At 34.8% G+C, this 89,068-nt stretch carries 88 protein-coding genes (1 of these 88 running past the window's edge); 33 read left to right on the forward strand and 55 right to left on the reverse strand.

Features of this window, described 5'->3' with window-relative positions; translation table 11 throughout:
• The 3 genes in view from ZA07_RS01290 to ZA07_RS01300 are tightly spaced (at most 8 nt apart) and all read left to right on the forward strand, a layout consistent with a single transcriptional unit that may run on beyond the window.
• A protein-coding gene (locus tag ZA07_RS01290; RefSeq protein WP_053969925.1) for a glycoside hydrolase family 3 N-terminal domain-containing protein crosses the window boundary here: on the forward strand, positions 1-1,317 show its end. It extends 1,605 nt beyond the left edge of the window; the window shows 1,317 of its 2,922 coding nt (coding positions 1,606-2,922); its start codon lies beyond the left edge, outside the window; its stop codon occupies positions 1,315-1,317.
• Positions 1,318-1,320: 3 nt separating this feature from the next.
• Positions 1,321-2,460 (forward strand): N-acetyl-alpha-D-glucosaminyl L-malate synthase BshA, encoded by a 1,140-nt coding sequence (bshA, locus tag ZA07_RS01295; protein WP_053969926.1) that lies wholly within the window; start codon positions 1,321-1,323, stop codon positions 2,458-2,460.
• Between the two features lie 8 nt (positions 2,461-2,468).
• Entirely contained in the window at positions 2,469-3,992 is a 1,524-nt protein-coding gene (locus ZA07_RS01300; protein ID WP_053969927.1) for a GH3 auxin-responsive promoter family protein, read from the forward strand.
• On the opposite strand, the gene ZA07_RS01305 is transcribed toward ZA07_RS01300, so the two are convergent.
• Together ZA07_RS01305 and ZA07_RS01310 are read right to left on the reverse strand one after the other, a co-directional pair.
• Positions 3,986-4,573 (reverse strand): hypothetical protein, encoded by a 588-nt coding sequence (locus tag ZA07_RS01305; RefSeq protein WP_053970006.1) that lies wholly within the window; start codon positions 4,571-4,573, stop codon positions 3,986-3,988. The genes ZA07_RS01300 and ZA07_RS01305 overlap by 7 nt on opposite strands.
• Positions 4,574-4,655: 82 nt before the next feature.
• Positions 4,656-5,171: a hypothetical protein gene (locus tag ZA07_RS01310; RefSeq protein ID WP_053969928.1), complete on the reverse strand. Its 516-nt coding sequence runs from the start codon at positions 5,169-5,171 to the stop codon at positions 4,656-4,658.
• A 141-nt stretch (positions 5,172-5,312) separates the two neighbouring features.
• Between ZA07_RS01310 and ZA07_RS01315 the strand changes: the two genes are divergently transcribed.
• Positions 5,313-8,222, forward strand: coding sequence for an FAD-binding and (Fe-S)-binding domain-containing protein (locus ZA07_RS01315; protein ID WP_053969929.1), 2,910 nt, complete (start codon positions 5,313-5,315; stop codon positions 8,220-8,222).
• Here ZA07_RS01315 and ZA07_RS01320 read toward each other — a convergent pair.
• The gene (locus tag ZA07_RS01320) at positions 8,214-9,068 is read right to left on the reverse strand and encodes a UDP-2,3-diacylglucosamine diphosphatase (RefSeq protein ID WP_053969930.1); all 855 of its coding nucleotides are present in this window, start codon (positions 9,066-9,068) and stop codon (positions 8,214-8,216) included. The two genes, ZA07_RS01315 and ZA07_RS01320, sit on opposite strands and share 9 nt — an antisense overlap.
• Before the next feature lie 187 nt (positions 9,069-9,255).
• On the opposite strand from ZA07_RS01320, the gene aroC reads away from it, so the two are divergent.
• The 3 genes from aroC to ZA07_RS01335 are packed head-to-tail and all read left to right on the forward strand — an operon-like array spanning position 9,256 to position 12,460.
• A complete protein-coding gene (gene aroC / locus ZA07_RS01325; protein WP_053969931.1) occupies positions 9,256-10,317 on the forward strand; it encodes a chorismate synthase in 1,062 nt (353 codons plus the stop codon).
• Positions 10,318-10,323: 6 nt separating this feature from the next.
• The gene (locus ZA07_RS01330; RefSeq protein WP_053969932.1) at positions 10,324-11,628 is read left to right on the forward strand and encodes a dicarboxylate/amino acid:cation symporter; all 1,305 of its coding nucleotides are present in this window, start codon (positions 10,324-10,326) and stop codon (positions 11,626-11,628) included.
• A 7-nt stretch (positions 11,629-11,635) separates the two neighbouring features.
• The gene (locus tag ZA07_RS01335; protein WP_053969933.1) at positions 11,636-12,460 is read left to right on the forward strand and encodes a sulfurtransferase; all 825 of its coding nucleotides are present in this window, start codon (positions 11,636-11,638) and stop codon (positions 12,458-12,460) included.
• Between the two features lie 491 nt (positions 12,461-12,951).
• On the opposite strand, the gene ZA07_RS01340 is transcribed toward ZA07_RS01335, so the two are convergent.
• The 3 genes from ZA07_RS01340 to ZA07_RS01350 all read right to left on the reverse strand — a co-directional run bounded on the left by ZA07_RS01340 (position 12,952) and on the right by ZA07_RS01350 (position 17,445).
• The gene (locus tag ZA07_RS01340; RefSeq protein ID WP_053969934.1) at positions 12,952-13,368 is read right to left on the reverse strand and encodes a thiol-disulfide oxidoreductase DCC family protein; all 417 of its coding nucleotides are present in this window, start codon (positions 13,366-13,368) and stop codon (positions 12,952-12,954) included.
• Entirely contained in the window at positions 13,365-15,545 is a 2,181-nt protein-coding gene (locus tag ZA07_RS01345; RefSeq protein ID WP_053969935.1) for a DNA mismatch repair protein MutS, read from the reverse strand. Before ZA07_RS01345 ends, ZA07_RS01340 begins: the two co-directional genes overlap by 4 nt.
• A gap of 403 nt (positions 15,546-15,948) precedes the next feature.
• Positions 15,949-17,445: a YfcC family protein gene (locus ZA07_RS01350; protein ID WP_053969936.1), complete on the reverse strand. Its 1,497-nt coding sequence runs from the start codon at positions 17,443-17,445 to the stop codon at positions 15,949-15,951.
• 66 nt (positions 17,446-17,511) lie between these two features.
• Here ZA07_RS01350 and ung point away from each other — a divergent pair, with 66 nt between their 5' ends.
• Complete coding sequence (ung, locus tag ZA07_RS01355) at positions 17,512-18,177, forward strand: uracil-DNA glycosylase (RefSeq protein ID WP_053969937.1); 666 nt, start codon at positions 17,512-17,514, stop codon at positions 18,175-18,177.
• Between the two features lie 276 nt (positions 18,178-18,453).
• Here ung and ZA07_RS01360 read toward each other — a convergent pair whose 3' ends face one another.
• Genes ZA07_RS01360 through ZA07_RS01380 form a run of 5 tightly spaced genes read right to left on the reverse strand, consistent with a single transcriptional unit; the run spans position 18,454 to position 22,390 of the window.
• On the reverse strand, positions 18,454-19,308 hold the full coding sequence (locus ZA07_RS01360; RefSeq protein ID WP_053969938.1) for a substrate-binding domain-containing protein: 855 nt from the start codon (positions 19,306-19,308) through the stop codon (positions 18,454-18,456).
• A complete protein-coding gene (locus ZA07_RS01365; RefSeq protein ID WP_053969939.1) occupies positions 19,295-20,173 on the reverse strand; it encodes a nucleoside phosphorylase in 879 nt (292 codons plus the stop codon). Before ZA07_RS01365 ends, ZA07_RS01360 begins: the two co-directional genes overlap by 14 nt.
• Positions 20,163-21,101, reverse strand: a complete 939-nt coding sequence (locus ZA07_RS01370) for a hypothetical protein (RefSeq protein WP_053969940.1) — start codon at positions 21,099-21,101, stop codon at positions 20,163-20,165. The genes ZA07_RS01365 and ZA07_RS01370 overlap by 11 nt, the downstream gene beginning before the upstream one ends.
• Before the next feature lie 2 nt (positions 21,102-21,103).
• Positions 21,104-21,433, reverse strand: coding sequence for a translation initiation factor (locus ZA07_RS01375; RefSeq protein WP_053969941.1), 330 nt, complete (start codon positions 21,431-21,433; stop codon positions 21,104-21,106).
• 6 nt (positions 21,434-21,439) lie between these two features.
• Complete coding sequence (locus ZA07_RS01380; protein WP_053969942.1) at positions 21,440-22,390, reverse strand: isopenicillin N synthase family oxygenase; 951 nt, start codon at positions 22,388-22,390, stop codon at positions 21,440-21,442.
• Between the two features lie 154 nt (positions 22,391-22,544).
• Here ZA07_RS01380 and ZA07_RS01385 point away from each other — a divergent pair, with 154 nt between their 5' ends.
• The 3 genes from ZA07_RS01385 to ZA07_RS01395 all read left to right on the forward strand — a co-directional run bounded on the left by ZA07_RS01385 (position 22,545) and on the right by ZA07_RS01395 (position 25,626).
• Positions 22,545-24,521, forward strand: a complete 1,977-nt coding sequence (locus ZA07_RS01385; protein WP_053969943.1) for a thiamine pyrophosphate-dependent enzyme — start codon at positions 22,545-22,547, stop codon at positions 24,519-24,521.
• A 123-nt stretch (positions 24,522-24,644) separates the two neighbouring features.
• Positions 24,645-25,145 carry an Hsp20/alpha crystallin family protein gene (locus ZA07_RS01390; protein WP_231628610.1) on the forward strand — a complete coding sequence of 167 codons (501 nt, stop codon included), beginning with the start codon at positions 24,645-24,647 and terminating at the stop codon, positions 25,143-25,145.
• Between the two features lie 61 nt (positions 25,146-25,206).
• Positions 25,207-25,626: a 3D domain-containing protein gene (locus ZA07_RS01395; protein ID WP_053969944.1), complete on the forward strand. Its 420-nt coding sequence runs from the start codon at positions 25,207-25,209 to the stop codon at positions 25,624-25,626.
• Between the two features lie 5 nt (positions 25,627-25,631).
• Here ZA07_RS01395 and ZA07_RS01400 read toward each other — a convergent pair whose 3' ends face one another.
• Together ZA07_RS01400 and ZA07_RS15970 are read right to left on the reverse strand one after the other, a co-directional pair.
• On the reverse strand, positions 25,632-26,192 hold the full coding sequence (locus ZA07_RS01400) for a biopolymer transporter ExbD (protein ID WP_053969945.1): 561 nt from the start codon (positions 26,190-26,192) through the stop codon (positions 25,632-25,634).
• Between the two features lie 99 nt (positions 26,193-26,291).
• A complete protein-coding gene (locus ZA07_RS15970) occupies positions 26,292-26,429 on the reverse strand; it encodes a hypothetical protein (protein ID WP_157492018.1) in 138 nt (45 codons plus the stop codon).
• Positions 26,430-27,072: 643 nt separating this feature from the next.
• Between ZA07_RS15970 and ZA07_RS01405 the strand changes: the two genes are divergently transcribed.
• On the forward strand, positions 27,073-27,789 hold the full coding sequence (locus ZA07_RS01405) for a hypothetical protein (RefSeq protein WP_053969946.1): 717 nt from the start codon (positions 27,073-27,075) through the stop codon (positions 27,787-27,789).
• On the opposite strand, the gene ZA07_RS01410 is transcribed toward ZA07_RS01405, so the two are convergent.
• Positions 27,786-28,352 carry a pseudouridine synthase gene (locus tag ZA07_RS01410; RefSeq protein ID WP_053970008.1) on the reverse strand — a complete coding sequence of 189 codons (567 nt, stop codon included), beginning with the start codon at positions 28,350-28,352 and terminating at the stop codon, positions 27,786-27,788. The genes ZA07_RS01405 and ZA07_RS01410 overlap by 4 nt on opposite strands.
• 150 nt (positions 28,353-28,502) lie before the next feature.
• Between ZA07_RS01410 and ZA07_RS01415 the strand changes: the two genes are divergently transcribed.
• Positions 28,503-30,065, forward strand: coding sequence for a DEAD/DEAH box helicase (locus tag ZA07_RS01415; protein ID WP_053969947.1), 1,563 nt, complete (start codon positions 28,503-28,505; stop codon positions 30,063-30,065).
• A 126-nt stretch (positions 30,066-30,191) separates the two neighbouring features.
• Positions 30,192-31,046: a universal stress protein gene (locus tag ZA07_RS01420; RefSeq protein WP_053969948.1), complete on the forward strand. Its 855-nt coding sequence runs from the start codon at positions 30,192-30,194 to the stop codon at positions 31,044-31,046.
• Positions 31,047-31,189: 143 nt separating this feature from the next.
• Here the strand turns inward: ZA07_RS01420 and ZA07_RS01425 are convergent, their stop codons facing one another.
• Positions 31,190-32,047 carry an OmpA family protein gene (locus ZA07_RS01425; RefSeq protein WP_053969949.1) on the reverse strand — a complete coding sequence of 286 codons (858 nt, stop codon included), beginning with the start codon at positions 32,045-32,047 and terminating at the stop codon, positions 31,190-31,192.
• Positions 32,048-32,246: 199 nt separating this feature from the next.
• Here ZA07_RS01425 and ZA07_RS01430 point away from each other — a divergent pair, with 199 nt between their 5' ends.
• Together ZA07_RS01430 and ZA07_RS01435 are read left to right on the forward strand one after the other, a co-directional pair.
• A complete protein-coding gene (locus tag ZA07_RS01430) occupies positions 32,247-33,128 on the forward strand; it encodes a carbon-nitrogen hydrolase (RefSeq protein WP_053969950.1) in 882 nt (293 codons plus the stop codon).
• Complete coding sequence (locus ZA07_RS01435; RefSeq protein ID WP_053969951.1) at positions 33,128-34,168, forward strand: agmatine/peptidylarginine deiminase; 1,041 nt, start codon at positions 33,128-33,130, stop codon at positions 34,166-34,168. The genes ZA07_RS01430 and ZA07_RS01435 overlap by 1 nt, the downstream gene beginning before the upstream one ends.
• Before the next feature lie 29 nt (positions 34,169-34,197).
• Here ZA07_RS01435 and ZA07_RS01440 read toward each other — a convergent pair whose 3' ends face one another.
• From ZA07_RS01440 to ZA07_RS01460, 5 genes are all read right to left on the reverse strand, one after another.
• Positions 34,198-35,601 carry a TolC family protein gene (locus tag ZA07_RS01440; protein ID WP_082316482.1) on the reverse strand — a complete coding sequence of 468 codons (1,404 nt, stop codon included), beginning with the start codon at positions 35,599-35,601 and terminating at the stop codon, positions 34,198-34,200.
• Positions 35,598-36,953 carry an HlyD family secretion protein gene (locus ZA07_RS01445; RefSeq protein WP_053969952.1) on the reverse strand — a complete coding sequence of 452 codons (1,356 nt, stop codon included), beginning with the start codon at positions 36,951-36,953 and terminating at the stop codon, positions 35,598-35,600. The genes ZA07_RS01440 and ZA07_RS01445 overlap by 4 nt, the downstream gene beginning before the upstream one ends.
• A 3-nt stretch (positions 36,954-36,956) precedes the next feature.
• On the reverse strand, positions 36,957-38,606 hold the full coding sequence (locus ZA07_RS01450) for a peptidase domain-containing ABC transporter (RefSeq protein WP_053969953.1): 1,650 nt from the start codon (positions 38,604-38,606) through the stop codon (positions 36,957-36,959).
• Positions 38,603-39,292: a TetR/AcrR family transcriptional regulator gene (locus ZA07_RS01455; RefSeq protein ID WP_053969954.1), complete on the reverse strand. Its 690-nt coding sequence runs from the start codon at positions 39,290-39,292 to the stop codon at positions 38,603-38,605. The genes ZA07_RS01450 and ZA07_RS01455 overlap by 4 nt, the downstream gene beginning before the upstream one ends.
• Before the next feature lie 577 nt (positions 39,293-39,869).
• Positions 39,870-41,654, reverse strand: a complete 1,785-nt coding sequence (locus ZA07_RS01460; protein WP_053969955.1) for a prolipoprotein diacylglyceryl transferase family protein — start codon at positions 41,652-41,654, stop codon at positions 39,870-39,872.
• Between the two features lie 144 nt (positions 41,655-41,798).
• Here ZA07_RS01460 and ZA07_RS01465 point away from each other — a divergent pair, with 144 nt between their 5' ends.
• Positions 41,799-42,698, forward strand: coding sequence for a DUF6268 family outer membrane beta-barrel protein (locus ZA07_RS01465; RefSeq protein WP_053969956.1), 900 nt, complete (start codon positions 41,799-41,801; stop codon positions 42,696-42,698).
• A gap of 6 nt (positions 42,699-42,704) precedes the next feature.
• Here the strand turns inward: ZA07_RS01465 and ZA07_RS01470 are convergent, their stop codons facing one another.
• Complete coding sequence (locus ZA07_RS01470) at positions 42,705-43,760, reverse strand: NAD(P)-dependent alcohol dehydrogenase (RefSeq protein ID WP_053969957.1); 1,056 nt, start codon at positions 43,758-43,760, stop codon at positions 42,705-42,707.
• Between the two features lie 243 nt (positions 43,761-44,003).
• Here ZA07_RS01470 and ZA07_RS01475 point away from each other — a divergent pair, with 243 nt between their 5' ends.
• On the forward strand, positions 44,004-45,194 hold the full coding sequence (locus tag ZA07_RS01475) for a histidinol-phosphate transaminase (RefSeq protein WP_053969958.1): 1,191 nt from the start codon (positions 44,004-44,006) through the stop codon (positions 45,192-45,194).
• A complete protein-coding gene (locus tag ZA07_RS01480) occupies positions 45,194-46,300 on the forward strand; it encodes a hypothetical protein (RefSeq protein WP_053969959.1) in 1,107 nt (368 codons plus the stop codon). Before ZA07_RS01475 ends, ZA07_RS01480 begins: the two co-directional genes overlap by 1 nt.
• Positions 46,301-46,378: 78 nt before the next feature.
• Here the strand turns inward: ZA07_RS01480 and ZA07_RS01485 are convergent, their stop codons facing one another.
• Positions 46,379-47,005, reverse strand: coding sequence for a hypothetical protein (locus tag ZA07_RS01485; protein WP_053969960.1), 627 nt, complete (start codon positions 47,003-47,005; stop codon positions 46,379-46,381).
• Positions 47,006-47,206: 201 nt separating this feature from the next.
• Complete coding sequence (locus ZA07_RS01490) at positions 47,207-48,316, reverse strand: alkene reductase (protein ID WP_053969961.1); 1,110 nt, start codon at positions 48,314-48,316, stop codon at positions 47,207-47,209.
• A gap of 400 nt (positions 48,317-48,716) precedes the next feature.
• Between ZA07_RS01490 and ZA07_RS01495 the strand changes: the two genes are divergently transcribed.
• A complete protein-coding gene (locus tag ZA07_RS01495) occupies positions 48,717-49,604 on the forward strand; it encodes a bestrophin family protein (protein WP_053969962.1) in 888 nt (295 codons plus the stop codon).
• Positions 49,605-49,629: 25 nt separating this feature from the next.
• Here ZA07_RS01495 and ZA07_RS01500 read toward each other — a convergent pair whose 3' ends face one another.
• Together ZA07_RS01500 and ZA07_RS01505 are read right to left on the reverse strand one after the other, a co-directional pair.
• Positions 49,630-50,316, reverse strand: a complete 687-nt coding sequence (locus tag ZA07_RS01500; protein WP_053969963.1) for a TrkA family potassium uptake protein — start codon at positions 50,314-50,316, stop codon at positions 49,630-49,632.
• Positions 50,317-50,328: 12 nt separating this feature from the next.
• Positions 50,329-52,017 (reverse strand): TrkH family potassium uptake protein, encoded by a 1,689-nt coding sequence (locus ZA07_RS01505; protein WP_082316483.1) that lies wholly within the window; start codon positions 52,015-52,017, stop codon positions 50,329-50,331.
• Positions 52,018-52,306: 289 nt separating this feature from the next.
• On the opposite strand from ZA07_RS01505, the gene ZA07_RS01510 reads away from it, so the two are divergent.
• Positions 52,307-52,909, forward strand: coding sequence for a nitroreductase family protein (locus ZA07_RS01510; RefSeq protein ID WP_053969965.1), 603 nt, complete (start codon positions 52,307-52,309; stop codon positions 52,907-52,909).
• Positions 52,910-52,978: 69 nt separating this feature from the next.
• Here the strand turns inward: ZA07_RS01510 and ZA07_RS01515 are convergent, their stop codons facing one another.
• Positions 52,979-54,286, reverse strand: coding sequence for a T9SS type A sorting domain-containing protein (locus ZA07_RS01515; protein ID WP_197276683.1), 1,308 nt, complete (start codon positions 54,284-54,286; stop codon positions 52,979-52,981).
• A gap of 404 nt (positions 54,287-54,690) precedes the next feature.
• Here ZA07_RS01515 and ZA07_RS01520 point away from each other — a divergent pair, with 404 nt between their 5' ends.
• The 4 genes from ZA07_RS01520 (at position 54,691) to ZA07_RS01535 (ending at position 57,841) form a co-directional block, all read left to right on the forward strand.
• Complete coding sequence (locus ZA07_RS01520) at positions 54,691-55,560, forward strand: hypothetical protein (RefSeq protein WP_053969967.1); 870 nt, start codon at positions 54,691-54,693, stop codon at positions 55,558-55,560.
• A 75-nt stretch (positions 55,561-55,635) separates the two neighbouring features.
• Positions 55,636-56,193 carry a hypothetical protein gene (locus ZA07_RS01525; protein WP_053969968.1) on the forward strand — a complete coding sequence of 186 codons (558 nt, stop codon included), beginning with the start codon at positions 55,636-55,638 and terminating at the stop codon, positions 56,191-56,193.
• A gap of 106 nt (positions 56,194-56,299) precedes the next feature.
• Entirely contained in the window at positions 56,300-56,590 is a 291-nt protein-coding gene (locus ZA07_RS01530; protein ID WP_053969969.1) for a DUF3817 domain-containing protein, read from the forward strand.
• A 3-nt stretch (positions 56,591-56,593) separates the two neighbouring features.
• Positions 56,594-57,841: a mechanosensitive ion channel family protein gene (locus tag ZA07_RS01535; RefSeq protein WP_053969970.1), complete on the forward strand. Its 1,248-nt coding sequence runs from the start codon at positions 56,594-56,596 to the stop codon at positions 57,839-57,841.
• Positions 57,842-57,893: 52 nt separating this feature from the next.
• Here the strand turns inward: ZA07_RS01535 and ZA07_RS01540 are convergent, their stop codons facing one another.
• The 4 genes from ZA07_RS01540 to ZA07_RS01555 form a co-directional block, all read right to left on the reverse strand.
• A complete protein-coding gene (locus ZA07_RS01540) occupies positions 57,894-58,598 on the reverse strand; it encodes an OmpA family protein (protein WP_053969971.1) in 705 nt (234 codons plus the stop codon).
• A complete protein-coding gene (locus ZA07_RS01545; RefSeq protein WP_053969972.1) occupies positions 58,598-59,080 on the reverse strand; it encodes a lipocalin family protein in 483 nt (160 codons plus the stop codon). Before ZA07_RS01545 ends, ZA07_RS01540 begins: the two co-directional genes overlap by 1 nt.
• A gap of 99 nt (positions 59,081-59,179) precedes the next feature.
• Complete coding sequence (locus ZA07_RS01550; RefSeq protein WP_053969973.1) at positions 59,180-59,566, reverse strand: acyl-CoA thioesterase; 387 nt, start codon at positions 59,564-59,566, stop codon at positions 59,180-59,182.
• Between the two features lie 2 nt (positions 59,567-59,568).
• Positions 59,569-60,456 carry a DUF72 domain-containing protein gene (locus tag ZA07_RS01555; protein ID WP_053970010.1) on the reverse strand — a complete coding sequence of 296 codons (888 nt, stop codon included), beginning with the start codon at positions 60,454-60,456 and terminating at the stop codon, positions 59,569-59,571.
• Positions 60,457-60,599: 143 nt separating this feature from the next.
• Here ZA07_RS01555 and ZA07_RS01560 point away from each other — a divergent pair, with 143 nt between their 5' ends.
• Together ZA07_RS01560 and ZA07_RS01565 are read left to right on the forward strand one after the other, a co-directional pair.
• Positions 60,600-61,004, forward strand: coding sequence for a hypothetical protein (locus tag ZA07_RS01560; protein WP_053969974.1), 405 nt, complete (start codon positions 60,600-60,602; stop codon positions 61,002-61,004).
• A gap of 3 nt (positions 61,005-61,007) precedes the next feature.
• Positions 61,008-61,454 carry a hypothetical protein gene (locus tag ZA07_RS01565; protein ID WP_053969975.1) on the forward strand — a complete coding sequence of 149 codons (447 nt, stop codon included), beginning with the start codon at positions 61,008-61,010 and terminating at the stop codon, positions 61,452-61,454.
• Here ZA07_RS01565 and ZA07_RS01570 read toward each other — a convergent pair.
• The 5 genes from ZA07_RS01570 to ZA07_RS01585 form a co-directional block, all read right to left on the reverse strand.
• On the reverse strand, positions 61,447-62,124 hold the full coding sequence (locus tag ZA07_RS01570) for a DUF2461 domain-containing protein (protein WP_053969976.1): 678 nt from the start codon (positions 62,122-62,124) through the stop codon (positions 61,447-61,449). The genes ZA07_RS01565 and ZA07_RS01570 overlap by 8 nt on opposite strands.
• Before the next feature lie 80 nt (positions 62,125-62,204).
• Positions 62,205-62,762, reverse strand: a complete 558-nt coding sequence (locus ZA07_RS01575; protein ID WP_157492019.1) for a hypothetical protein — start codon at positions 62,760-62,762, stop codon at positions 62,205-62,207.
• 52 nt (positions 62,763-62,814) lie between these two features.
• Positions 62,815-62,979 carry a hypothetical protein gene (locus ZA07_RS16115; RefSeq protein WP_197276684.1) on the reverse strand — a complete coding sequence of 55 codons (165 nt, stop codon included), beginning with the start codon at positions 62,977-62,979 and terminating at the stop codon, positions 62,815-62,817.
• A gap of 64 nt (positions 62,980-63,043) precedes the next feature.
• Positions 63,044-63,205 carry a DUF1328 domain-containing protein gene (locus ZA07_RS15835; protein WP_082316484.1) on the reverse strand — a complete coding sequence of 54 codons (162 nt, stop codon included), beginning with the start codon at positions 63,203-63,205 and terminating at the stop codon, positions 63,044-63,046.
• A gap of 175 nt (positions 63,206-63,380) precedes the next feature.
• Positions 63,381-64,163, reverse strand: a complete 783-nt coding sequence (locus ZA07_RS01585) for a pseudouridine synthase (RefSeq protein WP_053969979.1) — start codon at positions 64,161-64,163, stop codon at positions 63,381-63,383.
• A gap of 100 nt (positions 64,164-64,263) precedes the next feature.
• On the opposite strand from ZA07_RS01585, the gene ZA07_RS01590 reads away from it, so the two are divergent.
• The gene (locus ZA07_RS01590; RefSeq protein ID WP_053969980.1) at positions 64,264-64,701 is read left to right on the forward strand and encodes a hypothetical protein; all 438 of its coding nucleotides are present in this window, start codon (positions 64,264-64,266) and stop codon (positions 64,699-64,701) included.
• A 39-nt stretch (positions 64,702-64,740) separates the two neighbouring features.
• Here the strand turns inward: ZA07_RS01590 and hisIE are convergent, their stop codons facing one another.
• From hisIE to ZA07_RS01685, 19 genes are all read right to left on the reverse strand, one after another.
• Positions 64,741-65,337 (reverse strand): bifunctional phosphoribosyl-AMP cyclohydrolase/phosphoribosyl-ATP diphosphatase HisIE, encoded by a 597-nt coding sequence (gene hisIE, locus ZA07_RS01595; protein WP_053969981.1) that lies wholly within the window; start codon positions 65,335-65,337, stop codon positions 64,741-64,743.
• Positions 65,337-66,092: an imidazole glycerol phosphate synthase subunit HisF gene (gene hisF, locus ZA07_RS01600; RefSeq protein ID WP_053969982.1), complete on the reverse strand. Its 756-nt coding sequence runs from the start codon at positions 66,090-66,092 to the stop codon at positions 65,337-65,339. The genes hisIE and hisF overlap by 1 nt, the downstream gene beginning before the upstream one ends.
• Positions 66,092-66,826, reverse strand: coding sequence for a 1-(5-phosphoribosyl)-5-[(5-phosphoribosylamino)methylideneamino]imidazole-4-carboxamide isomerase (gene hisA / locus ZA07_RS01605; protein ID WP_053969983.1), 735 nt, complete (start codon positions 66,824-66,826; stop codon positions 66,092-66,094). Before hisA ends, hisF begins: the two co-directional genes overlap by 1 nt.
• Positions 66,827-66,828: 2 nt before the next feature.
• Positions 66,829-67,410 (reverse strand): imidazole glycerol phosphate synthase subunit HisH, encoded by a 582-nt coding sequence (gene hisH, locus ZA07_RS01610; protein ID WP_053969984.1) that lies wholly within the window; start codon positions 67,408-67,410, stop codon positions 66,829-66,831.
• Positions 67,410-68,546, reverse strand: coding sequence for a bifunctional histidinol-phosphatase/imidazoleglycerol-phosphate dehydratase HisB (hisB, locus tag ZA07_RS01615; RefSeq protein ID WP_053969985.1), 1,137 nt, complete (start codon positions 68,544-68,546; stop codon positions 67,410-67,412). The genes hisH and hisB overlap by 1 nt, the downstream gene beginning before the upstream one ends.
• Positions 68,543-69,592, reverse strand: coding sequence for a histidinol-phosphate transaminase (gene hisC / locus ZA07_RS01620; RefSeq protein ID WP_053969986.1), 1,050 nt, complete (start codon positions 69,590-69,592; stop codon positions 68,543-68,545). The genes hisB and hisC overlap by 4 nt, the downstream gene beginning before the upstream one ends.
• A complete protein-coding gene (gene hisD / locus ZA07_RS01625) occupies positions 69,589-70,884 on the reverse strand; it encodes a histidinol dehydrogenase (protein WP_053969987.1) in 1,296 nt (431 codons plus the stop codon). The genes hisC and hisD overlap by 4 nt, the downstream gene beginning before the upstream one ends.
• On the reverse strand, positions 70,885-71,742 hold the full coding sequence (gene hisG / locus ZA07_RS01630; RefSeq protein ID WP_053969988.1) for an ATP phosphoribosyltransferase: 858 nt from the start codon (positions 71,740-71,742) through the stop codon (positions 70,885-70,887).
• Positions 71,743-72,009: 267 nt separating this feature from the next.
• Positions 72,010-72,825: a prohibitin family protein gene (locus ZA07_RS01635; protein ID WP_053969989.1), complete on the reverse strand. Its 816-nt coding sequence runs from the start codon at positions 72,823-72,825 to the stop codon at positions 72,010-72,012.
• Positions 72,826-72,835: 10 nt separating this feature from the next.
• Positions 72,836-74,869: a hypothetical protein gene (locus tag ZA07_RS01640; protein ID WP_053969990.1), complete on the reverse strand. Its 2,034-nt coding sequence runs from the start codon at positions 74,867-74,869 to the stop codon at positions 72,836-72,838.
• Between the two features lie 3 nt (positions 74,870-74,872).
• Positions 74,873-75,619: a 3-oxoacyl-[acyl-carrier-protein] reductase gene (gene fabG, locus ZA07_RS01645; protein ID WP_053969991.1), complete on the reverse strand. Its 747-nt coding sequence runs from the start codon at positions 75,617-75,619 to the stop codon at positions 74,873-74,875.
• A gap of 104 nt (positions 75,620-75,723) precedes the next feature.
• Entirely contained in the window at positions 75,724-76,596 is an 873-nt protein-coding gene (sucD, locus tag ZA07_RS01650) for a succinate--CoA ligase subunit alpha (protein WP_053969992.1), read from the reverse strand.
• A gap of 67 nt (positions 76,597-76,663) precedes the next feature.
• A complete protein-coding gene (locus tag ZA07_RS01655; RefSeq protein WP_053969993.1) occupies positions 76,664-77,071 on the reverse strand; it encodes a nuclear transport factor 2 family protein in 408 nt (135 codons plus the stop codon).
• A 1-nt stretch (position 77,072) separates the two neighbouring features.
• Positions 77,073-78,008 carry a UDP-3-O-(3-hydroxymyristoyl)glucosamine N-acyltransferase gene (locus ZA07_RS01660; protein WP_053969994.1) on the reverse strand — a complete coding sequence of 312 codons (936 nt, stop codon included), beginning with the start codon at positions 78,006-78,008 and terminating at the stop codon, positions 77,073-77,075.
• Positions 78,009-78,575 (reverse strand): elongation factor P, encoded by a 567-nt coding sequence (gene efp, locus ZA07_RS01665; protein WP_053969995.1) that lies wholly within the window; start codon positions 78,573-78,575, stop codon positions 78,009-78,011.
• Positions 78,576-78,581: 6 nt separating this feature from the next.
• On the reverse strand, positions 78,582-79,367 hold the full coding sequence (gene lpxA / locus ZA07_RS01670) for an acyl-ACP--UDP-N-acetylglucosamine O-acyltransferase (protein ID WP_053969996.1): 786 nt from the start codon (positions 79,365-79,367) through the stop codon (positions 78,582-78,584).
• 3 nt (positions 79,368-79,370) lie between these two features.
• Positions 79,371-80,780: a bifunctional UDP-3-O-[3-hydroxymyristoyl] N-acetylglucosamine deacetylase/3-hydroxyacyl-ACP dehydratase gene (locus tag ZA07_RS01675; protein ID WP_053969997.1), complete on the reverse strand. Its 1,410-nt coding sequence runs from the start codon at positions 80,778-80,780 to the stop codon at positions 79,371-79,373.
• Positions 80,767-81,795 (reverse strand): UDP-3-O-(3-hydroxymyristoyl)glucosamine N-acyltransferase, encoded by a 1,029-nt coding sequence (gene lpxD / locus ZA07_RS01680; protein WP_053969998.1) that lies wholly within the window; start codon positions 81,793-81,795, stop codon positions 80,767-80,769. The genes ZA07_RS01675 and lpxD overlap by 14 nt, the downstream gene beginning before the upstream one ends.
• Positions 81,796-81,820: 25 nt before the next feature.
• On the reverse strand, positions 81,821-83,050 hold the full coding sequence (locus ZA07_RS01685; RefSeq protein WP_053969999.1) for an HD domain-containing protein: 1,230 nt from the start codon (positions 83,048-83,050) through the stop codon (positions 81,821-81,823).
• Positions 83,051-83,084: 34 nt separating this feature from the next.
• Here ZA07_RS01685 and ZA07_RS01690 point away from each other — a divergent pair, with 34 nt between their 5' ends.
• From ZA07_RS01690 to ZA07_RS01710, 5 genes are all read left to right on the forward strand, one after another.
• Positions 83,085-84,638 (forward strand): bifunctional response regulator/alkaline phosphatase family protein, encoded by a 1,554-nt coding sequence (locus ZA07_RS01690; RefSeq protein WP_053970000.1) that lies wholly within the window; start codon positions 83,085-83,087, stop codon positions 84,636-84,638.
• 80 nt (positions 84,639-84,718) lie between these two features.
• Positions 84,719-85,135, forward strand: a complete 417-nt coding sequence (gene tsaE, locus ZA07_RS01695) for a tRNA (adenosine(37)-N6)-threonylcarbamoyltransferase complex ATPase subunit type 1 TsaE (RefSeq protein WP_231628611.1) — start codon at positions 84,719-84,721, stop codon at positions 85,133-85,135.
• 246 nt (positions 85,136-85,381) lie between these two features.
• Positions 85,382-85,927 carry a hypothetical protein gene (locus tag ZA07_RS01700; RefSeq protein WP_053970001.1) on the forward strand — a complete coding sequence of 182 codons (546 nt, stop codon included), beginning with the start codon at positions 85,382-85,384 and terminating at the stop codon, positions 85,925-85,927.
• A 60-nt stretch (positions 85,928-85,987) separates the two neighbouring features.
• Entirely contained in the window at positions 85,988-87,187 is a 1,200-nt protein-coding gene (locus ZA07_RS01705; protein WP_053970002.1) for an alanine dehydrogenase, read from the forward strand.
• A gap of 15 nt (positions 87,188-87,202) precedes the next feature.
• On the forward strand, positions 87,203-87,559 hold the full coding sequence (locus ZA07_RS01710; RefSeq protein ID WP_053970003.1) for a hypothetical protein: 357 nt from the start codon (positions 87,203-87,205) through the stop codon (positions 87,557-87,559).
• A 47-nt stretch (positions 87,560-87,606) separates the two neighbouring features.
• Here ZA07_RS01710 and ZA07_RS01715 read toward each other — a convergent pair.
• The coding region (locus tag ZA07_RS01715; RefSeq protein ID WP_157492020.1) for a T9SS type A sorting domain-containing protein at positions 87,607-89,068 on the reverse strand (1,462 nt) is incomplete at its 5' end.

The raw sequence follows: 89,068 nt of genomic DNA on the forward strand, positions 1-89,068 counted from the left end.
TCAGCCCAACTTATCTTTGGATCCGTCGGGGCAAAAGGACATTTACCAGTATCAGTTGGAAATGGTCTAAACGTAGGAACCGGTATTGAGTACAACGACATTCTAAATTTAAGTTATGGTTTACCAGAGCGTGTTGGAATGAGTTCTGAAAAATTGGAGAAAATAGATTCCTTAGCTCAGTACGCTATTGACAATAAAATGACGCCTGGAATTCAAGTGCTTATTGCCAGAAAGGGAAAGGTGATTTACAATAAAAATTTCGGGAATCACACCTATGCGACCGATTCAAAAACAGTGGCTTTTGATGATGTATATGATGTAGCTTCGTTAACCAAAATTTTAGGAACTTTACCCCTTATTATGGAACTCGTGGAAAAGGGTGTCATAACCTTAGATACCAAACTTTCCAAGTTACTTCCTGAATATGAAGATTCAAACAAAGCTAACATCACCATTAAACAAATGCTATCGCATTATGCCCGTTTAAAACCTTGGATTCCGTTTTATTACGCCACCTTAGATCCTGACACAAAGCGTCCTAGTTCTAAATATTATTCAACTAAGTTTTCTAAAGGATTTACCGTAAAAGTGGCTAATGAGCTTTATATGAGAACGGATTACAAAGACAGCATACAAGGAATTATAAAAGACACAGAACTATTAAACCGTTTGAAATATAGGTATAGTGATTTGCCATATTATATACTCAAGAAGTATTTAGAAACCTACTACGATAAAGGGTTAGATGAATTGGTACAGGATCATTTTTATCAATCTTTGGGAGCCAATAACACTACTTACAATCCAAGTATCAAGTTTAGTTCCAAAAAAATAATCCCTACAGAAGTAGATGACTACTACCGCTATCAAGAGGTGCACGGGTTTGTCCATGACATGGGAGCTGCTATGGAAGGTGGTGTTGGTGGACATGCTGGAATATTCAGTAATGCCAATGATGTAGCCAAAATCATGCAGATGTATCTTCAAAAAGGATTTTATGGAGGGAAACGTTATTTTAAACCAGAAACAATTGATAAATTTAATACCTGTTACTATTGTGATGATGATAATAGAAGAGGAATTGGATTTGACAAACCTCAATTGGGAGATGAGGGTCCAACTTGCGGCTGTATTTCAATGACCAGTTTTGGTCACTCAGGATTTACCGGTACTTATGCTTGGGCAGATCCAGAGGAAGAAATTGTATATGTGTTCTTAGCAAATAGAACCTACCCAAAAGCAGATCAAAATCTGCTATTGAGAGCTAATATTAGAACTGACATTCAACGCTTCATATACGAAGCTATAGAAGATTAATTAATGAATATAGGTATTGTATGCTATCCAACTTTTGGAGGCAGTGGCGTAGTAGCTACAGAATTAGGAATTGAATTATCCAAACGCGGACATGAAGTCCACTTTATTACATACAAACAACCCGTAAGGCTTGAATTATTAGGCAACAATGTACATTTCCATGAAGTTAATGTACCACAGTACCCCTTGTTTCATTATCAGCCATATGAACTGGCTTTGTCCAGTAAGTTAGTAGACATGGTCAAGCTCCATGGTATTGATATTCTTCATGTGCATTATGCCATTCCACATGCCTATGCCGCATATATGGCAAAAAAAATGTTAATGGAAGAAAATATTTATGTGCCTATAGTTACAACGTTACATGGCACAGATATCACCCTAGTAGGGAGTCATCCCTTTTATAAACCAGCCGTTACTTTCAGCATCAACAAATCGGATGCTGTAACTTGTGTTTCTGAAAGTTTAAAAGAAGACACCTTGCGTTTGTTTGATATTAAAAATGACATACAGGTTGTAACCAATTTTATTGATATTGATAAGGAACGTCATGCCTTCACTGATTGCCAAAGAGCAATGATGGCAAGGGATAATGAAAAAATAATTACCCATGTGAGTAACCTAAGAAAGGTGAAGCGAATCACGGATGTTATTCAAGTTTTTTTTCGAATTCAGAAAGAAATTCCAGCACGTCTAATGTTGGTTGGAGAAGGCCCTGAAAAGGAAAATGCCGAAAATTTGGCAGATCAATTGGGTATTGGCCCTAAAGTGGTCTTTTTAGGAAATAGCAATGAAGTAGACCGCATTTTAGGCTATTCCGATTTGTTCCTTTTGCCTTCAGAAACTGAAAGTTTTGGTTTGGCCGCCTTGGAAGCTATGGCAGCTGGAGTACCTGTTATTTCAAGTAATTCTGGAGGAATTCCAGAGGTTAACAAGCATGGATATTCTGGTTTTTTAAGTAATGTGGGGGATGTAGATGACATGGCCAAACATGCGCTTACCATCTTGAAAGACCAAAAGACACTGGATAAATTTAAACATCAAGCTGAAATGCAAGCTAGTCAATTTGATATTCACAAAATCGTCCCTCAATATGAGGCGATCTATGAGGAAACCCTGTCAAAATGTATGCTTTTAAAATAATTTAATTTATGGCGATACTTGGTAATATTATAAAAGGAGTAATTGATTTAAAAGATACTTTTTCTTCAGAAACTAATCACGTCGAGGAGCAAAAAAAAGTTCTGAAAAACTTACTTGAAAAAGCCAAGGACACCGACTTTGGTCAAGTATATAATTTTGATTCCATTTTGGATTCTGAAGATCCAGGCACATCCTTTACCAAAATACCCTATCATGATTATAATAAAATCAATGATGAATGGTGGCATAAGCTCCAAGAAGGTGTCGAGAATGTAACATGGCCCGGGAATCCAGAATATTTTGCGTTGAGTTCTGGAACTACGGGAAAAGAAAGCAAACGTATTCCTGTTACAAATGAGATGATAGAAGCCATTAGGTCTGGAGGCGTTAAACAAGTTTTTGCTCTGACCAATTTTGATTTACCTCCTGACTTTTTTGAAAAGGAAATCATGATGCTGGGAAGCTCTACCGACTTAAGGGAGCGAAAGGAACATTTGGAAGGTGAAATTAGTGGTATTAGCGCTAGCAACATTCCTTTTTGGTTTAGAGGGTATTACAAACCCGGAGAAGATATTGCCAAAATAGATAATTGGGACGAGCGTGTCCAAACTATTGCAGAACGTGCTGCAGATTGGGATATTGGTGCTTTAAGTGGTATTCCTTCTTGGATGGAATTAATGATGGAAAAAGTTATTTCACATAACAAGTTGAATAATATTCATGAAATTTGGCCCAATCTGCAGGTTTATACCTCTGGAGGAGTTGCATTTAAGCCATATGAAAAAAGTTTTAATGACTTATTAGGAAAACCCATAACAGTCATAGATACTTATTTGGCTTCAGAAGGGTTTATTGCGTGTCAAACAAGACCTGAGACTCAATCTATGGAATTGATTACAGATAATGGTATTTATTTTGAATTTGTTCCGTTTGAACCTGAGTACATTCAGCAAGACGGTTCGCTTACAGAAGATGCACCTTCCATAACCTTGGCTGATGTTGAAAATGATAAGGAATACGTCTTAATTATTAGTACCGTAAGTGGGGCATGGAGGTACATCATTGGAGACACCATTGCCTTTACAGATAAAGATCGTGCAGAAATTAAAATTACGGGGCGTACCAAATTCTTTCTGAATACAGTGGGGTCTCAGCTTTCTGTCAACAAAATGGATGATGCCATGAGGCATTTGGAAGAAGTTTTTTCTGCAAAAATTCCAGAATATACAATTTGTGCCAAACGAGAAGCAGACGAAGAATTTTATCATTGCTGGTATTTGGGATGTGATATTTCTTCTGAAAAAGCTCAAGACGTTTCTGAGAAATTAGATGCTTTTTTAAAGGATGCCAACAAAAATTATAAAGTAGCTAGGAGCAAAGCTTTAAAAGGTGTTAAGGTGACTTTGATTTCACCAGAAAGGTTTTACGATTGGAATGAAAGAAACAAGAAAAAGGGAGGACAAGTTAAGATGGAACGTGTTATGAATGAGGAAAAGTTTAAGACTTGGGAAGAATTTATAGCTGATTATTGATCTCTCTCAGCAACCAAAACCATGATTTCCTCAGGGGATAAATAATATTTTTTGATCCTATTCTTATAAGTTTGATTTATTTCGGCGTGATTTAAAATGAAATTTTTAGTTTTTAAAATATAATATTCCATTCCGTGGTTTACGGCATACGTATCTGCCATCCTTTCGGCTTCTTTGATGTAGTTTTCAGAAGTGATATATTTTAATCCAAACCAAAGGAGATCCCATTTCGATCGATTTTGATAATCGACTATATGGCCTAATTCATGTCCAATCCAACCAATCAAGACCTCTTTTGGCACTTGAGTAGTCATAAATTCTTTACCTGAAATTTTAAATCTTCGGCTTATTAAAATAACATATTCTCGCTGTTCACGGTCCTTAAACATGCTCCCAAAAGTTGGTCTGGCCTGCATGGTAGACTTTTTGATATGTTCTTTAAATTTAATTTGAATTTTAATATCCTTTAAGGAAGGATAATAGGATAGCGCTTTTTCAACTTCACTCTTAATTGGGTCAGGTGCAGTAATATGGGCATGCATAGTTAATGGAATCAGAATAAAAATAAAAAGATATTTCATATTAACATGGTAATAAAAAAAATGTAAATATGAAAATAAAAATGCACCTCTTACGGGTGCATTCCTATAAAATATTATTGGTTTAGAATTGATATCTAACACCTAGTCCTACATCAAAATCTAGGTCGTTATTATCATAATAACTATCCCCAAATCCTAGTTCTGGTCTTAAGTCTAATGACAGTTGAAGCGGGAAATCAAATGAATATTCAATACCCACCGTACCTGCTAAGATGATAAATGCATCTTTGTCATCATGATCATAGAAATTCGGATGGTTATAATAATGGTCGTGATCAAAACTATAAGCTGCAAATCCAGCACCTGGACCAGCATACCAATTAAAACCTCCATCTATATTCCAAACCCATTGGTACAAACCTATTAATTTCACACCGTCATAATGATTTCCAGTTCTCCAACCCAAATCAAATTCTAAACGATTGTTATCACCGATGGCACGTTGGTAGGAAACTTCGGCACCAAACCCATTACTGTCTCCAAGACGGAGTCCGATGGCATTTTTAGAAATTTCCTGAGCTTGAGTGTAACTTGTATAAGCAACAAAGGCTAATGCAATTAAAATTAGTTTTTTCATAAAATTCGATTAAATGTTTAATGTCAAAATTAAATTATTAAACAATAATTGTGTTAAAAAAAGTGAGAATGTTTTGTTAATATTCGTTAAGTAGTCTTAATTTTAAACAATGTAAAAACGCTGAAAGGCCAGTTATATTCTATGATAAAAGAGTATTTAATAAATCATTTGAAGGGAGAGTACTTTGAGGACAGCTTAATGAAAGCCCTATATGCAACAGATGCTTCTGTTTATAGAAAAATACCTTTAGGGGTAGCATACCCTTTGGAAACGAATGACCTACAAATTTTAATAGAGACTGCTAAAACCTATAAAACGTCGTTAATTCCAAGGACTGCTGGAACCTCTTTGGCGGGACAATGTGTGGGGGAAGGTATTGTGGTTGATGTCTCAAAACATTTCACAAAAATCCTTGATCTTGATCTTCAAAAAAAGCAGGTCACTGTACAGCCAGGTGTGGTAAGAGATACTCTCAATTTATATTTAAAGCCTTATGGTTTGTTTTTCGGCCCCAATACTTCTACTTCTAACAGATGTATGATTGGAGGCATGGTAGGTAATAACTCTTCAGGCACTACTTCCATACAATATGGTGTAACTAGAGATAAGGTCATAAGATTAAAAACCCTTTTGAGTGATGGTTCTGAAGTTACTTTTGAATCTTTATCACCTTCAGAATTTCAAGAAAAATTAAAATTAGAAACATTAGAAGGTGAAATATACAGAACGATTCATTCGGAGTTATCCAATCCTGAAAACCAAACTAGAATAATAGCAGAATTTCCAAAACCTCAGATACATCGAAGAAATACAGGCTACGCCATTGATAAGCTTCTAAAATCGAATGTTTATACCGAAGAAGGTGACATGTTTAACATGTGTAAATTACTCGCTGGTAGTGAAGGCACCCTGGCTTTTACAACTGAAATTACCTTGCAACTTGATGACATACCTCCCAAGGAAAGCGTTATGATTGCCTGCCACTTCAATAGCATTTCTGATTGTCTTAATGCTGTGGCACCTTTAATGAGTCAGAATCTCCACACCTGTGAGATGATGGATAAAACCATTCTCGATTTAACCAAACACAATAAGACACAGCAGGAAAATAGACGTTTCATAGTTGGAGACCCCATGGCTATTCTAATGTGTGAACTCCGAGCCACTTCTAAGGAGTCATTGGAACTTCAAACAAAGGAATTATTAGACCTCATTGATGCACAAGGAATAAGTTATGCTCATCCTATTCTGCAAGGAGAAAATATAGATAAAGCCTTGGAATTGCGAAAAGCCGGATTGGGATTGTTGGGGAACATGGTAGGTGATAAAAAATCTGCTGCATGTATTGAAGATACAGCCGTTGCTTTGGAAGATTTATCAAGTTATATTGAAAGTTTCACTAAATTAATGGACGGATTTGGCCAGAAAGCTATCTATTATGCCCATGCTGGTGCGGGAGAATTACATCTTAGACCCATTTTGAATCTAAAGAAAAAAGAAGATGTTGTCCTTTTTAGGGAAATCACTACGGCTGTTGCCAAATTGGTTAAGAGCTACCAAGGCTCAATGAGCGGCGAACATGGTGATGGTATTGTGAGAGCTGAATTTATACCCCTTATGATTGGCGAATTAAATTATGGCATTTTAAAGAGAATTAAATCAGCGTTTGATCCAAATCACATTTTTAATCCTGGTAAAATAGTGGATGCCTATCCAATGGATGCCTCGTTAAGATATGAAGCGGATAGGGTAGAACCCGAAATCAAAACCATTTTGAATTTCGAAACTTCTCAAGGCATATTACGTGAAACTGAAAAATGTAATGGTTCTGGAGATTGCAGAAAACCACAGGAATTTGGTGGGGTGATGTGTCCTAGTTATCGCGCCACCAGAAATGAAAAGGATACGACTAGAGCTAGGGCTAATGCTTTACGAGAGTTTTTAACCCAATCAGAGCAATCAAATAGATTTGACCATCAAGAACTAAAAGATGTATTTGACCTTTGTCTCAGCTGTAAAGCTTGTACTAGCGAATGCCCGAGCAGTGTAGATGTAGCCAGTTTAAAAGCCGAGGTTTTATACCAATACCACCAGCAAAGTGGATGGTCCCTGCGGGATAAGGTATTTGCTCGCAATAACCAATTTAACCAGTTTGGAAGTTTATTTCCTAGGATGACCAATTGGATGTTTTCTAATACAATTACCTCTAATTTTATTAAATCAAGCTTAGGAGTAGCTAGAGAACGAACACTTCCTAAAATATCAACTAAAAGTTTATATAGGTGGTTTCAAATAAATAAAAATAAGATAGTTACAGAAAATTATATTAAAGAAATTTATCTGTTCAACGATGAATTCACGAACCACTTAGATACTTCCATTGGGATAGACGCTATAACCGTTTTAACTCGTTTGGGATACAAAGTGAACATGCTTCAAAATGAAGAATCAGGACGAGCCATGATTTCAAAAGGATTTTTAAAAGAAGCTAAAAATCTGGCTAACAGAAATATTTTGTTATATAAAAATTTGGTTAGTGAAGAGAAGCCATTGGTGGGTATTGAGCCCTCAGCCATTTTAAGTTTTAGGGATGACTATTTAAGACTTGCAGATGATTTGGATACCGCAAAGACCTTGGCAAAACATACTTTTTTATTGGAAGAATTTCTAAGTAATGAGATAGCTATTGGTAACATTAGTCCCAACCAATTTACCAAGGAATCCAAAACTATCAAATTTCATGGGCACTGTCACCAAAAGGCCTTAAGCAATCAAATTCACTCTTTTAAAATTCTTAATCTTCCAGAGAATTACAAAGTCACCATTATCAATAGCGGGTGTTGTGGTATGGCCGGAAGTTTTGGATATGAGAAGGAACACTATGAAACTAGCATGAAAGTAGGAGAGAATTCATTGTTTCCAACTATTAGAAGAAGTGATGAGCAGGTGGTTATTGCCGCAAATGGCACAAGTTGTAGGCATCAAATTAAAGACGGAACTCAAAGGGAAGCAAAACACCCCATAAGCATTTTAAAAGATGCCTTAATCTGATTTTTTATCTTTTTTAGGGTTTTCAACAACTGTAATAGCGGCAATTAAATCTGAGAACTCCATTTCTTTGACATCTTCATCCATGAAAAATGGCGTTAATTTGTCATGATTGTAGTTATAAATTTTCCAACGTTTAAATTGATATTCTAAAGCAGTAAAATTTTCAACCCAATCACCAGAATTCAAGTAAGTAGTCTTTCCAATTTTATTCTCCTTGACTAACATTTTAGGTTGATGAATATGTCCACATATCACATAATCATAACCATTTTCAATAGCTAAATCAGAAGCCACAGACTCAAAATCCTGAATATACTTAACCGCTCTTTTAACAGAACTCTTGATCTTTTTTGAGAGGGAGTATTTTTCTTTTCCAATATGTTCTAACCCCCAATTAACCAATCGATTTATCAATATCAGTAGGTCATAACCGTAACCTCCCAGTTTGGCAAGCCATTTAGCATTCTGAATAGAAACATCAAAAACATCACCATGGAAAAACCAAGCTTTCTTCCCATCTAGGTTCAAAACGATTTTATCAACTATGGATATATTTCCAATACTAGTCCCACTAAATTTCCGGAGCATTTCATCATGGTTTCCTGTAATATAGATGACTTCGACACCATCAGATGCAAAATCCATGATCTTTTTAATTACTTTTAAATGAGATTTTGGAAAATAACGTTTACTAAACTGCCATATATCAATAATATCACCATTAAGAATAAGTTTCTTTGGCTGAATACTGTTGAGGTAAGTGAGTAGGTGTTTGGCATGACATCCATAAGTTCCCAAGTGGACATCTGATATGACTGCTATTTCTACTTTCCGTTTAAGTTTCAAAAGGGTGTATTATTTTATGTTACAAATTACTTGGTCTAATATTAATTAATCATTATGCGTCAATTAATTAACTGTGAGTAATTTGTTAAGGAATTGTAATCTAAAAACGCTTTTTGTAGTGATGTTAGGTATCAGAGTGTTTTTGTAATCTGTAATAATACCGTTACATTAGCAAAAATTAAATTGTATGGCAGGAAATTCCTTTGGAAACGTATTCAGGATTACCACCTTTGGAGAATCACATGGAATCGCAATAGGCGGAATCATAGATGGTTGTCCTCCGGGAATTGAATTGGATTTTGAGGCAATTCAAAAGGAGTTGGACAGACGGAAACCTGGTCAATCTGATATTGTAACGCAAAGAAAAGAACCAGATGCGGTAACATTTTTGTCTGGAATTTTTGAAGGTAAAACGACAGGAACCCCCATTGGATTTTCAATTGAAAACACCAATCAAAAATCTAAGGATTATTCTCACATCAAAGATGTATATAGACCAAGTCATGCCGATTATACCTACGACCAAAAATATGGTTTTAGAGATTATCGTGGTGGAGGCCGCAGTTCTGCTAGAGAAACTGCCAGTAGGGTTGTAGCCGGAGCCATAGCAAAACAAGTCCTCAATCAAGTAAAAATTAATGCCTATACCTCTTCTGTGGGCAACATCTTTCTTGAAAAACCCTATCAAGCTTTAGATTTTTCTAAAATTGAAGACAATCCAGTGAGGTGTCCAGACCCAGAGGTAGCCCAAACAATGATTAATAGGATTAAAGAGGTTCGAAAAGCTGGAGATACCATTGGAGGAACCATTACCTGTGTTCTTCAAAATGTACCTATAGGATTGGGAGAGCCCGTATTTGATAAATTACATGCCGAATTGGGAAAAGCAATGCTTTCAATCAATGCTGTGAAAGGATTTGAATACGGAAGTGGTTTTTGTGGCGCGCAGATGTTAGGTAGTGAGCACAATGACGCATTTAATGTTGATGGCACAACCAAAACCAATTTATCAGGTGGTGTTCAAGGCGGTATCAGTAATGGGATGGACATCTATTTTAGAGTGGCTTTTAAACCAGTAGCGACACTTATCCAGAAACAAGAAACCATAGATAATGAAGGTAACTTAGTAGAAATGCAGGGGAAGGGAAGACACGACCCATGTGTTGTTCCAAGAGCTATCCCCATTGTTGAAGCCATGGCAGCTCTTGTTTTGGCCGATTTCTATTTACAAAACAAAGTTTACAAATAAGATTTTATGAAGAAACTAGCATTGCATTGGCAAATCCTTTTAGGAATGGTATTAGGTGTTGTATTTGCCCTAATCATGACCAATTTTGAATGGGGTAGCCAATTTGTAACCAATTGGATTAAACCCCTTGGAAATATTTTCATTAACCTTTTAAAATTGATTGCTGTTCCGTTAATACTTGCGTCACTTATAAAAGGTGTTTCAGACTTAAAGGATATTTCAAAATTGTCCAAAATGGGAGGTCGAACTATTGTAACCTATATTATTACAACCGTTGTCGCAGTTTCAATTGGGTTAAGCATTGTAAACATCATCCAACCAGGAAAGACCATTACCGAAGAAACGCGTACTGAGCTTACTGAAAGTTACAAAGGTGATGCAGATTCAAAGATTTCTGCAGCCAACGAACAAAAAAATGCGGGCCCTTTAAAAGCTCTGGAAGATTTGGTCCCTAGTAATATTTTTAATGCTGCAAGTGATAATGGCAATATGCTTCAGGTTATTTTCTTTGCAATCTTTTTTGGCATTGGACTTATTCTTATTCCAGAAGAACATTCCAAACCTGTTAAAGCCTTTTTTGATGGCTTTAATGAAGTCATTCTTAAATTAATTGATATTATCATGCTGGGGGCGCCCTATGGCGTTTTTGCCCTCTTGGCTGCCTTAGTTGTAGAGGCTCCAAGTGCCGATTTATTTAAAGCGCTTGCATGGTATGCTTTATGTGTCGTTTTAGGTTTGTTTATCATGTTATGCTTTTACACACTAATTGTATGGATTTTCACCAAAAAAACACCTTCCTTTTTTATAAATGGTATTTCACCCGCTCAACTTTTAGCCTTTTCAACGAGTAGTAGTGCCGCAACCTTACCAGTGACTATGGAAAGGGTGGAAGAACACTTAGGAGTAGAAGAAGAGGTTACCAGTTTTGTGTTGCCCATAGGAGCCACTATTAACATGGATGGAACCAGTTTATATCAAGCTGTAGCTGCTGTATTTATAGCTCAAGCTTTTGGTATGGATTTAAGCTTTAGTGTTCAAATGGGAATTATTGCAACGGCCACTCTTGCATCAATAGGTAGTGCAGCAGTACCGGGGGCTGGTATGGTAATGCTTGTTATTGTTTTGGCTCAAGCAGGAATCCCTGAAGCTGGTTTAGCACTTATATTTGCTGTAGATAGACCGTTAGATATGTGCAGAACCACTGTTAATGTGACTGGTGATGCTGCTGTTTCAATGTTAGTGGCCAAATCAGTTGGAAAACTTGGTGAGCCTCATGAAAAAAAATGGGATGATAATTACAAATCCGAATAGATAGTTTATGCTTCAAGTTTCATCTCCATTAGTTTCAATAAAATGGCTAAAAGAACATTTGAATCATCCTGAATTGGTGATTTTAAATGCTTCCTTAGGGAAACCGCAAACTGATTCTACAAATATCATCTCTGAAATGCAAATTCCTAAAACTCGTTTACTTGACATAAAAACGAGATTTAGTGATAGTACCGCTCCCTTTCCCAATACGTTTCCAAGTTTGGAGCAATTTGTAACCGAAGCAAAATCTTTAGGGATTAGCGATAACAGTTGTATTATTGTTTTTGATGAAAAAGGTATCTATTCAAGTGCCAGAGTCTGGTGGATGTTTAAAGCTTTTGGACATCCTAATGTCGCCGTATTAAATGGTGGATTACCTTCTTGGAAAAAAGCTGGATTTGGGTTGGAACCTTATAAAGATTATACTGGAACCATTGGCGATTTCTCAGCCAAACTCAATCCTTCTTTCATGGCCTTTTTTAAGGATATGGAAGATATGGTTCATAATCAATCGCATACTATTGTAGATGCCCGTTCTGAAAGTCGGTTTCTTGGATTAGAGGAAGAACCAAGGGCTGGGTTACGTGCTGGAAATATTCCTAATTCCATAAATTTACCATTTGAATATCTTTTAGAGAATGGAGAATTTAAATCTAAAGAGGTTCTTAAAAAATTATTTGATACGGTGACCGAACAAGACAAACCCATGGTTTTTAGTTGTGGATCTGGTATTACTGCTTGCATATTAGCTCTTGGGGCAGAAATGATTGGTTACAAAGGATTATCTGTTTATGATGGCTCTTGGACAGAATGGGGAACTTTGGTGAAATAGGAAATGAAAAGCCTCAGAGTATGTCTTGTCTAACAGCACTTCTCAACACTGTAACTCAAATCAAGGGTAGACTTTCAAGATCTGAGAATTGGTTCTATCCTAACTAACGGAAGTTAGGGGCCAATTAACTTATGCTCTAAGGCTTTATTTCAATTCTAATTTACTTTTGAATCTTAAATTTTGAAACCATAATTGAGGGAATTGGACCTTTCAGTTAGGGAAGTGGTAAATTTCATGAGTAATCGTGGTTTATAAATAGAACTTTCAAAACCAGATCATTAATGTATTTCATAGAATTTTTTTGCACAAAATTTTAACAAAACAAATTTTTTGGTCACTTTATCGAAAATTACGCAATATTGTGAGGATGTTTGCTATGTTTGATACCGGTTAGTAAAATAAACTTAGTGCTATAACTACGTATTTTAGTTTTAATTTTTTTGGTAAGTTATTAAGTTTAAAAAGGTCTTGCATATCCCAAGACCTTTTTTTTATTCTATAAATTTGGCTTTTAATTCTGGTGTAGGAATCATACAAGATTCTTTTTTCCCAAACCAAGTGTACCTGTTCTTGGCAATAAAATCATAAACGGTATCCCTTATGAATTTTGGAAGAATGATAAAGCTTGCAAGAATATTTATTGGAAATTTTAGTTTGGATGCTATTTTAAGGGCAGCCGTTGACTTGTAAAATACCCCTTCATTTTTTCTGAATAAAATAATGGAGTCTATTTTTTGAGTATCAATACCAAACTGTTCAATGATACTTTGAGAGAGTTCACTTTGTAAAGGTGTAAACAAAAACGTATTATGTTTGTCGTGCTTAATGATAAACTGTATGGAGCTATCGCAAAGGTTACAAACACCATCAAATAAAATCAACTCTTTATGTTCTGGGATTTCAATCATTTTGCTTTTACGGCCTCAACCAATTCCAATTGTTCCAAACTTACATTGGTCGTGAAAAGTCCATAATTAACAACCGCTTTATTCTTTTCTATTTTATCAATGCTACCAACTGCCCGTCCATCTTCCAATCTAACACGGTCCCCAACCTTTAATTTTGGTCTAGCTTTTGGTTTTGAAGCTTCTACTTGGGCCTTTTTCTTTTCATCTTTTTTCTTTTGTCGGATCACTTCAACTTTCTTTTCAGCCTCTTTTTGAACTTTTTGGGCTTTCGATTTTTCTACTTGAGCCTCTTTCTTTGTTTTCTTTTTACGTTTGGAATTTTCAATTTGAACCAATTTAAACAATTCGTTCATTAAATCTCTTTTCTGCTTGTTGTTGAAATAGGTTTCAGCCAAACCATCTAGCTTTTGACCTAAGTAAATCAAGCGCTGATTTGTATCGTATAACTCTTGGTAGTCCTCCAGTTTTCTCTGAATTCTCTGGTTGGTCTCTTCAAGCTTTTCTGCTTCATTAAGTTTTTTAATTTCATTTTGCTTCAGGGATCGTTCCGTTTTTTCCAATTTAGATCGCTCCTTTTGAAGTTTGGCAATGGTTTGATCAAATCGCACCTTTCCTCGCTCAATCTTTTTCTTGGCTTTATTAATAAGGCTATAGGGGATACCATTCTTTTGAGCCACTTCAAAGGTAAAAGAGCTCCCAGCTTGCCCTATAACTAATTGGTACATGGGTTCTAAGGTCTTTTCGTCAAAAAGCATGTTGGCGTTTTTCATGTGAGGTAACTCATTAGCCAATATTTTTAAATTGGAATAGTGTGTTGTAATAATTCCAAATGCTTCTCTTCCGTAGAATTCTTCTAAAAATGTTTCAGCCAATGCTCCTCCCAATTCAGGATCACTCCCAGTTCCAAATTCATCAATCAAGAAAAGGGTGTTGTCGTTACACTTTTTCAAGAAATAATTCATTTGTTTCAAGCGATAGGAGTAAGTACTCAGATGATTTTCAATAGACTGATTATCGCCAATATCACTCAAAATCCTATCAAAAATACATACAGAGCTTCTTTCATGGACGGGAATAAGCATTCCACTTTGCAACATAACCTGCAAGAGACCAATTGTCTTCAAAGTGATACTTTTTCCTCCTGCATTTGGTCCGGAAATAACAATTATTCGGCTTTCCTGATCTAAATAAATACTCTGTGGATATGTTTTTACATCCTTTTTTTTATTGGTAAGATATAATAGCGGATGATAAGCATCCTTGACATCGTATACTCTTTCTTGGTTTATGGTTGGCAGGACACCATTCATGGATTCTGCATATTTAGCCTTAGCAGATATGACGTCCATTTCAGTTAAAAAAATCTGGTATTGAATTAAAAGCTCTCTGTAAGGTCTAATAAAATTAGTGAGTTCCTTCAAAATTCGAGTAATCTCCTCTTTTTCTTCATACTCTAAATTGTTGAGTTCCCTCGTAAATCGTAACGTATCTTCAGGTTCAATATAAACAATGCTTCCAGTCTTACTTCCTCCCAGTATGGATCCTCTTACCTTTTTTCTATGCATAGCCTTAACAGCCAACACTCTTTTGTTATCAACTACAGTTTCCCTAATATCATCCAAAAGATCTTGGGAGCTATAGTTATTAAGAGCTGTTGTAAAGCTTTGATTGATGCTTCCTTTTACTTTATTGATTTGTTGTCTTAAATCATAAAGTAGGGGTGATGCTGAATTTTTAATATCTCCAAATCGATCAATTACGGCATCTATTTTATTAATAATTGCTTTTGTAACCTCAATTTGAGAAGCCTTGGCATTTAAATGAATATAATATTCATGGAATTTATCTAAGAATACAATGATACTATTGGAAGTAGCTGAAAGGGAACTTATTTTTCTGATACTGCTAACCTCCAGAAAGGAATTTTCAATATTTAATAGCCTAATTTCTTTTGTAATAGGCTCAAATCCATGATTGGGAATACGGTTTTCATTTTCATAGGATGCTAAAAATTCATTGGTCAGATTCAGACTCTCCAAAACAGCTTCTTGAGTTTTTTCTGGAGATATGGCCATACAAGCTTCCCGGCCAAGAGAAGTAATAGCAAAATCACTGACTTGTTCTAGAACTTTATAATATTCTAAATCCTGTAATGTTTTTTTATGGATATGAATCATTGAAATCTTATGTATACAATGATGCAAAAGTAAGACTTAAAGGTATAAAAGTTAACTTTTGGAAACAGTAATCCGTGGATTCTAAACTAGAATTTAAAAAAAGTGCTTTAAAGACCTTAAAAAAGGTTTAGGCATTATCAACAACCAATAAAGGCGGATAACTTTCCTCTTTTTGTTCCCTAATAATAAGGGGAGGATTACTTTTTTTTCTTTTAGTGTTCGTTTTGTTGGAACTAAAGAATAACAATAAAAAATTAATGCCTACTAGCATTAGTAGAGTTAGGGTAATGATTAATAGCATAGCTTATTCTTTTTACAAAGAATATCAAAAGTAGACGATTTAATTTAAAATTGCTAAAGAAAAGTTAAAGAATTGATTTTCATTCTGAAAGCAAATGAATTATTAAAATAGATAAATGGAAGCTATTAACCATAACATAGTGATTATCATTAAAATAAGCAACAGAGGCAAGCAAAATCTCAACCATCTATCAAAACCTACTTTAACAATGGCTAAAGAAGCCAAAATCAATCCTGTCGGATTTATAAATGCAAATAATCCCATGCCATATTGGTAGCAATTTACAATTACTTCTCTTCCAAATCCCACATTATCAGCTAAAGGTGACATGATAGGCATGGTCAATACTGCCATTCCAGATGAACTTGGGATAAAAAATGACAAACCACTATAAATAAACAGCATTACATTAGCAAAAACGCCTTTGTTCATTCCACCAGTAACATTACTGGCATGGTAAAGTAAAGTATCTGAAACTAATCCTTCATCTAATAAAACAGAGACTCCTCGAGCAATTCCTATAATTAAAGCAACTCCCAATAAATCGGAAGCGCCTTTGACAAAGGTTTCAACAAATTCAACCTCCTTCATTTTTGAAATGAAACCAATAATAATGGCTCCAGCTAAGAAAACGGCGGTCATTTCTTCAAACCACCAACCAAATATAGAAACACCTAATATCATAATGATAAAGCAAAGTGCAAAAACAGCCAAAATAAAAAGTAATCTAGGCGTTAGTTTCAAGTCTGAAGTTGATTTGATTGCGAAAAGGGTACTTATTTCTTCCCTTTGATCTGAAATTATAGAAAGTTGGGGATCATTCTTCACCTTTTTGGCATATTTAAGAATATATAGAATGCAAATTGTAGTTCCTATCACCCAAAATATAGCTCTAGGAATGAGTCCTGTTGTCCAACTGATACCCGCAGAATCTGATGCTATAATGGTACTAAAAGGATTGATTGTGGAACACATAGTTCCTATGGAAGTACCTAAATAAATAGCTGCTAGGGGCACCATAGCATCGTATTTTGCGGCTAAAAACATGGGGATTAAAATGGGGTAGAAGGCAATGGTTTCTTCTGCCAATCCAAATGTGGTTCCACCAATCGAAACTAGGGTTGTCACTAAAATTATTAAAACATATTCATGACCTTTCAAAGAGTTCGCCATTTTGCTAATTCCGGCATCAAAAGCCCCTGTCTTATTCATTATGCCTATAAGACCACCTATTATTAGGACTAAAAAAATAATATCTGCACCTTGAATAATACCCTTTACCGGAGCCATTATAAATTCAATAGGTCCTTGAGGATTAGCGGTTACTTCTTTATAAGTTCCAGGAATAGCAATAGGTTTGTAAATATCTCCAGAGGTGAACTTTTCAATAGGAATTTTTACATTTAATTCTTCAAGCGTACTCTGAGAAGCTTCCAATTGGGTGGTTTTAGTTAATCCTATTTGGTTAAAGACACCTTTTTCAGAATCAAAAACCAACGTATCATATTTTCCAGCTGGAATCAACCAAGTTAATAAAGCAGAGAACGCACATATAATCAACAAGATGGTCTGAGCTGTTGGGAATTTAATTTTTTTCAAGGTTGGAGTTTTTAATAAGTTTAAAGATAGTATTAATTTAGTTTCCTAAAATAAGAGGACTTAAAAATGACAGTTCAAATTGAATCCAGCTGGAACGCCTATTTAAATGAAGAATTCGACAAACCTTATTTTAAGGATTTGGTGCGTTTTGTAAAAGACGAATATGCCCATAATACTTGTTTCCCTCCAGGAAATCAAATATTTAATGCTTTTGAATTATGTCCGTTTGATCAAGTAAAAGTGGTAATTATTGGTCAAGATCCTTATCATGGTCCAAATCAAGCCCACGGACTTTGTTTTTCTGTAAATGAAGGAATTGTTCACCCACCATCGCTAATTAATATTTTTAAAGAAATTGAATCCGATTTAGAAGTGCCTTATCCTCAGAGTGGAAATTTAACCAAATGGGCTAATCAAGGTGTTTTATTGTTGAATGCTACTTTAACGGTGCGAGCTCATCAAGCTGGAAGCCATCAAAAGAAAGGTTGGGAGACATTTACCGATGCTGTAATCCAAACAATCAGCAATCACAAAAAAGACGTTGTTTTTTTACTATGGGGTGGATTTGCTAAGAATAAAGCGAAACTAATTGATTCCAAAAAACACCATATTCTAACCTCTGGTCATCCATCTCCTTTAAGTGCCAATAGAGGCTATTGGTTTGGAAATAAACATTTCAGTAAAACTAACTCCCTGTTGGAGCAAGCTGGCTTTGCGCCTTTGGATTGGTAATTTTAGGTTTGGATAGTAATACAGTAGATTGATCTGGTGCTTCAGCAGAAACAATTTCTTTTTTTGTGGTTTTATTACAGCTAACTATGAGAAGTAGAAAGTTAAAAGCAACTAATCCCGTTAAAATCAAAACTATCGTGATCAAAATCCCTGTTATTTAAATAAAATAATGTTTACAAATATAATAGATTCATTGAAAAAAACTAAATTTTTTAGACGTACAATTGATTAATCATTAAAACATTGTCCGTTATTCCTTTAAATTGTATAGAATTATCAAATATTAGTTACAATCTTATCATATTCCAAGGTGTCTTCTATGATGTTTAGTGCCTTAAGTTTTCTTTGCACATTTTCAACAGTTTTTTTATCAATAACACTTTGAGACCACTCGGTTAGGGCTAGCCATTCTCTAACATCCTCAATTTTTTGTTCATATCGGTTTGCTATCATTCTATCAATACTGGGAATATCTTTAAATTCTGAAGTGGTATTGTTTATGATATTTAAAATAGTTTGTACATCCGATTTATTTTCTTCCAAGAATTCATTTCTAACAGCAATAACAAAACAAGGCCAAGGAGTAGGGCATTGTCCTATTCTTCTAAAAACACCTTGGTCTACTATAGGCTTTGTTGTAAACTTCTCCCACATAAAATAATCGGCCGTCTCATTTGTCAAACCCTCAATAGCACCATTCAGATTATCAATAACTTCAAACTGTAAATCGTTTTGAATATCCCATTGATTGTTTTCTGCATTGATATAGGCCATCAAATGCGATCCTGAACCATATCTACTTATTGCAGCTTTAGTGCCTTTCAATTCATCTACTTGATGGAACCTTGAATGACTTGCCACATGAATTCCCCATAACAATGGCGTTTCTACAAAAGTCTGAATGATACTACTGGGATTTCCCTCTACGATATCTTTGATTATACCCTCAGTCAAAATAACAGCTAGGTCCACATCTTTATTTCTCAGGGCTTGACACATATCACCCGTACCTCCGTAGTAATCTTTCCACCTTAGATTAATACCGTTACTTTTATATTCACCATTTTTAAGAGTGAGGTACCAAGCTAAATTGAAATGCTCTGGCACACCACCTATATTAATTGTCTTCATTCACTATTTGATTAAGGGTATATTCAATTAAATTGTTAATTACTTGCCTTGGGTTTTCTGTAAATTCTCCGGTGGCTCGATTAGCGATAATAGCATTTAAAGATACAGCCCTATGACCTAAAAGACGTGCCATTCCATAAATAGCTGCCGTTTCCATTTCCATATTGGTTATTACTAAACCATTATAGTCAAAGGTTGCTAATTTATCATTGAAGGAAGCATCTTGCAATGGTAACCGCAGAACCCTTCCTTGTGGACCATAGAAGCCAACATTAGTTGCCGTAAAACCATCAAAGGTTTTATTTGAAGACAATCTAGTGAACAATTCCCTATGACATTCCACAATGTAAGGTTTCGATTTGTTTTTATCCCAATTTAGATGAGTCATCAAATGCTGAGAAATTTCCGGAAACAAGATATTTTCAGACTGATAAAAATACATCAAACTATCAAAACCCAATCCAAATTCACTGATAACAAAACTATCTACCGGAATATGCTCTTGAAGCGATCCAGAAGTACCAATACGAATGATATCCAAGGACTTTACTTCCTCTTTTACGGTCCTCGTTTTAAAATCAATATTGGCTAATGCGTCCAATTCATTTATAACGATATCAATATTATCAGTTCCTATTCCAGTAGAAATAACGGTAATTCGCTTTCCTTTAAACGTACCTGTTTGAGAATAAAACTCTCTTTTATTGACCTTAAATTCGATGTTGTCAAAATGTTGCGCTACCCGCTCCACACGGTTTGGATCGCCAACTACTATTACCGTATCAGCTAATTGCTCTGGTTTTAAATTGATATGGTAAATGCTTCCGTCTGGATTGAGAATGAGTTCAGACTCTTTAATAGGCATTTATAGGAGTTTTTATAAGTTTATTTTCTTTGGTGCTAAATTGAAAATCCAATCTATTGACACCTCCGTAATCTATATTATTGTTAACTTCAGAAGAAAAATTGGTCTGTCGAAGTAAAGCAACATGTCCTTTTCTATTTAGTTTTATTCTTGTTTCTGTTTCATCAAAAAATATCTTCAAATTTTCTATAATCCGATGAAATTGTAAATCTCCATAACCATAATAACCTTGATAATTTAGAATATAACCCAACAAATGATGTCTTGATTTCACTTCATTGTCTCTAATGATCACTAAAATATTCTCTTCGATAATACTCAAACCGCTTTTTGACTCAGGAAATCTTTGCAGATGTGCTTTAAGACAATTGGTTAAGTATTGAAAATTTGTGTCGTTTTTTATGATATAAGGTTTGAATAAATTGTGATCCTTACCGCAATAGGTTTTCCATAGGGTAGAAGCCACTTCCATATCATTTTCAGTCAATTTGACCTTATTCTTGTAGTGTTTTAAAAGCTGACTGGCATTCAATTCTCCCAAACCTTTCAAATTGTCCTCACCTTCAATACGTCCACTACATACCAAATAAAGGGGTAATTTTATCTTCTTTTGCCTTATCACATTGATGGCTGCTAGCATATTTATGTGGCAGAATAGGTCGTATTCAAACCACAATACAATTTCTGAATAGTTTTCAGTATGCGATAATTTATTGATGTCTTCATGGAACTTATCCTTATCCAATTCCAAATTGTAAAACTTGTTAAAGAAATCACTCCTCAACTCCAAAAACTCCTTAGAATCAATTTTTTCAGTCGTAGGACCTTCACATAGCATTTCATCCCATGTTAAGTAATCTCCTTGTACCTCTAATTCCAATAATTTTTGAGTTAAAACTGAACCATTAGTGATATGTAGTGTTTCCATTGTTATCCCCCAACTCTTTTTACATTAAAACCTTTATCTTTTAAAATCACCATAATTTTATCGCGGTAGTCTCCTTGAATAATAATTTTATCATCCTTAAAACTACCACCCACACTCAAGGCCGTCTTCAATTCTTTAGCTAGCTTTTTAAAATCTTCGGTAGCTCCTGTATAGCCCTCAAGAATGGTAATAGGTTTTCCTTTACGTTTTTCATATTTGCAGATTATGGGGTCATCTTGCATCCAAATATCAGATTCTTGATCTACGGAATCCTCTTGATTTTCGGGCACATGGTCTGGAAACAAATTCTTTAATTGATCTTGTAAATCCATATGTTTTTATTTCTTAATAAGACCTAACTCAATCAAACGTTCAGTTAGAAATTCTCCAGCTGTGATATCCTCAAAACGTTTTGGGTTTTGATCATCTACACAATTATCCAAAACGTCCAATTTCATACTGCTAATAGGGTGCATGAAGAACGGTATGGAATAACGTGATGTTCCCCAAAGTTCTTTAGGAGGGTTTACCACTCTATGAATGGTTGATTTCAACTTGTTGTTGGTGTGTCTTGAAAGCATATCTCCTACATTGATCATCAACTCATCTGGTTGTGCGATGGCGTCTATCCATTCACCTTTATGGTTTTGTACCTGAAGCCCTTTCCCTTGAGCACCCATTAACAAAGTGATTAAATTGATATCACCATGTGCCGCAGCGCGAACAGCCTCTTTAGGTTCTTCTTTAATAGGAGGGTAATGAATAGGTCTTAAAATAGAATTTCCGTTTTTAATGAAATCATCAAAATAGGTTTCTTCTAAACCTAAATGTAAAGCTAAAGCCCGAAGCACATATTTAGCCGTTTCCTCCAACTTTTTATAGGTTCTTTTACCCACTTCATTAAACTCCGGAAGCTCTTCAACCAAAACGTTTTTTGGATATTCCTTCTCTAATTCCGGATTGTCTTCTACATATTGACCAAAGTGCCAAAACTCCTTTAAATCGCCTTCTTTTTTACCCTTCGCACTTTCTTTTCCAAAAGAGACGTAGCCTCTTTGACCTCCAATTCCTGGAATTTCATACTTCTGTTTAGTTTCAACCGGGAGGTCAAAAAAGGATTTGATTTGTTTATATAAATCATCAACCAAATCGTCATCGAGAAAATGCCCTTTCAAGGCCACAAAACCTATTTCTTCATAAGCTTTACCAATTTCATCAACAAATTTTTGTTTTCGCTCAGGGTCGCCAGATGTAAAATCCTTAAGATTTACACTAGGTATGTTATTCATATTGAAAAATTTAAGTCTGTCTCTTACAAATGTACGAAAACATTAGTAAGAATGGAATTCTATTTTGGCTCCAAGGGTCATATTTTAAAGACTCATTTTATATATATTTGAGAAATGAATTTTTATGATTTCAAACCCGTCTTCCTTATCAAATATGCAGTATCAAACTGATCAAATAGACCAAACCACCTTATTACATCTTTACAAAAACATGTTGAAACCTCGATTAATAGAGGAAAAGATGTTGGTTTTACTTCGTCAAGGTAAAATTTCAAAATGGTTCTCTGGAATAGGGCAAGAAGCCATATCTGTAGGGGTAACTATGGCAATGAAAGATGAGGAATATATTCTTCCTATGCACCGAAATTTAGGGATTTTTACGACTAGAAACGTTCCTTTATTTAGGCTTTTTTGTCAATGGCAAGGAAAAATGAGTGGCTTCACCAAGGGCAGGGATCGTTCATTTCATTTTGGAACTCAAGAATACAAACTGATTGGTATGATTTCCCATTTAGGACCACAATTGGGTGTTGCCGATGGTATTGCTTTAGCTAGCAAGCTAAAAAACCGTCAAGAAGTAACAGCAGTTTTTACAGGAGAGGGAGGAACAAGTGAAGGAGATTTTCATGAAGCCTTGAATGTGGCTTCTGTGTGGCAATTGCCCGTGTTATTTTGTATAGAAAATAACGGTTATGGTTTATCAACCCCAACTTTAGAGCAGTATTTTTGCGAAAATTTGGCAGATAGAGGACTGGGTTATGGTATGGAATCCCATATTATTGATGGGAATAACATCGTTGAAGTGTACCAAAAAATTTCTGAAATAACAGAAAGTATGCGTCAAAACCCAAGACCCATTTTGATTGAATTCAAAACCTTTAGAATGCGTGGTCATGAGGAGGCAAGTGGAACCAAATATGTGCCTCAAGATTTGATGGATTTTTGGGAACAAAAAGATCCGCTAAATAATTTCAAGTCATTTTTAATAGAACAGGGCATACTTATGGAAACTGATGATGACGTCTTTAGGTCTAAAATAAAAGCCGAAATAGATACAGCCCTAGACATGGCTTTTACTGAAGATGCTATTGTACCCGACATGGAAACCGAACTAAGGGACGTTTATCATCCATTTGAATACGAACATGTAGACCATAAAGAAAAAACGGAGGAATTACGATTCATAGATGCCATTTCAACTGGCTTGAAACAGTCTATGGAAAAACATACGGATCTGGTCGTAATGGGGCAAGATATTGCTGATTATGGTGGCGTCTTTAAAATTACTGAAGGATTTGTAGAGGCTTTTGGGAAAGATCGTGTAAGAAACACCCCTATTTGTGAATCCTCCATAATTGAGGTAGGAATGGGCCTATCTATTGCCAATATCAAATCTGTGGTGGAAATGCAATTTGCAGATTTTGTGAGTTCTGGTTTTAACCCGATTGTAAATTATCTTGCTAAGGTGCATTACCGCTGGAACCAAAAGGCGGACGTGGTCGTCCGAATGCCCTGTGGAGCAGGAGTGGCAGCAGGCCCTTTTCATTCCCAAACAAACGAAGCATGGTTTACAAAAACGCCAGGTTTAAAAGTGGTTTATCCTGCTTTTCCCTATGATGCCAAAGGGCTTTTAGCAACAGCTATTAATGACCCAAATCCTGTGCTATTCTTTGAACATAAAGCATTATATAGAACCGTAAGACAAGATGTCCCAACGGATTATTATACATTGCCATTTGGAAAAGCGGCCCTGTTACAAGAAGGTCAAGAAATTACTATTATATCTTATGGAGCTGGCGTGCATTGGGCTATTTCTGTATTAGAAAAACACCCAAACATTCAGGCCGACTTAATTGATTTAAGAACCTTACAACCCTTAGATTCGGAAACCATATTAACATCTGTCAAAAAAACTGGAAAAGCTATCATTTTACAAGAAGATTCTTTATTTGGAGGTATTGCTTCAGATCTTTCTGCTATGATAATGGAACAATGTTTTGAATATTTGGATGCCCCGGTAAAAAGAGTAGCAAGTATGGAAACACCGATTCCTTTTATAGGACAGCTTGAAGAACAGTATTTACCAAAATCCAGATTTGAAATTGAGCTATTGGAACTTCTGAAATATTGACGTTATGACATACTAATCAAAGCTTTAAACTGAAAAATTGTCTTAAAATATAGTCGAAAAACTGACATTTTGGTATTGGTATTTTTTTTGTGTGGTGTTATTTGAATTTAATCTTTAAACATTATGTATAACACAAATAAAATCATTATGAGTAATTTGATTCCAACAAAAAGAAACGGTTTAAGAACCTCTCAGAGAGAGCAAGGAACCTTACCAAGTTTATCTTCTTGGATTGATGACATTTTCAACAGAGACTTTGGATCAGATTTCTTAGCCAATTTCAACACAGGCATGACTTTACCTTCTGTAAACATTAAGGAAAATAAAGATGCCTATGTGGTAGAAATGGCAGTACCTGGATTCAATAAATCTGATTTTGAAGTGAATGTGGACAACGAATTATTAACCATTTCCGCTGAAACTAAAACAGAAAAAAATGAAGAAGAAGAAAACTATACCAGACGTGAATTTGGTTATTCTTCTTTTAAAAGATCTTTCACTTTACCAGATTCTGCAGATGCTGAAAAAATCAATGCAGAATATGTGGATGGACTTCTTAAAGTTCAAATTGCGAAACGCGAAGAGGCCAAACGCAAACCCGCTAAAAAAATTGAAATTTCTTAATTTGATTGATTAATGAATTTTAAAAAGAGCGCCATAAGCGCTCTTTTTTTTATATTAGTCCATGCGATTTTCCCTTTATGTCCTTTTAGGATGTTTTTTTCTTTTTGCATGTAACCCTTCTAATAAAAAGGAGGAGAAAGAATTTATTAAGTTCTGTGTTACGGCAACTGCCTATAATTCTTTAGAGTATCAAACTTCACCCAATCCACATATAACTGCTTTTGGTGATAGCTTAATCCCCGGAAAAAAATACATTGCTGTTTCTAGAGATTTATTAAAATTTGGTCTTAATCACAACACTCCAGTACAAATTGAAGGCTTGGAGGGTATTTATTTGGTAAAGGATAAAATGCACTACAGAAAACGGAACCAAATAGATATTTATATGGGCACCGATGTGAAAGCGGCTTTGAAATGGGGGAGGCGTAAGGTTAATATTTCATATCCATGGGTTAAGGATTCTGTAGCCATCTTAAATTAAAAGGATTATTTAGATATTTCAGCTTCAGAAACTACGAAAGGATAGGCTTCTTTAGCTAACGCGATATCCTGATTACTTAATATTTCTGGTGATTTCTTCAAAATATTACGTACAAAATTCTCCCTGAGCTCTAAATAGGCTTTGGTTAATTCATCCTGTACTGCCACGTAAAATTGATATGATGTTTCTCGGTCATTTTTTAATGAAATCACAGCTTTATTGGGATTGTCTGAAGATGAAACAGATTGAATACCTTGGCAATAATTACAACTCCCATCACCATTGTTATCTACAAAGAGCTTGATTTTGTTTTTTATTTCAGAAATGGAAACCAATTCGTCATTGACCATTAATTGATTTTGGCTGTTAATTGAGATTCTCAAGATATTTCGCTCATTTATATCAGATGAACAATTCACTCCGGGGGGACAATCTCTGGGTAATTTTCTGCTAATACCTGCGTCATTACTCATGGTAGTAGTCACCAGAAAAAAGATGAGTAATAAAAAGGCAATGTCTGCCATGGACCCTGCATTTACTTCTGTAGATTTTCTTGTACGTCTCATAATGTAGTTTTTTAAGATTTAAAATCGAAATACAAGAACAATACCATAAATGAAAAAAGTCGGCAATTGCCGACTTTTATACAAACTAACTAATTCAAATTAATGTGCTAACCTATTAATTCCTGTCCATAAAGTTTCATGATCACTATCCCACTTGTGGTAGTTTCTCCACTTGTCTTTAGATAGCTCCTTCATTCTAAAAAAGGAATCTCTTGATGTTTTAATAATAGCTTTCATGATACTTATTTTTTTGATTGATGATTGATGTTGTTTTTGATTGATTTTTTTTCAGCAGTTGGTATGCCAACTATCTGTAGCGTCTTTTACAATTCCAATTGTAACCTTTTCTGTCACTAAAAGAATTTGAAATTTGATTATTGTCTAAAGTTCTCATGATGATGTTTTTTGATTGATGATTGATTGTCTAAGTTCTTACAGTTTATCTGTAACGTCTTTTACTGTTCCAATTGTAACTTTTTGTGTTACCTAATGTGTTCGAAATTTGATTGTTGTCTAAAGTTCTCATGACTATGTTTTTTTGATTGATGAATGATTGTCTAAGTTCTTACAGTTTATCTGTAACGTCTTTTGCTGTTCCAATTAAAACTTTTAGTAATACCTAATGTGTTTGAAATCTGATTGTTGTCTAAAGTTCTCATGATAATTATTTTTTGATTGATTGTTTATTAGATAGACGAGGAAAAAAAAGATTTGTTACAGTACTGTGCATTACAAAGTAGTGATTTAACAAATTTTAACATTTTATTACGTAAGTTTACAATCCTTATATAGGCAATAAATACATAAAATTTCATTAAAAAGTTGTTTGGTTATATTATAGGTACGATTTTTGAACTTTCCGTTGGGATAACAATAAACAATGAAACACCTCTTTCTACTTTTATTCAGCCTTGTGTCCATTTCCATATATTCTCAAATAGATGGATCGGAAACTAATGCTACGGTTATTCCTGCTGAAGAAAATGCCAATGGGCAAGAAAATAAGGTTATTGAAAATAAACCCATTGAGAATAAAGGTCTTTTAAATTCCAAAGTTGGTATTAATGGATTATCTGTTCCTGAGCAGAATACAAATGCTGACTTTAACACCAAAAAGGAGTTTTCCATGTTGGGAGGTGAGAAGTTTGGAGATCCTGGAGAGCTATATAAAGGAAAGGTTGACCAACATTTAAAAAATGTAAGGCAGCAGTATGATGAAGAACGTTTCTTTTCGCGTGTGGAGCGTGGTGGTTCCAAAACAGATCAATTTTTAGGTGAATTCCGAACCAAAGCCAAAAGTGTCAATGTAGTTTATCGCGACCATGCTGATCCTGACGGCGATAGAGTGAGGGTTGTAATAAATGGTGAAGTTGTTAAATATGATGTTACTTTAACTACTTCTTTCTCAGGTTTTATCTATAATTTGGAAGATGGCGTCAATCAAATTGACTTTATCGCTCTTAATATGGGTGAAGCAGGTCCTAATACTGCCGAGTTGGTAGTTATGGATGAAGAAGGCAATATTATTGCATCAAGTAGCTGGAATTTAGCAACAGGAGTCAAAGCTAGCATTTTTATTATTAGAGAGCCTTTTTAATAGGATTTCACACCTAGCTCTTCAACTTGACCAGGTAGTAATCCTTCAAAAGTATATTCTCCAATTCGATATCTAACTAAACGTAATGTAGGAAATCCTACGGCAGCTGTCATTTTTCTAACTTGTCTAAATTTACCTTCTGTAATGGTTATTGAAATCCAAGAGGTTGGTCCATGTTTGTCATCCCTAACAAATCGTTCTGGAATATGACTAATGTCTTTTAAAAAATCTACTTGGCAAGATTTTGTTTGATAAGATTCCTTACCAACTGTAATGGGAACTCCTTGTTTCAAATTTTCTATGGCTTCTGAGGTAATTAGACCATCTACCATCACGTGGTATTCCTTTTCTATGGCACTACTTCTTATAAATTCACTATATTTTCCATCGGTTGTTAAAAGTAATAGACCCTCAGATTTTTCATCCAGTCTACCAATAGCCATCAGGTTTTCAGGAAACGCTCCCAAGCTCCCTAATAGCTTCTTATTTCGCCTTTTAGTCTGATTATTAATAAATTGACTTAAGTATCCGTAAGGCTTATATATCTTATAGTAATGTTGCAAACCATATAATTTAGAAAACAATACGCAAATTTAAAAGGATTTTTTTAAGCGTTTATCAACTGTAAACTGTTAAAAAAATAAGCTAATATTTTAGGGCCAATACCTTGTATAACCTTAGAAACACGTTATTTTTGCACATTAGCTTTTTTTATGACCAATATTAAGATAGATACACAAGAATTAGAAGATAGAAGAGTAGGTAAGGACTTATATAGTTACCAAAGAGGAGCCATTAATAAAATTTTTAAATGTTTTGAAGAAGCTCCTGAAGATTACCATTTGCTTTACCAATTGCCAACCGGAGGTGGAAAAACGGTTATATTCTCTGAAATTGTACGTCAATACTTAAAACATCATAAAAAGAAAGTTTTAGTCATGACGCATCGTATTGAGCTTTGTAAACAAACTTCCAATATGTTGCAAGAGTTTGGGGTGGTCAATAAAGTGGTTAGTAGTAAAGCTAATTTAGATGATCAATCTCAATATAGTTGTTTTGTGGCTATGGTTGAAACCCTGAACAATAGACTGCATGATGGCAAACTAGATATATCAGATATAGGGTTAGTCATCATTGATGAAGCCCATTATAACTCTTTCACCAAATTATTCAAGTTTTTTGAAAAATGCTTTATCCTTGGTGTGACTGCAACCCCATTAAGTAGTAACATCAAATTACCTATGAAGGATAATTACGATGAGCTAATTGTAGGGGAGAGCATTGAGTCGTTAATCAAAAATGAGTTCTTAGCACGTGCCGAGATTTTTTCATACAATGTTGGACTAACATCTTTAGTAGTTGGTGCCAATGGGGACTATACGGTTAAGTCTTCAGAAGACTTGTATACCAACAACGATATGTTGTCAAAATTGATGCAGGCCTATGAAGAGCGTTGTAAAGGCAAAAAAACCTTAATCTTCAATAATGGTATTAATACCTCGTTGCATGTCTACGACACCTTTAGAAGAGCTGGGTATCCAGTCGCTCATTTAGACAATACTAATACCAAAAAAGAAAGAAAGCGCATTCTTAAATGGTTTAGAGATACTCCAGATGCGATTCTAACTTCTGTTAGTATCTTAACTACAGGATTTGATGAACCTACTGTAGATAATATCATTTTAAATAGAGCAACCAAATCCTTGACTCTTTATTATCAAATGATTGGTCGTGGATCACGTATTCTGAAAAATAAAACTAAATTTTCGGTAATTGACCTTGGTAATAACTTCCATCGTTTTGGTCCGTGGGGTGCAGAGTTGGATTGGCAACGCATATTTAAATCGCCAAACTTCTATTTAGATAATATTTTAAGTGATGAGGATATTGAAAACAACTTTAGATATGAAATGCCAGAAGATTTACGTGCTGAATTCGGCAATTCAAATAATGTTTATTTCAACATTAGAGAAGCCTATACCAGTGCTGTAAGAAGTGGCGAATCCTCCAAAAAAGTATTAGAGCGTTCGATAGAACATCATGCCAAAATCTGTATTGAAAATAGTGAAGATTTATATGATGCATTAGATCTAGCTAAAAAACTAGGGGATGATATTGATTACAGAATCCACCAATACACCAAATGTATTAGTAAAAGCACTTTTAACTTTGTAGAATGGCTAAAGGATGACTACCGTAAAAAACTGCGTACTTTCCTGAGAGTAAATTTTGATGAAGTATTTGAAGAAATTCATGGCCGACCTGCTGCTAGCTAGCTGAAATTAAAGGTTTAGAATTGATTACGGGTATGTAGTTTGGGAGTCTTATAAAAGACAAATGACAAAAGTCACTCCTGATTTTGTAAATAAACCCTATCTTTAGATTAAAATTTAGGGATACACATGAAACACATTCTTTTACCTACAGATTTTTCAGAGAATTCTTGGGAAGCCATTCAATATGCCATGAATTTGTTCAAAAAACAAAGGGTCACTTTCTTTTTAATGCATTCCTATGAACCCCATGTATCGGCGCCATCAACAGCCGTGACTTCCAAACGTGCCAATTCCATCATAATGGATTCTATAAAGGAAGAAGCAAAAAATGGATTACAGGAAACGCTCAAAAAAGCTTTGGAATTAAATACAAACAAAGACCATCAATTTAAAACCATTATTATAAATGATTACTTTTTAGGAGCAGTACAAAGTACTGTGAGCAATATGAAAATTGATGCGGTTGTGGTGGGAACAAAAGGAGCTTCTGGCTTAAAAGAAGTTACCATAGGAAGTAATACTGCCAATCTTATTGGTAAATTAAAATGTCCCATAATCGCAGTTCCAAAAAATGTGGTTTTAAAATCCTTAAGTGACATAGGTTTCGCTTCTGATTATAGTATAAGTGAATATCACCATGGATTGGATTTATTGATTGAGCTGGCTTCCAATTTTAAATCTAAAATTTCAGTTGTTCATGTTATGAACAATTCTAAAGAATTATCTTCAGAAATGCGAGCAAATAAAATGATTTTAGAAGCTGAATTAAAACCTATTCCTATCGACTTCTATTGCATCACAGATGTTTCCGTTGAAGTTGGAACCCGCATTTTTAGCGAAAGTCGTCAATTGGACATGATGTGTGTCATAGCCAAACAACATGGTTTCTTTGATAAGTTGTTACATAAAAGCCAGAGCAAGTCCATTAGCCATCATGCCAAAGTTCCTTTGATCATTTTTAATCATGCCGCTTTTGCTTAATTGTAAGCCCTAGAAACAAAACCCTTTTTGCTTTTACACAGTATTTACCAAATAACATATATTTATTCTATAAAAAAAGGTTGCCGAGGGAGGCAACCTTTAATAGGATACAAGTGTATCCATAAGGATTAAGTTCAATGATATTATTTTTCAGATGCCGCTAATTCCTTTGTTTCAGCGCCCATTAAAGCGAAGAACTTATTGATATTAGGTAGGATAATAATATTTGTTCTTCTATTTTTTGATCTGTTCTCAGCAGAATCGTTTTCTGCAATTGGTTGATAAAAACTTCTACCAGAAGCAATCATTTTTTCTGGTGCTACACCATAATCATCTTGTAATTTTCTCACTACTGAAGTAGCTCTTAATACACTTAAGTCCCAGTTATCTGATACCTTAGCTGTACTAATACTTCTAGAGTCTGTATGACCTTCTACCATAACTTCAATACTTGGCTCAGAATTGATTACATCAGCCAACTTTTTTAAGATACCATCTGCTTTGTTGCTTACTCTGTAACTAGCAGTATTGAACAACATTTTATCAGAGATAGAAATCATAACTACTGTTTCATCAATATTGATGGCGATATCTTCATCTTCATCAATTTCTGTGGTATTCATCGACTTTTTCAAATTGTAAGAAACAGCTAAATTCATTGAATCCTTTAAAGTTTTGGCTCCAGCAAGTGCCTCAGGATCTACATTTTTTAATGTTTCATTCATTTTTTCTCTTACATCATTAGAAATGACAAGGTCATCACCAACTGTGACAATTTTGGAGTCATTTTCTTCTGTAAGAGAGCTGATTTTACTGTTGTAAGTATCTATTCTCGCTTGAATTTCATCAAATTTAGCTTCCAAATCTTCTTTTTCAACACGAGTTTTGGCTAGTTCGCTTTTAATTTGTCCGTTTTCCTCTTGAAGAGCTACGTATTTCTTTTTAGAAACACAGGAAAACATAAAAACACCGGTTAATAGTAAAATTGAAATTTTCTTCATAATATTTTGATATTGGTTAAATGTTCTATTGCATTTACGCACAGAATTAGATGTTAGACGCCTTCTTAACATTTTTTATGATTTTTATTTTAAAACAAGGGAGCTATCTTAAAGTCTGTTAATTATATAGTGTATCTTTTTTTGGTTTGTTTGTACCACTGATTATTTCTTACTTTTACATTATTAATTAAAAAATCATATGAGTAAGTATACCATAGCTGTTATTCAGTTAAATTTGAACAACACCCCTGAAAATAATTTAGAAAAATGTCAGGAATGGGTAAGGAAGGCCGCCGGTCAAGGTGCCGAAGTTATTTGTTTACCAGAACTTTACAGCAGTCATTATTTTTGTCAAAGTGAAGACGTTGATAATTTCGCTTATGCCGAACCTCTTTATAGCACCTCTTTTCAAGCATTCAGTGCTTTAGCTAAAGAGCTAGGGGTGGTAATCATTGTTCCATTTTTTGAAAAACGTATGGCTGGTATTTATCATAATAGTGCCTATATCATTGATACGGATGGAAGCGAAGCAGGATTATACAGAAAGATGCATATTCCAGATGATCCTCATTTCTATGAGAAATTCTATTTTACTCCCGGTGATTTAGGCTTCAAAAACAACCGTACCAAAAAAGGAAATATTGGAACCTTAATTTGTTGGGATCAATGGTATCCCGAAGCAGCTCGACTTACAGCTTTAAAAGGTTCTGAAGTCTTGTTTTACCCAACAGCTATTGGTTGGCATCCTAAAGAAAAAGATCAATATGGCCCAAACCAGTATGGTGCTTGGATGAATGTTATGAAAGGACATGCTGTGGCTAATGGTGTTTACGTAGCAGCTGCCAATAGAATAGGGTTGGAACAATATTTACCTGATACAGACGGAATTGAATTTTGGGGAGCTTCCTTTATAGTAGGCCCGCAAGGTGAAGTTTTAGCTCAAGCATCTCATGATCAAGAAGAGATTTTAATGGCTGAAGTAGATTTAGACCTACAAGAGAATGTGCGTCAAAACTGGCCATTCTTTAGAGATCGTAGAATTGATGCTTTTGAAGATATCACTAAACGCGCTTTGGATTAATGGCAAAGACAAACCGACGCATGCCCGCAGAATGGGAGCCTCAAGAAGGCGTCCTTTTATGTTTTCCTCATAATGGAAATGATTGGCCAGGGAAGTTTAAAGCCATTCAATGGGCTTTTGTGGAGTTCATTAAGAAGGTAAGTGCCTATGAAACGGTGTTTTTGGTCATTGCTGATGAAAAGCAACAGGACCGAGTAGCCACCATGCTAGATATTGCTCATGTAGATTTAAACCGTATTCAATTTATAAATCACAAGACCAACAGAAGTTGGATGCGTGATTCTGGACCCATCATTGTAAAAAATGGCAATCAAAGAGAGGCCTTAAACTTTAACTTTAATGGGTGGGCTAAATACCATAATTATCAATTAGATAGACACGTGCCAGAAAAAGTGTCCAAGACCTTAAAAACACCTTTAACACAAGTTATGTATAAAGGTAAACCCGTGGTTTTAGAAGGTGGAGCGCTAGAAGTTAATGGTCAAGGAACCTTATTAACTACGGAAGAATGTTTATTGGACCCAAAAATTCAAGTGAGAAATCCTGGATTAACCAAAGCCGATTATGAAGCCATTTTTAAAGACTATTTGGGGGTAACCAATACTATCTGGTTAGGTCAAGGGATTACTGGTGATGACACACATGGACATATAGATGATTTGGCCCGTTTTATTAATGAAGATACTATTGTTACAGTTATTGAAACCAATCCTGAGGATGTTAATTTCAAACCGTTACAAGATAATCTTAAAAGATTACAGGAAGCTAAACTTGAAAATGGTAACTCACCTAATGTGGTAACACTTCCTATGCCGAAACCTGTTTATTTTGACCACATTAGATTACCTGCCAGTTATGCCAATTTTCTTATCATAAACCAGTGTGTTTTAGTACCCGTGTTCAACGATGCTAATGATCGTGTGGCGCTCAACATTTTGGCGGAATGTTTTCCAGACCGCGAAGTCATAGGTATTCATGCCATTGATTTGATATGGGGATTTGGCACACTACACTGTTTAAGTCAACAAATACCTAAATAAAAGTAAAAAGAGCCTAACGAGGCTCTTTTTTATTCTGGTACTGTTGATATGACATTAAACAAATTTGCTTTAGAATTCAGGTAGTCATTCTCAACCGAAATGGCTTTTAAAACCGTTTCTATAAGCTTAGATTCCCTGCTATTCACAACAAACAGAGAGCTTTCTCCCAAGAAAAATTTACGTTCCTCAGCTTGCACCAATGTTTCATAATTTGTCACTAGTTCTTGAGCCACTTCATTTTGAATGCCGTAAGATTCAATTTCATTTTTTAAGGCTTCAATCTTATTTTTGAGCGTCAAGTTGGTTGATACTATTTCATACTCAAGATCCTGAAGTTTCAATTTAGCCAATTCAAAAGCACCACGCTCTTTCCTTAGGAAAAGAGGCAATTTTAGAGACAATCCCGATTTGTAATTGCGACCATTAAAACTATTAATCTCATCGGGAACTTCAGAAAGGAAATTATAATCGAAGGTAATGTCTGGTAAAAGCGCATTGGCTTTTAAGCGCTTATCAACTTCTTGGTTTTGGAACTTGTAATCAAGTGAAATCAATTTGGGATGATTTTCAATTTGAAAACTCTCAAGATCCAAATCGGTCAAACTCAACACTTGATCAATAAGATTTAATGTTTCTTCATCAGGGATGATATGATCTTCTAACTCTACAGGTATATTATTTTCTAACCAAAGATAATTGGATAATTCCAAGGTTGATTTTACAAATCCAATACGTGCTTTTTCCAAATTTAGCTTTCTTGAGTCTAAATTGATACGCGCCTCCAAAGTATCCACTGCAGGATATTCTCCTTCTTCATATCCTTTTTTAATACCTTCAAACCGAATTTGTGCATTTTCTAAAAAGGACTGATATGTTTGATAATTTCTATAATTTTTCAACCAAATAAAATACGTTTTGGAAGCTTGGTATAGAATATCATTTACCATCATTTGTAAGTCGGCCTTAGCTTGTTCCCTATACAATTTTGCCTGCTTTAAGGTGGCCATACGTTCATTCATAAACAACCCTTTGGCTAATGAAACAGACACACCCACCTGATAAACACCATCATCTGGAGTGTTGTTTTCCGGATTTAAATAATAGCCTTCATTATTATCTACTGCCGCTTTAAAATTAACACCGTACCAAGTAGGTATTTTAAAAGAACCATTGAAAAGCTTATAATACTCGGTGTCCTTGAAATTCTTTTTGGAATAATCCAACTCAATTTTAGGATCAAATCCACCTCGTGCTTTTATTAAATTGGCCTCACTTGCATTCAAAACCAAATTAGCTTGTTTCACTAAAGGATGAAATTGCTTCACATAAGCCAAAAACTCCTTAAAAGTCATCACATCAGGGTCGGGTTCTTGACCATAGGAGGGAAGGGTTATCCCTACCATGAGTACTATTAGAAAGCACTTTATTCTCATGATTTCTTTTCTTTAGTTTCGGTCTCACTTTGAGGTTGGTAGTAGTTAGGAGGGAAGCTGTTTAACTGCCTCCAAATTTCAAACCAAATAGGCACATCTTCTAATAAAGCCATGGTTCTAGCACCAGACCCCACACGAATCGCCTCAGGCCAAGGGTGATCATTTTGATCAGGACCTAAAAGAATACGATATTTTCCATTCGGACTGATAAAATTTTCAATAGCAACCACCTTCGCTCCATAAGTACCGTAAGATACATTTGGCCAACCACTAAATACGATTGCTGGCCATCCGTCGAATTGTACCCTTACTTCTTCACCTATGTGAATTAAGGGTAAATCAATTGGTCTTACATATGTTTCGACCGCCAAATCATGTTGTGCCGGCATAATACTTACCAACGCTTCACCTTCTTTAAAAGTTTCTCCCAATCCGCTAACAATGGCCTTATTAACAAAACCACTTTGAGGAGCAGTGACATAAAGCAAATCGCTTCTTCTTTTATAATTGACATAGGAGTTCTCTAACTTAGAAACTTGAACTTCGGTATCCAATTGAGCAGATTGTGCTGTGTACATATCACTTTCTGCCTTAGAAATTTTATCCGTATACTCTGCATTGATTCTAGAAAGTTCCACCTGCGCATTAATCACTTCATTTTGGCTTACCAAGTATTTATTTTCTTGAGCAATCAATTTGGCTTGGGTTTCCTGAAGTTTCAACTTCTTTTCTTCAACATCTTTTACTGCCTTTAAACCTTCATCCTGAAGAGTTTGAACCCTTTGAAATTGTCTTTCGGCAATTTGAAAATTGGTATTGGCAGCCTCCAGATCAATACTATCACTTTTCACTTTCAAATGAGCCTGTTTCAGTTTGTTCTCAGCCTGCTTATATTTTAATTGACGTTCATTTCTCAGTGCAGCAATTTGTCTGGATAAAGCAGAAACTTTCTCTTTGTAAGCTCCTACAGAGGATTCCTTGGCTATTTTCTGGGTATTGGTTCTTTCAACCAATTGGTTGTCAAAATACTCACTTTTGATTTCAGAAATATGGAGAATGGTATCACCTTTATTAACATAATCACCTTCTTTTACAAACCATCTTTCAACTCTTCCAGGGATTTGGGATTGAATGGTTTGTGGACGTTGTTCCGGTCGCAAAGTGGTCACGTTTCCTTGCCCCGTAATGGTCTGTGTCCAAGGTAAAAATAAAACAATCAGGCCCACCAAAGCAAAGGCCAATAAAAATCGGTTAAACTGCTTGTAATAACTCACATTAAAAATGTGTTTTCCCGATTTATATTCTCTCAAGGAGACTTTTTTATGTAATTGATTATTTGAAATGTTCAGCATGGTTTAAGCATTTTTTACAATGGCACCTTCTTTTAACCTAATTATTTGTTTACAAACTCGTTTCCAATACTCGTGATTGCTCACAACCACAAGGGTCCATGGATGTTCTGGTTCACCCAAAAAGTCAATTAAATTAATGACATCTTGTTCGTCAAACTTTTCCATGGAATCTTCAAGAATCAACAATTTTGGTCGCTTAACGATAGCTCTCGCCAAAACAATTTTTTTAGAAACTGTTTCTGATAAATGTTTTCCTTCTGGATATATCACAGTATTTAAACCTTTAGGTAACTGCTTAAAAAATGGTGTTAATCCTAATTTGTTTAATGCCCATAAAATATGTTCATCTGTGATGTCTTTATTCCCAAAGGTAATGTTGTCTCTCAAGGTACCTTCAAAAGGAGTTTCTTCAGATAAAGATAAACCTAAATGACCACGGTAATGATTGATACATAAACTCTCCATGGCATATGAGTTCAAATTTAATTGACCACTAGTAGGAAGAATAATTCCAGAAATCAAGCGCATTAAACTGGATTTACCAGCACCACTTTCACCAGCAATAATGGTGTGTTGCTTATGTTTAATAGAAAACTCTAAATTATTTAAAATAGGGGTATGCCTATTATCAACCTTATAGGTTGCCTGATTAAATTCTAAATCAATACCATTAGAAAAATCAGGAGTTTCTCCTTGTTGTGGTTCTAGTTTTTTGTCTACCAATTCTCCTAATTTCTCTATAGAAGTAAGAACATCATATAAGGTTTCTAAGTTGACTATAATTTTTTCAACGGAATTGATAACCAAAAGAATAATGATTTCTGCAGCAACAAATTGTCCAATATTCATTTGTTGATTTAATACCAAAGCACCACCAATAAATAAAAGACCAGCCGTAACCAACACTTTAAACCCGATCATTTGGGAGAACTGAATTACCAGAACTCTAAAGTGATTTTCTCTAGCATTCAGGTAATTGGCTACCAAGGTATCATTTTTATCCAGAGCATGACGGGTATTTCCAGCCAATTTAAAACTGGTGATGGTTCGGGCAATTTCTTCAATCCAGTGCACCACCTTATATTTATGCTTGGACTCTAAAATACTCGTATTCAAACCCTTTTCGGCTGTAAATTTGAATATCAAAAAGATCAGAATCAATAAAAGAAATCCAAAAACTATAAAAAATGGATGGTAAAAGCTTAAAAGAATTAAAGCAAAGATAATTTGGAGTAGGGCAGCGGGTACATCTACTAAAATCTTGGCCAATCCCTTTTGAATGGTAAGCGTATCAAAAAAACGGTTCGCCAATTCTGGCGGATAGTAGTTTCTGAATTCATCCATTTTTATTTTAGGAAACCGGTAGCTAAGTTCAAAAGAAGCCCGCACAAAAATACGCTGTTGTACGGTTTCAATAATACGTAACTGCATGAGTTGTAATAAACCAACAAATACAACTCCAATGGTAACCAAAATCACGAGGACTACCCAAGAACTGGATACTTGCGCACCTTGCACCATGTTAATAATGGCTTGAATTCCTAAGGGTAACGACAAACCCACAATACCCGCAAAAATAGCGTAGTAAATGATTTGAAAAATTGCCTTACGCTCAAGCCTAATCAGACCAATAAAACGTTTCCAAGTGGTCATAGAATTTGGGTTTTAGAGTTAATAGTATTAAGAACTAAATGTTGAAAATATTTGGTTGATGATTCTTCTTCACCAGCATTTGTTAGGGTCTTGAAATGATCCTTGAGAAAATGTTGGTGTAAAGCACCTTCAACAACTGTACTTGAAAGACTTTCGGGAAAAGGATAATCGGCGTTCACTTCATGAATCATATCTCTAATCCGTAGTACTAAATTTTTATAGATGTTGAAGACACCAGCTTTATTTTCCTGATCTACTTGTTTGGTTAAGAAAGACTTAGAGTTTTCATTGATTACAATACGATTTAGGGCCACCTCATTGATGTGGGAAAAGGTAGAGTCCTCAGTAGTACTTCTAGTAATGACTTGAATACCTTTTAATAATTTTTCTTCAGGATCTGTTAAACTATGTGTTTCAAAAACCAGTTGATATTCCAACCAGGCCCAATACCAGGAGGTCAAATAGAGCAGGAGCTTATGTTTACTTTCAAAATAACGATACATGGAACTCTCATTGGAACCCAGTTTTTCGCCTAATTTTTTAAAAGTAAAACATTCAAATCCCATTTCGTCAATCATCAGGATGCTTTCAGATACAATACGCTTTCCCAAATCAGAAGTTTCAGGATCTTTTATATAAACCTTTTCTGATACGGTAATCTTTAAATGATGTAATAATGATTTCATAACTCAGACATATGCATTACAAAAATAATAGTAATACTATTAATAAAGAGATTTTAACTTTTATTTAGTAGCATTTGATGGCGATTTATGGAATTATCAAAAGAAGGTAGTTTAAAATATGAGGTTCGTAATGAATTTTAATGCATGCGCACCAAAAGCTTTATTCTTAAAGCATGGAGCTCAGGGAATAACTAAAGTATTGAAATAGGTAATAATTGGCAGAAGGGGAAACACTTGAAATTTTCTATTTTACATAATATAAATTATAGGACAAATGTATTTATTTAAGCAATTTAACGGATGCTTGCATTTTACATAATTGCAGATATAACAACACTTAAATGTTTTATATCGATTGTAATTATGTAAAAGTTAATTTGCAAGTTCTTAATTATACAAATTGGAAAGCTTGAATGTTCCTTATATCATACTTTCCTCAATAGCTTTACTATAAATGAATCTAAGCCCTATAGGTTCTAAAACCATAAAAATTCAAGTTTCTGTAATTTGAATATCCTGCACCATGGTTCAAAAAATTTCAAATACGCGATTCTCAAAGAATGAAAATTAATAACTTTTACTTCTCCGTATGACCAAACCGATAGTTAACCGAGAATACAAATTTACCAGAAGCCTGATTATCTAGAATTTCAAAATTGTTTTCTTTAAAAATATACATGACTTCTACACCAAAGTGATCACTTAATAAGGCTTTGGCCGAAATATAGGGTGTTTCTAAATTCCAAATATAACCTCCCCTTAAACTATAATCCTCACTGAGCCCAAAAGCACTCCCCACGCTTGAACGCATATATAAGGTTGGGTATGGTGATGGCATTAGGAATCCATAATTAAAATCGGCGTCAAAATATTTTCTGGGTCCAACCCTAACATGAAATTCTGGAGTAAAATAATACGCTTTATTCACATCATCTATGTTACCAGAATCAATGGTTAAATCTTTGTTTATTCTTAAATTACCTACCTGAAAGCCTCCTCCAACACCTATCCATTTGCCATCAATTTTAAAGTATGGATTAAAGGCATAAATAAATTCAGATCGGCTTTCATTAGTATTTATTTCTGTGCTTTTAATATTCCCTCCAGACACATTTCCGCCAATTGTGTATGTTGTTTTCTTTTTTGTTATAACCTGAGAATATCCCAAACCAAATACTTGGTAGACTTGTTTATAATACGCGTGGTCATAAGCAGTTCCACACGACCCTTCGTAAGGATCAAACCTGACCTCATTGATATAATTTCCAAAGGAACCACCCACATCAAAACGATGGTATTTAGTAGTTTTGATTGTATCCTTTGGCAATGTTTGAGCAAACACTACAAACGGTGCTATTAAAAAAACGCTCGTTATCCAACGGTATTCCCTTAACTGAACTTCGGTAAAGAGGCTGTAAACCAAAAGAATAACCACCGGAATAAACTTCATCCAAACCACCATTAATTCATAACCCGTAAATAAATCTTTGACGGTATAGATTATCATGGAAATTAAAATGGAAACCATGAATTCGTTATGGAAGGACAAGGCATTTTTGCGTTCTGGAAACCATTCCAGTGACCTTCTTTTTTCATAACACAACAGAATCAAAACCACCAAAACACCATAAATCAACATACTCCAATGGAACATGCGTATTCCAAAAACATGCCAGGTATTGAATTGTGAACTATTAGGATCTCTTAAAAATTCAATGCCAAATCGCATCAAAAAAAACAATCCCACAGAAAACAATAAGCTGCTGGCATTCTTTTTCCAATACTTTTGACTTTTGTAAACCAAGAAAGCGATAAAAAACAGAAACAAACTATCATATATTTGAACCGGATGGACGCTTGCAGAAATAAGTGACTCTGCATCGATTAAACCCGAATACCAATGATGCAAATGTGCTTGAGTTCCTTTTGGATATTGCACGCTACCAAACCCCGAATAAAGCTGACCGTAGCAACACCCATTGAAAAAGCATCCCATTTTAACGATCCCCAGAGCCATTGGAGCACCCCAAGCATACAAATTCAAAATCAATTTATTAAACCCCAATAGGCGCTGTGCGATTAAAAGTCCTAACAAACCAAACAATAAGCCTCCCACCGCCGAACGATTTGAAAACTGCTGAGAGGAAGTCGTCAAGACATCCAACCAATCAGAAACTGGTATGGTAAATAATCTGGAACCTGTAATTGCAAATAAAGAAACGATACTTAAGATCAATAAAATAGATCTCATTCTGTAGCCTTGTTTTAAACTTTTATAAACGACTACTCCGAACAAAAAACCAAATGCGATAAGATAACTGGCTTTAAAAAACAATTGGGGATTACCTATTGAAACTTCCATAATGTACAGAGTTTAAAATAGGAAATTCGATGGTTAGTGCGGGCAGAAAATGCCTATACAATTTAACGAAAAAATGTTGATTTTTGAAGAAAAAACTGATTAAAAAAATTAACGTATCTTGATAATACCGTTAGCTTCAGAGGTATGAAATCTATTTTTTATATTTTATTTGGATTTGTTGCTGTTCAGGTATGGTCTCAAAATTATTTTAACCTGGGGCAACTAAGTTATACCAACACCCCTCAAAATAAATTTGATACCGGTCGTGGTCAAACACAAGTGGAAGAATTAGCTCTTCAATTTGAAGTCCCCATAGTAATCAGCGAACGTACTACCCTCCTAGCCGGATTCTTCACGAATCAGACCGCTGTTAAGCTAGATCCACATAGTCCTGAAACCAAACTGAAGGTGCTAGGACTGGGATTGGGTGTTCATAAAACATTTAATCCTACGTGGTCAGCCACTTTTATGGGATTTCCAAAAATCGCATCCGATGTGATTACTCTTTCGGGAAACAACACCCAATTCGCTTTTTTAACCTTAATTTCCCAAACCAAGCAAGCCAACCTAAAATACCGGTATGGCATCTATGCCAATACCGAAAAATATGGCTTGATAATCGTGCCTATTTTTGGGCTTTATTACCTTAGTCCCAATTCCAGATTGGATGCCAATTTGAACCTGCCTATTTTGGCAGACATCAACTATCTATTAAGAAAAAATCTATGGCTTGGTATTAAATTTGACGGCTTGGGAACCACCTATTACTTAAACAATCAGGCCTACTCCTCTTCTGGTGCTTATGCATCCAAAATATCCAATGAGATTTCCACGTATTTAAGATTTGCACTCACCAAATCCCTCTATTTTAACACCAAAATAGGCTATGCTCTTGGTAGAAGTTATGATGTCTATCAAGCGAACGATAAGGTAGATTTAAACCTAATTGCCTTTTACTTTGGTGACAACAGAACTCGGCTAAATGACCGGTTTAAGGACGGTGCTATTTTTAAAGTAGAACTATTATACAGGCTCCATTTTTAAAAATAATTAGCTCTTCAGGCTTGACATATCGATAACAAAACGGTATTTGACGTCGCTTTTTAGCATGCGCTCATATGCGTTATTAATATCCTGAATTTTAATGACCTCAATATCAGATGTTATATTGTGTTCTCCACAAAAGTCCAGTAATTCTTGTGTTTCTGCGATACCTCCAATCAAAGAACCAGCCACACTCTTTCTTCCCATAATCATGGGAACCGTTACCAACATGGGATCTAAGGGTCCCAAATACCCAACTACCACCAAAGTACCATTTGTGTTCAGCGTGTTTACGTATGGGTTTAAGTCATGTACATAAGGAACGGTATCAATTATAACATCAAATTTACCCATGACTTGTTCCATAGAAGCTTCATCCGTAGAAATGACTACATCATGTGCTCCCAACTTTTTGGCATCGTCTATTTTTCCTTTTGACCTTGAAAACAACGTAACATGAGCTCCTAGGGCATTGGCTAGTTTAATAGCCATATGTCCCAAGCCACCTAGGCCCACAACAGCTACCTTACTATCTTTCCCAACATTCCAATGACGCAACGGTGACCAAGTGGTAATACCAGCACACAAAACAGGTGCTATTCCAGCTAAATCAAGATTTTCTGGCACACTCAATACGAAGGCTTCATCAACCACTATAGTTTCAGAATACCCACCGTGGGTGTTGGTTTCCAAATGTTTGTCATAGCCCCCATAGGTGCCCACCCATTCTGGGCAATATTGTTCCAAATCGTTTTTACAGTTTTGACAGGTTTTACAGGAATCTACCAAACAACCTACTGCTACAATATCATCTACTTTGTGTTTGGATACCTTAGAGCCAACCTCTACTACCCTACCTACAATTTCGTGTCCGGGGACAACGGGATACTGTGTCATGCCCCAATCATTTTTTGCAAAATGCAAATCAGAATGGCAAACACCACAATATAAAATATCGATTTTCACGTCCGTATTAGTGACGGTTCTTCTGTCTATTTGTAGGGGCAACAAATCAGTTTCTGCGGATTCAGCTCCGTAAGCTTTAACACTGTAATGATTCATTGGAATAAATTTTAAATGATGTGTTCTAAATTTACGAAAAATTAACCTCAATTTATTGATAGCCAATAAAAAACCGAGACTAAAGATCCTTACACCTAAGGAAATAAAAAATCCAACGATTTGAAATATGAAAAATGAAGTAAATAACCCTATCTGTTAATTTATTTTTTAATTAAAATTAATTTTAACAGATTATTTCCATCTAATCATCTAAATTAGTTCATTTAATTCAAAGCACTCATCATGAAAACTTCTAATTTAAGTAGGCGTGATTGGTTAAAAAAAGGCGCTTTAACATTGGGAGGATTGGCCTTAATGCCTTCCGATATTTGGGCCCATGCTGTAGAGACAGCCCAAACCAACCAAACCAAATACCTTTTTCCAACTACCAACAGCTTCAATGAATTTACGCCTCCCAAGTTTTTGGATCCCGAATTAAAAGCCATTTTAAGAGCCAATGAAAATCCATATGGGCCTCCACCCCTTGCTGCTAAAGCTTTTCAGGAAGACGTTTTTTCGGGAAATAGATATGCGTGGAAGACTCTTAATGATTTAATAAGCATGATTGCTGAAAAGGAAAACGTCTCACCCAAACAGATTTTAATGGCTCCTGGCTCTTCTGATATTCTAGAAAAAGTAGCCATGGTCTTTTTTCAAAATGGCGGGGACGTGATAAGTGCCGACCCTAGTTATATGTCTTTGATTAACGTTTCAAAATCAGTTGGAGGTCAATGGAAGTCCTATAAGTTATTGTCCGATTCCCAACATGATTTAAAGGCAATGGAAAAAGCTGTGGACAATCAAACCAAATTGGTATATATCTGTAACCCAAACAACCCAACAGGTTCAATTACCAACGCTGAAGATTTAAAAACCTTTTGTAAAACGGTTTCCAAAAAAGTTCCTGTATTTGTGGATGAAGCTTATATAGAACTTTCAAATAACGGCATAACCGATAGTATGGTTTCCTTAGTGAGTGAAGGCCATGACGTTATGGTGGCTAGAACTTTTTCAAAAATCCATGGAATGGCTGGATTACGAATTGGTTACTTAGTTGGAAAAGAAGAGACCATTAACCGCATTAATGATATTACCCGTGGCGGTATGGGTATCACTGGCCCATCTATTATGGCTGCGACTACGAGTTTAAAAGGTCAAGAATTTTTAGATATGACCAAAACCAAAATTGCCGAAGCCAGAGTATATACTCAGAAGTATTTGGAGAAAAAGGGATTTAAATACCTGCCATCGCAAACCAATTTTATGATTTTTGAAATCGATATGGATGGGAATTCATTTCTAAAAGAAATTTATGGCCGACAGGTTGGCGTAAGAGCCTTTAAGTTCTGGGATAAAAACTGGTGCCGTGTGAGTATGGGAACCATGAAAGAAATGGAAATATTCACCAAGGCAATGGATGAAATTTTTGTCTAATGTCTGAAGCCATCATTAAAGCACTTTCGTTCGTTACTTTTATCATTATTGGGTTGCTATTAAAATCTAAATTCAATAATGCCGAGGAAGTTAACGGATTAAAGAAGATTATTTTGTTGGTGGCTCTCCCCTGCACCATTTTTGTAGCGTTATTAAAGATTTCATTGCATGTAGAGTTGTTGCTTCTGCCGCTTTTTGCCTTAGGTTTTAATCTGTTTTTATTTGTCATTACCCCAGCCCTATTAAACTTGGTTGGAATCAAAAATAAATCTATTGCAAATACAGCCAAATTGCTAATTCCTTCTTTAGCTCCCGGATTATCATGCTTTCCGTTTATTTTAGAATTTTTAGGAGAACCTTATTTGGCCAAGGCCGCCATGACCGATTTGGGAAATAAGTTCTTTGTTCTTTTTATTTTATATCTGGTTGCCATCAAATGGCATTACCGTAATAAGAATAACAAACAAGAATCTGATTTAACACGATTAAAAACCTTGGTGAAGGTCATGTTATTTGAACCCATTAATCTTTTGATAATTCTAGCCTTGATTTTGCTTGTTTCCGGTATTTCACTTGCTGATTTACCACTGTTTTTACATGAAAACTTAAACCGATTGAGTTTGATAATGACACCCTTGGTCTTACTGTTTATTGGTTTGGCTGTAAAAATTAAAAAGAAACAACTGGGACAGGTATTTTCTTTACTTATGCTGCGCTATGGCATAAGCTTACTTCTAATCGCCGGTGTGGTTGCAGCATTAAAAATCCAAACAAATCAAGATGTATTATTTATGGTAGCCTTTGGCTTGAGTGCCTGCAGCTTTTGGCCCTTTGCACATATTTCATCTATAGCTGCTAAAGAAATGGATTTGCCCGATCATCAAAAAACTTTTGACAACCAATTTGCCTTAGGTCTATTAGCAATGTCTTTACCGCTTTCGGTGCTACTAATACTAATTATTTTTACAACTGGAGACACGTTTACAAATCCATTGCCTATCATCTTATTGGCAACAGGTTTAATTACTATTGGCTCCCTTTTTACCATCTTCAAATGGGTAAAGAATCAGGTTATATTGAAAAGTGATTTGAGAAAAATAAACTAATTCATTAAAAATAGAACTTAAAAAAAACTTCTTAATTTTCATTAAGAAGTTTCACATCATCATAATTATTAAACAAATCTATTTAAATAATTCTGCGTTTTCCTTTAATACAATATCCTTATTAGCCACATACATATCACCCATTTTTTCAGTTTTCAGGATAATATCTAAGTTCTTTTTTGCCAATTTTTTACGGCACATTTTAGTTAAATAAGGATCATCATCAAATACAAAAGAAGGTAACCCATAAGCTTCTTTTCCTTCTTCTTTAATAGTAGGATGTATCAATCGTAATTCTTTACTATGAGGGTAAGAACCTGGAATAAAGGTGTAAAACGTATAAGAACCATTGGCGTCTGTTTTTACCCAACCTCTATGCTTTACATACTTTTTTTGTCTATCGTAATTGACATCATACATACCAGTTTCATCGGCCTGATAAATAAAAACAATGACATCTTGAGCAGGCGTCACACCATCACTTTTATAAACAGTCCCTGTAATTTTTAATGGATTTTCCTTGGATTGAAAATCTGGGATACTGTCGGTATTGCTCAACTGACTTTCGGTATAATCATAGATAGGATTTCTGGTCATGTAATCAAATGGGACTTCTTCCAAAACTTGAGCCCTATCTTGCGCATGAACCGTCTGAAAAGTAGTAGACAAAGTAATGAAAACAAGGAATAATAATAACTTTTTCATGAGGTATTATTTAATTAATCGGTTTAAAATTAATTGATTAACTAAACGCCACATAAAAAATCTTATGAACTAAAAAAATACACGATTAACCGAAAATAGGTTCAAAAAAATTCGATAAAATACCGTTTATCAAAATTTGGATGCAAAAAAAATACCATCAGAAGAAAATCAGATGGTATTTCCATAATTATTATAAGTCCTTTAAGATGCTACCTGTTCGCTTGCTTTTGGATAGTCGGTATATCCTTCACTTCCTGGTGTATAAAAAGTATCTTGATTCCATTCGGCCAATTCCAAATTATTAGCGAAACGTTCCACTAAATCCGGATTTGAAATAAATGGTTTTCCGTATGCTACCAAATCGGCATCTCCATTTTCAATGACCTGATTTCCCTTTTCTTGATCAAAATTAGAGTTAATAATCAAGGTTCCATTATAAAGCGGTCTAAAATGTTTGGCTATTTCGGTCACCGCATATGATATATCCGAAACATCTGTAAACGGTTCTGAAAGGTGTATATAAGCCAAGTCATAATCGTTTAATTTTTTAATAATATATTCAAAGGTTGGTATGGTTTCTTCATCCATTGTCATTCCGAAAACACCATTTAAAGACGGATTAAAGCGGGCCCCTATCTTTTGCTCTGGCATCACTTCTTTAATGGCATCTAAAACCTCGAAAAAGAAACGTGCTCTGTTCTCTATACTTCCACCATACTCGTCTATACGCGTATTGGATGTGGCGTTGAAGAACTGGTGAAATAAATATCCGTTTGATGAATGTATTTCTACGCCATCAAATCCAGCTTCCATAGCATTTTTTGCTGCCTTCTTAAAATCTTGAATGGTACGAAGTATATCCTCCTTGGTCATTTCCTTAGGGGCAACTGTTTCTTTAAATCCTTCTGGTGTGTAAGATTGGGCATTCGGATTGATAGGCGATGGCGCCAATGGTAATTCTCCATTATGAAAATCTGGATGAGACATTCTACCTACATGCCATAACTGAATAAAAATCTTTCCTCCTTCATTATGAACTTTATCTGTTACCAATTTCCATCCCTCAACCTGCTCTTTACTATGTATACCTGGTGTGTTTATATAACCAACAGCCTCTTCAGATACCTGAGATCCCTCAGAAATAATTAGACCAGCACTTGCTCGCTGTTGATAATAAAGCCCTTGAAGATCTTCTGTTGGTTTTTTCTCTGCATTATTGGCTCTACTGCGTGTCATAGGAGCCATGACCACTCTATTTTTTAAATCTAAATTATTTGATTGATATGGTTGTACTAAAGCTTGTTTACTCATATTATATGTTGGATTTAAGTATTAAATTATTTTGATTTTTTAAAATTAGTAAACATGGTATTATTTTCCTAGGTAAATTGATTGTTTAACTTCAATTTATGAAACTTAAATAAATTAAAAAATGGAAAGCGGCCTAAACCTCGTTTTAGACCGCTTTTCAAAAAACTCATTAATCAACTATTCTATAGGAAGAATAAACCCATCAATCAAAAAACTAAATGTTCATCCAAATTACTTGGTATCAATCATTATAAATATCAACTAACTTATTTACAGTATAAATATACGAATTTTGTTTCACTTTTTAAACTTTTTGTTAAACAAAATTGTTTATTTCTTTTGCACCATCCGTTCCGATTCTATATTTCTAAAATTGTTCTCATTTTTTATATTTGTTTCTATGGAAATTTATAACCCAAAAGAATGGTTTAAGGCTGTATTTTACGTTCATAAATCAGATACGTTAAGAAAACTGACTCCTTATTTGTTTATTACAGCCGCCTTTTCATATGGTGTTGCCTACTTAGAATTGGAATATTTTAATCTATCAGCCAAACACTGGGTAAAGAACATTACCGTAGTACATAATTTATTGGGTTTTGCATTATCCTTACTATTGGTTTTTAGAACCAATACGGCATATGATCGTTGGTGGGAAGCCAGAAAGCAATGGGGCGCCCTTACCAATACCAGTAGAAATTTAGCCCTTAAAATGAATGCCTTACTCCCTAAAGATGACAAAGCAAATCGTCATTTTTATAGAAAAGCGATTCCCATGTATTCCCAAAGTTTGTATGCATTCTTAAGGTCTGATTATTCAACCTTCATGTTGGATGAAAATGAGCACCCAGAACTTGGAGATGCCTTCAGTAAAAAGAAGCACGCTCCCAATCAAGTAGCCTCGCTCCTATTTAAAAAAACGAATATCTTATATCAACAAGGGATTATCTCAGGTGAACAGTTATTAGCTGTAAATAATGAATTGGAAGGATTTACCAATATATGTGGTGCTTGTGAACGAATTAAAAATACACCTATCCCCCATTCTTACAGTACCTTCTTAAAAAAGTTTATTGTTTTTTATGTCGCTACTTTACCCATGGGATATGTGTTTTCTCTAGGGTATTTTGTCTCTTTAGCAGTACCTTTTGTTTTTTATGTATTGGCTTCATTAGAACTTATTGCTGAAGCCATAGAAGATCCGTTTGGTTGGGATTCGGATGATTTACCAATAGAAAAAATGGCTGAGAATATGAAAAAACACACCCATGAAGTGTTGCTGCCCTAGAAGATTTTCTTGATGTTAATAAAGACTACTTAGATTGTACAAATCTATTGATATCTTTCTTGGCACCGTAGACTACCAAAATATCTTCCTTATGAAGCACATAGTTGGGATCGGCCACTCCATGAACCTTGAAAACTTGCTTTGAGGTACCTAATAAATTCTTTTCTTCGGAAGCGGACATGGTGGTCAATATAAGCAGATTGAAATTTTCTCTAATATTTATATCCTTTATGGTTTTGCCATAAAATTGTTTTGGCACATTAATTTCAACAATACTGAATTCCTCACTTAACTCAAAGGAATCCAAAATTCCCTTTAGACATAATTTTTTGGCCCATCTTTCCGCCGATTCTTGTTCCGGATGAACAATTTGATGTATACCGATGGCATACAATACTTTTTCATGAAGGGAATCAATAGCTCTACTAACCAATTTTTTCACATTCATGTTTTTAAAAAGAGCTGTTGCCATTACATTGGCACCCCTGTTTTCACCAATGGCTATGACCACCATATCAGTATCTTTAAGGGGCAATCCAGACACGGTAAACTCATCTGTGGCATCCATGCAAATGGTATGGGAAATCTTCTCCTTATAGCTCTCCACTTTATCCATACTAGTATCAATACCTATAACCTCATTGCCTTGTTCTGTAAGTTTGACGGCTAGAGCCGATCCAAAACTTCCTAATCCAACAACAATATATTTCATAACAACATCTTTTTAATTGATTGTAATTTCCTCTGTAGGATATCTGTAATTCTTCTGTTTCACCTTTTTAAATAGTGCGATAAGAATAGTCAACATACTTACTCTCCCAATAAACATAATCGCAATGATGACAAATTTACTAAGGGGACTCAATGCAGCAGTAATACCAAGACTTAAACCAACCGTACTATATGCTGAAAAACATTCAAAAGCGATATCTAATAATTTCATGTCTTTGTCGAAAATGGAAATTAAGATAATCCCAGTTCCAATCACCATAAGCGATAAAGAAATGGCTGCAAAGGCTCTTCTCACTGAAATTTCTGCAATCTCTCTCCTAAAAATTTCGATTTTGGTTTTTCCTTTTGCCAAACTCAAAAAATTTAGGGTTGCTATGGCAAACGTATTGGTTTTAATACCACCTCCAGTAGATGCTGGTGAAGCTCCCACCCACATCAGAAAAAAGATTAACATGACCGTAGAAAAATGTAATTCGGCCATATCTATGGTATTGAATCCTGCCGTTCTGGGTGTAGTTGCCCCAAATAAAGCGGTTACAAACTTTCCAAATGCGCTATGTTCTGCCAAAGTATTATTATACTCATCAATAAAAAATGCTATCGTCCCGACTATGGTTAAAATGGCTGTTGTCACCAAGGATATCCTACTATTGATGTGTAATACCCAGGGTTTATACGTTTCTTCCATCCCTGATAAATAGAATACCTTTCTATTAATGAAATACTTGATATACTTCAAAAGGTTTACCACTATAGGAAAACCCAATCCACCTAAAACAAAGGCTACAATTAATACAAGTTGGAGCACATAGTTGTACCTAAATCCATCTTCATAAATACTATTCGACAATGTGGAAAAACCGGCATTACAAAAAGCTGAAATACTGTGAAAAACTGAAAAAAAGATCCTATCAAAAAAACTTTCAAATAGATCTTTGCGAACACTTACAAAAATGAGGACCGAAGCCACAATTTCGATAGAAAAAGTAATGGCCAAAATCCGCTTAAAAGTTGTAAATACCTCTCCCAGCTTATTGGCTCCTGTCATGTCACTTAACGTCTGCTGGTTTTCATAACTAGAGCCTCCTTTAAAAAAGTAGCTAAAATAACTGGCCACTGTCAATATCCCAATACCACCTGCCTGAATAAGTGCTAGAATAACAGATTGTCCAAACACAGTAAAATAACTACCTGTATCTACCACAATTAACCCCGTTACACAAACAGCACTTGTAGAAGTAAACAAAGCATCTAAAAATGATAACCCTTCATAAGTTGCATTCGGGAGCATAAGTAATAAAGTCCCAACCAAAATGATTCCAAAAAAACTCATGATAAACAACTGAGCGGGATTCATCAAGGTTTTTTTGTAACTAATATTTTGTTCTGAAAACTCCCTTATAAAGGTTAATAGGATAGCAAATTTTACCCAATTGTCATTGTATAAAAAAGAAATATGCTTGTGAGCCTCTTCTCCCAAAAAATGAGCGTATAGGATATTTACCGTAATTAGGATAGTAACTACGTCAAAAATAATGACTGACCGTTTAATTTCTTTTAGCTTCTCAATATATCTCAGAATGGTCACGCCAATTCCCAAACCTATAACCACAAAATAAAACGTATTGAAAATTCTTTGGATCTCCAATGATTTGTCATAACCAAAATCCAGCAAAAACATCAACACACCTAACACGCTTGAAAGGAAGGCTAAATGATAAAGAAGTTTTGAAGTAAAAAAATTTTCTTTTTTAAAGGGACTCAAAGCATCTATTTTTATTTGTCATATAATTTGGTGTCTTATAAAAACAGAAAATAATTATGACTTTGAACAAGCAAAAGTTCAAAATAAAAATGACAGATTCAAAGAAATATCGAAATTCTTTTTAAAAAAACAAAAGCATCAAAAATTGACACAAGGATTTTAACGATTGCCTTAAAAACTCTATAATAATTGGTATTTTAGTCTCATGGAAAAAATAAAAAAATCAATAAACAAAGAAACACCCGTATCCCATGATATCCATCCATTAATAAAAAACAGATGGAGTCCTAGGGTTTTTGATGAGCAAATGGTAAGTGAAGAAGACATGAAAACGCTTTTTGAAGCAGGTAGATGGGCTCCAAGCTCCAATAATCTGCAACCATGGGCCATTATTTGGGGAGAAAAAGGAAGTGAAACGTACGAAAGAATTTATAATGTTTTAAGTGATTTTAATCAAGGATGGGTTAAAAATGCCCCTATCCTTCTTCTTACAGCTTACAATACCAAAAACCCAAATGGCAATGAAAATTTTCATGCACTTCATGATGTAGGATTGTTTATGGCTACTCTAAGTATTCAGGCAGAATCCATGGGAATAGCGGTCCATCAAATGGGAGGTGTAAAACATCAAGATGCAAAAAAGGAATTTAATTTACCTGAGGATTATCATATAGCGACATCTGCAGCCATTGGATTTTATGGCGGAGATCCTGATAAACTTCCAGAAGACTTAAAAGAATCCGAATTGGAAGAAGTTAGAAAACGTAAAGATCAAAAGGAATTTATTTTTAAAGGGGATTTTAAATAATAGTAACCCATTCCTAATTTGATCAAGTTTATTTGGAGGGAGTATTTTCTAATAGCTCTCTCCTTTTTTTTACTTGACCACCAGCTTTTTAATGGTCTTTGATTCCGTATTGTGAATTGAAGCCATATAGATTCCTGCTGATAGTTGCGAGACATTCACCGTAGAAGACTGCATAGGCAATGATTGTTGAAAAATTAAATCGCCTCTTAAGCTAAAAATCTCCAAAACACTGTCATTAGGAGCATTAGAAATTGTTAAGGTATCCATAACTGGATTTGGGTAAATGCGAATGGTTTTATCCTCTAATTCAACATCCTTAACCGAAAGAGTAGCACATTCCTCTTCATTAGCTACAAAAAATGTATTACCTCCTATGTTCCAATTAGCAAGAGTTACGGCTGTAGTTTCATCGACCATAATACATGACAAAGACTCATTACCTGACATGTTAAATTCAACAATATTTCCATTATTGCCATTTCTTAAATCAACAGTTGTCAATTCATTATTCTGGCACTGTATTCTCCTCAAAACCCCATTATCTGATAAATCCAAGGATGTCAATTGATTATTAGCTGCATAAAACAAACTTAATTGTGGATTGCTACTTAAATCGATATTTGTAACCTCATTATTGAACATAAGAATTTTCTCCAATAGTGGATTGCTGCTCACATTTAAACTGGTTAAACCATTATTTGAGCAGTTTAAATATGATAATGCAGGGTTATTTTCTAGATTCAAATTGGATATATTGGATTGGGAACAATCTAATATTTCTAACAAAGTATTATTGCTAATATCTAGATTTGAAAGATTATTGGTGCCAACAAACAAGCTCTTTAGATTGGTATTCAATGAGACATCGATTGTGTTTAAATTATTTCCATAGCATAACAAAAACTCCAATCCAGGATTTCCCGAAACATCTAATGAAGACAAATTATTTAAATTACAGGATAAATATTCGAGGTTGAGATTATTTGAAACATCTAAACTGGAAATGTTATTATTACTGATGTCAAGTTCTTCCAGCTCTAAATTGGCCAGAATATTTAAAGCGCTTAACTGATTGTCTTTGATATCTATAGATTTTAAATCTATATTTTGACTTAAATCAACTTCTTCCAAATTATTGGAATAAACATTCAAATGTCTTAAACTTATAAATGCTTCGATACCATCAAGATTGTGAATAAAATTGTCAAAAATATTAAGGGTGGTCACATTTTCAGCATCACAATTCAAAATATCTCCTGTCATTCCATTGGTATCAATACCCAGGGTCACAAGAGCCTGTTCAAAATTGGTATCTGGAATGGGGGTTGATTGAGACCATGCAAAGGAAGAAACCGCAGTTAAAATAAAAACTGACAAGAAGTACTTTACGGTATTCTTTGGGTAAAAAACCATAATCGTCAATAGCTTACAAAGGGATTATTAATAGCAAGTCAAATATATCATAATGAAGGAATTAATGCATATTTAATCGATAGGAGAATAATTAATCCGTTAAGTGACTTCTCTTGTATGTAAACTTCTCAAAAAATAGTTATTCCAATTGAAGTCTTCTTAAAGAAAATGCAGAATATTAACAAATATCTAATTTTTTAATATTCTTCAAAGTGAAAAATATGTAACTTTATAAATATCAAAATTATACCCCTCCAAACTACCTCTATTAGATTTTGAAATAAATTTATTTACCACGTAGCAACCAAGCTTATGTAACGAAATAAAATCAAGCAAATTCTTATAAATTTTAATCAATTGAAATTATCATGAAAAAGCAACTTTTAATTTTACCGCTTTTGCTATTTGTTTTCATAGCAAACTACCAATTATCTGCTCAAGAAACAGCCTCAGATTTACAAAGTTTAATCGATATGAGAGCGAGCAACCTTGACTATCAAATGAGAAATCATGGTTATGAATTTATAAAAACTGAAAAGTCTGGATATAATGCCTACCAAAATTGGTGGAGTTCGAGAAAAGAAAAATGTGTAACAGTTAGAGTTTCTGATGGTAGAATTAAATCTATTGTTAATTCACCCGACTTTGATTGTAATAAATCCAATAGAAATTATTCCAATAATCACCGAAATAATGGCAATTCCTTCTACTATGATAACAATGAAAAAACAAATTACAATTATAGTAGATATGTCAATAATTCAGCTACTTCTGCTTATGGTAAGTTAGAAGATGATGGTTTTCATGAAATAAAAACGCACCAAGAAGATGGTTACACCTATAAGCTGTGGTATAAAAACAGGACTAATGAATGCCTTAAAACGGTTAGCTATGACTATAAATTAACCAAAGTTTTATATTCTCATCATTGTGATGAAAATAACAGAGGTTATTCAAATAATAGAGGATACTCAAATAGAAACCGAGGAAATTTTTATGATTCCTATGATCATGAAGATACGCACACTAATTACACATCTTATATTAATAAAGGAGCCACAACAGCATATCGTAGACTAGAAGATGACGGATTTAAAGAAATTAAAATTTTCCAAAAGGACGGCTATACTTATAAGTTGTGGTATAAAAACAGAACCAGAGAATGCATTAAAACGGTTAGTTACGATTATAAATTGACAAAGATTTTGTTCTCTCATCATTGCGATGAAAACAGATAAAATAATAACCTATATATCAGTTATTTAATTAAAAATATATTAATTTAGAAAGATTCAATTTCAAATAATAATATCATGAAAAAAACAAGCTTATTAATTCTTTTTGTCTTTACAGTTTTTCTTTCATTTTCTCAAGAAACCGCCTATGACCTTAAAGATTTGGTTGACATGAGAGCTAGCTCTCTTGATAACGAAATGGGAAATCGTGGTTACGATTGGATAAAAACTGAAAAATCTGGGTATAATTCCTATCAAAATTGGTGGAATAATCGGAAAAACAAATGTGTCTCGGTGAGAATAAGTGATGGTAGAGTAAAATCTATTGTTAATGCTCCTAATTTTGATTGTAATAAATCTAGAGGGAATAGCTCAAACAATAGAGGTGAATTCCACCACTCTAATGATAATGAAAGAAATAACGACAATTATCAGACTTACGTGAATGGTCCCGCCACCTCTGTTTACAGAAAGCTTCAAGACGATAATTTTAAAGAGGTTAAAGTTTTCCAAAAGGATGGTTACACCTATAAACTTTGGTATAAGTATCGAACCAAAGAATGTCTAAAAACGGTTAGTTATGATTATAAATTAACTAAAATACTATTTTCCCATCATTGTGATGAGAACCTATAAATCTTCTTAACGAAAACATAAAAAAGCAACCACGTGGTTGCTTTTTTCATTAGTTAGAAATCCTATCAGCCTAAAAGGTTATATTTTTGCAGCACAAATTATTATTATGAAAATACAGAGTCTTACAATTTTTAGAATTTTAGCCTTCCTAGAGGGTATCTCCTATATTTTATTACTTTTTGTAGCTGTTCCAATTAAATATTGGCATGGTGATGAACAGTATGTCAAGTTATTGGGAATGCCTCATGGACTTCTTTTTATAGGATACATTGCTTTAGCCATTTTAATTAGTAAAGAGCGGAACTGGAATACTAAGGAAACTGGAATTGTGCTTTTAGGATCTATTATTCCATTGGGTACCTTTTTTGTAGATGCCAAGTATCTCAAAAATTCCTAACAAATGAATAATTTGACTCATTTCTTTTATGACTTATTTATTGAACGGGGCCTGAGCGAAACCAGTGCTACTTTATTGAATATGCTCTCCCTTTTGATTTTATTGGTTATTTTAATTTTTACGACTGATTTTATCACTAGGAAGATTTTGGTTCAGGCATTCAGTAAATTTGCAGATCGTACTACAACTCAATTTGATAACCTCTTAATAAAACACAAAGCTCCTAGAAACTTAGCACATTTAGTGCCTTTGCTTTTAACCATCGAGCTATTTCCTATTGTATTCAATGACTATCCATCCGTAGAGCAGCCTATTGAAACTTTATTGAAAATTTACGGTGTTTTATTATTTATTTGGATTTTAAGGAGCATCCTTAAAACCCTCGAATCCTATTTCAAAACCATTCCTTCCTTAAAGGATAAACCTATTGACAGCTATGTGCAAGTAGGCATGCTAGGTGTTTGGATTGTAGGTATTGCCTTTTGTTTTGTTATCATTACAGATATTACTCTTATTCAATTTTTCACTACTCTAGGTGCTGCTTCAGCAGTATTACTTTTAATTTTCAAGGATACTATCTTAGGATTTGTAGCCAGCATCAATGTGGCTGTAAACGATACTGTAAGAATTGGCGACTGGATTACCATGGAAAAATATGGTGCAGATGGAGACGTTATTGAAATCAATTTAAATACCATCCAAGTTCAAAATTTTGATAAAACAATAACTAATATTCCAACAGGGTCACTAATGACCGATGCATTTACCAACTGGCGTGGAATGTCTGACTCTGGAGGAAGACGAATTAAACGAGCCATCATTATTAAAGCGACTTCCATTAAATACTTAGCCCAGGAAGAAATTGATGATTTAAGGAAAATTCAATTGATATCAGATTATGTTTCCCAAAGACAAGAAGACATCAATCATTACAATAGAGAAAAGAACATAGATAAATCGGTTTTAATAAATGGTCGCAATTTGACCAATTTTGGAGTTTTTAGAAAATATATTCAAAATTACATAGAAGGTCATTCGGCTATAAATAAGGACATGACCATCATGACCAGACAATTGGCTCCAACTCCACAGGGAATACCTTTGGAGATCTATGCTTTTAGCTCTGATAAGCGTTGGGAAAATTACGAATACATTATGGCTGATATTTTCGATCATCTCTTGGCTGCTGTTCCTTATTTCAAACTAGAAATATTTGAACTTCAAAATTTCGATCCAAACGTAATTAAATAAAAAAAAGAGCAGATAACTGCTCTTTTTTTTATTTCTATAATTTAGGATACTCCTAATTCCCACTTTCTTTTTTAGCATCTTCCACCATTTTTTCATTTGGTAAAATTGCTAGATTCACACGTCTGTTTTTAGATCTTCCCTCAGAAGTTCCATTGTCATACATGGGCTGGGTTTCACCAAACCAGTTAGTGGTAAATCTTGAACTACTTAAACCTTGACTTACAAAATAATCGCGAACAGAGTTAGCACGATTTTTAGACAAAGTCATGTTATAAGAGGCATCACCAGTGCTATCTGTGTGTCCTACTACAAGTACATTAGTATCTGGATACTCTTTCAATACATTAGATAACTTATCAAGAGTCACTTGAGAAGCAGAGTTAATATTATATTTATTGGTATCAAAATAAACACCACTATTTTCATCAAATGTTACTACAATTCCATTATCCACTCTTTCTACTTGAGCCCCTGGTATTTCCTCTTCAATTCTTTGGGCTTGTTTGTCCATTTTATTACCAATAAGAACTCCTGCTCCACCTCCAATGACACCACCAATAACAGCCCCTAGTTCACCGTTACCTCCTTTACCGGCATTGTTACCAATTATAGCACCAATAATGGCACCACTAGCAGCACCTATGGCAGCACCTTTTTGCTTATTATTTGCGTTTTGAACAGATTCACAATTGGTCATGGTAAACATTACCGAAACGGCTATTACCATTGTTGTTATTTGTTTTAAATAAGTTTTCATTAGTCGCTTGTTTTAGTAAAGTTCATAAATATTGTAAAAGGTTTTCCATCATCCAATGTCACGGTTTGTTGCCATTGCATATTTGATTCAGACAATTGAGCTAACTTAAGTCTAAATCCTTGATTGGTTTCAGATTTATGTTTTGCATTGGTAGGCTTTAACATAAAATCATACAAACCTGTATCCTTATCAATAGTTTGAATACTAAAGACAAAGTTGCGTACAGATGAGTCACAATCCATACCGCTTAACGTATAATTCCCCGTATTGTTATTAGGGATAAAACGCCATGTACTACCTTCAAAACATGCTTGTTCGGCATCATTTAAAAGGTTGACATTAAATTCTCCTGATTCGCTATAGGTAATGGAATTTAAACTCCAGTATCCTTTCATGACTTTTTTGGAAACTCCTGCTGTTTTGGTAGAACCGCAAGAGAAAATGGTAGCCACAACCATGAATAATAGAAGTGATTTTTTCATAGTGTTAATGGTTATTAATTATTGATTAATCTACCCTAAATTTACGAATTATACTACATTCAAAGATGTTAAGCTCTTCCAAAAAATTCTTAAACCTTGTTAAGACAATCGGTTTTTCACAAACTCTACTTCAGTCTTTCCATGTGGTTTCGGTTTGCCATCATTACCTAAATTTACCATAACAATATTGTCAACCGTTAAAATAGTTTCTCTAGTCATTTTATTTCTGGCTTCACATCTTAAACTTAAAGAGGATTTTCCAAATTTAATGACCTCGATTCCAAGTTCTATAATATCTCCTTGTCTGGCAGAACTCATAAAATTGATTTCAGACATATATTTGGTAACTACCCTAGAATTTTCTAACTGAATTATTGTATACAAAGCTACTTCTTCATCAATCCAAGCTAGTAGTTGCCCCCCAAACAGGGTTTCATTGGGATTAAGGTCTTCTGGTTTCACCCATTTTCTGGTGTGGAATCTCATAATTATAATAATTTTTGTTGATCTGAATCATTTGGAATTTTTAAATTGGCATTCAACTCATGATTCAACTTTTTAATAAAATAAGTGGACAATAAAGGAGATTCTTTTTCAATATTTTGATGAACAAAGAAATCAATTTCCTTAATGCCTTGTTCTTTCCATTCTTTTAAGCGTGCAATCCAATCATCAAGACGACTATAGTCACTCGGGTGGTTAGCACCAACATATCTAATGAATGCCTTGGGATTTGTTAATCGCATATGCATTAAATCCCTCCTACCTGCAGTATCTACGATGATATTTGTTACATCATTTTTCTCCAACAAATCATAAACTTGATTGGCAACAGCTTCATCATTATACCAATCGGTATGTCTAAATTCCACGGCAAGGGGAATTTCTTTAGGCCATGATTCTACAAAACCAATTACCCTATCAAAATCCTTAGGTGAAAAGTTATTGTGCATTTGTAAAAAGACCGTTCCTAGTTTTTCCTTGAGTTGTATAGCACTGTATAAATAATCATTAACCACAGTCTTTACCTCATTTAACCGTTTCCAATGACTTATTTCCTGATTAATTTTAGGAAAGAACCTAAATTGGTCTGGGACTTTTTCATACCAAGTCGTAAACTGCTCAGGAGAAAAAATTCTATAAAAAGTAGCATTCAGCTCAATGGAATTGAACTGACGCGAATAATAAGACAGCTCATCCTTGGTGCCTCTGGGATAAAATCCCTTTAAATCTGCCCTATTCCATTTGGCGCAGCCCACATAATATTCCGGTTCATTGTCATCCTTGACCAAATTAAGCACTCTGCTCGTATCTATATGATCTGGAGGTAATGTAAAGTCAATGTTTTCTGGGTTATCTACACTTCCAAATTTCATATAAAATCTTTTATTCAAAGGTACTTCATAATAATGGCTTTCAAAATGTAAACTCCCAAATGTTGATAAAAATGTTAACATCAAAATATTAGCCCAACATAATCACCTAACAATATGATTAAATTTAATCAAAACTTACAGCCATGAGAAACCGAAGTACTGACTTACTACAGTGTCGTCCTCAAATTCCTTCAGCCGTATTTACTGAAACCATGAGCAGCGACGAACGATTTCAAAATGCCACTTTAAGACCCATTATTAAACTTCAAAATGACCTTTTTGTTGAAGTTTTTAAAAATTATGTCCACAAGCACAAAAATGTATTTTATAGTTTAACAGTGCCAAAACAAATGGAGTATATAGAAAATGCCATTCAGAAGGACATTAAGTTTAGAAACTCTTTAAAAGGTATGGTCATTGGTCATTTCACCGTTGAAGAATATCAATTTTACATTACTAATTCCTCTGCTTTAAATAAAAGGATGATGAATATTGTCAAGGATCGCTTAATAGATAACCTACAGATTTTACAGCCACTCTGTGCCTAATTAATGAATACAAAATTTGAGTTGCTACAGGTTTGTATAGACCATGTACAAAAGCGTATTGAAAGTTATAAAAGCGAAATAGCTCTAATCAAAGAATCCATTGAATCCAATGATAAAAGTTCTGATGAGGAAGATGACTCTGGAAACAGTAAGCTTTTTGAAGATTTAGAGAAAAATTCTCAATATTTAAATGATGCCCAAAAAACAATGGGCATTATTAAAAGTATCAACCCAAATATTAGGCATGAAACATGTGTACTGGGAAGCTTAATAAAAACGCAAGAAAACTCTTTTTTTATATCTGCTAGTATCGGAAAGATTGACCTTGATTTAGGCTCCTATTATGCCATTTCTTTACAATCGCCTATTGGGCAATTGATGAAAAATAAAAAAGCTGGAGATCATATAGAATTTAATGGTAAAACTTTTTCAATTTTAGATATTAAATAATGGATTCACCATTTAAATTGGTGGTCAAGACATCACTCATATAATCAAAGTAAGGTCTAATCAATTGAAATGATTTGTCTACATCATCCAGGAAATTTTCTGAAAGAACCTCTTTATCTGTATATTTTTTGATGAAAATATATTGTTTTTTCCTAATGAGATCTATGTTGGGATGGTCTTTTTCAAAATCTCTTGGAGCTGTTTTTAATTCGTCTCCTTGTAAGTCACCCCAAACCGATTTGAATTTAGGGTCTGCCATTAAATCCCTCATTTCTGAAGCATCCATTTCAAACTCTCTTCTAATCCTATTCAAATCATCTTTATTAGGTTCCCAGAATCCCGTTGCAATAAAGGATTCATTATTTGGAGATAGATGTAAATAATACCCACCTCTTAACTCAGGTTTTTTTCTATGAAAAGAACCTCCAAAATGGGTTTTATAGGGTTCTTTATTTTTTGAAAATCTAACATCCCTATAAATTCTAAAAATTTTAAGATTATCTACATCGTCATGCATTTTCAATTTCGACAATAAAACCTCATAAAATGCCTTAACCTCTTTTTGCACCAGTTGAAATTCCTTTTTATGGTCATTAAACCAATCACGATTATTGTTATTCTTTAACTGGTTCAAGAAAGTAAATACATCTGAAGATAATTGTGTCGCCATTCATTTTTAATTTAATTAAAAGTACAAAAAAAAAGTCCCAAATGAATGGGACTTTTCTTGATGGTTATTTATTAAAGGAATTATTGGATGTCTTTAACAGCAACAAATTCCTGTTTGACTAATTTATTTTTGTTTTCATCGAAGTATTCTACGGTAAAGTTACCTTGACTGTTAAAATAGCCAATTCCTGAATACTTATCAGATCTAAAAAAGTAATGGTTTTTGGTGCTTGACTGAATCGCGTTACCAAAATTTACATCACTATCATTTTTAACAGCGACCACCTTGAAACCAGTATCACATCTGTCAAAGTCATACATAGTACCATCGCAAACATATTGTGCAGTTTGCAACTTAGAATCATAAAAGACATCATGATCGCTATCAACTTCCACAGTTTTGGTTACTTTTTTCGGTGAAGCTACAATGGATTGATTGACCTTATTCTTGTCATCTTCATCCAATTTGATTTCCTGCTCCTCTTTGGTCGTTACTTTGATCTTTTTTTCAGTAACTTCTCTACCATTATCAATTTTAATGGTTTTTACGGTTGTTTCCTCAGAAACATTTTTTGGCTTTTCTTGAGCCAACAGAACTCCTGAAAATAGGAAACAAGCAGTATATATTATCGATTTCATTTTAAGAATTTTAAGGTTAAACAATTAGAAGAATTAAGTTGCGTGCTGTTTATTAATCTACAGCATCTTCAACTTCATCGGCTGCATCCTCCAATCCATCACCTACATCATCAGCAGCTTCTTCAATTTTATCTCCAGCATCCTTTTCTTCTCTACAACCTACAAAGGCAGTAGATACGGTAAACATCAGCATTAACATATAAATTAAACGTTTCATAATTTTTAAGGTTTTAGGGTTAATTAAAATATTGTTTGAATAAGTTTTTAAGAATGAGATATGATTATCTTTTAACCAAACCTCTAACAAGTGATATAACTAGTAGAACTAGAAATACAAAGAAAATAATTTTGGCAATCCCGGCAGCTGCTCCCGCAACGCCTCCAAATCCTAAGATTGCAGCAATAACAGCAATAACTAATAAAGCAATAGTCCAACGTAACATAATAAATTGTTTTAAGGTTAATAATAATGAATCGTAAAAAAGATTCTTATTCAAGATACGTTGCTAATGAGTGACTTATACTCTACATTAACAGTATTTAACTTACATTTTTTTTCTTTAACAAAAATTATGTTAAGATTTAATCTGTTGTTCTTAAAAGTTTTAAGAAGGAGGTTTATTGGAATTCGATCTTATTTAAAATCAAACCTGAAGCTGGTGCAATGTAATTACTTATAGAAAATTCAGATGTGTCTAAACTACACTCAATATCTTCCAAGCTAAGTTCATTTTTTCCCAATCTAATAAGGGCACCCATCATTAATCTAATTTGATTTCTGCCAAATCCTTGCCCAACCACACGAAGCATATAGGACTTCTCTGGAAAAAAATTGGCTGTATACAAATCATTTTCAACAAGTTCGCAGGTATCGATCGTTCTATCATACAACCCCTGATCTGTGGCTCGATAGCAATAATTCTTGAAGTTATGCTGTCCTTCAAACAACTTGGCTCCGATCTTCATTATATCGATATTCAACTCGTCCAAAATAGTTGTTAGGATTGGAGCGCAAAATGGATGGCATTTTTGCCCATGAGTAAACAAATAGACATATTCCTTTAATTTAGAATTTTGGATGATGTTAAAACTTTCATCTACTTCCTGGATATTTAAAGCCCTTATATCTTGAGGTAAATTGTAATTAAACCAATTTAAAAATTGATCCAAATCATCGATGGGTTCATAAACGAAAAGTTCAAAAGCAGTTTCATTAGCTGACACCATAGCATCCGTTCTACCAGCCACCAAAGTTTTAAATGTTTTCCCCTCCAACACATATTTAAAGGTTCTATCTATCATTAAATGAAGGGTTTTTAGGTTGGGTTGTTTTTGCCATCCATGGAATCTGTATCCTAAATATTGACATTTAATGAGGTAATAGAAACGCTTTTGAAACACTTATTTTTTGATTTAATCGATTAAAAAGTTATCTGTTTTTCTAAGTAAAATTATTTTTATAACTTCATTCTAATCTGCTAATCTAACTATTAAAAATACAATGACAGACAATTTAACAATCAAACCACCAAAATGGTATTGGGCCGTAAGTATCATTGCCTTCATTTGGAATCTAATGGGAGTTATTGCCTATTTGGGGCAAGTATACATGACCGAAGAAGATTTAAGAGCTCTACCTGAAGCTGAAAGAAGTCTTTATATAGATGTTCCAGCTTGGGTAACGGGCGCCTTTGCTTTAGCCGTATTTGGTGGTGCATTTGGTTGTCTTGGACTTATTCTAAAGAAGCAATGGTCTAAACCACTATTAATTTTATCATTAATAGCCGTTATCGCTCAAATGTCTTACAATCTCTTTATGAGCAGAGCCAGTGAGGTTTATGGACCTGGAGGAATGATTATGCCGATTATGGTAATTATTTTGAGTGCTCTTTTGGTTTGGTTTGCTTACTATGCTACTAAAAACCACTGGATTTCCTAAAACAATCATATAACTTCTTAAAAAAGGCATTAGTTGTTTCTAATGCCTTTTTTTAAGTATATCAACAACATCTACTAAACTAAATCCTTTAGCTTTAAGAAGCATGAGATAGTGAAAAAGTAAATCGGCACTTTCGTTTAAAAATAAATCGTCGTTGTCATCTTTAGCTTCAATAACCATTTCTACAGCCTCCTCTCCTACTTTTTGTGCTATTTTATTCATGCCCTTTGAAAAAAGGGATGCCACATAAGATTCTTTGGGACCAAAATTTTTCACTCGATCATCAATAACCTCCTCCAAATCACTTAAAAATCCAAAATATGGTGTGTTTTCCTCAGCCCAACAAGTATCTGTCCCCTTGTGGCAGGTAGGCCCCGAAGGTTTTGCTTGAATCAAAATTGCATCTTGATCACAATCTATTTTGACATCTTGCATTAAAAGAACATTTCCACTTTCTTCTCCTTTGGTCCAAAGTCTTTGTTTCGATCTACTATAAAAGGTTACTAATTTGGTGCTCATGGTTTTTTGATACGAATCTTCATTCATGTATCCGAGCATCAGTACTTTCTTGGTTTCCGCATCCTGAATGATTGCCGGCACCAAACCATTTTCATTTTTACTAAAATCGATAGTCATTACAAACGTACTTCTATATTATTTCTCTTAATTTCTTTTTTCAAATCTATTATTTCAATTTCCCCAAAATGAAATACACTAGCAGCCAAAGCTGCATCAGCTTTTCCTTTATCAAATGCATCAACAAAATGTTGCGTGGTTCCCGCACCACCTGAAGCGATAATGGGAATATTGACATATTGGGATAACTTTGCCAAAGCTTCATTTGCAAAGCCATTCTTGGTTCCATCATGATTCATAGAAGTAAATAAAATTTCACCTGCACCTCGTTCCTCAACCTCTTTAGCCCAAGAAAACAAACCAATTTCTGTTGGAATACTGCCTCCAGCTAAATGCACTTTCCATTCACCATTAATTTCTTTAGCATCGATAGCCACAACGACACATTGATTTCCAAATTTGGCTGAAAGTTCGTTGATTAAATCGGGTCTTTTAACAGCTGCTGAATTTACAGAAACCTTATCTGCTCCGTTTTTTAATAAAATATCCACATCTTCTACTGAGGATATACCACCTCCAACAGTGAAAGGAATATTAACTTGTTCGGCTACTTTAAGAACCATCTCTCTGGTTGTTTTCCTGCCTTCCAAAGTTGCTGAAATATCCAAAAACACCAATTCATCCGCGCCTTTATCGGCGTATTTCTTTGCCAACTTTACAGGATCACCAGCATCTCTTAAATTCACAAAATTAACCCCCTTAACCGTTCTTCCATTTTTTATATCCAAGCACGGTATTATTCGTTTTGTAAGCATTAAATCAACTTTTCTAGATCTCTTAATGAAATTTTGTTCTCATATAATGCCTTCCCTATGATGACACCTTCACATCCTAGCTCCTTTAGTTTAACAACATCATCTAAATTTGACACCCCACCAGAGGCAATCAACTTGACTGATTGATCTGAGCTGGAATTGGAGCATTCATGGATAATTTTGGAATACAGCTCATTGGATGGTCCTTCAAGCATTCCATCTTTTGAAATATCGGTACAAATGACATACTGCACGCCTTTTTTTTGATAGGCTTTGATAAAGGTGATTAAATCCAAATCACTTTGTTCTTGCCACCCATTTACAGCAATCTTCTCATCTTTTGCATCGGCACCAAGAATTATTTTTTTACCTCCATATTTATTCAGCCACTTTTCAAAAACCTTAGGATTTTTAACCGCAATACTACCTCCTGTGACTTGTTTAGCTCCCGAATTAAAGGCGATATATAAATCTTCATCTGACTTCAATCCACCTCCAAAATCGATCTTTAAAGACGTTTTGGTAGCAATTTGCTCCAATACTTTATAGTTGACAATTTCATGAGCTTTCGCCCCGTCCAAATCAACTAAATGCAAATATTCAATGCCTGCATTTTCAAACTGTTTGGCCACTTCCAGCGGATTTTCATTATATACTTTTTTGGTGTCAAAATCGCCTCTTGTGAGTCTGACACACTTGCCGTCGATAATATCTATTGCTGGTATAATTCGCATTTTTAAAGTTTTAAAAAATTATTCAAAATTTGAGCCCCCACTTCGCCACTTTTCTCTGGATGAAATTGGACTCCATAAAAATTATGATAGTTTAGAGCGGAAGCATAAACCAATCCATAATCGGTTTTGGCAATCGCTTGTGATCCCAACTCGGCATAATAACTATGCACTAAATATAAATAGGACCTATCTGGAACCTCTTTAAACAAATCTGATTGAAGATCTGTAATAACATTCCAGCCCATATGGGGTACTTTAACGGAATGGTCAAACCGTTTGACATTTGTATCAAAAATACCTAATCCTTCGGTATCTCCTTCTTCTGTGTAATTACATAATAATTGCATTCCCAAGCAAATACCTAAAACCGGTTGTTTTAACTCAGGAATCAATTGATCTAATCCACTTTTTATAAGCATCTTCATGGCACTACCTGCCTCTCCCACTCCCGGAAAAATGACCTTATCAGCATTTATAATATCCTTTTCATCATGAGTTAAAATGGCATTGACACCCAATCTATTAAAAGCAAATTGAATGCTTTTAATATTCCCGGCCCCATAATCTATTATCGCTAATTTCATTAAAGAACCCCTTTTGTAGATGGCAAAATCATTTTATCCACATCTCTTTTAATAGCCATTTTTATGGCCTTGGCGAAAGCCTTAAAAATGGCTTCAATTTTGTGGTGTTCATTGCTCCCTTCTGCCTTAATATTCAAGTTACACCTGGCACCATCTGTAAAAGATTTGAAGAAATGATAGAACATTTCTGTAGGCATTTTTCCAATCATCTCCCGTTTAAAATCAGCTTCCCAAACCAACCAATTTCTACCTCCAAAATCTATGGATACCTGAGCTAAACAATCATCCATGGGCAAACAGAAACCATAACGCTCCAAACCTAATTTATCTCCTAATGCTTTATGAAAAACTTTACCTAATGCTATGGCTGTATCCTCAATAGTATGGTGTTCATCTACTTCAAGATCTCCCTCTACATTTATCCTTAAATCCAATTGCCCATGCCTAGAAATTTGGTCAAGCATATGGTCAAAAAATGCCAAACCAGTCGAAATCTCACTTTGTCCCGTTCCATCCAAATTTAAATCAATCGCTATTTGGGTTTCCTTGGTGTTTCTAACTATGGAAGCAGAACGGTCAGCTAATTTCAAAAACTTATAAATCGCCTCCCAATCATCCGTTTCTAGAGCAATAAAATCATTTAATTTTTGTCTGTCTACCGTTACTTCATCTTCACCCAGATAACTTTCGTTATTAATAAAAATGCCCTTAGATCCAATGTTTTTGGCCAATTCCACGTCTGTTAATCGATCTCCAATAACAAAAGAGTTTTCAAGATCATATGCCTCAGAAAAATATTTGGTCAACAAGCCGGTATTAGGCTTTCTGGTTGGGGCATTATCCTTTGCAAAAGTGCGATCAATGAATTGCTCTTTGAATACAACACCCTCCGAAGCAAATGTTTCAAGAATCAAGTTATGAACCGGCCAAAAAGTTTCCTCGGGATAGACTTCTGTTCCCAAACCATCCTGATTGGTAACCATCACCAGTTCGTAATCCAGTTCTTTGGCAATTCTTCCTAAATATTGAAACACTTTTGGATAAAACACCAACTTTTCAAAAGCATCAATTTGCTCATCTTCGGGCTCTTTTATCAAGGTTCCATCACGATCTATAAATAATACTTTCTGGCTCATATTATACTTTTTAATGCTAGGATTAAATTAGTGTTTTCTTCTGTTGTTCCTACGGTAATTCTCAAACAATTCTCACATAAGACTTGATTTGAACGGTTTCTAACAACGATTCCATTTCGAATAAGCTGATTATACCTTTTTGTTGCCTCATCTACCTTGACCAAAATAAAATTGGCATCAGAGGGATATATCTCAGAAATATAAGCGATGCTTCTTAATTCTCTTTCCAAAACATTTCTTTCTGTTATGATTTGTTGTACTTGGGTTTTAAATACTTCTGTGTTATTCAATTGCTCCAACGCCTTTTGCTGCGTTAATTCATTTATATTATATGGAGGCTTTATTTTATTTAAGGTAGAAATAATAAATTCTGAGGCATAACAAATACCCAACCGAATCCCTGCCAACCCATAGGCTTTAGACAAAGTTTGGGTTATTACCAAATTTGGAAACTCCTGTAATCTATTAAGCCAACTGCATTGAGAAGAGAAATCTATATAAGCTTCATCAATTACTACAAGTCCTTTAAACTGTTTCAATAAGCTTTCTATATCTCGTGAATTTAAACTGTTTCCTGACGGATTATTGGGTGAACATATAAACAATATTTTGGTGTCTTCAGAAATTGAAATTAATATGTCCTCTACCCTTAATTGAAATTCTTCGGATAAATTAACGGCTTTCAATTTCACATTATTGACTTCTGCCAAAACTTGATACATCCCATAAGTTGGGGGTAGAATCAATATTTCATCTTGATTGGGTTCACAAAATGCTCGAATTAAAAGATCTAAAACTTCATCACTTCCGTTTCCCAATAATATATTGGCAATCGAAACCCCTTTAAGTTCTGATAATCTTTCCTTTAATTTAGTTTGTTGGGGGTCTGGATATCTGTTCAATCCATTAGAAAATGGATTCTCATTCGCATCTAAAAAAATAAGATCCTTGTTGAACTCTTTAAACTCATCCCTGGCAGAGGAATACGGTTTTAATGCCATCACCGATGGCCTTACCAAATTTTTGATCTCATTAATAGTCATCATGGCTTATCCGTTTTTAAATCCTTCAATCGAATGGAAACTGCATTTTTATGAGCCGACAAACCTTCTGCTTCAGCCATTAATTCTATGGTTTCACCAATATTAAGAAGTCCGGCTTCTGTAATCCTTTGAAATGTGATGCTTTTTGTAAAACTATCCAAATTGACACCTGAATAGGACTTACTAAAACCATTGGTAGGTAATGTATGATTCGTCCCAGAGGCATAATCACCAGCACTTTCAGGAGTGTAATTTCCTATAAATACTGAACCAGCATTCCTAATTCCATTAACGAAATAATCCGCATTTTCCGAACAGATAATAAAGTGCTCCGGACCATATTCATTAATTAAATCCAAAGCCTGATCATTACTTTCCAATACTATAAGCCTTGAATTATTAATGGCAGCTTGGGCAATAGATTTTCTTGGAAGTTCTTCTAGCTGAATTCCTATTTCCTGCTCCACTTCTTTTAATAACTTCAAAGAAGGTGTGACCAAAATCACTTGACTGTCTCCCCCATGTTCAGCCTGACTCAATAAATCTGAAGCCACATAACTTGCTATAGCAAATTCATCAGCATAAACCAAAAGCTCACTAGGACCCGCTGGCATATCAATGGCTACATTAAATTTTGTTGCCAACTGTTTGGCAACAGTGACGAACTGATTTCCCGGTCCAAAAATCTTATAGACCTGAGGAATTGTTTCAGTACCAAAGGTGAGGCCTGCTATCGCTTGAATACCCCCAACTTTAATGATTTTAGTCACGCCACATAACTGAGCCGTAAATAAGATTTCATCTGCTAATTTACCTTCTTTATTAGGAGGTGAACACAATACAATTTCTTGGCATCCTGCAATTTTAGCTGGAACAACCAACATTAATACCGTAGAGAATAATGGCGCACTACCACCAGGTATGTATAATCCTATTTTTTCAATAGGGCGTTTTTCTTGCCAACAGGTAATACCTTTTGTCGTTTCTACTTCTACTTTACCTGTTTTTTGTGCGGCATGAAACCGTTCAATGTTATTCTTGGCAATTTCAATGGCATCCTTCAAGTTTTGAGGCACCCTAGAAATTGCTTCCTCCAATTCTTGTTGACTTACCACATAATCAGAAAGATTAACCCCATCAAATATGGAAGTATACTTTAAAACAGCTGTGTCACCATGTCGTTTGATATCCTCAAAAATCTCTATGACCGTCTTTTCAATGTCTTCAACCTTTTGGGTAGGACGCTTTAAAATTTCTTCCCAGCCTTCTCTTTTTGGATTTACTATCGTTTTCATTTACAATACCATATTTTCTATTGGACATACTAAAATTCCTTCGGCACCATTGAGTTTAAGCTCATCTATTACTTCCCAAAATTCATTTTTATTGATAACCGAGTGTAAAGAACTCCAACCTTCCTTAGCTAAAGGCATAATGGTAGGACTATTCATTCCCGGTAAAATTCTAATAATATCATCTATCTTGTCATTAGGCGCATTCAAGAGAACATATTTATTCTGCCTACCTTTTAAAACGGATTGGATACGGAATTGCAAACGCTGTAAAATAGTTTGTTCTACCTCGCCAATCTTTGGAGAAACAGCCAATACCGCTTCCGATTTTAAAAGTACTTCTACCTCCTTTAAGTTGTTTTTAAACAAGGTACTGCCACTGGAAACAATATCAACAATAGCATCAGCTAAACCTATATTAGGGGCAATTTCTACAGAACCATTAATGATATGTAATTCTGCATTTACGCCATTCTCTTTCAAAAATTCCTTAACCGTATTTGGATAAGAAGTAGCAATTCGTTTTCCGTTTAAATCAGAGAGCGTATTATAACTTTTAGATTTTGGAATGGCCACAGATACTTTACATTTTGAAAACCCTAATTTTTCAACTGTCTTTATTTCTCTTCCCTTTTCAAAAAGAACATTTTCCCCTATTATAGCGGCATCCACTACTCCATCATTGAGATATTGGGGGATGTCTCCATTTCGTAAATAAAATACTTCGAGAGGGAAATTGGCTGCAGATGCCTTTAACTGATCTTTACCGTTATCTATTGAAATTCCAACATCTCTCAGAATTTTCATGGAATCCTCATTAAGTCTTCCAGATTTTTGAACAGCGATTTTTAGTTTCTTCATTACTTAATTTTTTTAAGTTGAGTAAACCGAAGGATTTAGAAATAAAAAAACCCGTTTGATTTACTCAAACGGGTTTTAAATATCTTGATTTTATTCAATACATTTTCAGCTCGCCTGAGTGCAAGTATGAAAATGATGATGATGTAATTGAATAAAATTCATGTTTCGTTTTGTATATGCAAATTTTCAAAATAAAAATCCATATATCCAAATGTTTGGATAACAATTATAAATTTTTATTAAGTTTTAAATCTGATAATACCTTTTTTATTGATCCCCTAAAATTATTGGCATCCCTGAATCTCCAGATCCTATAACAACTACTTTGCTATTATTAGATTCCGATAGTTTTACTGTGGCTTCAATACCTTTATCTTGAAGTATTTTATCTGTTAAAGAAGCACTTAAGATACGGTTAGCATCTGCCTTTCCTTGAGCCTCAATAATCTGTCTTTCAGCTTCTTTTTCAGCAGTAACTAATCTAAATTCGTATTCTAGGGATTCTTGTTCTTGTCTAAGTTTGCGCTCTATTGCGTCTTTAATGGTAGGTGGCAAAGTTACATCTCTAATTAACACATTGTTTAATTGAATATATTGCCTTTCTACTATTTTTTTTGTTTCCTCAAAAATTTCTTCTTGAATGGCGTCTCGCTTAGTAGAATATAATTGCTCAGGAGTATAACGTCCCACCACGCTTCTCGCTGCACTTCTAATGGCTGGCTGCAAAACTCTGCTTAAATAGTTTTCACCTTTCTCATTATGTAATTTTCCTAAATTCTTTACATCTGGCTCATATAATACAGAGGCATCTAACTTTATATCTAATCCGTTAGATGACAAAACCGACATTTTTTCTGGAATTTCCTGTTGGCGAGTTTCATAGTCGATAACTCTATTCCATGGAGCTATTATATGAAAGCCCGGTCCAAGCGGAGCTTTATCCGAATCTACTCCATCTCCTAAAGTTTCATATAATACAGCAGCATGACCAGCATCAATAGTGACTGTAGATTTTGCTAGGATAATGATTAAAAAAATAAGTGCTGCAATGGCAGGAACTGCCACTTTTGGTAATCTCTCCATGATAAAAAATTTAAATTAGTCCGTTATATTTTCTGATAAACCACTCAGCACCAAGTAGTAACACAACCAATGCCAAAAGGTATTTCCAGTCTATTAAAGGTACAACAATTCTATTGTTTTTCAAGAGAGGTTTGTAGCGATTATCTTCTAATAAATCATTAATGATCTGATCATAATCATCAAAAAAAAAGCTTTTACCTTGACTTTGGGAAGCCACTTGATTTAACTTGGTAATTTCGGCATTCAAGAATTGTTGTTCCACATTGTAATCTAAAATTTTAAAGCTTCCGGAGGTGGAAATATTTTCATCCACTGCCTTGACCGTAAAACTATAATCGGATGGTGGCAAATTGCTTAAATCAACTTCAAAAAAGTTATTTTTCAATACCAATGGATAGGTAGTTACCTGTTCACTATTTTCATCCTTTATAACAACTTCTAATGGCTCCCTTTGATCAAACTCATAGTTCTTATTGAAGTATTGGGCCTTTAAAGAAATGTTATTATTACCCTCATAAAAAGATTCGTAATCAACTGTTAATCTACTCTGCTTTTTGGTTGACGCCAAATACTGAATCAACTTACCTAAAAATGTATCAAATTCTGAAAACGATTTGGAATTCAGATACGTTTGGGCTCTCCATTTCCAGATTCCTTCTCCCAATAATAAGGCATACCGATTTTGATTTCTTTCAAATGTGGCCAGCAAAGGTTTTTCTGTTGAAACACTTCCTATTCTTTGAAATAACAAAGGATTTGCTGCTATTTGATAATCTACCTCTCCAAACGTTGATTGCAAAGGCGGAAAAGATTCAAAATCAATTTCTTCTATCAAAAAGTTAGAATAACCTAGATTCAGGTAAGCTAGATAATCCTCTTTTTGATTGGTAACCGTTTGCTTAAAACCTAGATCCAAAGAATTCAAAAAGTTCCAATCGGTATGAGTGCCTGTGATATAAAATACATTTCTGGAAAAATCATTGAATGATTCAAATACCCTTTTAAAGGTGGTATTAGGTTGATAAGCAATGACTAATTGATAATTATCAATATTCTCTAAAAAAGCTCCTGGTGTTAAAATTGTAGCTTCCCGTTGTTCGTTGCTCTCAATGGCCTTTTTTAAAGCACCTAGATCGGGATGCCTAATAGCACTAACCAAAGCCACATTGGTCTTTTGGTCAATGACTTCAACTGCAAAATTTTTAGTGTTATTAACCGTATTCTTTTCATGCTCCAAAGGAATGATTTCGGCATGATAGGTAAACACTCCAACTTGATTAGCCGATAAATAAAAATTTAATACTTCAGAATTATCATCAGGAGAAAAAGTGACATTTTTTGAGAAAACCGTTGTATTCCCGACAGTTACTTTAAACGTTGAACTAACAGTTTCTTCGCCATTATAAACCAGTATGGCCTCTACTGGGAATCGATTCTTCAGAAATGCATACTTATTGACATTCAATTTTTGAATTTTCAAATCACTATACACTGTAGAATCTCCAAGAATTATCGGATAAACCGATTGTCCATATTTTTCAGAAGTAAAAGAATAATCTCCACCATAGGTTTGATTTCCATCAGTGACTAATATCGTTGGCGCATTTTCCTGTCTGTAAATCTGAGTTAAATCTGAAAATACCCGATCTAAATTCGTTTGTTTTCCTTTAAAATCAAGAGTATCAAGTTCCGTTAAATCTTCACTAAACGCATACCAATCAAAATGAAACCTTTCCTTTAATTCATCATTGTTATCTATACTTTCAATCAATCTCTTAACTTGGTTATCATGTTCAAGATAAGCGACAGAATTGGAATTATCTACAGCAACAACCAAAGTCGGTTTTTCTTCATAAGAAACCACCTTCTCAAACCTTGGATTAACCAATAACAAGCACAGCAAAAAAACGGACAGGAATCTTATTCCTATCAAGATCCAATTTATGGTGCCTTGGTTCTTTCTTTGGTATTTATACTGAAAAAGCGCTAATAAAAGCGCTATGATTCCAGATAATATGATATAAAATATGGTTTCTAAAGACATAAATTATGTTAACATTCCACCATCAACATTAATGGTTTGCCCTGTTACATAAGCACTTAAGTCACTGGCTAAGAACACACAAGCATTTGCAACATCTTCAGGAGTTCCGCCACGTTTTAATGGAATAGAATCCCTCCAACCTTGAACTGTTTTCTCATCTAATTTACCAGTCATTTCAGTTTCGATAAATCCTGGTGCAATCACGTTACTTCTAATATTTCTACTTCCTAATTCTAACGCTACCGATTTTGAAAAACCTATGATTCCAGCTTTGGAAGCAGCATAATTAGTTTGTCCAGCATTTCCTTTTACTCCAACTACAGAACTCATATTGATAATAGAGCCTTTTCTTTGTTTAAGCATGGTTCTTTGAACAGCCTTAGTCATATTAAAGACTGACTTCAAATTAACTTCAATCACCTTGTCAAAATCTTCCTCGCTAATGCGCATCAATAAATTATCTTTGGTAATTCCAGCATTATTAACCAATATATCCACTGAACCAAACTCAGCAACGACATCATCTACCAATTTCTGAGCTTCATTAAAATCGGCGGCATTACTTTGATATCCCTTAACTTTTACTCCGTAAGTTTCCAAGTCCTTTTCCAATTGTTGAGCTGCCCCCACAGAAGAACTAAAAGTAAATGCTACATTGGCTCCATGTTGAGCAAAGGTCTCTGCAATTCCTTTACCGATTCCTCTACTTCCACCAGTGATAATTGCTGTTTTTCCTTCTAATAATTTCATTTGATTTTAAAAAAATAGTTGTTGTTCAAATATACTAATAACAAATTGACGAAATAAAAAAAACCTCACAATATTGCGAGGTTTTCAATACTATTTAAAAAGAATTACCCGACTACTTCGGCTACTTTTTTACCGATTTCAGCAGGAGAATCCACTACGTGAATTCCACATTCTCTCATAATTTTCTTTTTTGCTTGGGCCGTATCATCGCTTCCACCAACTATAGCGCCAGCATGTCCCATGGTTCTTCCAGCAGGAGCAGTTTCACCAGCTATAAAACCAACGATAGGTTTTTTACTTCCGCTTTCTTTATACCATTTGGCAGCATCAGCTTCCAATTGACCACCAATCTCACCAATCATAACCACAGCTTCCGTTTCAGGATCATTGACCAATAATTCCACAGCCTCTTTGGTAGTAGTACCGATAATTGGATCTCCTCCAATTCCAATAGCCGTTGTGATTCCTAAACCTTGTTTCACTACTTGGTCTGCCGCTTCATAAGTAAGGGTCCCTGATTTTGAAACAATACCAACTTTTCCTTTCTTGAAAACAAAACCTGGCATAATACCAACTTTTGCCTCTTCTGGAGTAATAACACCAGGACAGTTAGGGCCTATTAAACGGCAATCTTTATCTTTAATATAATCAGCAGCTTTAATCATATCTGCCACTGGAATACCTTCTGTAATGGTAATGATTACCTTGATTCCTGCATCGGCAGCTTCCATAATAGCATCAGCAGCAAATGCTGGCGGAACAAAGATAATAGTTGTGTCTGCCCCTACTTGATCAACAGCTTCTTTAACGGTATTAAATACAGGTTTATCCAAATGCTTTTGACCTCCTTTTCCTGGAGTAACACCACCAACTACGTTGGTACCGTAATCAATCATTTGACCAGCGTGAAAGGTACCTTCACTACCAGTAAATCCTTGAACTATTATTTTTGAATCTTTATTAACTAAAACGCTCATTTATGATAGATTTATATTTTTTTTCGAAAACAAATTTAAATTAATACTTAATTAAATTAAAGGTTTTTTACACTTTTATTTGGGAAAAGGAATTAGCCGCCAAAGCATCATCATCTGCCAACTGACTAATCTCGAAACCTTTGAACAACTTTCCATCTTTTAGTTCCCAAATACTAATGTAATGTGCCAAAGCAGTCTCTTCATCATCATTCTCAACTGTTGTCACGTAAACGGTGTAACGGGTAGTTACATAATTATCTTCTTGTAAAACGTGACTGATTTCTGTTCTCAATTCTGGAAAAGCAGCATTTAAACGCTTTATAAAATCAAAAATACCTTGATGATCTAATGAATGGAATCCTTTGCTACTATTCCAATGAAGTAAGCAATCTGGATGAAAAAAGTCATTGAAATGTGCCAGAATGTATATAAAATCAGTTTTATAATAATTCTTGACAAATTCCTTTGAACTCATTCTATTGATTCTTTAGTTTATTGATGATATTAGGGATTTCCTTGACATAGGCCATTTCTTTAAGCTTCTGTCTGGCTTCTTCAGCAGGATACCCAAAATAGGTTTTATGACCTTCCAAAGATTTACTAACCCCTGACTGCGCTAAGATGACCGCTTTTTCTCCAATGGTAATACCACTGGTACTTCCTACCTGCCCCCAAATGGTGACTTCATCTTCAATCACTACACAACCAGCAATTCCTACTTGGGACGCTAAAAGACATTTTTTACCTAAAACGGTATCATGACCAATTTGAATTTGATTGTCCAGCTTAGAACCTTTGCCTATGGTTGTATCTCCTGTCACACCTCTGTCAATAGTACAGCAAGCACCAATATGAACATCATCCTCAATAATCACACGCCCTCCAGATAGCAATTGATCAAATCCTTCTGGTCTATTTTTGTAGTAAAAAGCACTAGCTCCTAAAATAGTTCCGGCGTGAATTATCACATTATCTCCAATTACAGTGTCATCATAGATGACTACATTGGGATGAATAATACAATTATCACCGATAGTTACATTGTTTCCAATAAAGCAGTTAGGCTGAATGACCGTTTTGTTTCCAATTTTGGCAGTTTCTGAAATGGAACTGGAAGAAGGAACAAACGGTTTGAAATGATTGGTTAATTTATTAAAATCCCGAAATGGGTCATCACTAATCAATAAAGCTTTACCTACCGGACAAGCTACCTCTTTATTAATTAAAACGATAGTTGCCGCTGATTGTAAAGCTTTATCATAGTATTTTGGATGGTCTACAAAAACGATATCCCCTGGTTCAACCACATGAATTTCATTCATTCCTAATACAGGAAATGACTCATCTCCAATAAAATCACACCCAATTAAAGATGCGATTTCCTTTAACTGATATGTTTTAGGAAATTTCAATTATTCCTTGATTCGTTCTTTATACGTCCCTTTTTCAGTTTCAATTTTGATTTTATCCCCTTCGTTTATGAATAAAGGTACCATCACTTCAGCTCCTGTTTCAACGGTAGCTGGTTTAGTTGCATTGGTAGCTGTATTTCCCTTAACTCCTGGTTCAGTTTGAGTAACCTCCAAAATAACACTTGCCGGCATCTCTACTGATAGAGGCAAATTATCTTCTGTGTTGATAAGAACAGTTACAACTTCACCTTCCTTCATTAAATCTGCACGATCTAAAGCTGCTTCCAACAATCTAATTTGTGTATAATCTTCAGTATTCATGAAATGGTAAAACTCCCCATCATTATACAAAAATTGAAACTTATGTGTTTCTACTCTTACATCTTCAATTTTATGTCCCGCTGAAAAGGTATTATCTATCACTTTTCCAGTAGTAACACTTTTCAATTTAGTCCTTACAAAGGCTGGACCTTTACCTGGTTTTACATGTAAAAATTCTACAATTTTATAAATGTCATGATTAAAACGAATGCATAGTCCGTTTCTAATATCTGATGTACTTGCCATATAATTTTAACTTGATTTTACGTATCCTTTCATGATTCCGCGATGAGAATTCTTTATAAATTGTAAGATTTCATCACGCTCTGGAGTTGCCTCCATTTCAGCTTCAATAATATCAAAAGCCTGAGTATTGTTATAATTTTTTTGATACAGAATTCTATAAATATCCTGAATTTCTCTGATTTTTTCTGTAGAGAATCCCCTTCTTCTAAGTCCTACTGAATTTATACCTACATAGGATAAAGGTTCACGTGCAGCTTTAACAAAAGGAGGCACATCTTTTCTTACTAAGGATCCACCTGTTACGAAGGCATGATTTCCGATAGAGCAGAATTGATGTACAGCAGTCATACCTGCAAGTACCACATAATCACCTACGGTGATATGACCTGCAAGGGTACTATTATTAGAAAATATACAATTGTTTCCCACGATACAATCATGTGCTATATGGCAATAAGCCATAATTAAACAATTGTCACCAACAACCGTTTTCATTTTATCTGTGGTTCCTCTGTTGATGGTTACACACTCTCTAATGGTCACATTATCACCGATAATTGTTAGTGTATCTTCATCATCATATTTAAGATCTTGAGGAACAGCTGATATCACAGCACCTGGAAAAATGTTACAATTTTTTCCAATTCTCGCTCCTTCCATGATGGTTACGTTACTACCAATCCAAGTTCCTTCACCAATCACTACGTTGTTATGTATGGTAGTAAATGGGTCAATTACCACATTTTTGGCTATTTTGGCACCCGGATGGACATATGCTAAAGGTTGATTCATTTCTTAGTTTTTTACTTTACTTATTTGTGCCATAAGTTCTGCTTCAGCACATAATTTTCCGTTAGCATAAGCATATCCTTGCATATGACAAATACCTCGTCTAATAGGAGTTAATAAATCACATTTAAAGATTAGGGTATCCCCAGGAACCACCTTTTGCTTGAACTTCACATTATCTATTTTCATAAAAAATGTAAGATAATTTTCAGGATCAGGAACGGTGCTTAGCACTAAAATACCTCCTGTTTGAGCCATGGCTTCTACTATTAATACACCCGGCATAACTGGAGCCCCTGGAAAATGTCCCTGAAAGAATGGCTCATTCATGGTCACATTTTTCATACCTATAACACAAGAATCCGTTAAGCTAAAAATTTTGTCAATCAATAAGAAGGGCTGCCTGTGAGGCAACATATTCATTATTTGATTTACATCCATCAAAGGCTCTTGATTTAAGTCAATTTTAGGAACATTATTCCTTCTTTCATTCTTGATAACCTTAGACATTTTTTTTGCAAACTGTGTATTGACAAAGTGTCCTGGTTTGTTTGCTATAACTTTTCCTTTAAGTCTAATACCTATTAAAGCCAAATCCCCAACCACATCAAGTAGTTTGTGTCTTGCCGCTTCATTAGGGTAATGCAATGTTAAATTATCTAAAATACCATTGGGTTTTACGGCAATGGAATCTTTATTAAAAGCTATTTTTAATTTATCAATAGTTGCTGGAGAAATTTCTTTATCAACGTAAACTATCGCATTATTCAGGTCACCTCCTTTAATAAGTCCATGCTCTAATAGTGTTTCCAATTCATGTAAAAAGCTGAAAGTTCTTGAAGATGAAATTTCAGTTTTAAAATCACTCATGGTATTTAAAGTGGCATTCTGGGTTCCCAAAACTTTGGTACCAAAATCAACCATGGTTGTGATTTGATACTCGTTGGATGGCATAACCAATATTTCACTTCCAGTGTCTTCATCAGTATAAGAAATCACATCACTTACTACAAACTCTTCCCTGAAAGCATCCTGTTCTACGATCCCTACTTTTTCTAGAGCTTCTACAAAAAACTTAGAAGACCCATCCATAATTGGAGGTTCTGAGGCATCTAACTCGATGATGGCATTATCAATATCCATTCCCACTAATGCTGCCAAAACGTGCTCTGACGTTTGGATTGTCACTCCATTTTTCTCTAAGCAAGTTCCTCTTTGGGTATTGGTAACATAATTAACATCCGCTTCAATAATAGGTGTGCCTTCCAAATCTATTCTTTTAAAAGCAAACCCGAAATTTTCAGGAGCAGGCTGAAAGGTTAAAGTAACCTCAGTTCCTGTATGCAAACCAACTCCTTTTAAAGAAATGGAGTCCTTAATGGTTTTTTGTTTAACTTCCGTATTAACTATTGCCATTTATTTTCTTTTCAATATCGTTTATGTTTTTAACTATTTTAGGGAGGTTCTTAAAGTGAACATATGATTTGTTGAATTCACCATAATTAAGCGCTGGCGATCCTTGCAACATTTCATTGTCTTTAATATTTCTTCCTATTCCTGATTGTGCTTGAATCTTTACATTGTTTCCTATAACAATGTGTCCCACAATTCCTACTTGCCCACCAATTTGACAATTTTCTCCAATTTTTGTTGAACCAGCAATTCCGGTTTGTGCCGCTATTACGGTATTTCTACCTATTTCTACATTATGGGCTATTTGGATTTGGTTATCCAATTTAACACCTCTTCTTATAATGGTCGAACCTAATGTAGCTCTATCAATAGTGGTCCCAGCTCCTACATCAACAAAATCTTCTATAATAACATTTCCTGTTTGGGGCACTTTGGAATATTCGCCATTTTCATTAGGCGCAAATCCAAATCCATCCGCACCAATGATAACTCCAGAATTAATCACGCAATTACTTCCTACCTTACATTCTGAATAAATTTTGGCTCCTGAAAATATGATGGTATTATCACCTATCCCTACATTATCTCCTATGTAGGCATTTGGAAAAATTTTGACATTATTGCCAATCTTGACATTTTCACCCAAATACGTGAAGGCGCCAATATAAATCTTTTCACCATGCTGTGCCGTTTCCGACATAAAAACCGGTTGCTCTATTCCTTCCTTATTCAATTTTACCATGTTGTAATATTCCAACAATTTTGAAAAGGATTTATAGGCATCATCTACCTTAATTAAGGTTGTTGACAAGTCATGTTCTGGTGAAAATGTCTTATTAACTATGGTGATAGAAGCCTGTGTAGAATAGATATATGATTGGTATTTTGGATTGGCCAAAAAGGTAAGAGAGCCTTCAGTGCCTTCCTCTATTTTTGAAAGTTTAGATACTTCAACATCGGGGTTACCCTCAATGTCTCCTTCTAAAATTCCCGCTATCTGATGTGCTGTAAATTTCATTGTCGCAAAAATATAAAAAAAAGTCCTAAAGTTTTTCTTTAGGATAACACATATAGAATTTTGTTACTGGTTTTGAAAGGGCTTTTAGGTTTAATTGATCGGATGCTTTGATGATGTTTTCTATCTTTCCTGATTTATACAAAATATTAATATGGTCCTTTTTCATTTGATAGGCTTGGTTTGATATTTCGCCTGTAAAAACAAAGTATGAAGCCTCTTTTTCAGAGATGTTGTACTTCTCCATTAACTTACTTCTATGAAACTCCAATTTCTCTTTTTGAACTTTTTTCTTTTTTAATTTTATCTTTAAAAGATCCCTATTAATAATCATATCAGATAAATTCCTTAAAACAAAATCCGAATGATATTGCCATTCTTTCATGGCCGAAATGATATCATAATCATCTAATCTCGCAAATACTTCAAGAGTGTTTGAATCGAAATTCTCAATACGGATATCATTCGATAAAAAATACTGTAAAGCCTCAGTGCATTTGAGTGTTTCCCCTTCATGAGTCAATTCTTTGGCTCTTTGCAACATCCTTATTAATAATTGCTCTGCTACCAAACTAGTTTTGTGCAAGTACGTTTGCCAATACATCAATCGTCTTGCTACCAAAAACTTCTCTACACTATAAATCCCCTTTTCCTCTACAACCAGTTCATCATCTACAACATGCAACATGGTAATTAGTCGCTCACTATTTATATTTCCTTCAGCTACACCACTGTAAAAACTATCTCTTTTTAAATAATCTGCTCGATCCATATCTAATTGACTTGAGATGAGCTGACATAAAAAACGACGTTGATATTCCCCCTTGAAAATTTGGATTGCAAGCGTTAAACTTGAGTTAAACTTATCGTTCAAATGCTCCATAAACATCATGGAAATTTGTTCATGAGATACATTATTTACAATACTATTTTCCATAGCATGAGAGAAAGGCCCATGCCCTATATCATGCAATAAAATAGCTATATAAAGTGCCTGCACTTCTTCTTCAGAAATCTCAACACCCTTAAAGCGAAGTACATTAACAGCTTTTTGCATTAAATGCATACAACCTAAAGCATGATGAAACCGTGTATGATGAGCACCTGGATAAACGAGATATGACAAACCCATTTGAGAAATTCTTCTAAGTCTTTGGAAAAATTTATGCTCAATCAAATCATAAATCAGCGAATTTGGAATGGTAATAAATCCGTAAATTGGATCGTTAAATATTTTGAGTTTGTTTTGCACTCTCAATCTTTAAAAACATTAATTAGTTAAACAAATATACATGAACCATATAAATATTCTTTGGGTTGATGATGAAATTGACCTTCTCAAACCTCACATCCTTTTTCTTGAAAAAAAGAATTACAAAGTAACAACTTGTAAAAGTGGTAGTGAAGCTTTGGATGCTTTAGAAGAAAAAACATTTGATATTGTCTTTTTGGATGAGAACATGCCGGGACTTACTGGATTGGAAACCTTAAATGAAATCAAAGAGAAAAGAAGCACTTTACCGGTCGTTATGATAACTAAAAGTGAGGAAGAATATATTATGGAGGAAGCCATAGGAAACAAAATTGCTGACTACCTCATAAAACCAGTCAATCCCAATCAAATTCTATTAAGTTTAAAAAAGAATTTGGATCATTCCCGTTTGGTTTCTGAAAAAACTACTTCCAATTACCAACAAGAGTTTAGAAAAATAGCTATGGATTTATCTATGGTGAACTCTTATGAAGAATGGGCCACTTTGTATCAAAAACTCATTTATTGGGAAATGGAGCTAGAGAACATTGAAGATGCCGGTATGTTTGAGATTTTAGAATCACAAAAGACGGAAGCTAACATTCAATTTGGAAAATTTATTGATAAAAGGTATTCTGAATGGTTTAAAAACAATCATGATGCCCCTGTCATGTCTCATACTTTAATGAAAAAATGGGTAGTCCCTGAAATATCAAAAGACCAACCTACCTTATTAATAGTCATTGATAACTTGAGATATGACCAATGGAAAGCTTTTGAACCAATTATTTCGCAGTATTATAAAAAGGAATCCGAAGAACCCTATTTCAGTATTCTTCCTACTGCCACCCAATATGCCAGAAATGCTATTTTCTCTGGACTCATGCCCAGTGACATGGAAAAAAGACATCCCGATCTATGGAAAAATGATACCGACGATGGCGGAAAGAATCTGCACGAAGCCGACTTTCTTGAGGCTCAAATGAAACGTCTTGGCTTGAATGATTATAAGTATGAATACCATAAAATTACCAATCTAAAAACAGGTAGAAAATTAACTGAAAACTTCAAATCTTTAAAAGATAACGACCTAACAGTGATAGTATACAATTTTGTGGATATGCTATCGCATGCCAAGACCGAAATGGAAGTTGTAAAAGAATTGGCATCCAATGATAAAGCATATCGCTCCCTAACACAAAGCTGGTTTAAAAACTCTCCTTTGTTGGAAATGATACAACAAGCGCAACAACTAGGTTTTAAATTACTGCTAACCACAGACCATGGAACCATAAATGTAAAAAGACCATCAAAAGTCATTGGTGATAAGGACACAAGTTTAAACCTTAGATACAAAACAGGAAGAAGTTTAACTTATGAAGAAAAAGAGGTTTTGGTTGTTAAGGACCCAAAATCGGTTCATTTACCTTCCATAAATATGAGCAGCTCCTTTATTTTTGCAAAAGAAGATATGTTTTTTGCTTATCCTAATAATTACAATCATTATGTAGGATATTACAGAAACACTTACCAACATGGAGGGGTTTCGCTAGAGGAAATGGTTATTCCATTCATTAAACTGAGTCCGAAATAAATCCTTGTAATGCATAAAAATCCGATGAAATACATATTTTTTTGGGTATTGTCACATTTTATTCTTAATATTGTCAAGTAATGTCTCAAATTTTGGATACCAACTATTTAATTTCTGATTTAGAAGATGTTGCAAAGGAAGTTCTTGCAAATCTGAAAACCAAAACAATAATCCTCAAAGGTAGTATGGGTACTGGCAAAACTACCCTCATCAAATCTTTAGTTAAACAACTAGGAAGTAATGATGAAGTTTCCAGCCCTACCTTCTCCATTGTAAATGAATATCATATAACCAATGGTAAAATTTATCATTTCGACTTATATAGACTTAATGATATTGAGGAGGCCTATAATTTTGGTATTGAAGATTATTTGTATTCTGGACATTGGAATATCATTGAATGGCCTGAATTAATTGAAGATTTGCTTGATGATTATGATAAAATCGAATTAAACATTAATAAAGATAATAGTAGAAATTTAAGATTGAAAGCATAAAATAAAGAACCCAATCTGCCAAAAAATGCACGACTTACGGTTTTTCCCGTAATGAAAAATCCAAAAAGTTATGTTTTTAACATAATTTTAACATTTCGAGACAACTAAACAGAAGGTCTCTACATACTTTTGGGATATAATTAATTAATTAATCCCTTATTATTATGAAAACTAAGAAGTATGTAATCGCAATTGCAATTTTTGGTGGAATGCTGTTCACAGCTCAAGCTACTAACTTATTTAAAGATGCACCAAAAATCGAAAAAAGTAAAATTAGAGTCCCAGTTAACGGATAAAAGAAAACTGGATAAAAGTCTAATAATAGGGAGTATTATAGCTACTTTTATAGCTACTACTCCCTTTTTATTTTCACTTTATGAAAATGTACCTTCAACAAAGACTTGGGAAACGTTTCTTTTTACTTATACCAGTGGAGGATATGAAGATGTAAATATTGTTGCATGGACATTAACAGGTAAACTAATCCCGCTTTTACTTCTCCTTATTTGGTTTTTCACTTGTCGCCATTGGTGGTATCATGCCATTCTAGTCCCTATTGTAATGTATAGTTGGCAAATTATCGGCTTGTTCAAAGAAGATTTATCCTATGTTGATGAATTACAATTGATTTATTTATTGCCCATAATGGCCATTATTATACCTTCCATTTATTTGGTAAGAGCCCAAATGTTCAACAAATTGAATACGGTTGATAAATCTATGGAAGATCTGGAAGAGGAGTTCAAAATTAAACCTACCACCCTTTGGGGTAAAATCAAACAGTATTTTTAATTACTGCCTATTTACTTTCAAAATTTAATTGTATTTTGACTTTTATTTTATTAAGCTATCATGTCAAAATCTTTTTCGCCATTTTCTAAACACGAACTCATACCTCAAGAGGAAACTTTAGAAATTCTTAAACATAAAAGTGCCCTCTTTATTGGTATTCCAAAGGAAACGGCCTACCAAGAAAAACGTGTCTGCTTAACCCCTGATGCCGTTTCGGCATTAATAAACAATGGCCACAGAGTTTTAATTGAGTCTGGTGCTGGGTTTGGCGCCAATTTTACTGATACTGATTATTCAGAAGCCGGAGCAGAAATAACAAATGATCAAGCCAAAGTCTACGGATGCCCTATAATTTTAAAGATAGAGCCCCCTACCCTAGAGCAAATAAAACTGATTAATCCCCAATCTATTTTAATTTCAGCTTTGCAATTAAAAACTCAAAGCAAAAAATATTTTGAGGTCTTAGCTTCTAAAAGAGTTACTGCTCTTGCATTTGAATTTATAAAAGATGAGGATGGCGCTTATCCTGCTGTTAAATCATTAAGCGAAATAGCTGGAACTGCTTCTGTTTTGATAGCTGCTGAATTATTAAGTAATGTTAATGATGGTAACGGTTTAATGTTTGGGAATGTTAGTGGTGTACCACCTATTGAAGTTGTCATTTTGGGTGCAGGAACAGTTGGTGAGTTTGCTGCTCGAAGTGCTATGGGACTGGGTGCGAACATCAAAATCTTTGACAATTCCATCACTAGACTACGAGGTATTCAAACCAATTTAGGTAGACCTCTTTTTACATCCACACTTCAGCCTAAAAATCTATTAAAAGCACTTAAACGCTGTGACGTTGTTATTGGCGCCGTAAGAGGTAAGGATCGTTCACCTATTTTAGTTACAGAAACAATGGTTGAATGCATGAAACCTGGCTCTGTTATTATTGATGTTAGTATTGACATGGGTGGTTGTGTTGAAACTAGTGAAGTAACCACACATAAAACCCCAACGTTTACTAAGCATGGCGTCGTACACTATTGTGTTCCTAATATCCCGGCTAGATTTTCGAGAACAGCCTCTATTTCAATTAGTAACATGTTTACGCCATATTTATTGAAAATTGCCGATGATGGAGGTCTGGAAAATTCATTAAGATTTGACAAAGGTTTGAAAAATGGATTGTACTTTTACCACGGCATTTTAACAAATAAAGCCGTAGGAGAATGGTTTGATTTAAAACACAGCGATATCAACCTTCTTATTTTTTAATCTAATTCATTTTTAATGAAATTCATACATCGTCTGGGGTATTACTTGGGAGGATTTTCAATTGGCCTCATTCTTTTGGCCTTCTTCTTAAGTGGAAAGAAGGTATCCTGTGATTACGGTCCCGAAGCCAGAGTTAAAAAAAACATACAATCAAAGCCTTTAAAATATTCCGATATCATTCAATCACAAATCGGTTCCGGTTCCATTGACAGTCTAGACATCTCCTCCGTTTTGCAACAAGGAGATATTGTTTTTTCTGAAAGCGAACCAAGAAAAGAACCTTGTGGTGTTTATAAGATTAAGTTTGAAGAGAAAGAAATCATGGTCGAAAATTGTGACAGTTTAGTTTCAATTCTTTCCTATAAAAAATAGAAAAGGGAGCGATATGCTCCCTTTCTTATTTTACTTGTAAAATTCTTTTACTGATTTAAAATTATTTTCTTCGTATAAGAGTTTCCTCCTTGTTTAATGGTTAATACATACATACCATTTTGAAAATGACTCAAATCATATTTTTTATTGAAAGTACTTGAAGTTGCGCTTATAGCTTCATTAATTAAAATATTCCCCATCATATCGTGAAGGTAAATGGCCGTAATTCTTTCGGCGCCTCCCCTCACTTTAATATGAATAAAGTTCTTTGTTGGATTAGGAAATACTGAAAAATCAAAAGCATAATTTTGTTCTCCTGAATCCGAACCACTACCTAAGTTGTTACAATCTTGATCCACCAAAACCATAACACTATCGGTTTGAGAATTAATCCCATTTGACACTACCACAAAATATTCCGTAGTTTCATCAGGACTTACATCTATGCTTTGTGTTGTCGCTCCATTACTCCATAGATAAGTTAATCCACCTTCTGCAAATAACTCAACACTTTCTCCCAAACAAATTTCTTCATCCTCTCCTGCATATGCATTCACTAAAGGAACTACATTAACTATTACACTATCTAATGAAGAACATTCTCCGGTTGTTACCGTTACCTCATAGGTCGTGGTTGCCGATGGACTTACCTCAATACTCTGGGTCACGGCCCCGTTGCTCCACTGATAGCTCTCACCACCGGTTGCGGTCAACACAACTGTGGATCCTACTTCCATGCTCACATCTGATCCTGCATCGGCAGTTGGTAAGGCATTGACGTTGACAGTCACACTGGCGCTTCCGCTCTGCTCTCCTTGGCTCACGGTCACTGTATATTCCGTAGTGGTATTTGGTGATACCTCAATACTTTGGGTAGTGGCACCGTTGTTCCACTGATAGCTCTCTCCTTCTGAGGCGGTCAATACAGCAGTACTTCCCTCACAGATGGTTACATCATCTCCTGCAGATACAACCAATTCTGGTGTTTCAGGTTGGGTCACTGTAACCGTTACTGAATCTGCGGAAGAACATTCGCCGGTTGTTACCGTTACCTCATAGGTTGTGGTTGCCGATGGACTTACCTCAATACTCTGGGTCACGGCCCCGTTGCTCCACTGATAGCCCTCACCACCGGTTGCGGTCAACACAACTGTGGATCCTACTTCCATGCTCACATCTGCTCCTGCATCGGCAGTTGGTAAGGCATTGACGTTGACAGTCACACTGGCGCTTCCGCTCTGCTCTCCTTGGCTCACGGTCACTGTATATTCCGTAGTGGTATTTGGTGATACCTCAATACTTTGGGTAGTGGCACCGTTGTTCCACTGATAGCTCTCTCCTTCTGAGGCGGTCAATACAGCAGTACTTCCCTCACAGATGGTTACATCATCTCCTGCAGATACAACCAATTCTGGTGTTTCAGGTTGGGTCACTGTAACCGTTACTGAATCTGTGGAAGAACACTCGCCGGTTGTTACCGTTACCTCATAGGTCGTGGCTGTCCAATCG

This window comes from Mangrovimonas sp. ST2L15, assembly GCF_001280515.1.
GTDB lineage: Bacteria > Bacteroidota > Bacteroidia > Flavobacteriales > Flavobacteriaceae > Mangrovimonas > Mangrovimonas futianensis.

What these genes read in the sequence shown, in the direction of transcription:
- bshA (WP_053969926.1), top strand. Translation starts at nt 1,321, where the DNA reads ATGAATATAGGTATTGTATGCTATCCAACTTTTGGAGGCAGTGGCGTA.
- ZA07_RS01300 (WP_053969927.1), top strand. Translation starts at nt 2,469, where the DNA reads ATGGCGATACTTGGTAATATTATAAAAGGAGTAATTGATTTAAAAGAT.
- ZA07_RS01305 (WP_053970006.1), bottom strand. Translation starts at nt 4,573, where the DNA reads ATGAAATATCTTTTTATTTTTATTCTGATTCCATTAACTATGCATGCC.
- ZA07_RS01310 (WP_053969928.1), bottom strand. Translation starts at nt 5,171, where the DNA reads ATGAAAAAACTAATTTTAATTGCATTAGCCTTTGTTGCTTATACAAGT.
- ZA07_RS01315 (WP_053969929.1), top strand. Translation starts at nt 5,313, where the DNA reads ATGATAAAAGAGTATTTAATAAATCATTTGAAGGGAGAGTACTTTGAG.
- aroC (WP_053969931.1), top strand. Translation starts at nt 9,256, where the DNA reads ATGGCAGGAAATTCCTTTGGAAACGTATTCAGGATTACCACCTTTGGA.
- ZA07_RS01330 (WP_053969932.1), top strand. Translation starts at nt 10,324, where the DNA reads ATGAAGAAACTAGCATTGCATTGGCAAATCCTTTTAGGAATGGTATTA.
- ZA07_RS01335 (WP_053969933.1), top strand. Translation starts at nt 11,636, where the DNA reads ATGCTTCAAGTTTCATCTCCATTAGTTTCAATAAAATGGCTAAAAGAA.
- ZA07_RS01340 (WP_053969934.1), bottom strand. Translation starts at nt 13,368, where the DNA reads ATGATTGAAATCCCAGAACATAAAGAGTTGATTTTATTTGATGGTGTT.
- ZA07_RS01345 (WP_053969935.1), bottom strand. Translation starts at nt 15,545, where the DNA reads ATGATTCATATCCATAAAAAAACATTACAGGATTTAGAATATTATAAA.
- ung (WP_053969937.1), top strand. Translation starts at nt 17,512, where the DNA reads ATGACAGTTCAAATTGAATCCAGCTGGAACGCCTATTTAAATGAAGAA.
- ZA07_RS01360 (WP_053969938.1), bottom strand. Translation starts at nt 19,308, where the DNA reads ATGAAGACAATTAATATAGGTGGTGTGCCAGAGCATTTCAATTTAGCT.
- ZA07_RS01365 (WP_053969939.1), bottom strand. Translation starts at nt 20,173, where the DNA reads ATGCCTATTAAAGAGTCTGAACTCATTCTCAATCCAGACGGAAGCATT.
- ZA07_RS01370 (WP_053969940.1), bottom strand. Translation starts at nt 21,101, where the DNA reads ATGGAAACACTACATATCACTAATGGTTCAGTTTTAACTCAAAAATTA.
- ZA07_RS01375 (WP_053969941.1), bottom strand. Translation starts at nt 21,433, where the DNA reads ATGGATTTACAAGATCAATTAAAGAATTTGTTTCCAGACCATGTGCCC.
- ZA07_RS01380 (WP_053969942.1), bottom strand. Translation starts at nt 22,390, where the DNA reads ATGAATAACATACCTAGTGTAAATCTTAAGGATTTTACATCTGGCGAC.
- ZA07_RS01385 (WP_053969943.1), top strand. Translation starts at nt 22,545, where the DNA reads ATGCAGTATCAAACTGATCAAATAGACCAAACCACCTTATTACATCTT.
- ZA07_RS01390 (WP_231628610.1), top strand. Translation starts at nt 24,645, where the DNA reads ATGTATAACACAAATAAAATCATTATGAGTAATTTGATTCCAACAAAA.
- ZA07_RS01395 (WP_053969944.1), top strand. Translation starts at nt 25,207, where the DNA reads ATGCGATTTTCCCTTTATGTCCTTTTAGGATGTTTTTTTCTTTTTGCA.
- ZA07_RS01400 (WP_053969945.1), bottom strand. Translation starts at nt 26,192, where the DNA reads ATGAGACGTACAAGAAAATCTACAGAAGTAAATGCAGGGTCCATGGCA.
- ZA07_RS15970 (WP_157492018.1), bottom strand. Translation starts at nt 26,429, where the DNA reads ATGAAAGCTATTATTAAAACATCAAGAGATTCCTTTTTTAGAATGAAG.
- ZA07_RS01405 (WP_053969946.1), top strand. Translation starts at nt 27,073, where the DNA reads ATGAAACACCTCTTTCTACTTTTATTCAGCCTTGTGTCCATTTCCATA.
- ZA07_RS01415 (WP_053969947.1), top strand. Translation starts at nt 28,503, where the DNA reads ATGACCAATATTAAGATAGATACACAAGAATTAGAAGATAGAAGAGTA.
- ZA07_RS01420 (WP_053969948.1), top strand. Translation starts at nt 30,192, where the DNA reads ATGAAACACATTCTTTTACCTACAGATTTTTCAGAGAATTCTTGGGAA.
- ZA07_RS01425 (WP_053969949.1), bottom strand. Translation starts at nt 32,047, where the DNA reads ATGAAGAAAATTTCAATTTTACTATTAACCGGTGTTTTTATGTTTTCC.
- ZA07_RS01430 (WP_053969950.1), top strand. Translation starts at nt 32,247, where the DNA reads ATGAGTAAGTATACCATAGCTGTTATTCAGTTAAATTTGAACAACACC.
- ZA07_RS01435 (WP_053969951.1), top strand. Translation starts at nt 33,128, where the DNA reads ATGGCAAAGACAAACCGACGCATGCCCGCAGAATGGGAGCCTCAAGAA.
- ZA07_RS01440 (WP_082316482.1), bottom strand. Translation starts at nt 35,601, where the DNA reads ATGAGAATAAAGTGCTTTCTAATAGTACTCATGGTAGGGATAACCCTT.
- ZA07_RS01445 (WP_053969952.1), bottom strand. Translation starts at nt 36,953, where the DNA reads ATGCTGAACATTTCAAATAATCAATTACATAAAAAAGTCTCCTTGAGA.
- ZA07_RS01450 (WP_053969953.1), bottom strand. Translation starts at nt 38,606, where the DNA reads ATGACCACTTGGAAACGTTTTATTGGTCTGATTAGGCTTGAGCGTAAG.
- ZA07_RS01455 (WP_053969954.1), bottom strand. Translation starts at nt 39,292, where the DNA reads ATGAAATCATTATTACATCATTTAAAGATTACCGTATCAGAAAAGGTT.
- ZA07_RS01460 (WP_053969955.1), bottom strand. Translation starts at nt 41,654, where the DNA reads ATGGAAGTTTCAATAGGTAATCCCCAATTGTTTTTTAAAGCCAGTTAT.
- ZA07_RS01465 (WP_053969956.1), top strand. Translation starts at nt 41,799, where the DNA reads ATGAAATCTATTTTTTATATTTTATTTGGATTTGTTGCTGTTCAGGTA.
- ZA07_RS01470 (WP_053969957.1), bottom strand. Translation starts at nt 43,760, where the DNA reads ATGAATCATTACAGTGTTAAAGCTTACGGAGCTGAATCCGCAGAAACT.
- ZA07_RS01475 (WP_053969958.1), top strand. Translation starts at nt 44,004, where the DNA reads ATGAAAACTTCTAATTTAAGTAGGCGTGATTGGTTAAAAAAAGGCGCT.
- ZA07_RS01480 (WP_053969959.1), top strand. Translation starts at nt 45,194, where the DNA reads ATGTCTGAAGCCATCATTAAAGCACTTTCGTTCGTTACTTTTATCATT.
- ZA07_RS01485 (WP_053969960.1), bottom strand. Translation starts at nt 47,005, where the DNA reads ATGAAAAAGTTATTATTATTCCTTGTTTTCATTACTTTGTCTACTACT.
- ZA07_RS01490 (WP_053969961.1), bottom strand. Translation starts at nt 48,316, where the DNA reads ATGAGTAAACAAGCTTTAGTACAACCATATCAATCAAATAATTTAGAT.
- ZA07_RS01495 (WP_053969962.1), top strand. Translation starts at nt 48,717, where the DNA reads ATGGAAATTTATAACCCAAAAGAATGGTTTAAGGCTGTATTTTACGTT.
- ZA07_RS01500 (WP_053969963.1), bottom strand. Translation starts at nt 50,316, where the DNA reads ATGAAATATATTGTTGTTGGATTAGGAAGTTTTGGATCGGCTCTAGCC.
- ZA07_RS01505 (WP_082316483.1), bottom strand. Translation starts at nt 52,017, where the DNA reads ATGTTTTTGCTGGATTTTGGTTATGACAAATCATTGGAGATCCAAAGA.
- ZA07_RS01510 (WP_053969965.1), top strand. Translation starts at nt 52,307, where the DNA reads ATGGAAAAAATAAAAAAATCAATAAACAAAGAAACACCCGTATCCCAT.
- ZA07_RS01520 (WP_053969967.1), top strand. Translation starts at nt 54,691, where the DNA reads ATGAAAAAGCAACTTTTAATTTTACCGCTTTTGCTATTTGTTTTCATA.
- ZA07_RS01525 (WP_053969968.1), top strand. Translation starts at nt 55,636, where the DNA reads ATGAAAAAAACAAGCTTATTAATTCTTTTTGTCTTTACAGTTTTTCTT.
- ZA07_RS01530 (WP_053969969.1), top strand. Translation starts at nt 56,300, where the DNA reads ATGAAAATACAGAGTCTTACAATTTTTAGAATTTTAGCCTTCCTAGAG.
- ZA07_RS01535 (WP_053969970.1), top strand. Translation starts at nt 56,594, where the DNA reads ATGAATAATTTGACTCATTTCTTTTATGACTTATTTATTGAACGGGGC.
- ZA07_RS01540 (WP_053969971.1), bottom strand. Translation starts at nt 58,598, where the DNA reads ATGAAAACTTATTTAAAACAAATAACAACAATGGTAATAGCCGTTTCG.
- ZA07_RS01545 (WP_053969972.1), bottom strand. Translation starts at nt 59,080, where the DNA reads ATGAAAAAATCACTTCTATTATTCATGGTTGTGGCTACCATTTTCTCT.
- ZA07_RS01550 (WP_053969973.1), bottom strand. Translation starts at nt 59,566, where the DNA reads ATGAGATTCCACACCAGAAAATGGGTGAAACCAGAAGACCTTAATCCC.
- ZA07_RS01555 (WP_053970010.1), bottom strand. Translation starts at nt 60,456, where the DNA reads ATGAAATTTGGAAGTGTAGATAACCCAGAAAACATTGACTTTACATTA.
- ZA07_RS01560 (WP_053969974.1), top strand. Translation starts at nt 60,600, where the DNA reads ATGAGAAACCGAAGTACTGACTTACTACAGTGTCGTCCTCAAATTCCT.
- ZA07_RS01565 (WP_053969975.1), top strand. Translation starts at nt 61,008, where the DNA reads ATGAATACAAAATTTGAGTTGCTACAGGTTTGTATAGACCATGTACAA.
- ZA07_RS01570 (WP_053969976.1), bottom strand. Translation starts at nt 62,124, where the DNA reads ATGGCGACACAATTATCTTCAGATGTATTTACTTTCTTGAACCAGTTA.
- ZA07_RS01575 (WP_157492019.1), bottom strand. Translation starts at nt 62,762, where the DNA reads ATGAAATCGATAATATATACTGCTTGTTTCCTATTTTCAGGAGTTCTG.
- ZA07_RS16115 (WP_197276684.1), bottom strand. Translation starts at nt 62,979, where the DNA reads ATGAAACGTTTAATTTATATGTTAATGCTGATGTTTACCGTATCTACT.
- ZA07_RS15835 (WP_082316484.1), bottom strand. Translation starts at nt 63,205, where the DNA reads ATGTTACGTTGGACTATTGCTTTATTAGTTATTGCTGTTATTGCTGCA.
- ZA07_RS01590 (WP_053969980.1), top strand. Translation starts at nt 64,264, where the DNA reads ATGACAGACAATTTAACAATCAAACCACCAAAATGGTATTGGGCCGTA.
- hisIE (WP_053969981.1), bottom strand. Translation starts at nt 65,337, where the DNA reads ATGACTATCGATTTTAGTAAAAATGAAAATGGTTTGGTGCCGGCAATC.
- hisF (WP_053969982.1), bottom strand. Translation starts at nt 66,092, where the DNA reads ATGCTTACAAAACGAATAATACCGTGCTTGGATATAAAAAATGGAAGA.
- hisA (WP_053969983.1), bottom strand. Translation starts at nt 66,826, where the DNA reads ATGCGAATTATACCAGCAATAGATATTATCGACGGCAAGTGTGTCAGA.
- hisH (WP_053969984.1), bottom strand. Translation starts at nt 67,410, where the DNA reads ATGAAATTAGCGATAATAGATTATGGGGCCGGGAATATTAAAAGCATT.
- hisB (WP_053969985.1), bottom strand. Translation starts at nt 68,546, where the DNA reads ATGAGCCAGAAAGTATTATTTATAGATCGTGATGGAACCTTGATAAAA.
- hisC (WP_053969986.1), bottom strand. Translation starts at nt 69,592, where the DNA reads ATGATGACTATTAATGAGATCAAAAATTTGGTAAGGCCATCGGTGATG.
- hisD (WP_053969987.1), bottom strand. Translation starts at nt 70,884, where the DNA reads ATGAAAACGATAGTAAATCCAAAAAGAGAAGGCTGGGAAGAAATTTTA.
- hisG (WP_053969988.1), bottom strand. Translation starts at nt 71,742, where the DNA reads ATGAAGAAACTAAAAATCGCTGTTCAAAAATCTGGAAGACTTAATGAG.
- ZA07_RS01635 (WP_053969989.1), bottom strand. Translation starts at nt 72,825, where the DNA reads ATGGAGAGATTACCAAAAGTGGCAGTTCCTGCCATTGCAGCACTTATT.
- ZA07_RS01640 (WP_053969990.1), bottom strand. Translation starts at nt 74,869, where the DNA reads ATGTCTTTAGAAACCATATTTTATATCATATTATCTGGAATCATAGCG.
- fabG (WP_053969991.1), bottom strand. Translation starts at nt 75,619, where the DNA reads ATGAAATTATTAGAAGGAAAAACAGCAATTATCACTGGTGGAAGTAGA.
- sucD (WP_053969992.1), bottom strand. Translation starts at nt 76,596, where the DNA reads ATGAGCGTTTTAGTTAATAAAGATTCAAAAATAATAGTTCAAGGATTT.
- ZA07_RS01655 (WP_053969993.1), bottom strand. Translation starts at nt 77,071, where the DNA reads ATGAGTTCAAAGGAATTTGTCAAGAATTATTATAAAACTGATTTTATA.
- efp (WP_053969995.1), bottom strand. Translation starts at nt 78,575, where the DNA reads ATGGCAAGTACATCAGATATTAGAAACGGACTATGCATTCGTTTTAAT.
- lpxA (WP_053969996.1), bottom strand. Translation starts at nt 79,367, where the DNA reads ATGAATCAACCTTTAGCATATGTCCATCCGGGTGCCAAAATAGCCAAA.
- ZA07_RS01675 (WP_053969997.1), bottom strand. Translation starts at nt 80,780, where the DNA reads ATGGCAATAGTTAATACGGAAGTTAAACAAAAAACCATTAAGGACTCC.
- lpxD (WP_053969998.1), bottom strand. Translation starts at nt 81,795, where the DNA reads ATGAAATTTACAGCACATCAGATAGCGGGAATTTTAGAAGGAGACATT.
- ZA07_RS01690 (WP_053970000.1), top strand. Translation starts at nt 83,085, where the DNA reads ATGAACCATATAAATATTCTTTGGGTTGATGATGAAATTGACCTTCTC.
- tsaE (WP_231628611.1), top strand. Translation starts at nt 84,719, where the DNA reads ATGTCTCAAATTTTGGATACCAACTATTTAATTTCTGATTTAGAAGAT.
- ZA07_RS01700 (WP_053970001.1), top strand. Translation starts at nt 85,382, where the DNA reads ATGCACCAAAAATCGAAAAAAGTAAAATTAGAGTCCCAGTTAACGGAT.
- ZA07_RS01705 (WP_053970002.1), top strand. Translation starts at nt 85,988, where the DNA reads ATGTCAAAATCTTTTTCGCCATTTTCTAAACACGAACTCATACCTCAA.
- ZA07_RS01710 (WP_053970003.1), top strand. Translation starts at nt 87,203, where the DNA reads ATGAAATTCATACATCGTCTGGGGTATTACTTGGGAGGATTTTCAATT.